103 protein-coding genes and 1 pseudogene (2 of these 104 running past the window's edge) are annotated in these 111,978 nt (G+C 70.5%); 50 read left to right on the top strand and 54 right to left on the bottom strand.

The features are described 5' to 3' along the window. Window positions 1–618, bottom strand: partial view of a dihydrolipoyl dehydrogenase gene (lpdA, locus tag ACIBCK_RS24185; protein WP_399393406.1) — the start only. The gene continues 786 nt to the left of window position 1, outside the view; the window shows 618 of its 1,404 coding nt (coding positions 1–618); it begins with the start codon at window positions 616–618; its stop codon lies off the left edge, out of view. A 499-nt stretch (window positions 619–1,117) separates the two neighbouring features. On the opposite strand from lpdA, the gene ACIBCK_RS24180 reads away from it, so the two are divergent. Both ACIBCK_RS24180 and ACIBCK_RS24175 read left to right on the top strand, forming a co-directional pair. Beyond that, entirely contained in the window at window positions 1,118–1,993 is an 876-nt protein-coding gene (locus ACIBCK_RS24180; protein WP_399393920.1) for a TauD/TfdA dioxygenase family protein, read from the top strand. 30 nt (window positions 1,994–2,023) lie between these two features. Further along, window positions 2,024–3,256 (top strand): epoxide hydrolase family protein, encoded by a 1,233-nt coding sequence (locus ACIBCK_RS24175; RefSeq protein ID WP_399393404.1) that lies wholly within the window; start codon window positions 2,024–2,026, stop codon window positions 3,254–3,256. Window positions 3,257–3,293: 37 nt separating this feature from the next. On the opposite strand, the gene ACIBCK_RS24170 is transcribed toward ACIBCK_RS24175, so the two are convergent. From ACIBCK_RS24170 to ACIBCK_RS24145, 6 genes are all read right to left on the bottom strand, one after another. Continuing rightward, a complete protein-coding gene (locus tag ACIBCK_RS24170) occupies window positions 3,294–3,821 on the bottom strand; it encodes a GNAT family N-acetyltransferase (protein ID WP_399393402.1) in 528 nt (175 codons plus the stop codon). Between the two features lie 3 nt (window positions 3,822–3,824). After that, on the bottom strand, window positions 3,825–5,069 hold the full coding sequence (locus ACIBCK_RS24165) for an RNA polymerase sigma factor (RefSeq protein ID WP_399393400.1): 1,245 nt from the start codon (window positions 5,067–5,069) through the stop codon (window positions 3,825–3,827). Further along, window positions 5,069–5,419, bottom strand: coding sequence for a YciI family protein (locus ACIBCK_RS24160; RefSeq protein ID WP_399393398.1), 351 nt, complete (start codon window positions 5,417–5,419; stop codon window positions 5,069–5,071). The genes ACIBCK_RS24165 and ACIBCK_RS24160 overlap by 1 nt, the downstream gene beginning before the upstream one ends. 121 nt (window positions 5,420–5,540) lie before the next feature. After that, window positions 5,541–6,482 carry an aminoglycoside phosphotransferase family protein gene (locus ACIBCK_RS24155; RefSeq protein ID WP_399393396.1) on the bottom strand — a complete coding sequence of 314 codons (942 nt, stop codon included), beginning with the start codon at window positions 6,480–6,482 and terminating at the stop codon, window positions 5,541–5,543. Between the two features lie 144 nt (window positions 6,483–6,626). Continuing rightward, on the bottom strand, window positions 6,627–7,067 hold the full coding sequence (locus ACIBCK_RS24150; protein WP_399393395.1) for a subtilase-type protease inhibitor: 441 nt from the start codon (window positions 7,065–7,067) through the stop codon (window positions 6,627–6,629). Window positions 7,068–7,387: 320 nt separating this feature from the next. Continuing rightward, a complete protein-coding gene (locus tag ACIBCK_RS24145) occupies window positions 7,388–9,826 on the bottom strand; it encodes a polysaccharide lyase 8 family protein (RefSeq protein WP_399393393.1) in 2,439 nt (812 codons plus the stop codon). A gap of 147 nt (window positions 9,827–9,973) precedes the next feature. Between ACIBCK_RS24145 and ACIBCK_RS24140 the strand changes: the two genes are divergently transcribed. Beyond that, the gene (locus ACIBCK_RS24140; RefSeq protein ID WP_399393391.1) at window positions 9,974–10,657 is read left to right on the top strand and encodes an alpha/beta fold hydrolase; all 684 of its coding nucleotides are present in this window, start codon (window positions 9,974–9,976) and stop codon (window positions 10,655–10,657) included. A gap of 95 nt (window positions 10,658–10,752) precedes the next feature. Here ACIBCK_RS24140 and ACIBCK_RS24135 read toward each other — a convergent pair whose 3' ends face one another. Beyond that, window positions 10,753–11,580, bottom strand: coding sequence for a hypothetical protein (locus ACIBCK_RS24135; RefSeq protein ID WP_399393389.1), 828 nt, complete (start codon window positions 11,578–11,580; stop codon window positions 10,753–10,755). Window positions 11,581–11,818: 238 nt separating this feature from the next. Next, window positions 11,819–12,649 carry a slipin family protein gene (locus tag ACIBCK_RS24130; RefSeq protein WP_399393387.1) on the bottom strand — a complete coding sequence of 277 codons (831 nt, stop codon included), beginning with the start codon at window positions 12,647–12,649 and terminating at the stop codon, window positions 11,819–11,821. A gap of 101 nt (window positions 12,650–12,750) precedes the next feature. Between ACIBCK_RS24130 and ACIBCK_RS24125 the strand changes: the two genes are divergently transcribed. Continuing rightward, window positions 12,751–13,479, top strand: a complete 729-nt coding sequence (locus tag ACIBCK_RS24125) for a class I SAM-dependent methyltransferase (protein ID WP_399393385.1) — start codon at window positions 12,751–12,753, stop codon at window positions 13,477–13,479. Between the two features lie 20 nt (window positions 13,480–13,499). On the opposite strand, the gene ACIBCK_RS24120 is transcribed toward ACIBCK_RS24125, so the two are convergent. Then, window positions 13,500–14,438 carry a GlxA family transcriptional regulator gene (locus ACIBCK_RS24120; protein ID WP_399393384.1) on the bottom strand — a complete coding sequence of 313 codons (939 nt, stop codon included), beginning with the start codon at window positions 14,436–14,438 and terminating at the stop codon, window positions 13,500–13,502. 265 nt (window positions 14,439–14,703) lie between these two features. Here ACIBCK_RS24120 and ACIBCK_RS24115 point away from each other — a divergent pair, with 265 nt between their 5' ends. Beyond that, window positions 14,704–15,222, top strand: a complete 519-nt coding sequence (locus ACIBCK_RS24115) for a hypothetical protein (protein ID WP_399393382.1) — start codon at window positions 14,704–14,706, stop codon at window positions 15,220–15,222. Window positions 15,223–15,332: 110 nt separating this feature from the next. Beyond that, complete coding sequence (locus tag ACIBCK_RS24110; protein ID WP_399393380.1) at window positions 15,333–16,340, top strand: D-2-hydroxyacid dehydrogenase; 1,008 nt, start codon at window positions 15,333–15,335, stop codon at window positions 16,338–16,340. Window positions 16,341–16,453: 113 nt separating this feature from the next. Here ACIBCK_RS24110 and ACIBCK_RS24105 read toward each other — a convergent pair whose 3' ends face one another. The 4 genes from ACIBCK_RS24105 to ACIBCK_RS24090 all read right to left on the bottom strand — a co-directional run bounded on the left by ACIBCK_RS24105 (window position 16,454) and on the right by ACIBCK_RS24090 (window position 22,745). Then, on the bottom strand, window positions 16,454–17,656 hold the full coding sequence (locus ACIBCK_RS24105) for a type III PLP-dependent enzyme (RefSeq protein WP_399393378.1): 1,203 nt from the start codon (window positions 17,654–17,656) through the stop codon (window positions 16,454–16,456). Continuing rightward, window positions 17,653–19,473, bottom strand: coding sequence for an IucA/IucC family protein (locus ACIBCK_RS24100; protein ID WP_399393377.1), 1,821 nt, complete (start codon window positions 19,471–19,473; stop codon window positions 17,653–17,655). The genes ACIBCK_RS24105 and ACIBCK_RS24100 overlap by 4 nt, the downstream gene beginning before the upstream one ends. A 189-nt stretch (window positions 19,474–19,662) precedes the next feature. Next, window positions 19,663–21,543, bottom strand: coding sequence for an IucA/IucC family protein (locus ACIBCK_RS24095; protein WP_399393375.1), 1,881 nt, complete (start codon window positions 21,541–21,543; stop codon window positions 19,663–19,665). Continuing rightward, window positions 21,540–22,745 carry an acetyl-CoA carboxylase biotin carboxylase subunit family protein gene (locus ACIBCK_RS24090; RefSeq protein WP_399393918.1) on the bottom strand — a complete coding sequence of 402 codons (1,206 nt, stop codon included), beginning with the start codon at window positions 22,743–22,745 and terminating at the stop codon, window positions 21,540–21,542. The genes ACIBCK_RS24095 and ACIBCK_RS24090 overlap by 4 nt, the downstream gene beginning before the upstream one ends. A gap of 263 nt (window positions 22,746–23,008) precedes the next feature. Between ACIBCK_RS24090 and ACIBCK_RS24085 the strand changes: the two genes are divergently transcribed. Together ACIBCK_RS24085 and ACIBCK_RS24080 are read left to right on the top strand one after the other, a co-directional pair. Beyond that, window positions 23,009–23,962: a (2Fe-2S)-binding protein gene (locus ACIBCK_RS24085; RefSeq protein WP_399393916.1), complete on the top strand. Its 954-nt coding sequence runs from the start codon at window positions 23,009–23,011 to the stop codon at window positions 23,960–23,962. Between the two features lie 50 nt (window positions 23,963–24,012). Continuing rightward, entirely contained in the window at window positions 24,013–25,107 is a 1,095-nt protein-coding gene (locus tag ACIBCK_RS24080; protein ID WP_399393373.1) for an isopenicillin N synthase family dioxygenase, read from the top strand. On the opposite strand, the gene ACIBCK_RS24075 is transcribed toward ACIBCK_RS24080, so the two are convergent. Both ACIBCK_RS24075 and ACIBCK_RS24070 read right to left on the bottom strand, forming a co-directional pair. Further along, complete coding sequence (locus tag ACIBCK_RS24075) at window positions 25,094–25,717, bottom strand: Clp protease N-terminal domain-containing protein (RefSeq protein ID WP_399393914.1); 624 nt, start codon at window positions 25,715–25,717, stop codon at window positions 25,094–25,096. The two genes, ACIBCK_RS24080 and ACIBCK_RS24075, sit on opposite strands and share 14 nt — an antisense overlap. 39 nt (window positions 25,718–25,756) lie before the next feature. Beyond that, window positions 25,757–26,404 carry an HD domain-containing protein gene (locus ACIBCK_RS24070; protein WP_399393370.1) on the bottom strand — a complete coding sequence of 216 codons (648 nt, stop codon included), beginning with the start codon at window positions 26,402–26,404 and terminating at the stop codon, window positions 25,757–25,759. A gap of 164 nt (window positions 26,405–26,568) precedes the next feature. On the opposite strand from ACIBCK_RS24070, the gene ACIBCK_RS24065 reads away from it, so the two are divergent. Beyond that, the gene (locus ACIBCK_RS24065) at window positions 26,569–27,615 is read left to right on the top strand and encodes a GlxA family transcriptional regulator (RefSeq protein ID WP_399393368.1); all 1,047 of its coding nucleotides are present in this window, start codon (window positions 26,569–26,571) and stop codon (window positions 27,613–27,615) included. On the opposite strand, the gene ACIBCK_RS24060 is transcribed toward ACIBCK_RS24065, so the two are convergent. Next, a complete protein-coding gene (locus tag ACIBCK_RS24060; RefSeq protein WP_399393366.1) occupies window positions 27,599–28,843 on the bottom strand; it encodes an FAD-dependent monooxygenase in 1,245 nt (414 codons plus the stop codon). The two genes, ACIBCK_RS24065 and ACIBCK_RS24060, sit on opposite strands and share 17 nt — an antisense overlap. Then, window positions 28,840–30,234, bottom strand: a complete 1,395-nt coding sequence (locus ACIBCK_RS24055; protein ID WP_399393364.1) for an MFS transporter — start codon at window positions 30,232–30,234, stop codon at window positions 28,840–28,842. Before ACIBCK_RS24055 ends, ACIBCK_RS24060 begins: the two co-directional genes overlap by 4 nt. Before the next feature lie 105 nt (window positions 30,235–30,339). Between ACIBCK_RS24055 and ACIBCK_RS24050 the strand changes: the two genes are divergently transcribed. Then, a complete protein-coding gene (locus ACIBCK_RS24050) occupies window positions 30,340–30,972 on the top strand; it encodes a TetR/AcrR family transcriptional regulator (RefSeq protein WP_399393362.1) in 633 nt (210 codons plus the stop codon). Here the strand turns inward: ACIBCK_RS24050 and ACIBCK_RS24045 are convergent, their stop codons facing one another. From ACIBCK_RS24045 to ACIBCK_RS24030, 4 genes are all read right to left on the bottom strand, one after another. After that, the gene (locus ACIBCK_RS24045; protein WP_399393360.1) at window positions 30,973–31,728 is read right to left on the bottom strand and encodes an AraC family transcriptional regulator; all 756 of its coding nucleotides are present in this window, start codon (window positions 31,726–31,728) and stop codon (window positions 30,973–30,975) included. Window positions 31,729–31,739: 11 nt separating this feature from the next. Beyond that, complete coding sequence (locus tag ACIBCK_RS24040) at window positions 31,740–33,008, bottom strand: MFS transporter (RefSeq protein ID WP_399393358.1); 1,269 nt, start codon at window positions 33,006–33,008, stop codon at window positions 31,740–31,742. Window positions 33,009–33,143: 135 nt separating this feature from the next. Further along, on the bottom strand, window positions 33,144–33,650 hold the full coding sequence (locus ACIBCK_RS24035; RefSeq protein WP_399393356.1) for a GNAT family N-acetyltransferase: 507 nt from the start codon (window positions 33,648–33,650) through the stop codon (window positions 33,144–33,146). 84 nt (window positions 33,651–33,734) lie between these two features. Continuing rightward, a complete protein-coding gene (locus tag ACIBCK_RS24030; RefSeq protein ID WP_399393355.1) occupies window positions 33,735–35,102 on the bottom strand; it encodes a M64 family metallopeptidase in 1,368 nt (455 codons plus the stop codon). Window positions 35,103–35,322: 220 nt separating this feature from the next. Here ACIBCK_RS24030 and ACIBCK_RS24025 point away from each other — a divergent pair, with 220 nt between their 5' ends. The 3 genes from ACIBCK_RS24025 (at window position 35,323) to ACIBCK_RS24015 (ending at window position 37,609) form a co-directional block, all read left to right on the top strand. Next, window positions 35,323–36,714, top strand: a complete 1,392-nt coding sequence (locus tag ACIBCK_RS24025) for a helix-turn-helix domain-containing protein (protein ID WP_399393354.1) — start codon at window positions 35,323–35,325, stop codon at window positions 36,712–36,714. Window positions 36,715–36,752: 38 nt separating this feature from the next. Further along, window positions 36,753–37,118 (top strand): DUF1801 domain-containing protein, encoded by a 366-nt coding sequence (locus tag ACIBCK_RS24020; RefSeq protein ID WP_399393353.1) that lies wholly within the window; start codon window positions 36,753–36,755, stop codon window positions 37,116–37,118. A gap of 104 nt (window positions 37,119–37,222) precedes the next feature. After that, window positions 37,223–37,609, top strand: coding sequence for a PPOX class F420-dependent oxidoreductase (locus tag ACIBCK_RS24015; RefSeq protein ID WP_399393352.1), 387 nt, complete (start codon window positions 37,223–37,225; stop codon window positions 37,607–37,609). Between the two features lie 368 nt (window positions 37,610–37,977). On the opposite strand, the gene ACIBCK_RS24010 is transcribed toward ACIBCK_RS24015, so the two are convergent. Together ACIBCK_RS24010 and ACIBCK_RS24005 are read right to left on the bottom strand one after the other, a co-directional pair. Further along, the gene (locus ACIBCK_RS24010) at window positions 37,978–39,006 is read right to left on the bottom strand and encodes a tetratricopeptide repeat protein (protein WP_399393350.1); all 1,029 of its coding nucleotides are present in this window, start codon (window positions 39,004–39,006) and stop codon (window positions 37,978–37,980) included. A 191-nt stretch (window positions 39,007–39,197) separates the two neighbouring features. Next, entirely contained in the window at window positions 39,198–40,316 is a 1,119-nt protein-coding gene (locus ACIBCK_RS24005) for a hypothetical protein (RefSeq protein ID WP_399393349.1), read from the bottom strand. Between the two features lie 368 nt (window positions 40,317–40,684). On the opposite strand from ACIBCK_RS24005, the gene ACIBCK_RS24000 reads away from it, so the two are divergent. Beyond that, window positions 40,685–42,913, top strand: a complete 2,229-nt coding sequence (locus ACIBCK_RS24000) for an MMPL family transporter (protein ID WP_399393347.1) — start codon at window positions 40,685–40,687, stop codon at window positions 42,911–42,913. Between the two features lie 113 nt (window positions 42,914–43,026). Here ACIBCK_RS24000 and ACIBCK_RS23995 read toward each other — a convergent pair whose 3' ends face one another. Beyond that, window positions 43,027–44,007 carry a DUF3048 domain-containing protein gene (locus tag ACIBCK_RS23995; RefSeq protein ID WP_399393345.1) on the bottom strand — a complete coding sequence of 327 codons (981 nt, stop codon included), beginning with the start codon at window positions 44,005–44,007 and terminating at the stop codon, window positions 43,027–43,029. Window positions 44,008–44,188: 181 nt separating this feature from the next. Next, window positions 44,189–45,334: a S1 family peptidase gene (locus tag ACIBCK_RS23990; protein ID WP_399393342.1), complete on the bottom strand. Its 1,146-nt coding sequence runs from the start codon at window positions 45,332–45,334 to the stop codon at window positions 44,189–44,191. A 266-nt stretch (window positions 45,335–45,600) separates the two neighbouring features. On the opposite strand from ACIBCK_RS23990, the gene ACIBCK_RS23985 reads away from it, so the two are divergent. From ACIBCK_RS23985 to ACIBCK_RS23975, 3 genes are all read left to right on the top strand, one after another. Further along, window positions 45,601–47,562: a M13 family metallopeptidase gene (locus ACIBCK_RS23985; RefSeq protein ID WP_399393340.1), complete on the top strand. Its 1,962-nt coding sequence runs from the start codon at window positions 45,601–45,603 to the stop codon at window positions 47,560–47,562. A gap of 209 nt (window positions 47,563–47,771) precedes the next feature. After that, window positions 47,772–48,944, top strand: coding sequence for a lactate 2-monooxygenase (locus ACIBCK_RS23980; RefSeq protein WP_399393338.1), 1,173 nt, complete (start codon window positions 47,772–47,774; stop codon window positions 48,942–48,944). Beyond that, on the top strand, window positions 48,941–49,918 hold the full coding sequence (locus ACIBCK_RS23975) for a 2-hydroxyacid dehydrogenase (protein WP_399393336.1): 978 nt from the start codon (window positions 48,941–48,943) through the stop codon (window positions 49,916–49,918). The genes ACIBCK_RS23980 and ACIBCK_RS23975 overlap by 4 nt, the downstream gene beginning before the upstream one ends. Before the next feature lie 66 nt (window positions 49,919–49,984). Here ACIBCK_RS23975 and ACIBCK_RS23970 read toward each other — a convergent pair whose 3' ends face one another. The 3 genes from ACIBCK_RS23970 to ACIBCK_RS23960 form a co-directional block, all read right to left on the bottom strand. Continuing rightward, window positions 49,985–50,767, bottom strand: a complete 783-nt coding sequence (locus tag ACIBCK_RS23970) for an endonuclease I family protein (RefSeq protein WP_399393912.1) — start codon at window positions 50,765–50,767, stop codon at window positions 49,985–49,987. Between the two features lie 212 nt (window positions 50,768–50,979). After that, window positions 50,980–51,762 carry a thioesterase family protein gene (locus ACIBCK_RS23965; protein ID WP_399393334.1) on the bottom strand — a complete coding sequence of 261 codons (783 nt, stop codon included), beginning with the start codon at window positions 51,760–51,762 and terminating at the stop codon, window positions 50,980–50,982. Between the two features lie 75 nt (window positions 51,763–51,837). Beyond that, window positions 51,838–53,070 carry an acyl-CoA dehydrogenase gene (locus ACIBCK_RS23960; RefSeq protein ID WP_399393332.1) on the bottom strand — a complete coding sequence of 411 codons (1,233 nt, stop codon included), beginning with the start codon at window positions 53,068–53,070 and terminating at the stop codon, window positions 51,838–51,840. A 258-nt stretch (window positions 53,071–53,328) separates the two neighbouring features. On the opposite strand from ACIBCK_RS23960, the gene ACIBCK_RS23955 reads away from it, so the two are divergent. Then, complete coding sequence (locus ACIBCK_RS23955; RefSeq protein WP_399393330.1) at window positions 53,329–53,565, top strand: hypothetical protein; 237 nt, start codon at window positions 53,329–53,331, stop codon at window positions 53,563–53,565. On the opposite strand, the gene ACIBCK_RS23950 is transcribed toward ACIBCK_RS23955, so the two are convergent. Next, complete coding sequence (locus tag ACIBCK_RS23950) at window positions 53,562–54,020, bottom strand: RrF2 family transcriptional regulator (protein WP_399393328.1); 459 nt, start codon at window positions 54,018–54,020, stop codon at window positions 53,562–53,564. The two genes, ACIBCK_RS23955 and ACIBCK_RS23950, sit on opposite strands and share 4 nt — an antisense overlap. Window positions 54,021–54,482: 462 nt before the next feature. Here ACIBCK_RS23950 and ACIBCK_RS23945 point away from each other — a divergent pair, with 462 nt between their 5' ends. From ACIBCK_RS23945 to ACIBCK_RS23930, 4 genes are all read left to right on the top strand, one after another. Then, window positions 54,483–54,710: a type A2 lantipeptide gene (locus ACIBCK_RS23945; protein WP_249585724.1), complete on the top strand. Its 228-nt coding sequence runs from the start codon at window positions 54,483–54,485 to the stop codon at window positions 54,708–54,710. Between the two features lie 93 nt (window positions 54,711–54,803). Beyond that, window positions 54,804–55,610 (top strand): HlyD family efflux transporter periplasmic adaptor subunit, encoded by an 807-nt coding sequence (locus ACIBCK_RS23940; protein ID WP_399393325.1) that lies wholly within the window; start codon window positions 54,804–54,806, stop codon window positions 55,608–55,610. Then, a complete protein-coding gene (locus tag ACIBCK_RS23935) occupies window positions 55,607–57,892 on the top strand; it encodes an NHLP family bacteriocin export ABC transporter peptidase/permease/ATPase subunit (protein WP_399393324.1) in 2,286 nt (761 codons plus the stop codon). Before ACIBCK_RS23940 ends, ACIBCK_RS23935 begins: the two co-directional genes overlap by 4 nt. A gap of 1 nt (window position 57,893) precedes the next feature. Then, on the top strand, window positions 57,894–60,752 hold the full coding sequence (locus ACIBCK_RS23930) for an NHLP bacteriocin export ABC transporter permease/ATPase subunit (RefSeq protein ID WP_399393322.1): 2,859 nt from the start codon (window positions 57,894–57,896) through the stop codon (window positions 60,750–60,752). A 24-nt stretch (window positions 60,753–60,776) separates the two neighbouring features. Here ACIBCK_RS23930 and ACIBCK_RS23925 read toward each other — a convergent pair whose 3' ends face one another. From ACIBCK_RS23925 to ACIBCK_RS23915, 3 genes are all read right to left on the bottom strand, one after another. Then, window positions 60,777–61,958, bottom strand: coding sequence for a serine hydrolase domain-containing protein (locus tag ACIBCK_RS23925; RefSeq protein ID WP_399393320.1), 1,182 nt, complete (start codon window positions 61,956–61,958; stop codon window positions 60,777–60,779). A 163-nt stretch (window positions 61,959–62,121) separates the two neighbouring features. After that, entirely contained in the window at window positions 62,122–62,637 is a 516-nt protein-coding gene (locus tag ACIBCK_RS23920; protein WP_399393318.1) for a lytic polysaccharide monooxygenase auxiliary activity family 9 protein, read from the bottom strand. Window positions 62,638–62,777: 140 nt separating this feature from the next. Next, complete coding sequence (locus ACIBCK_RS23915) at window positions 62,778–63,125, bottom strand: DoxX family protein (RefSeq protein ID WP_399393315.1); 348 nt, start codon at window positions 63,123–63,125, stop codon at window positions 62,778–62,780. A gap of 270 nt (window positions 63,126–63,395) precedes the next feature. On the opposite strand from ACIBCK_RS23915, the gene ACIBCK_RS23910 reads away from it, so the two are divergent. Both ACIBCK_RS23910 and ACIBCK_RS23905 read left to right on the top strand, forming a co-directional pair. Then, window positions 63,396–64,319, top strand: a complete 924-nt coding sequence (locus tag ACIBCK_RS23910) for an NADP-dependent oxidoreductase (protein ID WP_399393314.1) — start codon at window positions 63,396–63,398, stop codon at window positions 64,317–64,319. A 51-nt stretch (window positions 64,320–64,370) separates the two neighbouring features. After that, window positions 64,371–65,309: an AraC family transcriptional regulator gene (locus tag ACIBCK_RS23905; RefSeq protein ID WP_399393312.1), complete on the top strand. Its 939-nt coding sequence runs from the start codon at window positions 64,371–64,373 to the stop codon at window positions 65,307–65,309. Window positions 65,310–65,346: 37 nt separating this feature from the next. Here the strand turns inward: ACIBCK_RS23905 and ACIBCK_RS23900 are convergent, their stop codons facing one another. Next, the gene (locus ACIBCK_RS23900) at window positions 65,347–66,099 is read right to left on the bottom strand and encodes a sulfite exporter TauE/SafE family protein (protein ID WP_399393310.1); all 753 of its coding nucleotides are present in this window, start codon (window positions 66,097–66,099) and stop codon (window positions 65,347–65,349) included. A gap of 231 nt (window positions 66,100–66,330) precedes the next feature. Between ACIBCK_RS23900 and ACIBCK_RS23895 the strand changes: the two genes are divergently transcribed. Together ACIBCK_RS23895 and ACIBCK_RS23890 are read left to right on the top strand one after the other, a co-directional pair. Continuing rightward, on the top strand, window positions 66,331–67,293 hold the full coding sequence (locus tag ACIBCK_RS23895; protein WP_399393308.1) for a LysR family transcriptional regulator: 963 nt from the start codon (window positions 66,331–66,333) through the stop codon (window positions 67,291–67,293). 63 nt (window positions 67,294–67,356) lie between these two features. Beyond that, window positions 67,357–68,319, top strand: coding sequence for an ankyrin repeat domain-containing protein (locus ACIBCK_RS23890; protein WP_399393306.1), 963 nt, complete (start codon window positions 67,357–67,359; stop codon window positions 68,317–68,319). Between the two features lie 27 nt (window positions 68,320–68,346). On the opposite strand, the gene ACIBCK_RS23885 is transcribed toward ACIBCK_RS23890, so the two are convergent. Both ACIBCK_RS23885 and ACIBCK_RS23880 read right to left on the bottom strand, forming a co-directional pair. Continuing rightward, window positions 68,347–69,453, bottom strand: coding sequence for a sugar ABC transporter substrate-binding protein (locus ACIBCK_RS23885; protein WP_399393304.1), 1,107 nt, complete (start codon window positions 69,451–69,453; stop codon window positions 68,347–68,349). 181 nt (window positions 69,454–69,634) lie between these two features. Then, the gene (locus ACIBCK_RS23880; RefSeq protein WP_399393302.1) at window positions 69,635–69,976 is read right to left on the bottom strand and encodes a carboxylesterase family protein; all 342 of its coding nucleotides are present in this window, start codon (window positions 69,974–69,976) and stop codon (window positions 69,635–69,637) included. On the opposite strand from ACIBCK_RS23880, the gene ACIBCK_RS23875 reads away from it, so the two are divergent. From ACIBCK_RS23875 to ACIBCK_RS23845, 7 genes are all read left to right on the top strand, one after another. Further along, window positions 69,945–70,091: a hypothetical protein gene (locus tag ACIBCK_RS23875; RefSeq protein WP_399393300.1), complete on the top strand. Its 147-nt coding sequence runs from the start codon at window positions 69,945–69,947 to the stop codon at window positions 70,089–70,091. The two genes, ACIBCK_RS23880 and ACIBCK_RS23875, sit on opposite strands and share 32 nt — an antisense overlap. A gap of 472 nt (window positions 70,092–70,563) precedes the next feature. Next, window positions 70,564–70,767 carry a cold-shock protein gene (locus ACIBCK_RS23870; RefSeq protein ID WP_030689787.1) on the top strand — a complete coding sequence of 68 codons (204 nt, stop codon included), beginning with the start codon at window positions 70,564–70,566 and terminating at the stop codon, window positions 70,765–70,767. A 162-nt stretch (window positions 70,768–70,929) separates the two neighbouring features. After that, entirely contained in the window at window positions 70,930–72,459 is a 1,530-nt protein-coding gene (locus tag ACIBCK_RS23865; protein ID WP_399393298.1) for a DEAD/DEAH box helicase, read from the top strand. A 46-nt stretch (window positions 72,460–72,505) separates the two neighbouring features. Continuing rightward, the gene (locus tag ACIBCK_RS23860; protein ID WP_399393296.1) at window positions 72,506–73,084 is read left to right on the top strand and encodes a TetR/AcrR family transcriptional regulator; all 579 of its coding nucleotides are present in this window, start codon (window positions 72,506–72,508) and stop codon (window positions 73,082–73,084) included. A gap of 117 nt (window positions 73,085–73,201) precedes the next feature. After that, window positions 73,202–73,984, top strand: a complete 783-nt coding sequence (locus ACIBCK_RS23855) for an oxidoreductase (protein WP_399393294.1) — start codon at window positions 73,202–73,204, stop codon at window positions 73,982–73,984. Window positions 73,985–74,112: 128 nt separating this feature from the next. Then, entirely contained in the window at window positions 74,113–74,682 is a 570-nt protein-coding gene (locus ACIBCK_RS23850) for a TetR/AcrR family transcriptional regulator (protein WP_399393292.1), read from the top strand. A 77-nt stretch (window positions 74,683–74,759) separates the two neighbouring features. Further along, window positions 74,760–75,956: a GDSL-type esterase/lipase family protein gene (locus tag ACIBCK_RS23845; protein ID WP_399393290.1), complete on the top strand. Its 1,197-nt coding sequence runs from the start codon at window positions 74,760–74,762 to the stop codon at window positions 75,954–75,956. Window positions 75,957–76,001: 45 nt separating this feature from the next. Here the strand turns inward: ACIBCK_RS23845 and ACIBCK_RS23840 are convergent, their stop codons facing one another. After that, complete coding sequence (locus ACIBCK_RS23840; protein WP_399393289.1) at window positions 76,002–76,736, bottom strand: ankyrin repeat domain-containing protein; 735 nt, start codon at window positions 76,734–76,736, stop codon at window positions 76,002–76,004. Between the two features lie 111 nt (window positions 76,737–76,847). Continuing rightward, window positions 76,848–77,027, bottom strand: coding sequence for a hypothetical protein (locus ACIBCK_RS23835; RefSeq protein ID WP_399393287.1), 180 nt, complete (start codon window positions 77,025–77,027; stop codon window positions 76,848–76,850). A 232-nt stretch (window positions 77,028–77,259) separates the two neighbouring features. On the opposite strand from ACIBCK_RS23835, the gene ACIBCK_RS23830 reads away from it, so the two are divergent. Next, on the top strand, window positions 77,260–78,087 hold the full coding sequence (locus ACIBCK_RS23830; RefSeq protein WP_399393284.1) for an endonuclease/exonuclease/phosphatase family protein: 828 nt from the start codon (window positions 77,260–77,262) through the stop codon (window positions 78,085–78,087). Between the two features lie 25 nt (window positions 78,088–78,112). Here the strand turns inward: ACIBCK_RS23830 and ACIBCK_RS23825 are convergent, their stop codons facing one another. The 7 genes from ACIBCK_RS23825 to ACIBCK_RS23795 form a co-directional block, all read right to left on the bottom strand. After that, window positions 78,113–79,120: a DMT family transporter gene (locus ACIBCK_RS23825; RefSeq protein ID WP_399393282.1), complete on the bottom strand. Its 1,008-nt coding sequence runs from the start codon at window positions 79,118–79,120 to the stop codon at window positions 78,113–78,115. 191 nt (window positions 79,121–79,311) lie between these two features. Beyond that, window positions 79,312–79,812 (bottom strand): hemerythrin domain-containing protein, encoded by a 501-nt coding sequence (locus ACIBCK_RS23820; protein WP_399393280.1) that lies wholly within the window; start codon window positions 79,810–79,812, stop codon window positions 79,312–79,314. 176 nt (window positions 79,813–79,988) lie between these two features. Next, window positions 79,989–80,429, bottom strand: a complete 441-nt coding sequence (locus ACIBCK_RS23815; protein WP_399393278.1) for an ATP-binding protein — start codon at window positions 80,427–80,429, stop codon at window positions 79,989–79,991. Between the two features lie 469 nt (window positions 80,430–80,898). Then, window positions 80,899–81,369, bottom strand: coding sequence for a peroxiredoxin (locus ACIBCK_RS23810; protein ID WP_399393910.1), 471 nt, complete (start codon window positions 81,367–81,369; stop codon window positions 80,899–80,901). Between the two features lie 940 nt (window positions 81,370–82,309). Next, window positions 82,310–83,152, bottom strand: a complete 843-nt coding sequence (locus ACIBCK_RS23805) for a SigB/SigF/SigG family RNA polymerase sigma factor (protein ID WP_399393276.1) — start codon at window positions 83,150–83,152, stop codon at window positions 82,310–82,312. 307 nt (window positions 83,153–83,459) lie between these two features. Beyond that, window positions 83,460–83,714, bottom strand: coding sequence for a DUF5133 domain-containing protein (locus ACIBCK_RS23800; RefSeq protein WP_399393274.1), 255 nt, complete (start codon window positions 83,712–83,714; stop codon window positions 83,460–83,462). 92 nt (window positions 83,715–83,806) lie between these two features. Further along, entirely contained in the window at window positions 83,807–84,745 is a 939-nt protein-coding gene (locus tag ACIBCK_RS23795; RefSeq protein WP_399393272.1) for a LysR family transcriptional regulator, read from the bottom strand. 73 nt (window positions 84,746–84,818) lie between these two features. On the opposite strand from ACIBCK_RS23795, the gene ACIBCK_RS23790 reads away from it, so the two are divergent. After that, entirely contained in the window at window positions 84,819–85,700 is an 882-nt protein-coding gene (locus ACIBCK_RS23790) for an EamA family transporter (RefSeq protein ID WP_399393271.1), read from the top strand. Between the two features lie 28 nt (window positions 85,701–85,728). Here the strand turns inward: ACIBCK_RS23790 and ACIBCK_RS23785 are convergent, their stop codons facing one another. Then, window positions 85,729–86,637 (bottom strand): RNA polymerase sigma factor SigF, encoded by a 909-nt coding sequence (locus ACIBCK_RS23785; RefSeq protein ID WP_399393270.1) that lies wholly within the window; start codon window positions 86,635–86,637, stop codon window positions 85,729–85,731. A 308-nt stretch (window positions 86,638–86,945) separates the two neighbouring features. Between ACIBCK_RS23785 and ACIBCK_RS23780 the strand changes: the two genes are divergently transcribed. Beyond that, a complete protein-coding gene (locus ACIBCK_RS23780; protein WP_399393268.1) occupies window positions 86,946–88,106 on the top strand; it encodes a PP2C family protein-serine/threonine phosphatase in 1,161 nt (386 codons plus the stop codon). A 74-nt stretch (window positions 88,107–88,180) separates the two neighbouring features. Here ACIBCK_RS23780 and ACIBCK_RS23775 read toward each other — a convergent pair whose 3' ends face one another. Further along, window positions 88,181–88,675 carry a MarR family winged helix-turn-helix transcriptional regulator gene (locus ACIBCK_RS23775; RefSeq protein ID WP_399393266.1) on the bottom strand — a complete coding sequence of 165 codons (495 nt, stop codon included), beginning with the start codon at window positions 88,673–88,675 and terminating at the stop codon, window positions 88,181–88,183. Window positions 88,676–88,974: 299 nt separating this feature from the next. Between ACIBCK_RS23775 and ACIBCK_RS23770 the strand changes: the two genes are divergently transcribed. Together ACIBCK_RS23770 and ACIBCK_RS23765 are read left to right on the top strand one after the other, a co-directional pair. Further along, on the top strand, window positions 88,975–89,775 hold the full coding sequence (locus ACIBCK_RS23770) for a FadR/GntR family transcriptional regulator (RefSeq protein ID WP_399393264.1): 801 nt from the start codon (window positions 88,975–88,977) through the stop codon (window positions 89,773–89,775). A gap of 153 nt (window positions 89,776–89,928) precedes the next feature. Next, window positions 89,929–91,378 (top strand): annotated as a pseudogene (locus tag ACIBCK_RS23765) (exo-alpha-sialidase). Between the two features lie 67 nt (window positions 91,379–91,445). On the opposite strand, the gene ACIBCK_RS23760 reads toward ACIBCK_RS23765, so the two are convergent. After that, window positions 91,446–93,062: a VWA domain-containing protein gene (locus tag ACIBCK_RS23760; RefSeq protein ID WP_399393263.1), complete on the bottom strand. Its 1,617-nt coding sequence runs from the start codon at window positions 93,060–93,062 to the stop codon at window positions 91,446–91,448. A 17-nt stretch (window positions 93,063–93,079) separates the two neighbouring features. Beyond that, window positions 93,080–94,279: an AAA family ATPase gene (locus tag ACIBCK_RS23755; protein WP_399393261.1), complete on the bottom strand. Its 1,200-nt coding sequence runs from the start codon at window positions 94,277–94,279 to the stop codon at window positions 93,080–93,082. A gap of 214 nt (window positions 94,280–94,493) precedes the next feature. On the opposite strand from ACIBCK_RS23755, the gene ACIBCK_RS23750 reads away from it, so the two are divergent. Further along, window positions 94,494–96,905 carry a phosphoketolase gene (locus tag ACIBCK_RS23750; protein WP_399393259.1) on the top strand — a complete coding sequence of 804 codons (2,412 nt, stop codon included), beginning with the start codon at window positions 94,494–94,496 and terminating at the stop codon, window positions 96,903–96,905. Between the two features lie 70 nt (window positions 96,906–96,975). Further along, window positions 96,976–97,593 (top strand): TOPRIM nucleotidyl transferase/hydrolase domain-containing protein, encoded by a 618-nt coding sequence (locus tag ACIBCK_RS23745; RefSeq protein ID WP_399393256.1) that lies wholly within the window; start codon window positions 96,976–96,978, stop codon window positions 97,591–97,593. Window positions 97,594–97,633: 40 nt separating this feature from the next. Here ACIBCK_RS23745 and ACIBCK_RS23740 read toward each other — a convergent pair whose 3' ends face one another. Then, window positions 97,634–97,876: a DUF6411 family protein gene (locus ACIBCK_RS23740; protein ID WP_399393254.1), complete on the bottom strand. Its 243-nt coding sequence runs from the start codon at window positions 97,874–97,876 to the stop codon at window positions 97,634–97,636. Window positions 97,877–98,060: 184 nt separating this feature from the next. On the opposite strand from ACIBCK_RS23740, the gene ACIBCK_RS23735 reads away from it, so the two are divergent. Further along, window positions 98,061–99,284, top strand: coding sequence for a phosphatidylserine/phosphatidylglycerophosphate/cardiolipin synthase family protein (locus ACIBCK_RS23735; protein WP_399393252.1), 1,224 nt, complete (start codon window positions 98,061–98,063; stop codon window positions 99,282–99,284). 20 nt (window positions 99,285–99,304) lie between these two features. Here ACIBCK_RS23735 and murJ read toward each other — a convergent pair whose 3' ends face one another. Further along, window positions 99,305–100,990 (bottom strand): murein biosynthesis integral membrane protein MurJ, encoded by a 1,686-nt coding sequence (gene murJ, locus ACIBCK_RS23730; protein ID WP_399393250.1) that lies wholly within the window; start codon window positions 100,988–100,990, stop codon window positions 99,305–99,307. 119 nt (window positions 100,991–101,109) lie between these two features. Here murJ and ACIBCK_RS23725 point away from each other — a divergent pair, with 119 nt between their 5' ends. The 6 genes from ACIBCK_RS23725 to ACIBCK_RS23700 all read left to right on the top strand — a co-directional run bounded on the left by ACIBCK_RS23725 (window position 101,110) and on the right by ACIBCK_RS23700 (window position 106,575). Then, a complete protein-coding gene (locus ACIBCK_RS23725; protein ID WP_399393248.1) occupies window positions 101,110–102,102 on the top strand; it encodes a GlxA family transcriptional regulator in 993 nt (330 codons plus the stop codon). 117 nt (window positions 102,103–102,219) lie between these two features. Continuing rightward, a complete protein-coding gene (locus ACIBCK_RS23720) occupies window positions 102,220–102,849 on the top strand; it encodes a cysteine hydrolase family protein (RefSeq protein WP_399393246.1) in 630 nt (209 codons plus the stop codon). A gap of 116 nt (window positions 102,850–102,965) precedes the next feature. Further along, the gene (locus ACIBCK_RS23715) at window positions 102,966–103,043 is read left to right on the top strand and encodes a 50S ribosomal protein bL37 (protein ID WP_370443954.1); all 78 of its coding nucleotides are present in this window, start codon (window positions 102,966–102,968) and stop codon (window positions 103,041–103,043) included. A gap of 144 nt (window positions 103,044–103,187) precedes the next feature. Then, entirely contained in the window at window positions 103,188–103,598 is a 411-nt protein-coding gene (locus ACIBCK_RS23710; RefSeq protein WP_399393245.1) for a VOC family protein, read from the top strand. 180 nt (window positions 103,599–103,778) lie between these two features. Then, complete coding sequence (locus ACIBCK_RS23705) at window positions 103,779–106,172, top strand: ATP-binding cassette domain-containing protein (RefSeq protein WP_399393243.1); 2,394 nt, start codon at window positions 103,779–103,781, stop codon at window positions 106,170–106,172. Between the two features lie 196 nt (window positions 106,173–106,368). Next, window positions 106,369–106,575: a hypothetical protein gene (locus tag ACIBCK_RS23700; protein ID WP_399393241.1), complete on the top strand. Its 207-nt coding sequence runs from the start codon at window positions 106,369–106,371 to the stop codon at window positions 106,573–106,575. Window positions 106,576–106,593: 18 nt separating this feature from the next. Here the strand turns inward: ACIBCK_RS23700 and ACIBCK_RS23695 are convergent, their stop codons facing one another. Beyond that, window positions 106,594–106,884, bottom strand: coding sequence for a hypothetical protein (locus tag ACIBCK_RS23695; protein ID WP_399393239.1), 291 nt, complete (start codon window positions 106,882–106,884; stop codon window positions 106,594–106,596). 499 nt (window positions 106,885–107,383) lie between these two features. On the opposite strand from ACIBCK_RS23695, the gene ACIBCK_RS23690 reads away from it, so the two are divergent. From ACIBCK_RS23690 to ACIBCK_RS23680, 3 genes are all read left to right on the top strand, one after another. Further along, the gene (locus ACIBCK_RS23690; RefSeq protein WP_399393237.1) at window positions 107,384–108,862 is read left to right on the top strand and encodes an esterase; all 1,479 of its coding nucleotides are present in this window, start codon (window positions 107,384–107,386) and stop codon (window positions 108,860–108,862) included. A 136-nt stretch (window positions 108,863–108,998) separates the two neighbouring features. Then, entirely contained in the window at window positions 108,999–109,808 is an 810-nt protein-coding gene (locus tag ACIBCK_RS23685) for an SDR family NAD(P)-dependent oxidoreductase (protein WP_399393235.1), read from the top strand. 82 nt (window positions 109,809–109,890) lie between these two features. Next, a complete protein-coding gene (locus ACIBCK_RS23680) occupies window positions 109,891–110,736 on the top strand; it encodes an aldo/keto reductase (protein ID WP_399393233.1) in 846 nt (281 codons plus the stop codon). Here the strand turns inward: ACIBCK_RS23680 and ACIBCK_RS23675 are convergent. Both ACIBCK_RS23675 and ACIBCK_RS23670 read right to left on the bottom strand, forming a co-directional pair. Next, the gene (locus ACIBCK_RS23675; RefSeq protein WP_399393232.1) at window positions 110,714–111,274 is read right to left on the bottom strand and encodes a GNAT family N-acetyltransferase; all 561 of its coding nucleotides are present in this window, start codon (window positions 111,272–111,274) and stop codon (window positions 110,714–110,716) included. The two genes, ACIBCK_RS23680 and ACIBCK_RS23675, sit on opposite strands and share 23 nt — an antisense overlap. Window positions 111,275–111,355: 81 nt before the next feature. Further along, window positions 111,356–111,978: the 3' end of an aminotransferase class I/II-fold pyridoxal phosphate-dependent enzyme gene (locus tag ACIBCK_RS23670; protein WP_399393231.1), read on the bottom strand. It continues 697 nt past the right edge of the window; the window shows 623 of its 1,320 coding nt (coding positions 698–1,320); its start codon lies beyond the right edge, outside the window; the stop codon is at window positions 111,356–111,358.

Here is a 111,978-nt window from a genome sequence, read left to right as displayed (position 1 = left end):
GAGGAACTCGACGATGGTGACCTTCACGCCGTAGTTGTGCAGGACGTAGGCGAACTCGATGCCGATGGCGCCGGCGCCGGCGATCACGATGGACTCCGGCACGCTGTCGGCGAGAATCTGCTCCTCGTACGTCACCACGCGCTCGGAACGCTCCGTTCCGGGCAGCAACTTCGGTGTGGCGCCCGTGGCGATGATGCAGTTCTCGAACGTGATCGTGTCCGTGGAGCCGTCCGACTTGGCGACCTGGAGCGTGTTCGCGTCGAGGAACGTGCCCCGGCCGTCGAACTCGGTGATCTTGTTCTTCTTCATCAAGAAGTGGACGCCCTTGACGCGGCCGTCCGCCACGGTGCGGCTGCGGTTGAACGCCTCGCCGTAGTCGAACGACACGTTCCCGTCGACGTTGATGCCGTACGTCTTCTGCTCGTGCGTGAACAGATGGGCCAGCTCCGCGTTGCGCAGCAGCGCCTTGGTCGGGATGCAGCCGACGTTCAGGCAGACACCTCCCCAGTACTTCTCCTCGACGACCGCGACCCGCTTGCCCAGCTGGGCGGCGCGGATGGCGGCCACATAACCGCCGGGTCCTGCTCCGAGCACGACGACGTCGAAGCGGTCTTCCATGGGGAGGTCCTCTCTGGTGGTACGTATGTGGCGGTACGTATCCGGTGGTGGGTGACTCGCGCACGTCCGATCATGCGCCATCCGGACCCCTCGCGGGCGGCGGGGTGTCCGATGTCATGCCGCCCGTCCTGCCCCGTTTCCCCAACCACGCCTGAGAGTGGGCCCGTTGGCGATCCGTCCCAGGTTCACCCGGTCGTGAGTCACGGGATGGGGCGAGCACGAGGGTTTGCTCCGCGAGGCATAGCCATACACAATGGCCGCATGATCCAGCACCTGACCGCCGCCGCGAGGACCTTCCAGGTGCCGTGGCGCTGTGGGTGCGAGCGATCGGGTCGCTAGCTGCCCGGGGATTCGTCTCCAGCCGTCCGGAGTTCCCTCTCCGTGACGCCGCCCGCTCACTCACAACTGAAGGATCACCATGGCCGTGGTTTCCCCTGCCGTCTCTCCCGCCGCCCCCGCCTCTCCCACGCTGCGTGACGCCCGCGTACCCGCCGACGGCATGTACGAAGGCCGCCGCACCCTGCGCCGCGTCCCCGAGGGCTGGGAGGAGCGCCCGTACGAACTGATCGACGTCGTCCCCCAGGGGCGCCTCATCGGCGCCGAGATCCGTGGCGTCGACCTCGCTCAGCCGCTCACGCCCGCCCTGCGCGAGGAACTCAACCGCGCCCTCCTGGAGTGGAAGGTGCTCTTCTTCCGCGGCGCCGGGATCACCTCCGAGCAGCAGCGCTCCTTCGCCCTCAACTGGGGGGAGTTGGAGACCAATCCGCTGCTCGCGCGCGGCTCAGCCGACGACGTCGTCCGGTTCGACAAGGGCGGCAGCGCGACGCCCACGTACGAGAACGTCTGGCACGCGGACGTCACCTTCCGCGAGCGCCCCGCGCTCGGCGCCGTCCTGCAGCTGCGCGAGGTGCCGCCGGTGGGTGGCGACACGATGTGGGCCGACATGGCGGCCGCGTACGACAACCTCCCCGACGAGGTGAAGGCCCGCATCGAGGATGCCCACGCGGTGCACGACTTCATACCCGGCTTCGTCCGTTTCTACGGACCCGAGAAGCTGATCCCGCTCCAGGAGCAGTTCCCGCCCGTCACGCACCCCGTCGTGCGCAGGCACCCGGAGACCGGGCGGAAGATGCTCTTCGTGAACACCTCCTTCACCACGCACATCGTGGGCATGGAGCGGGCCGAGAGCGACCGGCTCCTGAGCTATCTGGTGCGGCAGGCGCAGGTCCCGGAGTACCAGGTGCGGTTCCACTGGCAGGCGGGTGACGTCGCCTTCTGGGACAACCGCTCCACCCAGCACTACGCGGTCGACGACTACGCCCCGCACCGCCGCGTGGCCGAACGCGTCGCGATCGCGGGCGACCGCCCGTACTGACCCACTTCCTCGGAAGGAACCTGATTCCTGATGTCAGCCGCAGCGCGCTTCCCGTTGACGCCCGAGCCCATCCACGTCCCCGACGCGGTGCTCGACGACCTCAGGGCGCGGCTGCGGCTGACGAGGTGGCCCGACGACGTCGGCAACGACGACGGGTACTACGGCGTCCGACGCGGCTACCTCCAGGAGTTGGCCGAGTACTGGCTCCACCACTACGACTGGCGCAAGGCCGAAGCGGCGATCAACTCCTACGAGCATTACCGGGTGCAGGTCGACGGCGTGCCCGTGCATTTCATGCGCAGGCCCGGCGTCGGCCCCGCCCCCACCCCGCTGATCCTCACGCACGGCTGGCCCTGGACCTTCTGGCACTGGTCCAAGGTCGTGGACCCGCTCGCCGACCCCGCCGCGTACGGCGGCGATCCGGCCGACGCGTTCGACGTCATCGTCCCTTCCCTGCCGGGCTTCGGCTTCTCCACGCCGCTGCCGGACCACCCCGACATGAATTTCTGGAAGGTCGCCGACCTCTGGCACACCTTGATGACCGACACGCTCGGCCACCGGAAGTACGCCGCAGGGGGGTGTGACATCGGTGCTCTCGTCGCCGGTCAGCTCGGCCACAAATACGCGGCCGAACTGCACGGCATCCACATCGGCTCCGGTCAGATGCTCACCATGTTCAACGGCGACCGGGGCTGGGACCTCAGCGGCGGACAGCCGATCCCCGAGGGCCTTCCCGAACCCGCGCTCCGCCAACTCCTCTCCCTGGAAAGGCGTTTCGCCGCGCACCTGGCCGTACACGTCCTCGGACCCAGCACCCTGTCCTACGGTCTCAGCGACTCACCGGTCGGCCTGCTCGCCTGGATCCTGGAGCGCTGGGAGAAATGGAGCGACAGCCACGGCGACGTGGAGAGCGTCTTCACCAAGGATGATCTCCTCACCCACGCCATGATCTTCTGGGTGAACAACGCCATCGGCACGTCCGTGCGCTACTACGCCAACGCCAACCGCTACCCCTGGACGCCCTCCCATGACCGGCAGCCGGTCATCGAGGCGCCCACCGGCATCACCTTCGTCGCCCACGAGAACCCGCCCGGTGTCACCACCACCGAGCAGCGCGTGGAGAACTGGCTCGCCGGTGACCGGGCCGAGTGGTACCGGCACGTGAACCTCACCGCGCACGCGAGCGGCGGTCACTTCATCCCGTGGGAGATTCCCGAGGCTTGGGTGGACGACCTGCGCCGCACGTTCCGCGGCCGGCGCTGAGGCGTCCTGCGCGCGCGTCGCCGCCGCCTCCCGCCACTCAATTCCCCACTGAGCGAAGCCACTTGACCTCACCGTCCTGCCACTCGTCCGTGGGGGTGAGCCCTGCTGCGGCGGCGACGGCCGCCGATGCCCGGTGGTCCGGATGGACGTGGGCGATGATGCCTCGCACCGCCGGTCGCCCGGCCAGCCAGCCGACCAGGCCGCGGGCCGCCTCCACGGCAATGCCCCGCCCCTGCCACGGAGTTCCCACGACCCAGGCGATCTCCGCGACCAGCGCACCGCTGCCTTCGTCGGGCACCACCGTCGCCTGCACGGTCCCGACGAGGCACTCCTCGTCGCGCAGCCACAGCACCCAATTGCACCAGGAGACCGCGGGATCGGGGGACCCGGCGGTCATCCGCCGGTAGCGCGCACGCAAGGCTTCCGGCTCATCGGGAGAGCCGCCGATGAACGTGTGCAGAGCGGGATCACAGAGCACGGCTGCCATCTCGTCGGCGTGCTCGACCCGGAGAGGCACGAGGACGAGGCGAGCGGTGTCGATCTCCTCGGCGTGGATCATGGGCATGCGTCAGGGTAGCCGAGGGGCCGGCCCCTCCCGCCGGCGTCCGAGCAGGAACGCCCGCTCGGCCACGTTGTCGGTGTGGGCGAGTGCGGCGTCGTACGCGCGGGCCGCCTCGTCGGGGCGGTTCAGGCGGCGGAGCAGGTCGGCGCGGATGGCGTGGAAGACGTGGTAGGTGTCGAGGGCCAGGTCGTCCACGAGGGCCAGTGCCTCGGCGGGCCCCTTGACCTCGGCCACCGCGACGGCGCGGTTGAGGGCCGCCACCGGACTCGGGGCCACGGCGAGGAGCTGGTCGTACAGCTGGAGGATCTGGCCCCAGTCGGTGTCGGCCGCGGTCGGCGCGTCGCTGTGCACCGCGTTGATCGCGGCCTGGATCTGGTAGGGCCCCGGCCGGCCGCGGCGCAGGCAGCGCCGGACGAGCTCCTGGCCCTCGGCGATCAGGGCGCGGTCCCAGCGGCCGCGGTCCTGGTCGGCGAGGAGGACGAGCCCGCCGTCCGCGGTGGTCCTCGCCTCCCGCCGCGACTCGGAGAGCAGCATGAGCGCGAGCAGACCAAGGGCCTCCGGCTCGTCGGGCATCAGCTCGGTCAGGAGCCGCCCCAGGCGGATCGCCTCCGCGCAGAGGTCGTCGCGGACGAGCGCGTCCCCCGCGCTGGCCGTGTGCCCCTCGTTGAAGACGAGGTAGACGACGGCGAGTACGGCCCGGAGCCGTTCGGGCAGATCGGCTTCGCTGGGGATCCGGTACGGGATGTGCGCGTCGCGGATCTTCCCCTTGGCCCGCACGATCCGCTGGGCCATCGTCGGCTCGGGCACCAAGAAGGCGCGGGCGATCTCCGTGGTGGTCAGGCCGCCAAGGAGGCGCAGTGTGAGGGCCACCCGCGCCGCGGGTGCGAGCGCCGGGTGGCAGCAGGTGAAGATCAGCCGCAGTCGGTCGTCGCGCACGGGTCCCTCCCAGGCCGGTGCCTCGTGGACGTGCAGCAGGGCGGCCTGCGCGTGCCGGTCCTCGCGGGACACCTCCCTGCGGAGGCGGTCGATCGCGCGGTTGCGGGCCGTCGTGATGATCCAGCCCGCCGGGCTCGGCGGCAGGCCGGAGGACGGCCACCGCTGCGCCGCCGTGGCGAACGCCTCCTGGACCGCATCCTCGGCAATGTCGATGTCGCCGAAGACGCGGACCAGGACGGCCACCGCGCGCCCGTACTCCTTACGGAACACCCGCTCGATCACCCCGGAGGTCACCTCCGGGGGATCCGGTGTCACTAGCAGGATCCGTGCTGCAGCGGCCTGACCTCGATGGGCAGGGTGATGGCGCGAGCCAGTTTCTCGCCCCATGCGAGCGCCTCGTCGAGATCGGCCGCCTTGATGACGGTGAAGCCGCCCAGGTGCTCCTTGCCCTCGACGTACGGCCCGTCGGTCGTGAGCACCTCGCTGTCCTTGAGGCGCAGTACGGTCGCCGTGCTCGGCGGGAAGAGGCCCCCGGCGAACACCCAGGCGCCCGCCTCCCTGAGCTCGGCGTTCACCGCTTCGACGTCACGCATGATCGGTTCGAGGACCTCCGGCTCCGGCACGCCGCCGTCGGGCTGGTAGATGCTGAGCAGGTACTGGTTCATGGCTGCCTCTCCTTGGCGGATCGCCCCCGTGACCGGCCCGGTGCCGGCCTCTTCACTGTCTACACGAACGGCGATCGGCCGGATCGACATGCCGGAGCGGGATGCGGAGAGAAAAATCCGCCTAGCGATCGGTGATGACCGCGTCGAGGTGCCGCAGCGCCGCCGTGACCCGTGCCGGATCGTCGAAGAACGGGTCGTCCGGCACGGGCAGCGACCCCGCGAGAGCGAGCCCCCGGCCCCTGGCCCACGTCGCGTCGTCCACGCCCACCGCCTCGCGGAACGCGCCGCGCGCCTCGTCCGGCAGGAACAGCCATGCGGGCAGCAGGTCGACCGCCGGGTCGCCCACGGCCAGCGTCCCGAAGTCGATGACCGCGGTCACACGGCCGTCGACGGCCAGGAGATTGCCCGTCGCGAGGTCGCCGTGGATCCACACCGGCGGCCCGCCCCAGGCGGGAGCCGCGAGGGCCTCGTCCCACACGGCGGTCACCGCGTCACTGTCGACGAGCCCCGTCACCTTCAGCTTCGCGATCTTGGCGCGTACGAGGGAGTCGGCGAACAAGGAGTCGCACTCGGTGCCCACGCGCTCCCCGCGGAACGCGTTGCTGAGCCTGGGGCCAGGACCGCCCGTCGGGTCGATGCGCCGCAGAGCGGTGACGAACCCGGCCAGGTCCGCCGCCGTCCGGAGCGGATCGGTGAGGGATTCGGTGGTCGCGGTCTCGCCCTCCAGCCACCGGTACACGGACCAGGGGAAGGGGTAGCCCTCGCCGGGCTCGCCCCTGCCGAGCGGCTCGGAGACGGCGAGCGGCAGCCGCGGTGCGAGCCACGGCAGCCACCGCTGCTCCGCCTCCACCTGCCCGACCCATCGCCGGTGACGCGGCAGCCGTACGGACATGTCGTCGCCGAGGCGGTAGGTCGCGTTGTCCATGCCGGACCGTGGGACCGGAGTGATCGGCAGGTCCGCCCACCGGGGGAACTGTGCCGCGAGCAACCGGCGGACCAGGTCCATGTCGATCGGTGGGTCACGATCGACGGTGCCGTGGTCGTTCGGTCCGCCTGATGACATGGTCAACTCCTGGTCATGAACAACGCCTTGGACGTCGCTGGGAGCGTCGTCCAAGGCGATGTCGTGGATGTCGAGGCCTCATCCCACCGTCAGGGCAGAGGCCTCGTCCACCCAATTACCTTTCGGAGCACGGTAGCTGGGGTGTCAGAACGCGAGAGCCGCGCCTCCCGCGATGCTCGCACGCATCTCGCAGCTGTTGCCGAAGGTCTTGTTCCACGCGACACGCTTGCCCTGCCACACGCCGTCCACGGTGACCACGATGGGCTTCCACTCCTTCGTGCACATCATGCCGGGTGACTTGCCCACCAACTGGGTGAACTCACCGTTCACCGCGCGCAGTTCGGCGCATGCAGCGGATGCGGAGGGGTGGCTGCCCGAGGCCTTGGGCGCACAGGTCAGGGTCACGGCGCGCTGCATGGTCGCGGTGTCCGCCTCTTCGCCCTGGCCGACCGCGAGGACCAGCGACGAGGGCGCGTACAGGCTGGCGGCCGCCTTGGGCTGGGCCTGCGCCGTGCCAGCGGTTCCGGACATCACGCAGGCGGCCACGACAGCGGTGGCGCCCACCGTCTTGAGGAAGAAACGCACGTCAAGTCTCCTTTGATGCGGGTGTGTTCGCTGATTGCGGTCTGGAGTCTTGCCGGTGCGGAGAGTGAGTTCCAAATGTATGGTCGATTTCCGGATGTATGTGTCCGCTCAGCGGGCATCGGATGACTGTTCGGGCAGCTCAGAGCGGCGCCGGAGGCGCGGGAAGACGCGCGAGGGGTGTCCAACATATGGACCGGAAGCGATGGTGTAAGGCAGAACAACTGCCTGACCTGCGACGACAGTTGTTTCGGTTTTCTACCGGAATCGATGGTCGACCGGAAAGCATCGGTGCTAAGGCCTCGGGACGACCCGATCGGGCATCAGCCCAGCCTCACCGTGATCCGCTGGGTGGCCCCCTTCGTCCCCCTGAGATCCCCGAAGGTCAGCTTCAGGGACGTACCCGTGACCGCCGAGGTGACCGTGGCGGGCTTGGCCGTCACCGCGGAGACGGCGCGGCTCCAGGTGAGGGTCAGGGAAGCCTGCGCGCGCATCGGGTCGCTGACGCAGATGACCGCGGTGCCGTCGCTCTTCTCGCTGATCTGCACGGAGCAGGGTGCGCTCGCGTTCACGGTGCCGACGGTGCCGCCGAACCAGAAGTTGACCCCGGTGAAACCGAGTGACGGAACGGAAACACCCTGCTGGCGGTCGGAGTTGGCGAGTATCCGCACCCATCCGGTGTCCGCCGACCGGGCCGCCGTCTGTGCCGCGCTCGCACCCGGCAGCAGGGCGTAGGCGTACGTCCCGTTCGTCGGTGCGGTGCCGTGATCGACGTACAGCGTGAGGTACTTGCGGGCGATCACGGTCGCGGCCCCGCCCTTGTTGATGTCGCTCCACTTGCCGGTGCGTTCCTCGCGCAGGGCCTTGACCGTCGCGCCGCCGGGGAAGACGTAGCCGCCGTGGCCCCCGATGTGCGCCCACTTGGCGCCGGTGAGCGTCGCCGACCAGGGAGTGCCGGTCGGTTTGGCCGCGCCGTCCACCTGGAAGGAAGTGGTGCCCGTCGGGCCGAGGTTGCGGTTCTCGACCGTCGTCTCGACCGCCGCGCCGTCCGTGCAGACGATGCCCGCGCCCAGGCAGACGATCGAGTCGTCTAGGCAGAACCACGACTTCTTCGCGCGCAGCGTGCTCTGCAGCCCTTTCACGTACTGGCCGATGGAGGCGCGTTGGCCGTCGCTCGCACCGCCCACCCACTTGACGTCCGGCAAGGATGCGCCCCAGTCGCCGCCCGCCGCGTCCGCGAGCACCTTGCGCGACGCCGTGATGCCGGGCAGTCGGTACGGGTCGACCGTGGGCCAGAAGGCGTCGCTGTACTGCCCGTTGGCGTAGCTGTCGCCCCACCAGTAGAGCATTCCCGAGCCGGTGTGCCAGCCGCGCAGGTTCTCGCCGTTGCCCGTCTCGTAGTACGTGATGCGGGGATCGGCCATGCTGATCGACGCCGCCCAGCCGGGGCGCCGGTGCGTGGCGCGGGCCATGTTCGGGAAGAGGCGGTGGCCGGTGGGTTCGGCGATCGGGGTCACGGACGCGTCGTCCTCGACTCCCTGCAGCCTGGCCAGGCTTGTCAGGCCGAGTGCGGAGTCGCTCAGGGGCGGGCTGTAGTAGTCGCGCCGCATCCAGCCCTTGACCAGGCCGCGCCAGCGCGCGTTCTCGGCCGCGCTGGCGCCCTGCCCCAGGAGCACCATGGCGGACATGATGGGGTGCCCGCGCCGGTGGTCGTCCGCCTGGATCTTCTTGGCGTCTGACGCGGCGAGGCCGCGGCTGATGGCCCGCCCCGCGACACCGTCCATGATGAGCCCGTTGTAGATGAAGGGGGCCCAGGCCTTCTCCACGGCGTCGAAGATGATCTGCTTCTTGGCGTCCGTGACCTCCCAAGTGGAGCCGCGCAGCAGGGAGAAGAGCATGCCGAGGCCGCCCAGCATCACCGATCCGTACGATCCCGTGTAGGGCACGGTGGTGTGCTGGATGAACGACCCGTCGGTGTAGAGCCCGTCGCCGGTCGTCACGTACGGGAAGACGGGGGAGAGCGCGTCCCTGGCGAGCGCGATCTTCGCGGAGGAGCCGCCGACGACGCCGCGCAGTGCGAGCACGCGGCACAGGTCGACGCGATTGGCTCCGGTGCTCGTCCCGGTGTAGCTGCCCACCGCGGAGTCGGGCACGAAGTGGTCCACGGCCTTGCAGTAGTTGGCCACTTGCGTCGCGGACAGGTGGTCGTACATCAGCACGCAGACGTCGAGGAGGTGCTGCGGGGCGCCTATCTGCCAGCTGTACCAGTTGCCGAACCGTGCCTGGTTCTCGTTGTAGACCTGCGTGTACAGATGGTCGAGGCCGGTGAGGATGTCGGCCTTGAGGCCGGCGTCGCCGGTCAGGCCGGTGCCGTCCTGCCGGTAGGCCTGCGCCATGGTGCTCAGCCTGCTGTAGCCGGTCACCACGTTCGCTGAGTAGCCGTACGACTCCTGGTCGGTGTCCGGATCAGGGTCGGCGTACGAGGCGTCCGGCCACAGGGAGCCCGTGGCGGGGGTCATGGTGCCGCGCAACTCCCGTGCGGTGGAGCCGAGTTCCGCCAGGCGGCTCTTGAACGGCTCGGCCGTGGGGGAGAAGCCCTCGCCGAGTACGAGGGTGACCCACTTGGCCCGCAGCGTTGCGTACGCATCCGCATCCACCGCCGCTGCCGCCTCGTCGGCGGGCAGCAGCCCCGAGGCCGTCAGGGCGAGCGCGGAGCCGCCGGTGCCGAGCAGGAAGGCGCGGCGGGACCAGGGAGAGTGCATGGGGTCTCCGATGGTGGGGTGTGGTGGGGTGTGGTGGGGTGGAGAGGGGCGGAGGGCGCGCGGGGGCCGGGTGGGAAGCAAGCGCTTTCTAGCATGGGTCCGGGCCGCTGCTCAATGGGTTGCGCACGGCGCTGTAGCGTCAGGGGCATGAACGATCACGCAGTGGTGGATGTGGGCGACGTACGCCTGGCCTATCGGACCTGGGGCGACTCGTACGGAGCACCCGTCGTGCTGCTGCACGGGCTCGGCGACTCCTCGGCGACCTGGGAGCAGGTCGGGCAGACCCTCGGCCAGGAGTGGCGGGTCTACGCGCTCGATCTGCGCGGGCACGGCGAGAGCGACTGGCCGGACGAGTACTCGGTCGAGCTGATGCGGGACGACGTGCTCGGCTTCCTCGACGAGCTCAGCCTCGACCGGGTGGGCGTCGTGGGCCACTCCATGGGCGGCGTGGTGGCCTATCTGCTCGCCCAGGAGCATCCGGACCGTGTCGAGCGACTCGTCCTGGAGGAGACTCCGCCGCCCTACCCCCGCGACATGGTCGACGCCCCGCGCCCCGACGGGGCCATCGACTTCGACTGGCCCGTGTCCCCGGCGGTCCGCGCCCAGATCTTCGACCCCGACCCCGAGTGGGCCGAACGGCTCGGCGAGATCGTCGCACCGACCCTGATCGTGGCGGGCGGCCCTGACAGCAGCATGCCGCAGGAGCGCATCCCGGACATGGCCACGGCGATCCCCGACTCCCGGCTGATCACGATCCCGGGCGGCCACTCGGTGCACGAGGCGAGCCCGCAGCAGTTCGCGGAGCAGGTCAGCGAGTTCTTCACCAGCTGAGCGGACGGGGCGGCCGGCGGTCGGCGTGGGGCGGGAGCGGTGCGGGGCGTGATGGTCCACGCCCCGCACCGCCGTCTGCCGGGCGTCGGGCGGGCCTACGCCGGCCGGGGGCGTGCCTGGTGGAGGCGGGTGTAATAGCGCCCCTCGGCCTCAAGGCCCGTCGGATCGTCACCGGCATCCAGCACGTGGTCCACCGCGCTGCGCTGCTCGGTGAGGTCGGTGAACAGCCGCTGTGGATAGGTCCGTTCGGGATCGGTCTCGGTGGCGAGACCGTGGGCGTCCAGGGTCGCCACGATCCGCTGGAACGGCACCGTGCGCAGGACGAACGCGCTCACCCAGACCGGGACGCGCGTCGCGTCGAGGAGCACGTCGAAGGTGCGGTGGGTGATGTAGCCGATGCCTCCAGTGACCGTGATCAGGCCGACGCGCGCCACGGCGCGGCGCAGCCCGTCGCTGGGCGGGTGACGCTCGAGGTTCTCGGCATAGGCCTCGTCGAGCAACCCCGCCTCAAGGGCGTAGCGCGTCGCGTTGTCGGCGGTGTCGAGACCGATGACCGGGACGGCGTCCGCACGCCGCCGCGACGCGTAGAACTCCTTGTCGGCCTCGATGAGCTCACCCCGGGTGAGCTCGCCCGTCTCGGCGCTGGTGTAGTGCGCGTACAGGTCAGCGAGGGTGAGGTCGTGGTTGAGCAGCGCCGCGTTGATCCCGTAGGAGCAGCAGAGGTCGAGGACCGTGACGGGGAGATCGGTGCCGCGCACCGCTGAGCGCTGGGCGAGCGTGCGCCGGAAGACGCCTTGAGCCTGCTGCGGTATCTCGTACTGCAGGGGGGCCAGCGTGCGGAAGTACGCGCGGGGGTCAGGCTCGTTGTAGATGTCGTCGAACCGGGTCTTGCCTGCCGCGGTGGTGGTCCGGGCACCGGTCATGAGGCATGCCTCCTCGTGCTGAGTGGCGGGTCTACGGCCGCGATACGGCCGCGATACGTCTATCCGACCCGTGGCTCGACCCGGTAGACCTCCTGGCGGTAACCGGCCATCACGGAACTCAGAAGTCCCGCGAACCACACCAGCCCGTTTGGTTTGCACGCTGGTCGAAGCCCGGTGATCCGCTGCTGACCAAGAACGCCTCCGAGGCTGGTTCAGGCCCGAACGGCCGGGATCATGCCTATGCCGCCGTCGGCCGTGTCGGTTTCGGTTCCGCCGCGGTGTCCGGCGGCGCCGGCGACAGCGCCTGCGTCTGCTGTGCTTTCTCCAGGAAGCGCAGGAGTTCCACGGGGAAGGGCAGTACGAGGGTGGAGTTCTTCTCGGCGGCGACGGCCACCACGGTCTGGAGCAGGCGCAGTTGGAGCGCTGCCGGTTCGTCCGCCATCTCGTGTGCCGCCTGGGCCAGTTTCTTGGAGGCCTGCAGCTCGGCGTCCGCGTTGATCACGCGGGCCCGCCGCTCACGGTCGGCCTCGGCCTGCCGGGCCATCGAGCGTTTCATGGTCTCCGGGAGCGACACGTCCTTGATCTCGACCCGGTCGATCTGCACGCCCCACCCCATGGCCGGGGAGTCGATCATCAGCTCCAGGCCCTGGTTGAGCTTTTCCCGATTGGAGAGCAGATCGTCAAGGTCGCTCTTGCCGATGATCGAGCGCAACGACGTCTGCGCCATCTGCGAGACCGCGAAACGATAGTCCTCGACCTTGATCACCGCGTCCGCCGCGTCGATCACCTTGAAGTAGATGACGGCGTCGACGCGCACCGTGACGTTGTCCCGGGTGATGCCGTCCTGCGCGGGGACCGGCATCGTCACGATCTGCATGTTCACCTTGTGCAGCCGGTCCACGCCGGGGACGATCATGGTGAATCCCGGCGGGCGGACGCTCTCCCGCAGCCGGCCCAGGCGGAACACCACACCCCGCTCGTACTGCTTGACCACGCGGGCCGCCGTCACCACGTACACAAAACCGGCGGCCGCCACCGCGGCCCCCGCTGTGAGCAGCTCTTCGACCATGACGACCCCCCTTCTTCCGAGTCGCCGTCTCCTATCAAAGATATGCCCAGGTTTGTCCATGGTCGAGCCCCGGCCGTCCGCCGCTGACTAGGGTGGGCACGGTGTTCACCTCCCAGGGACCCACGCTCCGCGAGCTGGCCGTGCAGGCTCTTTCCTCCATCGAGGACGGCTATGACCTGCTGGCCCCGAAGTTCGACCACACCCCTTTCCGTACGCCGGACCGGATCCTGGGCGCGGTCGCGGACACGCTGGAGGGCCTCGGGCCGTTCGACGCGGGTCTCGACGTCTGCTGCGGCACCGGCGCGGGCGTCGAGACCTTGCTGCCGCTGTGCAGGGAGCGGGTCACCGGCGTCGACTTCAGCGCCGGGATGCTGACCGAGGCGCGGGCCGCCGTGGTGCCGCGCGACGGCGGGCCCGCGGTGGGGTGGGTGCGGGCCGACGCCCGCGCCCTGCCCTTCGCCGAGATCTTCGACCTGGCGGTGAGCTTCGGGGCGTTCGGGCACTTCCTGCCCGCCGAGCGGGCCCGGCTGTTCGCCGAGGTGTGCGGGGCGCTGCGGCCGGGCGGGGTCTTCGCCTTCCCGATCGGCGCGCCGCCGCCCCCGACGTCGCCGCTCTACTGGGCGCTCCTCGGCTTCGACGGCATGATGCGGGTGCGGAACCTCCTGTGGCGTCCGCCGTTCGTCATGTACTACAGGACCTTCCCGCTGCGGGGTGTGCGCGAGGACCTGCTCCGGGCCGGGTTCACGATGCGGTTGCACGCGCTGGAGGAGTTCGGGCGCCGCGCCGACGGCAGCCCCCGCTGGTGCATGGTCGAGGCGCGGAAGGCCTGAGCGTCACCCGGGGCGCGCCGTCACTGGAAGGCCTTGCGGTAGGCCTGCGGGCTGACTCCGGCGACGCGCTTGAAGCGGTCGCGGAAGGCGGTGGGCGAGCCGAAGCCGACCTGGACGGCGATGCGCTCGACGGAGTGCCCGGTCGTTTCGAGCAGGTGCTGGGCCTGCCGGATCCGGGTGCGGTGCAGCCACTGCAGCGGGGTGCTGCCCGTCTGGTCCCGGAAGCGGCGCAACAGGGTGCGGGTGCTCATGCCCGCCCGGTCCGCGATGTCCTCCAGGGTGAGCTCACGCCGTGCGTTCTCCTCCAGCCAGCGCAGGAGCGGTTCGAGTTCGGAGCCCTGCGGGGTGGGCGGAGCCTCGGAGACGATGAACTGGGCCTGCCCGCCCTCGCGTTCCAGGGGCATCACCGAGAGGCGGGCGGCGTCGGCGGCGACGGCGGAGCCGTAGTCCCGGCGGATCAGGTGCAGACACAGGTCGAGCCCGGCGGCGGCTCCGGCGGACGTCAGGAGCTGCCCGTTGTCGACGTAGAGCACGTCGGGGTCCACGTCGATGTCGGGATGACGTTCGGCGAGCGTGGCCGCGGCCGCCCAGTGTGTGGTGGCGCGGAGCCCGGACAGGAGTCCTGCCGCGGCCAGCGTGAACGTGCCCGCGCAGATCGAGGCGATCCGTGTGCCGTTCGCCGCCGCTTCCCGCAGCGCGTCGAGCACCGCGTCGGGGACCGGCCCTGTCACGTCGGCGGTGCCCGGCACGATGATCGTGTCCGCGTCCGCGAGCCCCTCCAGACCCCAGGGCGCCTGGAGGGTGAACAGGCCGGCGTCGATCCGGGGCGCGGTGGCGCAGACGCGCACGCGGTAGCCGGGCCGCCCGCCCGGCAGCCGGGTGCGGCCGAAGACCTCGATGGGGGTGGACAGGTCGAACGGGATGACGGTGTCCAGCGCCAGGACGGCCACGGTGTGCATGGCGGCAACGTACGGCAGAGCCGTGATCCCGCCAAGCGCGTACGCGGGCGAAAGCCCCGGCCGTACCGGTGAACCGGACCTCGCACGCCGATGGCGGTATCTGTGCGGAGCCTGTCACTAATGCCACTGTTCCGGGGCCCGGGACGCTGGCTAATGTCGGCGAGCGGGTCCCGACCGGGAGCCCTGAGTGATCTCCGCTGATCTCCGCCGTCTCTCGCACCCGCCGCTTCCCGCACCCGCCGTTCGTCGAATCCCGAGGGCCCCTGTGACCAAGTTCTTCCTGACGCTGCACGTGCTGGCCGCGATCCTCGCCGTCGGCCCGGTCACCGTCGCCGCCAGCATGTTCCCCGCGGCCCTGCGCCGCGCTCAGGCCGACCCGCGGGACGTATCGGCCGTCGCCTCGCTGCGTCTGTTGCAGCGCATCTGCTCGGTGTACGCGTTCGTCGGCGTCGCCGTCCCCGTCACCGGATTCGCCACCGCGAGCAGTCTGAACGTGCTCGGCAGCGCCTGGCTGATCGCCTCGATCATCCTCACGGTCGCGGCGGCCGCGGTGCTCATCGTCCTCGTCCTGCCGCGTCAGGAGGCGGCCCTCGACGCGGTGACAGGGGAGGGCGGCGACGGTACGGCCGGTCAACAGGCCACGGGAGCGGGCGTGTTGGCGGAGGGGGTCGTGGGCGTGCGCGCCGGCTCTCAACTCGCCATGTACACAGGTGTGTTCAACCTCCTGTGGGCCACCGTCACCGTCCTCATGATCATCAGGCCCGGCTCCACGACGGGGGCCTGACCTCCGCACGACCGCCTGTCCTGGATCACTGTTGACCCCCGTGGAGCGGAAGCCCTAAGTTCGGTGAACGTGCGTTCACCAGCGCTTTCCTTACCACGGGGGTATCAGGAATGGTCCGTGCACCACATCTGCCACACGCTCGACGAGACTCCGAACCGACCGCCCTGCCGCCGGACGCCGCTCTGTACGTGGAGCTGGCGCTCGACGACGCCGAGCAGGAGCGCCTGCGCGCCGTCGCGCCGGGGCCGGTCTGGTTCGCCGAACCGGACTCCGAATCCGCAGACGACGCGCGCGTACTCGCCGCCTCCCACATCGCGCTCGGCAACCCGAGGGCCGACCGCATCGAGCAGGCGCCGCACCTGCGCTGGCTGCAGCTCGCGTCCGTCGGCATCGACCGCTACGTGGGCCTCGACTGGCCGGTCCTCGGGCAGCGGCTCACCGTCACCAACCTCGGCGGGCTCTTCGCCGACCCGGTCGCGGAGACCTGCCTCGCGGGCATCCTCGCGCTCTTCCGCGGTGTCGACGTGCTGGCCGGGCTCCGCGTGGGAGAGTCGTGGTCGAAGCTCGACGTACGGCCCGGCCTGCGGCTCCTGGGCGGCGCGAACATCCTGATCCTCGGCAGGGGGTCCATCGCGCTGCGCCTCGCCGAGCTCCTCGTACCCTTCGGTTGCTCCGTCGCGCACTTCGCGCGGGGTGACGGCGACATCCGAACCCAGCGTGAACTCGACGCCAGGCTGCCCGAGTTCGACGTCGTCGTGGGGCTGCTGCCGGGCACGGACGAGACCGCGGACCTCTTCGACCGGCGGCGCATCGAACGGCTGCGCCCCGGCGCGGTCTTCGTGAACGCCGGACGCGGCACCCTGACGGACGAGGACGCCCTGGTCGCCGCCCTTGCCTCCGGCCGGCTCGGCGGCGCGGTACTCGACGTGACCCGCGAGGAGCCGCTGCCCGCACGACACCCACTGTGGAGCTGTCCGAACGTGATTCTCACCCAGCACACGGCGGGGGGTTCACGCGACGAGATGAAGCGGATCGTCGATCTGTTCGCGGACAATTGGCAGCGGCTCGCCGGTGGTGAGCCGCTGCGCCATGTTGTGCGGTGGTCTCAGGGGTACTAGGGGCCTGGGGTGCACGGTTGGCGTCGCTGATGCGGAGCCGGGGCCGGTGATGAGCCGGGCGGTCAGGAGAGCCGGGCGGTCAGGTGAGTTGGGCGGTCCGGTGAGTCGGGCGGTCAGAGGAAGTGGAAGCCGGGTCGCGGGTGCATGAGGAAGTCGTGGTGCGAGATGTTCCACGCGTACGCACCCGCCATCGCGAACACCACACGGTCGCCGGCCCGCAGCTCCGTCACCGGAACCTCCCTGGCCAGCACGTCTTTCGGGGTGCACAGCTGACCCGCGAACGTCACCCTGTCCCGCCGTGCCTCGGACCGTGGCCAGGAGTGCGGCCACGGCTCATCGGCCGGGAGCACGGTGCAGGGCTGGTCGTGCCCCTTGGCCGCGGGGGTGCGCAGATGGTGGGTGCCGCCACGCACCACCGCGAACTCCGCGCCGTGGCTCTGCTTCACGTCCAGGACCTCCGTGGCGTACCAGCCGCAGTACGCCGTCAGCGCCCGCCCCGGCTCGATACGGAGCGTCAGGCCGGGATGTGCTCCGCAGAGTCGGGCCAGACCTTCACCGTACGCGGTCCAGTCGAAGCGCCTGGCGGGGTCTGCGTAGTCCACGCTCATCCCGCCGCCGACGTTCACCTCCGCCAGGCGGATGTCGTGCCGGCGGGCCAGCTTCTGCGACCAGGTCACGATGGACTCGGCGACCGCCAGCTGCTGGGGTGCGGTGAGCCCGCTGGCCAAGTGGGCGTGGATGCCGAGCAGTTGCAGCTGAGGGAGGCTGCCGTCGGTGAACAAGGAGACCGCGGGGTCCGCATCGGCGGGGTCGAGACCGAAGGGAGTCGGGCGCCCGCCCATGGCGAGTGAACTGCCCGCCAGCGACTCGGCGTCGAGGGCGAGATTGAACCGGAGCAGGACACCGACGCGGCGGTGCGGCACGACGCGGGCGGCGATCGAGGCCAGCATCCGCAACTCGTAGGTGCTCTCCACATGGAAGCGTTCCACGCCGAGTTCCAGGGCCGCCGTGAGCTCGTCCGGTGTCTTGCCGGGGCCGCCGAAGGCCAGCGGTCGCCCTGCCACCGCCTTGGCCACATGGGCGAGTTCGCCCCCCGACGAGACCTCGTAGCCGTCGACGTGCGCATCGAGGGCGGCGAGGATCTCGGGCTCTGGATTGGCCTTGGCGGCGTAGTGGAGCTCGACCTGCCGGGGGAGTGCTGCGCGCACCGCCGTGGCGTGGGCTTCCAGCGCCGTCAGGTCGTACAGATAGGCGGGAAGCTCCTCCGTGGGCAGGCCGAGGGCACAGTCACGTACGGCGGGAGTCGGGGCTGTCATTCGGCGGTGCTCCACGGTGTGTCGGTGCGGCCACCCAGGTTCCGTACGTGCTCGGCGAGCGGAAAGGGTGAGGTGAGGCGGACATAGCCCGCGTCCCGGTCGGCCCTGCGTTCCCAGCGGGTGAGCAGATTGGCCTTGGCGGGCAGCGGTACCCCGGCGAGCAGGGCGCCGAGCCGGGGCGGGCAGCCGTGCGCGTCGGCGAACTCCCGCATGACGGACCGGACATGGGACCAGAGCGCGGGTTCGGTGTGCGGATGCAGGTCGGCGAGGGCGGCGAGCAGCTCGGCGACGTGGTTGACCAGGAGGCAGTAGACGACACGGTCCCAGCCGCGCTGCGCGTCGTACGTCATCGGCCCCGCCACCTCGGGCGGGAGCGCGGCCAGGGTCTGCGCGTGGCGTTCAGGGACCAGCTTGGTGCCCTCCAGGTCGCGGAAGAGCACCTGAGCGGGCATGCCGTCGGCGTCGACGCAGATCAGGACGTTCTGGAGATGCGGTTCGAGCACCAGGCCGTGGTCGAAGTACGCGGCGAGCACCGGTGGCAGCAGCAGTCGCAGATACGTCCGCCACCAGTCGAGCGTGGGCTGCGGCCCTGCGCCCGCGAGGAGCCGCGAGACATGACCCGGCCCCGTCGGGTACTCGTCGGCGACGGCCGCGGCGAGCAGCGGTGTCGTGCCGGGGAGGAGCCGTCCGGCCAGGCCTTCGCGGACGATGACGCCGAAGCCCTCCAGCAGGGAGAGGTCAGGGCGCCCGTCGGGTCCCGGGAGCGCGAGGCTGCGGTAGGCGGGCTCACGGAGCACGGCATGGCCCGGGAAGCGGGCGGTCAGGTCGTCCAGGGCTCCTTCGAGTGTGTGGGTGAGCGCGACGGCGCCCGACAGCTCGTAACTGGCGTTCTTGCGCACGCAGTTGGTGATGCGGACGTTCAGGCTGAACTTCAGGAAGGTGTCACCGCCGTACAGCGTGCGCACGGATGCGGTGGCCGCGAAGGGGTGGCCGCCGGGGCCCAGGTCGATGACGTCCCCGCGGTCCAGGGCCGCGCGCAGCCCCTGGTGTCCGCGGAGCAGGTCGTACTGCCAGGGGTGCACCGGGAGCAGCCGGTAGCCGTCCGGCGCTGTTCCGAGGCGGTCGAGCGGGGCCGCGGCGCCCGGCCGCGCGGACTCCTCGGCGATGAGGTGGTCCCGTACGGCGAGGTGGCGCAGCGGGAAGACGGACGCGGTCTCGGGAGCGTACGCGGACCAGTCGGCGAGGTCGCCGCCGCGGGCCTTGGGGGTGGGATGGAAGCGGTGGCCGAACAACAGCGACTGCTCGGAAGCGAGGTAGTCCGCGAGCCACTTTGGGGCGGGATGCGCGGTGGCGGCCGGCGAGATGGTGGGCGCCGGACGGACGGCGGCGAGCGCGGCGCTGACGCCTTCATGGCTCGAGGCGATCTGCTGCAGGAACTCCTCATTGCTCACGCCCGTACGCAGCGAGAGTTCGGCGTGTGTGTACTCGGCGAGGCGCGGCCAGCCCACCTCGGCCCACGTGCCGTCCCGCTGCTCGGTCACCGGGCCGGTGAAACGGTGGGCGCCGAGGAGGGACGCGCGGCGCAGCGCGACACGCAGGAGGACCCCGCGGCGCGGCAGCCGGAGCAGGAGGTCGCCGTCGACGACGGCGGTCTGGCGCTCGGGGCCCGAGACCTCGCGCAGCAGGCAGTTGAGGAGGGTGTGCGTCACCGCTTGGTCGGCGCTGGGCAGACAGGTGGGGGCGGCCCCGGCGACGGGGACGGCGCCCCGGGCGGGCGCCCAGGGCGGTGCGGTGAACGTGCCGGTCGGCAAGGACATCAACGGCTCCAGCGGAAGCGGGGCGAGCGGCGGAACAGGGCGGGAAGAGTGACGGCGGCCATGGCGGGCAAGGCGATCGCGGTGCCGGTCACGGGGCGCGCGAGACGCCCGGTATTCGTTCCTCGACCAGTGTGAGCGCGGTCCGTGCGGCCCTCTGCGTCAGGGTGAGCGCCGACGACGCGATGGTCATCACGAAGTTCCCGTAGGCCGCGTGTAGTTACGCCGCGGATAGTTCTGCCGCGGGTGGTCGTGCCGCAGGTAGTTGGGTCCCGTCGTGTAGTGCTTGTTGATGTCGGCGGCCCCGGAGCGCTCCTTGGAGAGCAGGGTGCCCGCGGTGACCATCGCCTTGACGGGCAGTTCGGGCGCGTCCAGGACGTGCGCGCGCAGGAGCGCTCCTGGCTCACCGGGTGCCGTGCCGAGCCGTTCGACGGCCTCGGCGAGCCGCTCGCGCACGAGCCGGAGCAGCCGCTCCAGCGGAGCGTGGCCGTGCCGCGCGAGCCCGAAGGCGTAGGAGCCCGCGCAGAGGTGGAGGGTGATGGTGGTGAACACATCGAGCACGGGCCGGTCCCCGTCGACGAAGATCCTCCGGTCATCGAACTCGGTACGCGCAGGCGCCTGTTGTCCCATGACGTCACGGAGTCGGGCGAGGTTCACGCGAGGCCCGTCGTTGTCCTTGAACAGCAGTCGGAGCCGGGTGCGGCCGGCTCCGCCCCCGCTCCCACCCCCGCCCGCGGGGTGGTCGAGCACCAGCGAGATGTTCTGCTGGTGCGACTCCAAGGCGATCCCGTGGGCGAAGAGCGTGGTCTGCCAGTCGAAGAGGAGGGCGAGCGTGGCGTCCAGGAGGGCCAGGGTGTCGCCGTCGTGGAACCGGTCGGCGAGGTGGTCGATCAGCAGCCGGTCGCCGCCGGGTGCCGGGCACATGAGGGCGGCCATCGGCACGACGACGGCGTCTTCGAGGCCGGCGGGGTAGCGGCGCAGGAGCACGGCGATGAGTTCATGCCCGGCGTGGGCGAAGCGGGTCTCGTCCGCGTGCAGGATGACACCCCTGAACCGGGGTTCGCGGTCGACGACGGCTTCGACGAGGCGCTGGCCCGCCGCGCCGTCGGTGAGGGTGCCCGGCTTGATGGTGCGCCGGTTGCGCAGCCCTAGTGTGGCGGTGGCGAGCGGCAGTTTGAGGTGCCGCGTGGGGTCGGATGCGAGCGCGACGGTGCGCATCGACAGGGTCGGTACGACATCGGGCCCGGGGCAGTCGACGAGGTAGGCCCGCCCTTCGAGCCCCGCCGTCCGCAGCGCGTCCCGCAGGGGGCCGTCGGCGGTCAAGGGGTGCACGGGGAGTACGAGGTGACTCCCTTCGAGCGCGGGCGCGCCCGCCGCACGGGGTGAGAGCCAGGATTCGGTGCCCCCGCCGACGGTGACGGCCTCGCGGGGCAGGGCGAGCTGTCGCAGGGCGAAGGTGGGGTGGAATTCGGGTGCGTAGGAGCGAAGTTGAGCGATGCCCAAGCCGGAGCGGCCCCGCGAGGTGGGATACACGGGGTGATCGGCCCGAGCGGCGAGCGTGTCGTAACCGAGCCCGCCCGCGAGCCCGGTCCAGGAACCGGGGTCCACGCCGTACCGCTCGGAGAGCAGGCTCTCCACCTCGCGCCTCGTCCCTGCGTGCAGCCGCAGTGCGTCGAGCTCCTGCTGACACTCCACGGCGAACGCCTCGAACCCGCCGCGGTCGACGGGATCGGCGAGGTCACGCAGAGCGGCCAGAACGCCGGCCGTGTCGACGAATTCGGCACCTCCGGGCTCCCGCCGGAGCAGGGGAAGCCGGGCGGCGTACGTGGATTGGTAGCCGTCATCGAGGACAGGCATCAGCAGGGCGGCCCCACGGGAACGCTCCCGCGTCGCCACCGGCAGCCTCAGCCACAGGCCGTCCCCCCGCCGCACCGGCGTGCTACGGGTGCGCCACCCGGACACGTCCTCGCGCAGGAACGCGGTCAGGACGCGTAACAGGAGCTCGCCCTCGGTGTCGGTGTCGGTGTCGGTGTCGGCGGTGGCGGAAGGCTCCCCGTCCGTCAGGCACGTCATGGTGTGATCTCCCAGTGGTGCTCGGCGAGGAAGTCCGCCACGGCTCGGTCGACCGCGGACTGGTCCGTGCCCGTGGCGCGTACCACCCCGAGGAAGTCGCGGTTCGTGCCGTGGAGTTCGTGGTACTCGCCGACCTCGCGCAGTGGCCGGTACGTCAAGTGCACTCCGCCCGCCGTCGCTTCGGTCCGGCCCGGCGCAGCCGTCAGCGTTCCGGAGCTCCGCGCGTACGGGTAGTCGAGCCGTGCCCGGCCGTCCGACCGTGCGGCCAGGTCCGCCGGGAGCGGCTCGCCCAGATGCGTACGGAGGATGTGCTCGAAGAGCGGTATGTCCAGGAGCTGTGCGAGGAGCAGATCACACTGGTCGCCGATGGCACGGTAGTTGACCTCGATGAGCCGCGCCCGCCCCGCCGCCACCACGAACTCCGTGTGGCAGACCCCGAACCCCACCCCCAGCGCGTCCAGTTGGGCAAGGACCTGAGCCACCACCGCATCCGGATGCGCGGGGACGAACGTCATCCGTTCCTCTATGAAGTACGGCGGTGGTGACACCTCCGTACGGAAGCCCCCGAGGACGTGCCTGACGCGGCCGTCGCCGAGCGTCTCCAGGGTGCACAACTCCCCGGCGAGGTACTCCTCGACGACCAGTGCCGCCCCCGGCCGCCGCGCCTGGATCTCCGCGCAGCGCCGCACCAGCTGCTCCGGTCCTTCGACCAGCACCACGTCCTCGCTCGCCACGCCCTCCCGCGGCTTGACCACGCACGGGAACGGCACGTCGAGGGTCGTGAGTCCGGCCGGGTCCTGGTCCGCGGGGAGCTCCACGGACCGGACCGCGTGGGCGCCCTCAGCCGCGAGATGGCGCCGCATCTGTGCCTTGTCCTTGGTGCGCAGCGCGGTCCGCCAGTCCTTGCCGGGCAGCCCGAAGTACTCGGCGGCCAGGGCCGCTTGCGTCTGCAGATGATCGCTGTTGGTGAAGATCGCGCCGGGGGAGTGATGGGCGGATATCCGGCTGATGACGGCCCGGAAATCGCGTACGTCGCACTCGAGGATCTCCAGGGATTCGAGGGCCTCCCCGGGGAGGCCGCTTTGATGTGCCCCCGGGTGATCGGTGAGGAGCGTGACGTCGAGGCCGAGCCTGCGTGCGGCGGGCAGAAAGCCTTCGGTTACCGAGTCGGTGGGGTTGCGGGCGAGGACGTACAGCCGCAGGTGCGGGGGGATTCGCCGCGCGGAGGGGCTGCCTGGCGGGACGGCCCGAACGATCTTGGACACGGGGTGAGAGTTTAGGTTAGGTATGCCTAAGGATGTCAACTCACCGTGAGGGGCGGATCACTCGCGATGGAGTGACCCGCGACGCGCCGCGGACGATGCGGCAAGTTGAAGAGAAATAAGGTAAGCCTTACCTAGTCAGTGGCGGACGGGTTCGCCGCTGAACGACCGTCGGACCTGCCTTCCAAGGAGTACGAGTGCCGCTGCCCGTGGCCCCGGACCTGGCGCCGAACGCCACCGCCCTGAGCCCCGCCGCCCTGCTCACCGCGACCTATCGGCGGCTGGCCGCGCACTGCGAGACGCTCGCCATCACGGTGGCGGAACCTGGCTCGCCCACGGGTCAAGGCTGGGTGTGTGGTGGAGAACTGACGTCGAATCAGGACGCCCTGGCAGCCTTCGTCACGGCGGAGGCCGCGCGCATCCAGGTCGGCCACTACCACACCCCGCGCCCCGACGTCGCCGCGTCCCGCGCCCTGCACGGCTACCTCTGGTCCGTCTCCCTGCTGATGAGCGGCGCCTGGTACCTGGAGCGGCGCGTGCCGCGGATCCACCCCGATGACGTACGCGTCCATCTGGAGACCGGCGCCTTCGAGATCGTCCCCGGCCCGTTCGCCTGCTTCCCAGACGACCCGGCGGCCGGGCTCCCCGGAACGCGGGTCCTGGCCGACGAGGACTCGCTGCGCGCCGAGGTCCGCGACGCGGTCGTCGCCCATATGCGGCCGCTGCTCGCGGCCGTCGGGCCCCTGCTGCGGCGCGGACAGCGGGCGCTCTGGGGCATGGCGGGCGACGATCTCATCTCCGGGATCTGGTACTTGGGGCGCATGCTCGGCCAGGAGGACGAGGCGCTGCGAGCCGTGGACGCCCTGCTCCCCGGACCCGTCGCACCCTTCCCCGGCGGCGCCGCCTTCCGTCATCTGACGACCCGTGACGGCGAGCGCCACCCGACCCGCACCCGTCTGGGCTGCTGCCTCTACTACACGATCCGCGCCACCGACGCGTGCGGCACCTGCCCGCGCGTCTGCGACGCGGAACGGCTGCGCAGGATCGAGGCCGACAACACCTCGGCCGACGTGCCCCCGGAAACCGGGGACGTGCCTCCGGAAAGAGGGAACGTGCCTCCGGAGACCGCCGACGTGCCCCCGGAAGCCGGGCCGTGAAACCGTGATAGGGAATCGGGCACTGCCCCTCGCGCACGCCAGGAGACGCCATGTCCTTCAAGGTTCCCGTCATCGACATCACGCCGTACGTCGACGGTGAACGTCCGGCGGTCCAACGCGCCAGCGTGGCACGGGGGATGGACGACGCCTGCGCCCGCGTCGGCTTCGTCCAGATCCTCGGCCACGGCATTCCCGACGAGACGGTGGACGGCCTGGCCGCCGCCATGGACGGCTTCTTCGGCCTGCCCCTGGAGACGAGGAAGAGCTACCGCGTGGCCGGCGCGAACCGTGGCTACAGCCCGCCCAAGAGTGAATCCCTCAGCCTGAGCCTCGGCGTGGAGTCCGCCGGGCGCATGAACGATTTCTTCGAGGCCTTCAACATCGGCACCGAAGCCCGCTCGTTCCCCGGACTCGACCTGTCCGAGGACGACTACGGGATCAATGTCTGGCCCACGCAGGTCGAGGGCTTCGAACCGGCTGTGCTGAGCTACTTCGCGGAGGCCGGACGCGTGGCACGCACCCTGACCCGCGTCTTCGCGGACGCGCTGGGGGAGCCGCCGGACCTCTTCGACGCGCTGACCGATCACTCCATCGACGTACTGCGCATGAACAACTACGCCCTGCCCGAAGGCGCCGTCACCCTCGACGGCGACCTGACGGGGATGGGGGAGCACACCGACTTCGGTCTCGTCACCGTGCTGTGGGCGGACCAGGTCGCCGGTCTTCAGGTGCTCGGCACGGACGGGGCCTGGCACGACGTCACACCCGTCGACGGCGCGCTCCTGGTCAACCTCGGCGACCTCACCGCCCGGCTCACCAACGACCGCTGGATGTCCACCCTGCACCGCGTCAAGCCGCCGATCGTGCACGGCGGCATCGTCCGGCGCAGGTCCGCCGCCTACTTCCACGACGGCAACGTCGACGCGGTCATCTCCACGCTGCCGAGCCACATCGACGCCTCCGGCGGCCTCGCCCACGAACCGATCCTCGTACGCGATCACATCAAGGCGAAGCTCGCGGGATCCCGGCAGGGCCAGGCGAACACGGCGGCCGTCCGGGAGGCGGCGCGGGTGCGCGCGGCGGCGGGGCGGGCGACCGGGAAGCACGCCCCCGCGACCGGATCCGGCTCGGTCACTCCTGGTTGAGGGAGGCGCGGCGGATCGCCTCCACGGCCTCGGTGAGGTCCGCCTCGGCGACGGCTTTGTCGATGCCGAGCCCGGTGAGCGTGCTCGTGCCGCCCTCCGCCTTCAGGAGCGAGAGCAGGATGTGCTCGGTGCCGATGTAGTTGTGCCCGAGCCGCAGTGCCCCGCGGTAGGTGAGTTCGAGGACCTTCTTCGCCCCGGCGTCGTACGGGATGAGGTCGGGCAGCTCGCCGACCGCGGGCGGCAGCGCTTGGGTGACACTGTCGCGGATCGCGTCGTTCCCCGCGGCGCGGGCCTCCTCCTGCGAGGCCATGACCACGTTCTTGGCGCGGGGCGTGAACCGGCTGAAGCCCTGCCGGGGATCGAGGTCGGACATCTCCCCGGGGTCCTTGGCCACGAACCGCTTCTGGGCCGCCTGCCGGGTGACCCCCATGCTCTTGCCGATCTCCGTCCACGAGGCGCCCGAGCGGCGCGCTTGGTCCACGAAGTGTCCGATGAGATGGTCGGCGACGTCGCCGAGGTGGTCGGCGGCGATCACGGCGTCGGAGAGCTGCTCGAGGGCGGCTTCCGGGTGGGCCTGCTTGATGGCCTGGATCAGGTCGTCCAGGCGGATCGGCCCGAACTGGTGTCCTCCCCACTACTCCGCCCAGGACTACTCCGCCCAGGGGGACTTCCGGATGACCTCGACGAAGTCGCCGCGCGTGAAGCCGGGGACGAAGTGCTCGAGGACGTCGGCCTTCACGTTTCCGAAGGTGGTCTCCGGCTTGGGGGCGATGCCCTCGGTGAACGCCTCCAGGATCCGCCGCTTGAAGTCGGGGCGTGGATGCAGCGCGGTGATGTCGGCGCGCTCGTCGGCGGTCAGGTCGTCGTAGCCGATGCCCAGGACGTCGTACTCCACCCCGGCGGTGACCAGGGCGACCTCCGGCTCCATGAACTCGGGGATGCCCGGGGTCGTGTGCAGGGCGATGGCGGTCCACACCCGGCGCACGCTGTCCTCCGGAACGCCGTGGCCGTGCAGGAAGCGGCGGGCCTCGTCGGCGCTGTCCACCTCGAAGCGCCGCCCGCTGTCCCGGAACCCTTCGCCGAGGCCCAGGTCGTGGAACATCGCGCCGATGTAGAGCAGTTCGGGGTCGAAGCTCAGTCCGCGTCGGGCGCCTTGCAAACTGCCGAACCAGAAGACGCGCCGTGAGTGGTGGTAGATCAGCTCGCTCGTGGTGTCCCGCACCAGTTCGGTGGCAGCGGCGGCCAGCTCGGAGTCCGGCACGGACACCCCGGCGGCGGATGACGCGTGGTCGGTCATGGCATGTCACCTTCCTTTTCGAGAAAGAGGCCGCGGCAGGGCCGGCGGCCCCGGTCGGCTTCTGGGACCTGGGACCAGCCTGCTCGTCGTACGCGTCCCCGTGCCATGTCCCTGTGGACGCGCACCCCACACATCTGGACACGCACCGCCGCTAGCGTGACCCCATGCGCGAACAACCGAAAGGGCCACGCCCCCACCACGTCTACGTCCTCGCCTTCGACGGCGTACGCCTCCTCGACGTCGCGGCGCCCCTGGAGGTCTTCGCCACCGCGAGCCGATACACCGGAGGCCGCTACACCGTGCGGGTCTGCACCCCCGACGGGCAGGACGTCAGGACCTCCACCGGGCTGCGGATCGCGGCGGACCTGTCGGCGGCCGACATGTCGGCGGCCGACATGGGCGCGGCGGCTGACGCGGGCAGCGTGGACACCCTCGTCGTCCCCGGTCACGCCGAGCTCGTCACGTTCGCCGAACGTCCCGGACTCGTCGAGCTCGTCGCCCAACTGGCGCGCAGGGCAGGGCGGGTGGCCGCCGTGTGCACCGGCGCCTTCGCCCTCGCCGCGGCGGGGCTCCTGCGTGGCCGCCGGGCGACGACGCACTGGGAGCACGCGGCGAAGCTGGCCCGGCTCCACCCCGACACCACCGTCACGGCGGATGCCATCTACGTCCAGGACGGGCCCGTCCTCACCTCGGCCGGAGTCACCGCCGGCATCGACGTCTGCCTTGCTCTCGTGGAGCAGGACCACGGCCCCGACATCGCGCGCCGGGTCGCCCGCGACCTCGTGGTTTTCCTCCAGCGGCCCGGCGGACAGTCACAGTTCTCCGCCGCCTCGCGCGCCCCGGCGACCAGCCATCCGGTGCTGCGCCCGCTGCTCGACGCGATCGCCGCCGACCCGGCGGCCGACCACCGCCTAGCTACCCTTGCCGGGCGGGCCGCCGTGAGTCCCCGGCACCTGACCCGGCTCTTCACCCGGCAGCTCGGCACCACCCCGGCCGCGTACGTGGAGTCCCTCAGGCTGGAGGCTGCCCGCATGCTCCTCGAACGCGGCGCGAGCGTCACCGACACGGCCGAGCGCAGCGGTCTCGGCAGTGACGAGACGCTGCGCAGGGCCTTCGCCCGCCACCTCGGGACGACCCCGTCCGCGTACGCTGCGCGCTTCCGTACGACCAGGGCCGAGGTGCGTATGCCCGGAGTCACCCCATCGGCGTGAATTCCGGCAGAGTGAGGGCCGAGTGGGCCGGGCGCCCCTGCGCGGGGGGTGTGGCGGCGAGATTGCGCAGCATGGCGTTGCGCCGCTCCAGAGACCGGGCGGTGGTGGGGAAGAGCGTGGCGTCCCCCTCGCCGATCCGGTCCTGATTCGCCGTCACGAACGCACGGGTGTCCCGCTCGTAGGCGGCGAAGCCCGCGGCGGCGTCCCGGCCGGCCAGCGAACCGCCGAGCATGTACGCGCCCACGAGCGCGAGGCTCGAGCCTTGTCCGGTGAGGAACGAAGGTGCGTACGCGGCGTCGCCCACCAGCGCGACCCTGCCGCTGGACCAGCGAGGCATGCGGATCTGGCTGACCACGTCGATGAACAGGTCATCCGCGTCGCGCATGGCGGCCACCATGCCGGGGACCTCCCATCCCGCGTCGGCGAAGACAGCCGCGACCAGGTCCCGTTGCGCCTCCGGGTCGCGGAACGCGTCGACGTCGAAGGGCGGTTCCGTCCGGGCGAAGTTCAGGAAGGCGTGCACGTCGTCGCCGTCCCCCACGGCGTAGAGAGCCGCGGCTCTGCCCGGGGTGTTCCACATCGTGACCTCGTGGGAGAGACCGAGGGTGTTACGCATGGTGAACACGGCGAAGCAGTAACCGAGATAGCGGTGGAACTGCTCTTCGGGACCGAACACCGACGCGCGTGTACGTGAGTGCAGACCGTCCGCGCCGAACACCATGTCGAACGTACGCGTGCTGCCCCCGCGGAACGTCACGTCGACTCCGTGGCCGGTTTGGTCGAGGGTGTCGATGGAGTCGTCGAACAGGAAGTCCACGTCCTCACGGACCGCCGCGTAGAGGGCGTCGGTCAGATCCCCGCGCCGCACTTCCAGGTCCTGTCCCGCGACACTGCCGACGACGTCATGCGGGTTGATGGAGGCCACCTCGGAGCCGTCCCCGTCGAGGAAGGTCATTCGCCGCGAGTCGATGTGTGCCTCCCGCAGCCGGGGCAGGATCCCCATGCGCCGGACGACCTCAAGTGCGGTGCCGCGCACGTCGACGGGGTAGCCGCCGCTGCGCGGCGCGCCCGCCTTCTCCACCACCGTGACCGCGTATCCGTGGCGGTTCAGCCAGAACGCTAGGGCGGGGCCCGCGATACTGGCCCCCGAGATCAGGACATTGCGTTTCGCAGCGTTGCGGCTGTGCGTCAGCCGGCGGCTGTGGGTCAACTGGTCGGTAGAGCTCATGCCTTGGCTCCTTTGCGCATCGTGCGGACGGCGAGCAGCGACAGCGCCGTGACGGCTCCGGCGATGAGGAATCCGATGACGAAGGCCGATTCGGCAGGGACGTTCGTCCCGGGGCGGGTCCCCGCGGCCAGGAAGGCGCCGCTGACCTGTGCGCCCGCGGCGAAGCCGATCACGCGCGTCACGAGGACCAGGCCGGTGGCGGCGCCGGTGTTGCCGTGATCGACGGAGGTGGCGGTTTTGACGACCATCGCCGTGACGCAGACTCCACTGGCCAGGGCGATCAGGGCCTTGCCGACGACGAGGTGCCAGACCTCGCTGTGCACGAACGCCATGGCGACCAGCGTGGTCGCCATGATGACGATTCCGGCGGTGACCACGGCACTTGAACCGAAGCGCCGCGCCGCGATGCCGCCGAGCGGCCCGCTGACCGCCCCCGCGACGGCCCCGGGCAGGAGGTAGCGCCCGACGTCGGTGGGGTCGGCCCCGAAGCCGTACCCGTCGGCGGACAGATCGAACAGCTGCGGGACGAGGAACATCGACACCGAGGTGCCGACGCAGACGGCGAAGGTGATCGCGTAGGAGCTCCATATCGCAGGCCGCGCCACCATGCGCAGATCGACCATCGGCGACGGCGACCGGCGTTCGACGCGGAGCCATCCGGTCACGAGGAGCGCCAGGAGCACGGCCAGGGCGCCGAGCACGAGCGGCTGACTGCCGAGTTCGGGCGCCATCGAAAGTCCGAGCATGAGCGTCAGCAGAATGCCGCTCAGGAGAACCAGACCGGGCCAGTCGATCCTGGCGTCCGTCCGGGCCGGCGGATCGTCCGGCATCAGCCGGTGCACCAGCAGGGTCGCGCCGACGATCGCGATCGTCGGTATCGCGAACATCCAGTGCCGGGAGAGGTTTTCCGCGATGGGCCCGGCCATCAAGGTGCCCAGCATGCCGCCGCCCACGAACAGCCCGCTCACCACCCCGATGGCCACTTGTGACTCACCCGAGGAGAGGTGCTTGCGTACCAGGATGAACGAAAGGGGCATCGCGCCCACCATCGCGCCCTCCAGCACCTGACCGAGCAGCAGCACCGGCAGGTTCGGCGCCGACGAGGACACCAGGCCACCGGCCGAGACCACCGCCATCAGCCGGAGCATGACCCGTTTCCCGCCGTAGCGGTCACCGAGGCTGCCCGCGACGGGAGTGACGAGAGCGCCGGTGATGAGCAACGTGATGCTGAGTAACGCCCCTTGGGCACGGCTCATCGAGAGTTCGCGTTGTAAGAGCGGGAGCGTCGGTGTCACCACCGACTCCAGTGCCCCGGTGGCGGCCGCCAGCATGCCGAGAGCCGCGACGGCGGCCCTCCCGATGCGGACCGGGGGAGCCAGGATTGTGGTCATGAACTTCCTTTCCCTCGTTGCCTGAGCGAGCGGGGGAACGGCAGTTGATGCCCCCGCACCACAACTACACTACACCGTGCAGTGTAGTTGCGTTAAGGTAAGGCCATGCCGACCACGAAGACCCTGCGCGAGGGGTCCACGCAGAAGCGGACCGCCATCCTCACCGCGGCCCGGGAGTTGTTCCTCGCCGATGGTTTCGACCGGACCAGCGTCGACGCGGTCGCCGCCAGGGCCGGGGTGTCCAAGCGGACGGTCTACGACTACTTCGGCGACAAGCAGACGCTGCTGCGCACGGTGGTCGATGGCGTCGGCCAGTCAGTGGTCACCACGGTCCGGCGCATCGTCGACGAGACCCTCACCGACGGCACCCGGGCCGCCGACCTCGAAGACGTCCTGGTCGCCTTCTCGATGCGCATCGCGAGCGACATGCTCGACTCGGCGGAGTACGCGACGCTGCGACGCCTGGTCCGTGCGCGCTCCGGCCGCCCGCCGGGCCGGGGCGAGAACCCCATGGCCGACACCCCCGACGAGGCGCTTGCCGAGCGGTTCGCCGCCCTCGCCGCGGACGGGCTGCTCGACGTGCCCGACGCCCGGCTCGCGGCCGATCAGTTCATCGCGCTGACCTTCGGAGTCGCCCTCGACAGGTTCGGCTCCGCGAACCCCGCGGAGGACAGCCGGGTCCGGCCGCTCATCGTCGAGGGAGTGCGCACCTTCCTTCGGGCGTACCGGGCCAAGTAGTCAGCCGCGTGCCCGCCGGGCGCCGGGCGTGTGGCCGAAGGCCCGGCGGAAGACGTCGATGAAGGCGCTGCTCGACGCCCAGCCGCAACGGTGCGCGACCACGGTGACCGGGGTGCCGTCGGCCAGGAGGCACAGGGCGTGGTGCAGGCGCAGCTGGGTGCGCCACTGCGGGAAGCTCATGCCGAGTTCGGCCCGGCAGAGCCGGGTCAGCGTGCGCTCGCCGACGCCGGTCGCGGCGCCGAGCTGCGCCAGTGTCCGCGGATCGGCCGGGTCGTCGCGGAGGGCGGCGCACACCGCGGCGAGCCGGGGGTCGCGGGCGGCCGGTACGTGGACGGGCTGCTGGGTCGAGTGGCGGAGCTGGTCCAGGAGCACCGCCCGCAGGCGGCGGTGTTCGGCGGTGCGGCCGCCGGGCGGCTCGGGCTGCCGGGTGTACGTGATGATCAACTCGCGCAGCAGCGGGGCGACTTCGAGGACGGCGGGCCGGTCGAGGCCGAGGGGGTTGTCCGTCACCGGCAGGCCCACCAGGTGCAGATCCGTGTCGCCGTACGCGCGATGCTCGTGGACGGTTCCCGCCGGGATCCAGATGGCCCGCGTCGCGGGCGCGACCCAGCTGCCCGCGTCGGTGGTGACCGAAAGGACGCCTCGGCCCGCGTACACGATCTGATGCTCGTCGTGCCGATGCGCGTCGACCTCCGCGCCCGCGCGGAGGGGGAGGAGTCCGGTGGTCGCCTGCGGAGTGTGGCGGATTCTCGACACAAGCAGTTACTTTAGCGGGCTCCCGCACGCCGCCGCTCACTCAACTGTGCCCCGTGGTCCGCCCCCTCCCTGCCCGCTGCCCGAGCCCGTTCCGCCCGGCGCACCGCGGGCCCCATCGCGAGGCTCGCCCCGAAAAGGATCCCTCCGAGGAGGAGCCAGCCCGGGACACCCCACACCACGAGGAGCGAGGTGAGCAGGAGCGGTCCGAGCGTACGGGCGACAGGGACGCCGGAGCCGAAGAACCCCTGGTACTGGCCCACTTGATGCGCCGGAGCAAGGTCGAAGCTGAGCTGCCACGAGCCGGCGGACTGCTGCATCTCCGCGACGACCTGGAGCACCGCCGCCGCCACCAGGACCGACACCGTCACCCACACGGGGAGCGCCGTGGCGGAAAAGGCGAAGACCACGCACGAAGCGAGCATGATCAGACCGGAGTGCCGCACCGCGCGCGTGGCCGAGCGGTGTCCATCGACGCCACGGGCCATGCGGACCTGGAAGGCCGTCACCGCAAGGGTGTTGAGGACGAAGAGAGCCGAGACCAGCCAGCTCGGCGCGTTCGTACGGTCCACCACCCACAGCGGAACGGCGAGGCTCAGCAGCGGCATCCGCAGCAGCAGGACCGCGTTGAGCGCGGTGATGACGGCGTACGGCCGGTCGCGGAGCACGGCAAGGCGAGGCTCACCCTTCCCGCGCCCCACGGACCGCGGCACCGCCGGCAACCGGAGCAGCACCAGGGCGCAGAGCAGGAAGCTGACCGAGTCCAGCGCGAAGACCGCGAGGTAGGCCCCCTGCGTGTCGTAGTGCAGGGCGAGGCCGCCGAGAGCCGCACCGACGGCGAGACCGGCGTTCAGGGTCGACTGGAGGTGAGCCAGGACGCCCGTGCGCGCCGCGGGGGGCACAAGTCCCGCGAGCAGCGCCTGCCGGGCGGCGGCGAGTCCGCACTGGGCGACGGCGTACAGGCAGGCGGCGACGAGGAACGGAACGAAGGAGCGGATGAACAGGAACGAGGCGACCGACGCGCCGGTGGCCAGAGCGAGCAGCACCGCTGTGCCGCGCGGCCCTCTCCGGTCGGCGAGCGCCCCCAGCGGAACACCCGTCACGGAACCGATGGCCCACGCGACCGTGAGCGCGAGCCCGATCTGCGTGGGGGAGAGGCCGACGACGCGGCTGAAGTACAGGGCCGACGTCACATAGTAGGCGCCGTCGCCGAGCGAGTTGCTGAGCTGGGCGGCGGCGAGCACGCGTGGCGCACCGGCCGGAGGCAGGATCTGAGTCGGCACAACGCTCCCTGGGCAAGCGGCCGTTGGGCCGTCTCTTCGCTGATGAGACGAGGCTAGCCAGGCAAATGGTCCGGCCTGTGGACCATTTGTGGTGTGTGAGCGTGGGCCAATTCGGCGCCTGGGCCGGTGGTCGGTTCAGGCTGGCCGCCGCACCATGTAGACGTCGATCGGGTCCTCGTCCTCGACGCTGAAGCCGTGGCGCTCGTACAGGCGCCGGGCCGCGCTGCCCCGCAGGACGTTCAGGCGTACGGGAGCGTGGTCGGCGTCGGTCCGGGCGAGCAGCCTGCTCAGCACGGCCGACCCCAGGCCCCGGCCCTGGAGGGCGGGGTCGAGGTAGAAGTGTTCGAGCCACTGGCCGTCGTCGGCGGGCCGCAGGGTGACGCACCCCGCGAAGACGCCGGCGGCTCCCGCGAAGACGCCGTCGGCGACGACGATGACCGAAGTGTGCGAGGGAGAGAAGGAGTCCCGCAGCCGCTGGCGCACCCGGTGCTCGTCGAACCGGCCGAGCCGCTCCAGGTCCGGCCGCATCACCCTGGCGCGCAGCTCGGCTATGGGCTCGACGTCGTCGGGCTCGGCGGCCCGCAGCGTCCACCCGGAGGCGGGTGCCACCGCTTCCGGCCGCTGATCGGCATGCGTAGTCATGGCCGAAGTATCGCCGGTCACCGTGCGACGGTACGCCGCGGGCCGTGCTGCCCGCGGCGAGCGCCTCCGTCGGTCAGCGGGCCGTCAGCGGGTGACCTGCCAGCTGAGCGATCCGGTCATCAGCCTGCGCGGCTTCGGGGCTCGGACGGCCTTGGTCGGGTCGGTGGCACGCGCGGTGACGGTGTGCGCGCGGCCGTCGGTGGGTACCCCGAGTGCCGTGGCGGTCACGCTGTCCGCGCCCCGGACCTCGCGCGCCTCGCGGCCGTCGACGTACCAGCGCAGCCGGGCGTGGGAGGACGCGGCGACACGGATCCGCTCGGTGCCGCGCACCTTGCGGTCGGTGGTGGTGGCGGAGGTGAGGACGGGTGCGTGCTGGTGGAAGCCCGCGATCATCGCCTCGCGTCCCGGCAGGTTGAACTCGCGGCCCAGGGTGCGCATGATCGAGTCCTCGGTGGGGCGGTTGAGTCCGTGCCCGTGATAGCCGCCGCCCTCGTACGCGCCGACGGTGCCGCCGTCGGGCGATGCCTGGCCGAGCCAGCGATGCCACTTCACCTTCTGCGCGGCCATTTCGGCGGCGCTGAGTTTCGTGAGGTTCGAATCGCCCGGCTCGGGACCGGTGTACGTGCTCTCGTCGTACCAGTACTCGTCGGCGAGCTTGCCGAAGGAGTGGCCGGTCTCGTGGACGGCGACCTGGTCCGAGTCGGGGTGGTCGGAGGATGCGGTGCCTATGCCGTCGTAACCGGACGGCGAGGTGATGGAGTTGTAGCCGGCGCCACCGTACTTGGTGGAGTTGCTGAGCACGATCACGAGATCGGGGTCGGCGGCCTTGCTCGCGTACGCCTCGACCTTGTTGGTGTCGACGCAGAGCAGTCGCTCGATCCCGTCGCAGAAGAACGCCGAGTTCAGGGCGGTGTTCTTGCGGACGTCGCTCGTCGGGTCGCCCGAGACACCGGAGTCCTGCGAGTGCGCGTCGACGGCCCAGACGTTGAACAGGTCCTCGTACTCGGCGTACGGCTCGACGGCGGCCATCTGCTGCCACTTGCTGCGCACGTCGGCGTGGAAGTCCTCCTGCTGGGCGGCGGTGTAGCCGTCGCCGATGAAGACGACGTCGACCTTGGTGTCGCTCGCTCCGGCCTCCACGATCGGCAGGACGTCGCCGTCGTCCCGGACCGTGGCCCGCTCCTTCCTGGTGAGCGGGGCGGAGGCGGGGATCTCCGTGTGGCGGGGGTGGCCGCCCGGACCGGTGAAGTATTCGACCTCGACGTCGGCGGCGGCACGAGCGGCGGTGGTACGAGCGGCCGGGGCGCTGTCGTCCGGGCCCTGGTCCGCGGCGACCGGCGCGGTGACGGCGAGCGCCGCGGCCAGCGCGACACCGGTGGCCACGGCGAGACGTTTGCGGGATATGCGGGATATGCGGGATATGCGGGATATGCGGGATGAGTGTCTACGCATGGGGGATCTCCCGGGTCTGCGCGGACCGAGGTCCGTCAAGTCCGCGATATAAGTGGGGGGTTAAGGGAGCTTAAGGCGCGGTTCAATGTAGGGGCTGCGGGAAAGCCAGGCAATGCCTGAGACGCAAGGGGAGTGAAGGGACGGGGAGTTGGCGTTGCGGGCTCCCAAGTGGGCGTGTTCCAGGCCTGGACGGATGTCGAGCTGACCCGGAGAGGAAGAGATGACGGAGAGCGGACCGGTGGGCGCAGGGCTGGACGAACCCGTGGCGATCGGGCGCCGCGTCCTGCGGCTGCGTACGGAACTCGGTCTCACGCAACGGCAGTTGGCCGAGCCCGCGTACACGCCTGCCTACGTCTCCACGCTGGAGTCGGGCAGGGTGAAGCCCTCCGAGGCCGCCCTCCGGCACCTGGCCCAGCGGCTCGGCGTCACCCCCGAGGAGCTCGCGACGGGGCGGCCGGCCCATCTCGCCACGGAGCTGCGCCTGCGCCTCACCGACGCGCAGCGCGCCCTGGCCACCGGGTCTCCCGAGGACGCCGCCACCCTCTTCCGTGGCCTGGGCGCCGAAGCCGTCGCCCACGGCCTTGTGGGGGAGCGGGCCGCCGCGCTCCTCGGCCTCGGTGATTGCCTCCTCGAATCCGGGGACCTCGACGACGCGCACGAGTGCTTCGCCTCGGTGGAGCGGCTGCTCGCCGACGAGCCGCTGCCGCGCCGCGTCCCCGCCATCCGCGGCCGAGCCAACGCCCACCGCCTCACGGGTGAACTCCGCTACGCCTGCCACCTGTTGGAGACCGCGCTCGACCAGCTCAATGCCGCGGGCCTGCACGACCCCGAAGCCCTGCTGCTCCTCTATTCGGCGTCCATCGCCCCGTACATGGACATGGGCGCCCACGAGCGCGCCGCGCACGCCGCCGAGCTGGCCCTCGCGCTCGCTCCGCGCGTGGACGACCCGGCCCTGCTCGCCGGAATGCATCGCGGGGTGGCCCGTACGCTCATCGCGCAGGGCCGGATCGCCGAGGCCGACGCCTCCCTGGCCAAGGCCCAGGATCTCTATCAGCAGCTGCACATTCGCACCGAGCTGGCCCACTGCCACTGGATGCGGGGTTACGTGCACGCCCAGGACGGCGACCTGGAGCGCGCCGAGAGGGAACTGCGCACCGCGCACGACATGCTCACCACCAAGCGGGCCGCGCTCTACGCCGAACAGGTCGAGGTGGAACTCGCGGACGTGCTGCGCAGGCGCGGCAGGATCCGGGAGGCCGAGGCGCTGCTGAAACCCCTCCTGTCCGCCGGACCCCGGGCGCCGGAAGCCCCGGCTCTGCGGGCCGGGCGCGGCGCGGTGCACAGGGGCGCCGCACACCGGCTGCTCGGTGTCATCGCGGAGGAGTGCGGTGACACGGACGCCGCCGAGGAGCACTACCGCGCCGCCCTGCCGCTGCTCGAACGCGCGGGCGCGGTGGGGGACGTGGCCGGCCTGTGCTGCCTCCTCGGCGATCTGCTCCGCCGCACGGGACGGACGGAAGCCGCCATGGACGCCTACCGCACCGGCCTCGCCCACCGGGCCACGCCGGGCACGACGACGCTTGGGCCCGCGCCCGCGCCACCGCCGATGTAAAGGCGGCGACGGCGCGCCGCCCTCGCTAACCTCGGGGAATGGTGCGAAGCGAAGCGGACGACGTGGCCGGGTATCTGGCCGAGGTGCCCGAGGGGCGCAGGGACGCCCTGACCCGGCTGCGGGAACTGTGCCGCGCGGAGCTGAAGGGCTTCGAGGAGGTCATGGCGTACGGAATGCCCGCCTATGAACGGGAGGGCGCCGCAGAGATCGCCTTCGCGAGCCAAAAGCAGTACATCTCCTTCTATCTGATGCGCGCCGACGTCCGCGAGGCCTTCGCGGACCGCCTGGCCCACCAGGACATGGGCAAGGGCTGTCTGCGTTTCCGCAAGCCGGAGGAGATCGACTTCGACCTGCTGCGCGACCTCCTCAGGGCCACCGCGAGTCGGCCCGGCACGGTCTGCTGATATCGCGGAGCGCCGGGCCTCCTGTCGGCGCTGAACGGTTCACGAGTACCATCCGCACAGTCGATGGTCCGAACGTGAGTCAACAAGAGGTCGGGAGCGGTCAAGTGGACGAGGCAGCGCGGGCAGGGCTCGGCGCCGGGAAGTATCTGCTCGTCACCAGTTACCGCAAGAACGGCACTCCGGTGCCGAGCCCCGTCTGGGTCGTCGAGGACGGTGCCGCGCTCGGTGTCTGGACGGTCGCCGACTCCTGGAAGGTCAAGCGGATCCGCAACCGCGCCGATGTCCTGATCGGCCCCTGCGACCTGCGCGGCAACCCCACCGGGAAACAGCTCCCCGCCACCGCCGAGATCTGCGATCCGCAGGTCACGGCGCGCTACCGCACCCTCATCGCGCGCAAGTACGGCCTCGTCGGCCGCCTCACCCTGCTCGGCAGCAAGCTCCGACGCGGCACGAGCGGAACGGTGGGCATCCGCCTGACACCAACACGGTGACCCCCGGAGGCCCCCGCTTCCCGCAGCGCTCGCCCCGCACCGCGCGCAACTTCACCTAGACGCCCGCGCTCCCAGCGGCGCGCGCCTCACACCGCGTCCAACTTCACCTAGACGCCCATGCTTCACGCCGCGCCGCGCTTCACGCCGCGCCGCGCTTCACGCCGCGCCGCGCTTCACGCCGCGCCGCGCTTCACGCCGCGCCCGCGCTTCACGCCGCGCCGCGCTTCACGCCGCGCCGCGCTTCACGCCGCGCCGCGCTTCACGCCGCGCCGCGCCTCACCCCGCGTCCGCGCCTCTCCGGCATCCGCGCCTCACCCCGCCCGCGTCTCACACCGCCCCCCGCGCCTCACCCCAACGCCCGCGCCGCCCTACGCCGCGCTCAGTTCCCCGGTCAGTTCGGCGCGGAAGTCGGATGCGGCCTCCCGTGCCTGGCGCAGGCCTATGTGTGCGAAGTCGGCTTCGAGCTTGGTGAGTTCGGCCAGGGTCTGCGTGCGGTCGTGGCCGAGCCTGGCCCGTGACTTGACCAGGCCGAGCCGGGACAGCGCCATGCCGCGCGGCTCGCGCATGGCGTCGAACTCCTCCAGGGCGATGGCGTACATCTCGCGCGCCGCCTCGTAACTCCCGTTCCGGAAAAGGACGTTGCCGCGCATCTTGTGGTTGTAGGCGAGCGCGCTCGCCAGGTCCATCGCGCGGCAGATGACCTCCGCCTCCGAGAGCAGCGCCAGCGCCTTCTCCGTGTCGCCCCGCAGTGAGAGGACGTCGGCGACCCCGCGCAGGGACCAGGCGCGCCCCCGCGCGTCCCGGGCATCCGTCGCGATCCGCACACACTCCTCGAACAACTCGAGCGCCTCGGTGTAGTCGCCGGTGTTCCGCCGCATCTGGGCGATGCCGGACATCGCCCACACCATGTGCCGCGCCTCGCCGTGCGCCCGGCCCTGTTCCAGGAGCTGCTCGTGCAGGGCGGCCACCGCGGCGTAGTCACCCTGGATGCGGCCCGTCTCGGCGAGTCCCGCGAGCGCGTAGCCGTGCGCGAGCCGCTCGCCGCTGTCGGCGGCAAGCGCCACCCCCCAGGTCAACAGCCTGCGGGCGAGCCGTAGTTGGCCGCACTGGCGGGCGAGCGTGCCGCCGCTCCACAGGGCCCAGGCCATGGCGCCCGCGTCCCCCGCGACGCGTGCGCTGCGGTAACTCTGCCGCCAGGCGCGACCCGCGTCGTCGACCTGGCCGAGCCGCCGGTTCGCCTCGGCGAGCGCGAGCGCGGCCCGCGCCCTCTCCAGTGCGGTGTCCGCCCGGGTAAAGGCGCGGCCCGCCTCCGTCAGCACCTCCTCGTAGGAGGAGTTCACTCCCAGTGCCGCGCCCAACTCGCCCTGGTACTCGGGCGCGAATGCCTTGCTGTGCATAGATCCATGACCTCTCGATCAACTCCGTACGCCGGTCTCCGTACGTTGATCAAGAAGCTACGAGCGAGGCGGGGTGCGGCGAATCCCTCCGCGTATGGGTCATGCCGTACGACTCCAGGGCTACGGGCGAGGCCATGGTCATCATCGGGATGTACGGGGAGGGAGGGGGTCGCCGCGAAAAAGCCGGGCCGTCAGCTGCCGTCCGCCGCGGGCGCGGAGTCCCCGACCGCCGCGGAGTCCCCCACGGGAGCGGAGTCTCCCGCGGAAGCGGAAGCGGATGCGGGAGGAGTTGTCGCCGCCTGCAGCGCCGTGATGCACGCGGCGATCGACTGCTGCAGCTCCTCCAGGCGCCGCAGCATGTCGTCCTCGTAGACGTCCTCGACCTCGGCGTCGTCGAAGGTCAGCTCCTCGAAGACCTTCGTCGCCTTCTGCAGGCTGCTGTAGAACTTCGCCCGCCGCTCCTGCACCCGCAGCTGCGGGTCGCTCTGGACGGTCTGGGCGACCAGGTCCTTCACGGTGTCGTAGGCCTCCCGCGCCCACTCGCCGGAGTCCTCGCCCTCGTCGAGCTCGTCGATGAGGGACAGATGCCGCTCGGCCTCCTCCTTCAGCTCGGCGGGCGCGTCGATCAGCTGGCCCGCCGGCGTCTTGACCTGCCCCTTGTCGACGATCTGGCGTACGTAGTCGACGCGGTCGCCCGCCTTCGCCTCGGCGGCGACCGCCTTCTTGAGGTCGTCGGCCCGCACGATGTCGCGGACTAGCTCGGTGCGCAGCGCCGGGTCCTCGTCGAGCCGGTCCATCAGCGCGCGCCGCGCGGCTTCCGCCGTCCCGGGGTCGGCGAGGATCGCGGCCCGCAGCGCGGTGGGGTTCTCCGCGACCTCCAGGGCCTTGGTGGGGCGGATGCCCTCGGCCTCGGCGGCCTCCGTGATCGCGGTGCCGCGCTGGGACAGGGCGCTGGAGCGCGCCGAGTAGTACGTCAACCAGACGTCGGAGTCGGGCAGTTCGATGTCCTCGCCGGGCGTGAGTGCCTCGAAGTGGGGTACGAGGCCGTCGTCAGCGGCCTTGTCCCAGGCCTTGTAGTAGCGCATGACGCGCTCGGCCGAGCAGCCGGCGAGATCGCTGAACTCCTTCGCCGAGATCTTCGGCGTCTCGTCGGCGCCCTGCCCACCGGGGCGCACACTGCGCGCCACCTTCAGGGCGAAGGCCCAGCCGCCCGTGCGCGCGTAGGCACCGAACTCGCGGGCGTCCCGGGCCACCGGCTCGGGCACCTCCGGCGACGGGGCGGCTTCAGACGGCGCGGTGGCGAGAGTCACGAAGGTTCTCCTGGATGGTGATGACAAGTATCTGAGAGCTGACTCGACACCTTATCTCTCCTATTGGGGTGTTATAAGGGCGAGTTGTTCCGTGGTGAACGGATGCCCCACGGTACGGAGGCCAAGCCTCCGGCGGCCGGGCGCTCGGTGTGGGTCCTACACATCCTGATCACATCTCCTCCCCGAGGATGACTGAGCGTGCACGGCACTACAGCGTCCGTGGGCGCAGAGTCCGGCTCTCAGTCTGACTTCTGGGCCGGGGCGTGCCTGGACTATTGAAAGGAACCTGCTGACCGCCCTGACATGCGCTGATCGTGCTCCCGGGGGGTCTCACTCCGCCTGCCGAAACCGACGGGAGCCCCTTCGCCGTGGCTACGTTCCTGTACAAACTGGGCCGCCTCGCCTTCAGGCGACGCCGCTATGTAGCACTGATGTGGGTGGTGCTGCTCGCCGGTGTCGGCTTCTCCGCGTCCGCCGCGCCCGCACCGCCCGCGGACTCCTTCTCCATGCCGGGGACCGAGTCGCAGAAGGCCTTCGACCTCCTCGACGAGAAGTTCCCCGCGGCCAGCGCCGAGGGCGCCACCGCGCGTGTGGTCATCCGCGCCCCCGAGGGCGAGAAGCTGACCGACTCCGGCCCCAAGGGCGACGTCGAGAAGCTGGTCAAGACCCTGGGCGCCGGTCCGCAGGTCTCCGAGGTCGCCGACCCGTACAAGGCCAACGCGGTCAGCAAGGACGGCACCACCGCGTACGCCTCCGTCACGTACAAGGTGGCCGCCACCGAGCTGACCGACAAGGCGCGTGACGCGCTGACCAAGGCCACCGACGACACCCGCAAGACGGGCTTCACCGTCGAGACCGGCGGCGACGCCGTCATGGCCGAGCAGGAGATGGGCGGCTCCGCCGAACTCATCGGCATCGCGGTCTCCGCGGTCGTCCTGCTCATCACCTTCGGCTCGATGGTCGCCGCGGGCATGCCGCTCCTGACCGCCATCATCGGCGTGGGCATCGGCGTCTCGGGCATCGCGGCCCTCGGCAGCGTCTTCGACCTCTCCGCCATGACCGGGACGCTCGCGATGATGATCGGCCTCGCCGTCGGCATCGACTACGCGCTCTTCATCGTCTCCCGCTTCCGGGCGGAGATCGCCGAGGGGCGCGAGCCGGAGGAGGCCGCGGGCCGTGCCACCGGCACCGCGGGCTCCGCCGTGGTGTTCGCCGGACTCACCGTCATCGTCGCACTCTCCGGCCTCGCCATCGTCAACATCCCGATCCTCACGAAGATGGGCCTGACCGCGGCCGGCACGGTCGCGATAGCCGTCCTCATCGCGCTCACCATGATCCCCGCGCTGCTCGGTTTCGCGGGCAAGAAGGTGCTGCGCCGCAAGGACCGCAAGAAGCCCGTGAGCGAACTGCAGGACCCGAACGCCAAGCCGAAGCTCGGCACGCGCTGGGCGCGCTTCGTGCTGCGCCGCCCGATCCCGGTGCTCCTGCTCGCCGTGGTGGGCCTCGGTGTGGTCGCCGTACCGGCCACCAGCCTGGAGCTCGGCCTGCCCGACGAGGGCACGTCGGCGCCGGACACCACGCAGCGCAAGGCCTACGACATGCTGTCCGAGTCCTTCGGTGCCGGCTTCAACGGCCCGCTGATGGTCACCGTCGACACCGACAAGGACAAGGGTGCGGCCGCAGCGGCCGGCACCGTCGGCAAGGAGATCGCCAAGATCGACGGCGTCGCCGCCGTCACGCCGGCGAACGGCAACAAGTCCGACGACACCGCGATCTTCAACGTCGTACCGAAGACCGGCCCGAGCGACCACAAGACCGAGGGCGTCGTCAAGGAGATCCGCTCCACGGTCGACGGGCTCGGGGACAAGACGAACTCCGAGGTCCTGGTCACCGGCGCGACCGCCATGACCATCGACTTCTCGCAGACCCTGGACGACGCGCTCCTTCCCTACCTGGGACTCGTCGTCGGCCTGGCCTTCCTGCTCCTGATGCTGGTCTTCCGCTCGGTCCTCGTACCGCTCAAGGCGGCGCTCGGCTTCCTCCTGTCGGTGGCCGCCGCGCTCGGCGCCGTCGTCGCAGTCTTCCAGTGGGGCTGGCTTGCGGACATCGTCGGCGTGGACCAGCCGGGCCCGATCATGAGCATGATGCCGATCTTCATGATCGGCGTGGTGTTCGGTCTCGCGATGGACTACGAGGTCTTCCTCGTGACCCGCATGCGGGAGGCATACGTCCACGGAGCGCGTCCCGGTGAGGCCGTCGTCACGGGCTTCACGCACGGCGGACGGGTCGTCGCCGCCGCGGCGGTCATCATGATCAGCGTCTTCTCCGGCTTCATCATGGAGAACGACGACATGATCAAGATGATGGGCTTCGGCCTGGCCATCGCCGTCCTCTTCGACGCCTTCGTCGTCCGCATGGCGATCGTCCCGGCCGTGCTCGCCCTCCTGGGCAACAAGGCCTGGTGGCTGCCGAAGTGGCTCGACCGCGCCCTGCCGAACGTCGACGTGGAGGGCGAGAAGCTGCACAAGCAGCTCGGCGACTTCCCCACGGCGCGCCAGGAGGACCAGGACCGGGAACTCGAGTCCGTACGCGGCTGAGCGGCTGAGCGACTGAGTAACTGACGCTCCGCGAGGAGCACGCAGTCAGCCCGGTGACCGATCACGGTCACCGGGCTGACGCCTGTCCGAAGCGGGCCGGTTGGCCGGCCGGGTCAGCGGTCCGCGTAGACCATCCAGACCTGCCCGGGAGCAAACGGCATCCGCTGTCCGTTGGAGAGCGTGAAGGACGTGCCGCTCTCGGGGCTCGACCGCTTCCAGCGCGTCTCATAGGCCTTGCCGCCCCGCAGGACGGTCGCCCTGCCGCTGCCCACCGTCTTGATGTACGGGGTCGCGGCGCCGTTGACGTCCTTGAAGCGCGACGGGGGCATGTCGACGTGCTGGATGACGATCGTCTTCGCTCCCAGCCGCGCCCCCGATGTGCTGCGGGCCGGCGCCCCGTCGAACGACGCGAGCCAGCGGCCCTCCCGCGGCGACCAGTTGAAGGTGTGGCTCGCCGAGGAGTAGCGGACCGTCCGCGCCGACGTGGGGGCGCCGCCGGCCGGGGCCGGGCCGAAGCGGAAGCCGATGTCGGTGGCGCGGTCGGCCTTCGGGGCCGAGCGAAGGACCGCCTCGGGGCGCACGAAGAGGTTGTGCGGGGCGGTGCGGCCGGCTTCACGGAAGTAGGCGCCCGGCACGCTGCCGAACGGCCGGGCGTACAGCGGTGAATCCCTGAGCGTCTTGTTGAGCGCGCTGCGCACCCCCGAGTAGGCGAGGGCCGGGCGGCCGAACTGCCGAAGCAGCTCGATGTCGGACTCCCTGGCGCTGCGCACCGGGCCGACGGCCTGCGGCAGACGGCTCGAGTACACGCCCATCAGGCGGCTCATGCCGCCCTCGACCTTCTCCACGTAGACGATGTCCGCCTGGGCGAGGCCGGTGTGCGGCCGGGCCGTGCGCGCGTTGTCGAACTTCACCGCGAGGACCGGTCCCTGATCCGCCGTCTGCCCGGTGAAGGGCGACCGTTCGGGCGGCGGGGCCCCGGCGTCCCCCCGTGCGCTCTCGTACGCGGCGCCCATGGTGAGCGCGCCCACGGCGAGCGTGGCGAGGAGTCTGGTGCCGATGCGGGCGCGGCGGCGGGCCCCGGACGTTGCTGTCATCGCGGTTCTCCGTTCGCCCCCGGACGCGCGGTTCCGGGAGCAGTTCGTTCCTGGCAGTGGCAGCCGCAGTCCTTCCTCCGGGGCGCGGGCGGTGAACCCCGTTAGGGCCATCCAGCCGCCAGGACTCACCGCAGCGGCGTACGCGCCGGGCCCTCCCGCGGGCCCGGCGCGGCCCGCGCCGTCAGGCGGTGTGCAGGGTGAGGCCGTAGCGCCCGAGGATCTCGTTGATGGGCTGGTGCCAGGTCTCGCCGCCGCCGCTGCAGTTGCCCCAGCCGCCGGATGTGACGCCCTGGGCCTGGTCGCCGCTGATGAACGAGCCGCCGGAGTCGCCCGGTTCGGCGCAGACGCTCGTCTTGGTCATCTGGTGGACGGCGCCCTGGCTGTAGTTGACGGTCTCGTTCTTGGCGAGGACGGTCCCGCAGTGCCAGTGCGTGGTGGAGCCGGAGCGGCATATCGACGCTCCGACGGGTGCTTCCGCCGAGCCGCGGACGAGCTGGTCGGAGACGGTGCCCCAGCCGAGCACCACCGGCACGGTCCACCAGCCGTTGCCGACGCTGACGTACGCGTAGTCGTTGTCGGGGAACGAAGAGCCCTGGAAGTTGCCGATGTTCGAGTTGTCCCAGCCGCGCACCGCGGCGCCGGTCTGCCCGCAGTGGCCCGCGGTGACGAAACCTCCGTGCACCGAGAAGCCGATGGAGCAGCGGACGTTGCCGGTGTAGTAGGGGTCTCCGCCGACGGTGCCGGCGGCGAAGGTGCTCGGCGCCTTGGCGACGGTCTCGACCTGGACGGGGCCGGCCTTCCGGGCGCGGTCGACGAACCGTCGGACATCGTTGTCGTCCTTCTGAGCAGCGACGACGTTCACCACGATGGTGTTGCTGCGCGGCGCCACGTGCCAGCTGCTCACGCCCTTGGGCGCGGTCAGGGAGTCGATGCGCGCCTTGGCGGCGTCGAGTTCCTTCGCGCTGTGGCTGACGACGCGGACGGTGGCGCCGGTCTCGCGCAGGGCGTCGGCCTTGCGCGCACTGGTGGTGGCGACGGTCAGCTTCTCGGTGCCCGCGTCGTACCAGGAGCCGGCGTACGCGGATCCGGCCGCCTTGCGCGCCGCGCGGTCGACGCGGGTCGCACTCTTCTCGGCGGCGAGGCGGTCGCGGGCCTGGCCCGCTGTGAGCCCGAGGTCGTCCTGCAGGGCGGTGAGCATGCCCGCGGATGCCGGGGGAGCGGCGGGCGCGGGGGCCGCCCCGGCGGTGGAGGTGAGCGATGCGCTCGCCCACGTGCCCACCAGGAGCAAGGAGGAGAAGGCGATGCGGACTCCGGTTCTGCGTCTCACGGCAGTGCCCTTTCTGTCGTTCCATCGGGGTGGGGAGGAACAGGGGTGATGAGAGCGCTCTCACGATGAGTTCAGGCGGAGCATAGGAGCCGCCTCAGGTCATGTCCATACCAACTGGGCGTCCTGGGACGGCAATTGCCCACCGACCTGCCGGCCGCGGTGGGACGGTGGCGGCGCGGCATCTGCGGGAGTACGGCGGCGGCTGAGGCCTGGCCGGCCGTACAAGCCGATCGTGCTCGGGCGGCGTGTCCGCGTAGGGTGCGTGAATGAGCATGCTGGATGACGCCCGCGCGGGCATGAACCCCGAGATCCGGCCGCAGGACGACCTGTTCGGCCACGTCAACGGTCACTGGCTGGAGAACGAGCCGATCCCCGAGGATCGCTCGAGCTGGGGCCCCTTTGTGCAGCTGGTCGACACGGCCGAGGAACAAGTGAAGGTGATCATCCAGGACCTGGCGTCGGCCTCGACGTCCGGCGCCGCCCCGGATGACGCGCGCAAGATCGCCACGCTGTACGCCTCCTTCATGGACGAGGAGGCGATCGACGCCCGCGGGCTCGCCCCGGCGCAGCCCCTGATCGACGAGGTCGCGGGCCTGCGGGACACCCGGGAGCTCGCGGCGTTCCTCGGCCGCTTCGAGCGGACCGGCGGCTCCGGTCTCTTCGGCTCGTACATCGACACGGACGACCGCGACTCCGACCGCTACCTCTTCAACCTCCTCCAGGGCGGCCTCGGCCTGCCCGACGAGTCGTACTACCGCGAAGAGAAGTTCGCCGAGATCCGCGAGAAGTACGTCGCCCACCTCACCGAACTGCTCACGCTGGGGCAGCACGCGTCGCCCGCCGAGGCCGCGCAGTCGGTCCTCGCCCTGGAGACCCGGCTCGCCGCAGGGCACTGGGAGCGGGCCGAGACGCGTGACGTGCAAAAGACGTACAACCTCCTCACCCTGCACGAACTGATCACCCTGGCACCGCACTTCGACTGGCGCGCCTTCGTCGAGGGGCTCGGCGGCTCGGACGCCACGATCGCCGAGACGTGCGTCCGCCAGCCGTCCTACTTCCGTCACCTGTCCGCCGTCCTGGACGAGGTGCCGATCGAGCAGTGGCGCGACTGGATGCTGGTCCGGGTCCTGCGCTCCTGCGCGCCGTACCTCACGGACGCGTTCGTCCGGAACAACTTCGAGTTCTACGGCCGCACCCTGAACGGCACGCCGGAGCTGCGCGCCCGGTGGAAGCGGGCGGTCGCCTTTGTCGAGGGCTCCATCGGCGAGGCCGTCGGCAAGGAGTACGTGGCGCGGCACTTCCCGCCGAGCTCCAAGGCGTTGATGGACGACCTCGTCGCCAACCTCCTGGAGGCCTACCGCCAGTCGATCGCCCGCCTGGACTGGATGACGGACGAGACGAAGGAGCGCGCCTACGAGAAGCTCGCCACCTTCCGTCCCAAGATCGGCTACCCCGACACCTTCCGCGACTACTCGGCCCTCGCAGTCTCCGCCGACGACCTGCTCGGCAACGCGCACGCGGCGGCGGCCTTCGAGTCCGACCGGCAGCTCGCCAAGATCGGGGCGCCGGTCGACCGCGACGAGTGGTTCATGCTGCCGCAGACGGTCAACGCGTACTACAACCCGGGCACCAACGAGATCTGCTTCCCCGCGGGCATCCTGCAGAAGCCGTTCTTCTCGCCCGACGCGGACTCCGCCGAGAACTACGGCGGCATCGGCTCGGTCATCGGCCACGAGATCGGCCACGGCTTCGACGACCAGGGCGCGCAGTACGACGGCGCGGGCAACCTCAACGACTGGTGGACGGCGGCCGACAAGACCGCGTTCGAGGCGAAGTCGAAGGCGCTGGTCAAGCAGTACGACGCCTTCTCCCCCCGCAATCTCCCCGGCGAGTTCGTCAACGGCTCGCTGACCGTGGGCGAGAACATCGGCGACCTGGGCGGCCTGACCATCGGGCACACGGCGTACAAGATCGCGCTCGACGGCGACCCGATGCCCACGAGCGACGGTCTGACCGGGTCCCAGCGGCTCTTCATGAACTGGGCCTACTGCTGGCGCACCAAGCGCCGCAAGGAGCAGGAGCAGCAGTACCTCACCATCGACCCGCACTCGCCGCCGGAATTCCGGGCCAACATCGTCCGCAACCTCGACGAGTTCCACGAGGCGTTCGGCACGAAGGCCGGCGACGGCCTCTGGCTGGACCGGACGGAGCGGGTCAGGATCTGGTGATCTGACCCTGGGGGCCACGGCGTCGCAGCCGTGGCCCCTTTTGCGCTCCGTCGCAGGGCGCTGGTCCCTCCGAAAAAGGCGCGTACGGCCATGGACGGGGCTTGTCACGGTGGCAAGGATCGTCAGGTGGACCGTGCTTCCTCTCGCACAGTCACACGGCGACAGCACAGCCCCACGCAGTCTCAAGGCCACCGGACGGGACCCACCACATGACGACGCCGAACTGGGCGGACTTCCAGTACGAGATCTACCTCAACGGCATGACGGGCGCCGTGCCGCGCCTGCCCACCGACCTGACCCGCCTGGAGGAGCTGACCGAGCAGCGGCTCGGCCCCGGCCCGGTCGGCTATGTCGCGGGAAGCGCAGGCAACGGCAGCACCGCCCGCGCCAACCGCCAGGCGCTCGAACGGCGCCGGATCGTGCCCCGCATGCTGCGCGACGTACACGAGCGCGACCTGTCCGTGGAGGTGCTCGGCCACCGGCTGCCCGCGCCGCTCGCCCTCGCACCGATCGGCGTCCTGTCGATCATGCACCCGGAGGGTGAGTCGGCCGCCGCCCGCGCGGCGGCGGCCCGTGGCGTCCCGTACATCCTGTCCTCGGCCTCCAGCACTCCCATGGAACACGTCGCCGAGGAGATGGGGGACGCGCAGCGGTGGTTCCAGCTGTACTGGGCCAAGGACCGTGACGTCACCAAGAGCTTCCTGGACCGGGCGAAGGCATCGGGCTTCACGGCGCTCGTCGTCACGCTCGACACCCCGCTCCTCGCCTGGCGCCCGCGCGACCTGGACCAGGCGTATCTGCCCTTCCTGCACGGCGTGGGCACCGCCAACTACTTCAGCGACCCGGCGTTCCGGGCCGGCCTCGCCAAGCCGGTGCACGAGGACCCGAACGCCGCCGTGATGCACTTCGTCGGCATGTTCGCCGACCCCGCGAAAACCTGGCCGGACCTGGCCTTCCTGCGCGAGAACTGGGACGGCCCGATCGTGCTCAAGGGCGTCCTGCACCCGGACGACGCACGCCGCGCCGCCGACGAGGGCATGGACGGGGTGGTGGTCTCCAACCACGGCGGCCGCCAGGTCGCGGGGTCCGTCGCGGCGGCCGACGCGCTGCCCCGAGTCGTGGAGGCGGTCGGCGACCGGCTCTCCGTCCTGTTCGACAGCGGCATCCGCACCGGCGACGACATCTTCAAGGCGCTCGCACTGGGTGCCCAGGCCGTCCTGGTGGGGCGGCCGTACGCCTATGGGCTCGGCCTCGACGGTCAGGCGGGCGTCGACCATGTGATCCGGTGCCTGCTCGCCGAACTCGACCTGACCCTCGCCCTTTCCGGGCACGCCGGGCCCGCCTCCCTCACCCGCGACGACCTGATCGAGGAGACCGCATGACCGCCGTGAAGAACGTCCTCGCCATCGTCTCGCCCCACGTGGGCGGCCGTGCCGCGGGAGGCGCACTCGCCGGGCTGCTTCCCGCGTCGGCGCATGTCACCGTCGTCGAGTCGGCCGACGAAGATCCCGCGGCCCTGCGCGACGCACACGTCATCATCACGGGCCTCGCCCCCGTCACCGCCGAACACATCGCGGCGGCACCGGAGTTGGAAGTCGTCCAATGCGCGAGCCACGGCTTCGACTACGTCGACGTGGACGCCGCCCGCGCCCGCGGAATCCTCGTCTGCTCGATCGGCTCCAGCGGCGCCGAGAAGCAGAACGTCGCCGAGCAGACCTTCGCCCTCATGCTCGCCCTCGCCAAGCAGCTGATCCCGGCGCACACCGCTCTCACCGAGGCCGACTGGGCGCTGCCGCGCCTCCAGCAGTCGATCACGGAGCTCTCGGGCAAGACGCTCGGCATCGTGGGACTCGGCCACATCGGCGAGGAAGTCGCCCGCCGTGCGGTCGCGTTCGACATGAGCGTCGTCTACGCGGGGCCGAGGCCGGCGTCAGCGGAGAAGGAGGCCGCCCTCGGCGGCGCGCGCCACGTCGAACTCGACGAACTGCTCCGCACGTCCGACTACGTCACCCTGCACGCACCGCTCACGGAGGACACCCGCCACCTCCTGGACGCCGGGCGCCTCGCCCTTCTGAAGCCGACGGCCTTCGTCATCAACACCTCGCGAGGCGCGCTCATCGACCAGGACGCCCTGGCCGACGCCCTGACGGCCGGCACGCTGGCCGGGGCGGGCATCGACGTCTTCGACCCCGAACCGCCCACGGCCGCGCTGCGTCTCCTGAAGGCTCCGAACGTGGTGCTGTCCCCGCATGTCGCGGGCGTCACCCGCGAGACACTCGTCCGCATCGGCCTCGCCGCGATCCAGAACGTCCTCGGCCATCTGGAGGGCAAGCCGCTGGGTGACGTCGTCTCCTGACGGCCTGTCAGTTGCCGGTGGTGGTGCAGCAGTCCGGAGGCCGCTGCCACCACCGGCGACCGTGATCTACCAGATCGCCCCGACCCACTCGGGGTGGTCGACGAACGGATTGCGGTTGTGCTGGAACTTGTCGTAGATGGCCTGGTTGCGGTTCTTCTCGAACGTGTCCGGCGGGTCCTCGTCGCTCCACTGCTTCAGCACGGAAAGGCGACCGATGGCGGGGGCGCTGCCGTTGTCGACCTTGTCGTTGGGCTCCAGGTCGGCGAAGCCGTCCTCGCCGTCGTAACGCACGGCCATGTAGAGGATCATGCGGGCCACGTCGCCCTTGACGGCGTCACGCGGCTCGAAGGAGTCGGAGTCGGTGTAGTTGCCGGGCGCCTCGCCGACCTCGCTGCCGCCGTTGTCGAAGTCCTTGTTGCCACGGGTGCTGTTGACCGAGACGTCCGTCGGCCGCAGGTGGTGGATGTCGGTCCCCGGGCCGGTCGCGGTGCCGAAGTCGCCGTGGGACTTGGCCCACACGTGCTCGCGGTTCCACTGGTCGGGGTCGCCGCCGTTGCTGTCCTTGCTCTGCGAGCGGCCGGTGTAGAGCAGGATCACGTTGCCGCTGTCGGCCGGGTCCTGGTCGGTGACCTTCAACGCGTCCCAGACCTGGTCGTACGAGAGCTTGGTCTGGTCGCTGATGATGGTGTGCAGGGCGCTCTTGAGCTCCGGACCGGTCTTGCCGACCGCGTCCTTGTAGTACGTGTCGTCATAGGCGGAGGCGGCCGCCGCGGGCGGAGTGGGGTCCGTGGTCGCGGCGTCGGCGGCGGCCGGGACGGTGATCCCGACAAGGACCGCGGCGGCCGTCATGGCCAGCGGTTTCCAGCGACGTATGTGAGGGACGGGCATGTGGGGGGTGTCCTCTCCCGGAAGACCCGCGCGCACCGCGCAACCCCTCAACAGGGCGTGCGGTCTACGCGAGTTGACAAGTGGGCCAACGGGAGAGTGGCACGGGTGGGCGCATCACTGTATGAACGTCGTGGGTCGAACTTGTGACGATGTCATGGACGCAACACGCGTCGTCACAGCGGGCGAACCGTGAGGATCTGCTGCGCGTGCCCGACGGGGCCGCGGACGTCGTGCAGGACGGTGCTCGTGATGCCCTGGCCGGTCGGGCCGAAGGTCACCGTGGTGTCGAGTCCCGTCCAGCCGCCTTCCGGCCTGCGGTGGAGGTGGACGGTGAGGTCGACGTTGGGGAACATCCAGGCCGTGGGCGGCTGCCGTACGGCGATGCCGTTGGCCGTGTCCACGAGCGCGATGTAGGACGCGAGGGGGCTCGCGGTCTGCCCGGCGACGAGGTCGAGGGCGGTGGAGATCCACGCGGTCGTACGGCCCGGCTGCGGGGGTGACACGGGGCGGACATCCACGGAGGCGATGTACCCGCCCGGCCACACGGAAGCCATGGGCCAGGACGCCAGCTCCTCGGGAGGGGTGAGTCTGTCGGCGCCGCCGCCCGCCACGGCACTGGTGTCGCCGGAGGCGAGGAGCCAGGCCCGTGCCCGTACCACCGGCCGGTCGGCCATGAGCACGACGGCTTCGACCAGTTCGATGGTGCGGCCGGGCCTGAGGGTCTCCACGCGGATCTCGCACTCGTCGAGGGCGAGGCGCCCGAGGATGTCGAAGCTGATCCGGGACAGGACCAGGCCGTTGTCAGGCCGGGTGGCCAGCTGCCGGTCGATGGCGTGGACGATGAGCCCGCCGAGCGGGCTGAAGTGCTGCTCGTCGGTGTCCCAGGCACCACCGGCGTGGGCGGTGGGCTTGTAACGGTGCTCGTCGATGGGCTCGTAATAACTGCCGGTGTTCAACGGGTGCTTCCCTCTCGGCCTTGCGTGCGGGACGTCGTGCTCGACCGAGATCTACCCGAAGGCCGAGGTGGACGTCTACTGAAACCCGTTGAGGTAGTGCTCCCCGATGTCGCGCAGGCGGTGGGCCGTGGAGCTGTGGGCGGTCAGGGCGCGGGCGTTGCGCCAGAACCTGTCGAGCCCGGGGTCGGCCGTGGGGGAGGGCGTGTCGGCGGTGAGTTCGAGGACGCGGGTGGTGATGTGCAGGGCGGACCGGGTGGTGACCGCTTCGGCCGCGCTCACGAGGAACGCGATGTCGGCACGCTCGTCGGCGCCGAGCGCGGGCCCCGTCTCCAGGCCCTGGGCCAACGCCTCCGTCGCGCGCTCCACCACCGCGGTCGCGCTGTGCGCGGCCGTCGCCAACTCCCCGTAGGCGAGCAGCAGATAGGGGTCCATGGGGGGCGGTCCGCAGTCCCCGCGGGTGTCGAGAGCCCCCGTCGAGGCGGGGCGCGGCAGGGCGCGGCTGATGTCCCGCGCTTCGGCGAGTGCGCCCTGCGCGTTGCCGAGGCCGACCTGGACGAGCAGGAGTCGGCGGGCCAGCGGGGCGAGCGCGGTGAACGGTGAGATCTCGTGTTCGTCCACGGACACCGTGCCGAGCACCTGGTGCGCGGCCACCGGCACATCGTCGTACGTGACGCCGCCCGCACCGCTCAGGCGCTGCCCGAGCAGATCGTGCGCCGGCTCGGCGGAGACGCCGGGATGGGCCGGGTCCACGTGGACGACCACCCACTCGCCGCTGTCCGTGCGCCGCGCCGTGTGGACGAGCCGGTCGGCCACGGCTGCCCCCGCGGTCAAGGGCCGCCTGCCGTGCAGGACATACCCGTCGGCGGCCGGGGTGAGGGCGAGTCCTGCGCTCGTCCGCGCGTCCGGCAGTTCGATGTCACCGCCCCAGAGCCACTGCTCGTGTACGGCGCGCAGTTCGAGCGCCGCGGCCTCCTCGGGCGTGCCGAAGAGACGCGGGCTCCACGACAGGGCGTGGTGGTGCGCGAGGAGTTCGGCGATGGAACTGTCCGCCGCCGCGATATCCCTGACCGCCGTACAGGCCGTGCGCCAGTCGCTGCCCCGGCCGTGCAGGCCGTCCTGGCCCGGCCGGCCGCCTTGACTCTCCTGGCCGGGCGGCGTCAGGAGTGCGGGCAGTCCCGCCTCGCGCAGCCGCGCCACCTCGTCGAGCGGAGGTTTGCCCGCACGGTCGCGCAGGTCCGCGTCGACGGCGAGGTCGTCGGCGAGCTCCCGGACGACGCGCGGCGAGGCGGTGGGGATCAGCGTTGTCACGGGGACGCCTCACAGATTCCTAGTTTTCCTACCTGATTGATAGGAATGGTGGGTGCGAACTCCCGCCGCGACAAGGGGGTGTTCAAGGGGCGGACCACTGCGTCTCGCGAGTTGGAACGGAGAAGGGGTCCCTGGGTGTCGGCCTCTCCAGCCGACGGGAGCCGACGGGAGCCGACGGGAGTCGATCTGAGCCGATCGCCCCAAGGCGCACCCGAAATTCGGTTACGTAACGACAGGCGCCACGCCTAGCATCCGACCATGCCAAGACCTGCCGGCTTCACCTATGAGCAGCACTCCGACGCCACCGTGACGATCACTCACCACGGACGCACGGCCGGCACGCTGCGCGGTGCGCGCGCCGAGAAGTTCCTCGCCGAGGTGGAGTCGGGCGACGCCCAACTGGTGATGGCGCGCTGGACCGGCGCGTACAAGCACGGCAACGAACGCATGGCTCGCAACCACCCGCGCAACCGGCGCCAGGCGCCCCGCGGCTAAGGGTTCGTCCAGGCCGCGGGATCCTCGGCGAGCGCCGTGACCGGCGTGGGGAGTCGGGCGCCCGCGACATCGGCGAGGGATACGCCCTCCAGGATCTGGCGGACGTTCGCCCGCAGCGCGATCCACAGCGGCAGCAGTGATTCCGCGGGCCCGCTGTAGGCGAGCTCCGGAGGGCGCACACCGCGCACCGACACCAAGGGGCCCTCCACGACGCGGATGACGTCCGCGATGCTGATGTCGTCGGCGGGCCGGGCCAGGCGGTAGCCGCCGTTGCCGCCGCGCTGGCTCAGGACGAGACCGCCGCGCCGCATGTCGTTGAGGATGCCCTCGAGGAACTTGTGCGGGATCTCCTGTGCGTCGGCGATGGCCTCGGCCTTCAGGGGCCCGCCTTCCTGGCACGCGGCGAGTTGTAGCGCGGCACGTACCGCGTAGTCCGCCCTGGCTGAGATCCGCATGGCCGCAATTATGACGCCCCGCGGAGTCCCGGTGGCTACCGGGCGGCCGACTCCCGCGTCCCGGCCCCGGTGTCCCCTTCGGCCACGATTCGGCACGCCTTCAATGAATCTGCACATCGAATGCGCAGCCCAGTCACGCTATTCGGCGAATACTCCACGCGAAGCCCTTGTGTATTGACCACAGAACTTTCGCTTTGGTGCGAGAGTGTCCGCTTTGGTGGAGGGAGTCCTTCCGCACGTGGGATTTCCGTCTGTGAAGCTTGTGAAGGAGCTGCTCCCGTGCCGTGAACATGCCTGCACGCAGCGGTGATTCGATGCCACGAGCGCCATCGGACGTCACGTCGTCGATTGGATGTACGAGCTGCGAACGTGCTTTGATCCTCGCCACCGCGGAATTCGCACTTCAGGTTCCGCAGTGTTGGAAACACCTTTGCACCATTCATGAGAAGGGCAGCTCACACCATGAACTACACCCCCCAGGTCGAGACCCTCGAGATTTCCGACGCCGACCTCGACAACGTCTCCGGTGGCCTCGTCGCCGGTGTCGCGGGCAACGTCACCAGCACCGTTGACTCCATCGCCCCCGTCTCGGGCGTCGTCGGCGGCGTCGTCGGCACCGTCGAGGGCGTGACCGGTCTCAACACCGGCGCCGTCACGGGCCTGGCCTCCGGCCTGACCGCTGGTCTCTGAGCTGAAGCTCACTGAGACGCCATGATTCGTGAGCCCCGGAACCATTGGTTCCGGGGCTCACGGACGCCACAGGCAAAGTAAGGGAAGCGTTCCGTGCAGTTCCGCCAACAGGCCCTGTCCAAGCTGCAGTCGCCCGAGGAACTCGACCTGCCGGTGCGTTACGCCCGACCCCAGGGCCTGCTCGTGCTCGCCGTCACCGTCGTCGTCATGGCCGCCGCGAGCGTCTGGGCCGTGACCGGCTCGGTCTCCTCCACGCTCCGCGCACCCGGCATCCTCACCCACGGCCAGGGCAGTTACGTCCTGCAGAGCCCCGTCACCGGGCAGGTGACGCGTGTCCTCGCCGAAGAGGGAAAGCGGGTCGCCGCCGGCGCCCCCGTGCTCAAGGTCCGTACGGACCAGGGCGACAAGGTCGTGCGATCCATCGCCGCCGGCCGCGTCAGCACACTGGTCGCCCGGATCGGCACCGTCGTCACCACCGGCGCGGACGTCGCGACCGTCGAGCGCGTGTCGGGCAGCGACGACCCCCTCCTCGCGATGCTCTACGTCCCGGCCGACAGCGCGGCCACCGTCCCCGTCGGTGCCTCGGTGGACCTCACGGTCCAGTCCGTGCCCACGCAGGAGTACGGCATGCTGCGAGGCCGCGTGAAGGCGATCGGCCGAACCGCGCAGAGCGAACAGAAGATCAGCGGCTTCCTCGGCGACAAAGAACTGGCCGGGCAGTTCACCAAGGACGGGCCACCCGTCGGCGTCCTCGTCTCGCTCGAACGCTCGTCGGCCACCAAATCCGGCTACTCCTGGTCGAACGCGGACGGCCCGCCCTTCGCGCTCGACTCCATGACCCTGGCCACCGGCGCCTTCCACCTCGCCGAGCAGCGCCCGATCGATTGGCTGCTTCCGTGACCGCACCGCACCCCTCCCCGGCACACCAGCAGCAACTCCCGCCCCCGGGCGGCCGCCGCCGGCACCGCCCCGAGCCCCAGCGGGGCCGCCGCCGCGCCGCAGCCCCCCGCCCCGCGTCGAAGGGCAAGCGGCAGAAGACCGTCCGTACGCCCACCGTCCTGCAGATGGAAGCCGTGGAGTGCGGAGCCGCCGCGCTCGCCATGGTCCTCGCGCACTACGGACGGCATGTCCCGCTGGAGGAGCTGCGCATCGCGTGCGGCGTGTCCCGCGACGGCTCGCGGGCCAGCAACCTCCTGAAGGCGGCGCGCAGTTACGGCCTCACGGCCAAGGGCATGCAGATGGAACCGGCCGCGCTCGCCGAGGTGAGGGCCCCCGCGATCCTCTTCTGGGAGTTCAACCACTACGTCGTGTACGACGGCATGGGCCGCCGCTTCGGCCGCCGCGGCGTGTACATCAACGACCCCGACAAGGGCCGCCGGTTCGTCCCCTCCGAGGACTTCGACACCAGCTTCACCGGCGTCGTCCTCGTCCTCGAACCGGGCGAGAACTTCCGCCCGGGAGGCCGCAAGCCCGGCGTCATGCGGGCGATGCCCGCGCGGCTGCGCGGCACCACGGGCACCATGCTCGCCGCGCTCTTCGCCAGCCTGCTGCTCGTCGCGGTCGGCGCCGCGCTGCCCGCGCTCAGCCGCACATACATCGACCTGTTCCTGATCGGTGACCAGACGTCCCTGCTCGGCGCGCTGTTCGCCTCGATGGGCGCGATGGTGGCGCTCACCGTCGTCCTCACCTGGCTGCAACAGGCGAATCTGCTGCGCGGGCGCATCATCTCCTCCACGCTGAGCAGCGCCCGCTTCCTGCGCCATCTGCTGCGCCTGCCCGTCACCTTCTACGCCCAGCGCAGCCCCGCCGACCTCGTCCAGCGCCTCGCGTCCAACGACGCGGTCGCCGAAACACTGGCCCGCGACCTCACGGCGGCGGGCGTCGACGGCATCGTCGTACTCCTCTACGCGGCCCTGCTGTGGACCTACGACCCCCAGCTCACCCTCGTCGGCGTCGGCATCGCCCTCCTGAACATCGTCGCGATGCGGATCGTCATCCGGCTGCGGGCCACCGGCACCCAGAAGCTGCGCGCCGACAGCGCCAAGCTCACCAACACCTCGTACACCGGCCTGCAGTTGATCGAGACGATGAAGGCCACCGGAGGCGAGCACGGCTTCTTCCGGCGTTGGGCGGGCCAGCACGCCACCACCCTGGAGGAGCAGCAGCGCCTCGGTGTGCCGAGCGCCTGGCTCGGCATCGTCGCGCCGACCCTCGCGACACTCAACAGCGCGCTGATCCTGTGGATCGGCGGCCTGCGCGCGGTGGAAGGGCATCTGTCGATCGGTCTGCTCGTGGCGTTCCAGGCGCTCGTCACCCGCTTCACCGCACCGATCACGCGCCTCAACGGCGTCGCGGGCCGCATCCAGGACTTCGGCGCCGACGTCGCCCGCCTCAAGGACGTCGAGAACTTCCCCGTCGACACCCTCTACTCCCGCCCGGAACCCGCCGCGAGCACCCGCCGCCTCAAGGGCCACGTCACCCTCGACGACATCACCTTCGGCTACAGCCCCCTCGACAAGCCCCTCCTGACAGGCTTCTCCCTTTCGGTCGGCCCCGGTCAGCAGGTGGCTCTGGTCGGCGGATCGGGCAGCGGCAAGTCGACCGTCTCCCGGCTGATCTCGGGGCTCTACAGCCCCTGGGAGGGCACGATCCGCATCGACGGACAGCGTCTTGAGGACATCCCGCGCGGCGCGCTCGCCGCCTCCGTCTCCTTCGTCGACCAGGACGTCTTCCTCTTCGAGGGCACCATCCGCGACAACGTCGCGCTGTGGGACCCCTCCATCCCGGACGCCGCCGTCGTCGCCGCGCTCAAGGACGCCTGCCTGTACGAGATCGTCGCCCGCAGGCCCGGCGGCATCCACGGCCGCGTCGAACAGGACGGCCGCAACTTCTCCGGCGGCCAGCGCCAGCGCCTGGAGATCGCGCGGGCCCTGGTCCGCCGCCCCAGCATCCTCGTCCTCGACGAGGTGACCAGCGCCCTGGACGCGGAGACCGAACAGGTCATCATCGACAACCTCCGCCGCCGCGGCTGCGCCTGCGTGGTCATCGCCCACCGCCTGAGCACCGTGCGCGACAGCGACGAGATCGTCGTCCTCGACCACGGCTCGGTCGTGGAACGCGGGCGCCACGAACACCTCGTCGCCGCGGGCGGACCCTACGCCGACCTGGTCAAGGAGCACTGAGGTGACCTCGGTTCCGGAGCAGTACACCTCCTATACGGGTGACTCGGTCGCCGCCGCCTTCGGCGCGCTCGGCACCCCGGCCGACTGCACGGGCCTGCGCAGCGTGCACCTCGAAGGCCCGCAGGTCCTCTGGCTCGTCGTGGCCGGGGCCCTCGACCTCTTCGCGGTCGACGCCGTGCAGCAGGGGCACTGGCACTTCCTCGGCCGCCTGGAACCGGGCACCCTGCTCCTCGGCCCCGTCGAAGGCCCCCAGCACACCCTCGTCGGACGCCCCCTCCAGGGCTGCGAGCTGCGCCGCATACCGCTGCGTGAGCTGTACCGCCCCGACTACGGCGACACCTGGGCCTACGAGCAGCAGTACCCCAGTCAGTACGACACCCAGGACCAGGCCCTGAGCCTCCTGGAGCACGCCTTCGCGCTCGGCATCGGACGCAGCCACCGGGTCCTGTTCGAGGCGCCGCTCGACGGCCGCACCATGGCCGACGACGTGGTGACCGACGACGACATCCTCTGGATGCCGGTCGCGCCGGGCAGCGTGCAGTACGGCTCCGCCTACAGCTCGGAGGCCACCGGCGATCTGCTCGTCGACGCCGCCATGTGGCAGCGCATGGTCAACCAGCAGTACCGGCTGCTCTCCACGCTCGACCGCTGGATCGAACGCCTGGAGCGGGCCCACGAGGACCGCACCGCCGCCGGCATCAAGGCGGGCGAGACGGTCCGCGAGCAGGCCGACAGGACCCTGATCGCCTCCATCGGCCGCTCCGGCAGAGGCGGCGCGCGCCGCACCGAGTCGCGCGGCGGTGACGACGCGACGTACGCGGCCTGCCGCCTGGTCGCCGACGCGGCGGGCATCACACTGTCCGGCCTTGCGGACGGCGGCGCCGTCAGCGACCGGATCGACCCGGTGGAACAGGTCGCGGTGGCCTCGCGCGTCCGCACCCGTGCCGTGCGGCTCGACGGGCGCTGGTGGCGCGAGAACACGGGCCCCCTCGTGGGACACCGCGCGGCGAGCGGGGCGCCGGTCGCGCTGCTGTGGCGGCGCGGCGGCTACGAGTCCGTGCACCCCACCTCCGGACGGCGCACGCGCATCGACAAGACCAACGCGGAGGAGTTCGAACCGCAGGCGGTCATGTTCTACCGCCCGCTGCCGGAGCGGTCGTTGACGCCGTGGCGCCTGTTCCGCTTCAGCCTGCGGGGCACCGGCGGCGACGTACGCAACCTGGCGATCGCCGGTCTGGTGACGGTGGCGATCGGCGCGCTGGTGCCGATCGCGACGGGGCAGGTGCTCGGCGTGTTCGTCCCGAACGGCGAGAAGAGCCTCATCGTCCAGGTCTCCCTGGCGGTGATGATCACGAGCATCGTCTCCGCGGCCTTCATGCTCCTGCAGAACCTCACCATCCTCCGGATGGAGGGCCGCATGGAAAGCACCCTCCAACCAGCGGTCTGGGACCGCCTGTTGAACCTCCCCACCCGCTTCTTCGCCTCACGCTCGACGGGTGAGCTGGCGAGCGCCGCGATGGGTGTCAGCGCGATACGCCGAGTGCTTTCGGGCATCGGCCCGGTCGCGCTGCAGGCGGGCACGATCGGCGCGATGAACCTGGTCCTGCTGCTGCTCTACAGCGTCCCGCTGGCGCTCGCCGCGCTGGGGATGCTGGTGGTGATCGCGGCGGTGTTCCTGACCCTGGGCCTGTGGGAACTGCGCTGGCAGCGCCGCCTGGTGGAGCTCTCCAACAAGCTCAACAACCAGGCGTTCCAGACACTGCGCGGCCTGCCCAAACTCCGTGTCGCCGGGGCGGAGAGCTTCGCGTACGCGGCGTGGGCGGGGGAGTTCGCGCGCAGCCGGGAACTCCAGCAGCGCGCAGGCCGCATCAAGAACGTCACGACGGTCCTCAACTCGGTCTACCTCCCCCTCTGCACGCTCATCATGTTCATCCTCCTGGCCGGCCCGGCCCGCGGCAGCCTCACGGCGGGGGAGTTCCTCACCTTCAGCACGGCGGTGACGATGCTCCTCACCTCCGTCACCCAGCTGACCGGCGCCCTGATCTCGGCGGCCGCCGTCCTCCCCATGTTCGAGCAGATCAAGCCGGTCCTCGACGAAGCCCCGGAGGTACGGGGCGCGAGCACGCAGCCGGGTGAGCTGCAGGGCGAGATCGAGGCCCGCGGGGTGTCCTTCCGCTACACGGACGACGGCCCCCTGGTCCTGGACGACGTGACCCTGTCCATCTGCCCCGGCGAGTTCGTCGCGGTCGTCGGCCCCAGCGGCTGCGGCAAGTCGACGCTGCTCCGCCTCCTCATCGGCTTCGACAAGCCGGTCGCGGGCAGCGTCCTCTACGACGGCCAGGACCTCTCCGCCCTCGACCAGGCCGCCGTCCGCCGTCAGTGCGGCGTCGTCCTGCAGAACGCGCAGCCGCTCACGGGATCGATCCTGGACTGCATCTGCGGCGCCGAGACGTTCACGCAGGAGGAGGCGTGGGAGGCCGCGGAGATGGCGGGCCTCGCCGAGGACATCAAACGCATGCCGATGGGCCTGCACACGATGATCTCCGGCGGCGGAGCGGTCTCCGGTGGCCAGCGCCAGCGCCTGATGATCGCCCAGGCACTGATCCGCCGCCCCCGGGTCCTGTTCTTCGACGAGGCGACCAGCGCCCTGGACAACGAGACGCAACGCACGGTCATCGACAGCACCCGAGCCCTGAACGCCACCCGCGTCGTCATCGCCCACCGCCTCTCCACGGTCCTGGACGCGGACCGCGTCATCGTCATGTCAGAGGGCCGCGTGGTCCAACAGGGGCCACCGGCACAGCTGTTGGCGGACACGGGCGGACGACTGCACGAGCTGGTGCGGCGGCAGATGCAGTGAGGTGCGCGGGGACACCCTCCGTGCTCAGTCGTCGGGGCCGGCCGCGTATCGCCAGAAGTCCCGCATCAGTTCGGGGAAGCTGGGCCCGCCCATCTGCAGCTGGCTGAACATGAGGGTGACCGCGCCGGTGGAGGGCGTGATGTGCGCCGTCGTGCCCGTGCCGCCCACCCAGCCGTAGCGTCCCGGCACAGTCCAGGGCTCGACGGCCTCGACGTCCACCGAGCCGCCGAAGCCCCAGCCCATTCCTTCGAGGAACAGACCGGCGGACTTCCGCTCGGGTTCGGTGAGTTGATTGGTCGTCATCCGCCGCACGGAGTCCGGTGCGAGAAGCCGGCGCCCGCCCGCCGCGCCCTCGGCCAGCAGCATCCGCCCGAAGGCCAGCCAGTCGTCGACCGTCGACACGAGACCGCCGGCGCCGGAGGGGAACGGAGGCAGGGTGCTCCACTGCCCGTCGGGTGTGTCGAGCAGTTCGAGGCCGCTGCCGGGGTCGCGTTCGGGTCCTGCCTCGGGCCCCGCCGCGTAGTAGCTGGTGAACCGGCCGAGTTTGCCCGGCGGCACCGAGAACGCGGTGTCGGCCATCCCCAGCGGCTCGAACAGCCGCTCAGCGAGGAACTCGGGCAGCGGCAGCCCCGTGACCCGGGAGATCAGTACGCCCTGGAGGTCGGAACTGAGGTTGTACAGCCAGCCGTCGCCGGGCTGGTGCAGGAGCGGGATCCGGGACAGCGCCGCCATCCACTCGTCCGGCGCGGGAACGGCCTGCGGCTGCGGCGGCCCCTGCTTCAACTCGCTGAAGAGCGGCGCGAGCGCGGGCAGTGAGAAGTCGGACGGGAATCCGTATCCGCTACGGGATGCGAGCAGATGGAAGACGGTGATGGGCCGGACCGCCGGGACCACGTCGTCCACCGGCGAGCTCGGCGTGCGGACGACGCTCGGCGAGGCAAGCTCAGGGAGCCACTCGCCGACCGGGTCGTCCAGCGCGATGCGGCCCTCCTCGACCAGCATCATGACGGCCGCGGCGACGATGGGTTTGGTCAGCGACGCGATACGGAAGATCGAGTCCCTGGCCATCGGGGCGGTGCCCTCGACGTCGACGGACCCGACGGCCGCGACCTCCTCGCTCCCGTCAGCGCGGGCCACCAGGCCCACCGCTCCCGCCACGGAGCTGTTGCTGATGTGCGTCTCCAGAGTTTTTCGCAGATCGGCCATGCGTCCACCATCTCAGGCCGGACCCGATCCGCAGCGCTTTTCGTGCGCTCCCGGCCGCCGGGCGTATACGCCAAAGCCCGGCCGGCCGGGCCGTCGGCGTGATGAGGCCGAGGCCCGGCAGACCGGGTGGGGTGGTGTGGGGGAACCACCCGCCAGGGGAGTATCAGCCCCCGATGTTCACATCGATACAGGCGTAGAAGGCGTTGGCGGTGTCGGCGATGTTCCACACCGCGAGGACCTTCTGCTTGCCGCTGAGCCCGCCGAAGTCGACCTTGTGCGTGACGGTCTCGCCCGGCTGGGCGCCTCCGTCGTCGACCTCAGCGATCTTGTTGCCGCCGACGAAGTACTGCCAGGTGCTGGTGCTGTGACGTGCCGTCAGCTTCCAGCTGAACTCCTGTGACTGGCCGACGTCGGTGACCTTCCAGCCCTTGCTGTCGTCGTCGAGATCGGCGAACCGTGCGTTGCCGCCGCTGCACGTCGTCTGCCCCTTGGGACCCTCGACGCTCTGCGGCTCATTGGTGATCTCTCCGCAGGACACGGTGCCTGCCGCGCACTGCGCCTGACGGCTCGGGGGTGAGGAGACATAGCCGTGCGCACTGGCCGGGGTGACGGAGGCCAGGACGAGCACGGGCGCGCATGCCGCGCCCAGAGCGGCTGCCAGCTTCTGCTTCTTGTTCATCTCTGTTCCCTCTGAGTGGGGGGAGGAGGGGCGAGAGACAACCGGGCGCCTCGGTCGACTCATTGGCCTAGACCATACTGCTTGTCAGGGCTCAGTCAACCCTTCAAGTACTTCCAGTGGTACGGAAGTTGTCGCTGGGGCTATGCGGCGAAGCCCAGAGCCAGGGCGCCGACCACCGGCGCCGCGTACAGCAGGGGGAAGGGAATGTGCGCGTACCAACGGGCCCGGACCACGGTGACGACGGCGCCGGCGAAGTACAGCGCCAGGCCGATTCCTGCCGCGACCCCGACGGCCGGCACGAGCAGTCCGACCAGCAGGCCCACGGCCCCCGCGGCCTTGGCCGCGCCGAGCCACGGCAGCCACGAGAAGGGGACGCCGTAGTCGGCCATGGGCTCCACGACCCACTTGGCGCGAAGGAAGACGGAGACGGCCGAGAAGCCCACCATGACGGCGGCCAGAACAGTGACGACAACGTAGGCGGTGGACATCAGGAGTGCTCCCATCGGGCGGGTGACCGACCGGACTTGCTCCGGCCGGACATCTTGAGTGCTTCACTGCTCTGACAAGCCGCGAGGCAGGAATGTGACCGATGGGCGCGACGTGATGTGTGACCTGGGGCACACATCGCCGAGGGTGCCGTCGAGCGAGACGTTGGGACATGTAGGCGAGACAGAAGGCCATTCTGCGGCTCATTCGATCTCCCTAGGGTGGAGACATCAACCGGACGAACCACGGCCGGACGAACCCAGGAGAGTCACGTGCGCGCAGTGATCCAGAAGTCCTTCGGCGGTCCCGAGGTCCTCGAGGTCGTGGAAACCGAACGGCCCAAGCCGCTGGCCGGCGAGGTCCTCGTCAAGGTCCACGCCAGCGCCGTCAACCCGGCCGACGCAGCCGTCAGGTCCGGTGCCTTCCCGCTGCTCGGCGAGCCGCCGTTCGGAGTCGGCTGGGACATCTCCGGCGTCGTCGAGGAAGCGGGCCTCGGCGCCACGTTCACGGTGGGCGACGAGGTGTACGGGATGCCGCTCTTCCCCCGGGCCGCCACCGGATACGCCGAGTACGTCGCCGCCCCGTCCCGCCAACTGGCCCGCAAGCCCGCCTCGCTCGACCACGTACAGGCCGCGGCCGTCCCGCTCGCGGCGCTCACCGCCTGGCAGGGCCTGGTGCGGGCGGCGGACATCAAGGAGGGCGACCGGGTACTGATCCAGCGGGCGGCCGGTGGCGTCGGCCACTTCGCCGTGCAGATCGCGAAGACGCGGGGCGCCCATGTGATCGCCATCGCGAGCGCGGGCCGACACGAGTTCCTGCGCGGCCTCGGCGCCGACGAGATCATCGACTACCGGACCACCGACTTCACCGAGGCTGTCAAGGACGTGGACGTGTTCCTCGACTCCACCGCCCAGGGTGATCTGTCGCTCGGCGTGGTGCGCCCCGGCGGCGTACTCGTCAGCATCCTGGAACACGGCGACCGCGAGCTCGCCACCCGCGTCGAGGCTGCCGGACGGCGCTTCGCCGGTGTCCTGGTCGAACCGGACTCAGAGGGGCTCGAAGCGCTCGCCGAGCTGATCGACGCGGGCCGGATCCGTCCCCACGTAGAGGCGACGTTCCCGCTCGCGGAGGCAGGCAAGGCGCATGAGCTGATCGCCGCGGGACACGTACAGGGCAAGATTGTCCTGACGGTCTGAACAGGACGACCGCGCGACGGGCGGCATGCGGCACCAGGAAGGCGAGTCCGGATGGACATCCTCACCGAGGCGCTCGCCTCGATGCGCACCGGGCACCCGGCATCCGTACGTACCAACGGCCGCGCTCCGTGGGGCCTGCGGCTGCCGACCGTCGAGGGCGCGGGATTCCATGTGGTGCTGCACGGGACCTGCTGGCTGGTCCCTCTGCCCGACGTGCCGCCGCACCTGGAGCCGATTCCGCTGAATCCCGGTGACGTGATCTTCCTGCATGGCGGGCGGAGCCACATCCTCGCCGACCACCCCTCCACCCCCGCCGAGGACTGCAGTACCGAGCAGTTCCAAGGAAGTTCACCGATCGGCTCGATCACCCTAGGCGGCGAGGGCGCCGAGACCAGCCTGCTGTGCGGCAGCTACCACCTGGACCAGGGGAGACCGCACCCCCTGATGCGCCAGCTCCCCGAGGTGATCCATCTGCCGACGCGGCACGGCCGCCACCCGGAGCTGAGCGCCGCCGTCCAACTCCTCGGCTCCGAGCTGGAGAATCCGCGCATCGGCTCGGACGGCATCGTGCCCACCCTGATCGACTCGCTGCTCCTCTACATCCTGCGGGCCTGGCTGGACGATCAGCCCCCGGGCGCCGCGCACGGCTGGGCCGCGGCCCTGGGCGACGCGGCGGTCGCGCCCGCACTGACGGCCATGCACGACGATCCCGCGGCCTCGTGGACGGTCGAGTCCCTCGCGGCACATGCAGGTCTGTCCCGCGCCGCGTTCGCCCGGCGGTTCGCCGCACTGGTCGGCGAGCCGCCGATGGCGTACCTGACCCGCTGGCGCATGACGACCGCGGCCCGCGTGCTGCGGGAATCCGACGCCCCCCTGACGACGGTCGCCACCCGCACCGGATACGGCTCGGAGTTCGCCTTCGCCAAGGCTTTCAAACGTGAGTACGGCCTGGCGCCGGGTGCTTACCGGCGTCAGAGCAGGGCGGCCTAGGCAGTCGGCGAAGGTGTCCGCGCGGCGAGGCCCGCGCTCATACCGCCACAGCGACGGCCGCCGTCACACCGACGACGACAATGACCCCGCGCAGCACGGCCGGTGAGAGGCGGCGGCCCACCCGCGCGCCGATGAGACCGCCCACGGTCGCGCCGAGGGCGATCACGCCGGCCACCGTCCAGTCGACGCTCGTGACCGCGATGAAGATGACCGCGGCGACGCCGTTCACGATGGACGCGAGGACGTTCTTCACGGCGTTCAGGCGCTGCAGGTCATCGCGGAGGAACGACCCGAACAGGCCCATGAGCAGCACCCCTTGGGCCGCTCCGAAGTAGCCGCCGTAGACCCCGGTGACCATGACACCGGCCCACAGCGGGACACCGCCGTCCGCACGGCCGCGGCCTTCGCGCCCCGCGAGCCACTTCTGGAGGCGGGGCTGCAGCAGCACCAGCGCGCAGGCCAGCAGGATCAGCACCGGCACCGCGGAGCGGAACGTGTCGGCGGACAGCTTCAGCAGAAGCACGGCTCCCACCACACCGCCCAGGAGCGCGGCGAGCCCGAGCCTGACCAGGCGGCGCCGCTGGCCCTTGAGCTCGGCGCGATATCCGTACGCCGCGCTGAGCACCCCGGGGACGAGGCCGACGGTGTTGGAGACGTTGGCGAGGACGGGCGGGTACCCGAAGGCGAGCAGCGTGGGGAAGGTGATCAGAGTGCCTGAGCCGACCACGGCGTTGATGCCGCCCGCCGCGACGGCCGCCGCCGCTATGGCCACTGCCTCGAGTGCTTGCATGGATCGCCCTTCCCGGGACGGTCGGCGTACCCGGAGTGCGGGCAGCCCGGGACGGTCAATTCTGGTGCGGAGCCGGCGGGTCGGCACCCGGCCCGGTCCGCACGTCCTCCGGATGACGTACGGGCCGGGCCAGGTTGCCGCCCTGGGCCCGGAAAGATCGTCCCGCTAGCCCAACACCCAAGTCAATCCTCGGATTTCCTTGCAGACCCCAAAGCTGTAGCTTCACTCCCCATGACTCTCGACGACCTGCGCGTCTTCGTCGCCGTATGCCGGACGGGCAGCCTCAGCGCCGTCGCCCGCGACCTCGCCTGTACGCAGCCCGCGGTCAGCCAGCACATCAGGCGCCTGGAACGGGAGCTGGGACTCAGCCTGCTCGAACGCCACCCGCGCGGCGTCGCCCCCACACCGGCCGGACAGCTCCTGCACCATGCGGCAGCAGGCGGCCTGGGCGACATCGACCACGCCCTGCGCCGGCTGAGGGACCTGGTGCACGGCGAGGGCGGCTCGGTGCGGATCACCACCGGGGCCACGACGGTGCGGCACTTCATGTCCGACGCGATCGTGGCCTTCCGCCGGCGCCATCCGCAGGTGAGCCTCGAATTCGAGACCGCGCACTCCAGCCGCAGCTGCTTCGAGGCCCTCATCGCGGGCGGCCTCGACCTGGCCTGGATCACTCTCGGCACTCCGGTGAAGGGCATCGAGCAGCGTCCCGTCATCGAACTGCCCTGGGTGCTCGCCGTTCACCGGGACGATCCCCTCGCCGCCAAGTCGCTGATCACCACCGCCGATCTGGCCGGCATCCAGCTCATCGGCCTCCCGGAGAGCACGACTTCCCGCGCGCGCCTGGACGCCTGGTTCACCGAGCGCGGCATCAGCCCGGCCTCCGACACCAGCGTCGCCGACTGGGACACCGCCCTGCTGCTCGCCGAACTCGGCCTCGGCCACGCGATCGTCCCTGACCTGCCGGGCTGGCGCGGCCCCGGCCACCCCGACCTGCGCCTGATCCCCGTCCCGGACCTGCCCACCCTGTGGACCGGCTGGGCGGTGCGCCGCTGGGACGCGCTGTCCCCCTTGGCCAAGGCCTTCGCCGAAACGGTCAGCGACAACTGCCCGGGTGCGCGCATTCCCCGGCAGCCGTCGGGGGAGTCGGAGGAGTTGGAGCAGCCGTACGGGATTGTCAGTGGCCGTGAGTAGCGTTCAGTGAGTGACCGACTACGACACGGCCGGATGCCGCGGTCACCACGAGGGGGGAGTGTCATGTCTGTTGCCGAGGGCGAAGGCTGGGCGGGTCTCGGCTGGGACGGCTGGCGGGACCACGCGTTGGTGCGTGATCGGCTGGAGCGCGGGGCCGACCCGAATGTGTGGGGCGGGGGCCGGCCGCTGCATCGGGCGGCCGTGGCCGGCTCACCCGAGGTGGTCGCCGAGCTGGCCCGCCGTGTCGATGACGTCGACGCGGAGGAAGAGGGCGGCACCGCGCTGTGGGCCGCGGTCCTTGCCGACCGCGCGGACAACGCCCGGGTGCTGGCCGCAGCCGGGGCCGATCCGTGGCGGCCCGCGCTGGGCGGCTGGTCCCCCGGGCGGCTCAGCCTGGCGGGGCCGACCCCCGACCTCTTCATGGTTCCGTCCGGCGAGCGCGGCCTGACCCCGGCGGAGTCCGCCGCCGCGACGGAGGCCAGACGGCTGACCGCGGCCCTGGGCGACCTCGACCACGATGGCACCGGCCTGGCGTGCGTGGCCGGGATCGACGCGACCGAAGCCGCACGCCGACTGGGGGCGGAGCCGTACGAGGATCCGGAGCTCGACTCCCTCATGGAGGATTCCGTGTCGTACGACACGGACGAGTCCCTGCAGATCATCGGCGCCACCGATGTACCGGGCGGCTGTGTCATCACCCAGCCCTGGGGCTACGCACCACAGATGCCCGGGGTGCTGACCCTGCTCTCCGCGGGCACCGTCTGCTACGGCCTCTATGCCAACCCCAAGAGCGGCAACCAAGGCAGCATCGCGCGCGACGGCGTCATGGAAGGCTCGGACCTCCACCCGGGGGGCGGCCCCGACGAGGACGACTCATCGCAGGAGGTCCTCGCCGCCTACCTCTACCACCACAACGCCGTCGCCTACTCCTGCGCCTTCGTGGGCCTGCGACCGACCGACGCCCGCGCCGTCACGGGCCCGCCCGACCTCTGGCTCAAGCTGCCCCGGCGCGGCTACTGGCACTGATGAACGGCCGACCGGCCCCGCACCGGGCTAGCCCTTGAGACCGACCGTCGCGCACGCCGCCTTGAACTCGGCCGTGCAGATCTCCTTGGTCTCGTAGATGCCGTCCTCGATGACCGTGGACTTGATGGTGTCCCGCGTCAGGGGGCGGACCGAGATCAGGAGGGAGGGGATGTTCTTCGTGGTGGCGTTCTCCGACCGGTCCCCGGCCAGGGCGTCGTACTCGACCATGCGGCCCTGGGCGATTCGGACCGCCATCTGCGCGGCCCCGACGGCCTCTTCGGGATATGGCTTGTAGACGCTCATGTACTGCTCGCCCGTGACGATGCGCTGCACGGCCGACAGCTCCGCGTCCTGGCCGGTGACCGGCGGCAGGTCGGTCATCCCCGCGGCCTTGAGGGCCTTGATGGCACCGGCCGCCATGCCGTCGTTGGCGGAGTAGACAGCGGCGATGTCGTCCTTGCCGATGGCGGTGATCGCATCGGTCATATGGGCGCCGGCCGTCTGCGGTTTCCAGCCATCGGTGTCGTACGACTTGGCGATGTCCACCTGGTTCTGGAGCTGCGAGAGCGCGCCTTCCTTGAAGACGGCCGCGTTCGGGTCGGTGGGCGCGCCGTTGATCATGACGATCTTGCTGTTCTTACGGTTGCTGCCGAGCGCCTTCAGGATCGCCTGGCCCTGGACCTGGCCGACCAGTTCGTTGTCGAAGGCCACGTAGCCGGATACGGGTCCCTCGGCGAGGCGGTCGTAGGCGATGACGGGAATGTCCGCTTCCTTCGCCTTCTTGACCGCCGGGCCGAGCTTCTTCGCGTCCACCGCGCTCACCAGGATCGTGTCGACCTTGTCGGCGACCATCTGGTCGAGCTGGGCGTTCTGCTTGGCGGCGTCGCCCTTGGCGTTGGCGTAGACGAGCTTGCCCTTGCCGTTGGTGAGCTTCTCGACCTGCTTCTTGATGATGGGGTGGTCGAACTTCTCGTAGCGAGCCGTCTCCGCCTCGGGCAGGAGCAGGCCGACGGTGACCGCGTCACCCTTCCTCTCGGCCTGCGCCTTGTCGTCGTCCGATCCCAGCAGGCTGCCGCATGCGGCGAGCGAGAGTGCCAAGGCGCTCACAGAGACGGCGACGGTGGCTGCACGCATACGGGTTTTCATTCGCCCACTTCCTCGATCGGACCGCTTCGTTGTGATCCGAGATGGCTGAAAGCCAACCCCGGAGCGTTCCCGCCGTCAAGGAGTCAATGCATAACGAGATTGCAATGGAATGTGTGTTTCAGTTTTGAACTGTCCCGTATTTACACGTGACAACGGCGGAGCCCGATATCTACGGTGAGGGGCGCCGCGCAGGGCCCCCGGCCCAGGCCCCGGGCCGCCGCACCTCCAGCGGTGAGATCTGCCCGCCCCTCGACAGCCACCAGTTGGTCGTACAGACCGAGGTTGCCCTCGCTGAGTCGAGGCAGAGGTATCCGAGCGCGCCGAGACGGTAGTTGACGCCGACGACCACCACATCGCCCTGGGCGGCGAGGGCGCCGCCGTCGTACCAGTCCAGCAGCCCGGCTCCGCTGCTGAACCCGGCCCTGCGCTGGGTCGCCGCGCGCATCGCCGCGTACGGGGGAGACCCCGCCAACGTCACGATGGCGGGCCAGTCGGCCGGCGCACTGCCCATCCGCCTCCTCCTGGACATGCCGGAGGCCAAGGGACTCTTCCGTCGCGCGATCCTGCAGAGCGCCCCGCTCGTGCTCGCGGCACGCCCCCGCGCGAGGCCGCCCTGGCCAACCTGAGCCGGTCCGGCAGTACGGGCGCGTGCGGCACGGGCGGGCGCCCCGGTCCATGCGTACCGCCTCGACTGGCGTCCGGCCGGATCGGCGTTCGGTGCGACCCACTGCCTCGAACTCCCCCTCCTCTTCGGTTCGAGCGCCCCTGCGTCAGGGGCAGTGCCGGGATAGCCGACGGCCGCACGTGAAAGGAGACCAGGACCCCAGAGGCCCGGAAACCTCCGCATTGTGGGGTGGGCCGAGGGCCAGTCGGGCGAAATAAGTAGTGCTCGCCCGTGCCGCGAGGCCCATCTCGTGCTACTGTTGATCGTAGTTGCAGTTGTGGTTCCCATAAGACTTCAAGTGCCTTTGGTGGATCTATTCCGCCGGGCACTTTTGTATTTCCGGGAGAAGTTTTCCCGGACGGGGCAATCAACGTGGCGACGCCGGGGTTCGCACAGTGCGGGTCCCGGAGCTTGCCCCGAAGGAGATATTTAGTATGGCTACTGGCACCGTGAAGTGGTTCAACTCGGAAAAGGGCTTCGGCTTCATCGAGCAGGAGGGTGGCGGCCCGGACGTCTTCGCCCACTACTCGAACATCGCCACCCAGGGCTTCCGTGAGCTTCAGGAAGGCCAGAAGGTGAGCTTCGATGTCACTCAGGGCCAGAAGGGCCCGCAGGCGGAGAACATCGTTCCTGCCTGACGCTGAAGCGTAAGACGACGCTGGTGCCCGCGCCTCAAGGCGCGGGCACCAGCTCGTTGCTGTGTACAGAAGTTTTTCTTTTATTCGGCTCGTGCTTGCAATTCGTTCGGTTGAAATCCACCGAGAATTCCTCGATGCGTGCCATATCGAGGAAGGTTCTCCATGAACCGTTCAGCTCGCACGAACGACCGCTATTCCAATCCCCGCAACAGCGGCGGCCCCCGCGGTGCCAACCCCCGCAAGGGCGGTGGCGGCCGCCCCGGCAACCGCCTCGGTGGCCAGGGACGCCGCCCCGCGGCGCCCCAGGGAGAGTTCGCCCTGCCGGTCACCATCACCCCGGGCCTGCCCGCGGCGGAGACCTTCGCCGAACTCGACATGCCGGCCCCGCTGTTGAAGACGCTCACCAGTCTTGACGTGACCGAGCCGTTCCCGATCCAGGCGGCCACGCTGCCGAACGCCCTCGCGGGACGTGACGTCCTGGGCCGTGGCCGCACCGGTTCCGGCAAGACCCTCGCCTTCGGGCTCCCGCTCCTCGTGCGCACCGCAGGTCAGCGCGCCGAGTCGAAGCGGCCCCTGGCCCTCGTCCTCGTTCCCACCCGGGAGCTCGCCCAGCAGGTCACCGAGGCACTCACCCCGTACGCCCGGTCGCTGAAGCTGCGGATCGCCACGGTGGTCGGCGGCATGTCGATCGGGCGGCAGGCCGGTGCGCTGCGCACCGGCGCCGAGGTCGTCGTCGCCACACCGGGACGCCTCAAGGACCTCATCGAGCGCAAGGACTGCCGCCTGGACCGGGTGAGCATCACCGTCCTCGACGAGGCCGACCAGATGGCTGACATGGGCTTCATGCCGCAGGTCACCGAACTGCTCGACCAGGTACGCCCCGACGGCCAGCGGATGCTGTTCTCCGCCACCCTCGACCGCAACGTCGACCTGCTGGTGCGCAGCTACCTGCACGACCCGGTGGTCCACTCCGTCGACCCTTCCAAGGGCGCGGTTACCACGATGGAGCACCACGAACTGCACGTGCACGGCGCCGACAAGATGGCGACCGCCACCGAGATCGCGGCCCGCGACGGCAGGGTGATCATGTTCCTGGACACCAAGCACGCCGTCGACCAGTTCACCAAGCACCTGATGGGCAGCGGCGTACGAGCCGCCGCGCTGCACGGCGGCAAGTCGCAGCCCCAGCGCACCCGCACCCTCGCCCAGTTCAAGACCGGCGCGGTGACGGTCCTGGTGGCCACGAACGTCGCGGCCCGCGGTATCCATGTCGACAACCTCGACCTGGTGGTCAACGTCGATCCGCCCATCGACCACAAGGACTACCTCCACCGCGGCGGCCGTACGGCGCGCGCGGGTGAGTCCGGCAGTGTCGTCACCCTCGTGACGCCCAACCAGCGCCGCGACATGAGCCGGCTGATGTCCGCCGCCGGGATCAGGCCGAAGGTCACCCAAGTGCGCTCCGGGGAAGCCGAGTTGAGCCGCATCACCGGTGCGCGGAAGCCCTCCGGTGTGCCGATCGCCGGCAGCGCGCCCAGCACTGAGCGCCCCAAGCGCGGTGGCGCCCCCTTCCGCGGGATGGGCACGCGGCCGGGCCAGCCCGGCCGTTCCGGGGGCGGCTCCCGCCGGACCACCGAGTCCCGCGAGATGGCGGAGGCCCGCAAGGCCGCCCGCGTGCGTCGCGCTGCCTGAGCTGAGTTCTTGACCCTCAGGTCAAGAACAGCCTAGGCTTCTGTTCATGGGAAGGCCGAAGCAGTTCGATCCGGACGCCGCCGTCGAGCGGGCCATGGACGTGTTCTGGCGCAAGGGGTATGCCGCCACCACGCCCCAGGACCTCGTGGACGCGCTCGGCATCGGCAAAGGCAGTCTCTACAACACCTTCGGCAGCAAACGCGCCCTGTTCGAACGGGCGTTGCGTCGCTATCGCGACAGTCAGGCCGCGGCTCTGATCGAGATGATCGAGGAGCCGGGGCCTGTGAAGGAGCGGGTGCGCGAGGCTCTGTGGCTGCTCGTCGAGATGGACCTCGCCGACCCGGACCGGCGCGGCTGCATGGCGGTGAACACCGCCGCGGAGCTGGCCGGGACGGATGAGGTGGCGGCCGATCTTGTCCGGCACATGCTGGACCGCACCGAGGAGGCGTTCTCCGTGCTGGTGGAGAAGGGGCAGCGGGCGGGGGAGATCGCCTCCGCCCGTGACGCACGTGCCGTCGGGAGTCTGCTGCTCGCCACGGTCGTCGGCCTGCGGCTGATGGCGCGGATCGCGGAAGGGCCGGAGCGTCTCGGCCGGGTGATCGACGCGACAGTCGACTCCCTCTGATCCTTTCCCTCCAGGCGGTACTGGGCCCGGCGCGTACCCAAGTTTTGTACCTGTAGGTCAATAAGTGCCAGTCAACAGGCGTAGGTCAACAACTGTGTGTGAAGGAGCTGGACAAGCATGAAGCTCGACCTCAACGGCAAGACCGCCGTCGTGACCGGTGCCAGCCGCGGGATCGGCCTGGCCACGGTCAGGGCGCTGATCGATGAGGGGGTGCGCGTCGTGGGCGCGGCCCGCACCATCACCCCCGAGCTCAAGGAGTCGGGAGCCTTTGCCGTATCGGCGGACCTCAGTACCCCGGAGGGGGTCGCCGAGCTCATGGATGGCGCCTTCGGCGAACTGGGCGGAGTCGACCTCCTGGTGAACAACGTCGGCGCGGGTGACGCCGTGGAGCCGGTCGGGTTTCTCGACACTGACGACGCGCAGTGGCAGGGCGTCTTCGACCTCAACCTGCTCAGCGCCGTCCGCGTCAGTCGCGCCGCGCTGTCGAGCCTGATCGAGCGCCGCGGCGCGATCGTCAACGTATCCTCCATCAACTCCCGCCTTCCGGCGGCCGGTCCGGTTGCCTACAGCGCGGCCAAGGCCGCGCTCACCTCGCTGGGCAAGTCGCTGGCCGAGGAGTTCGGGCCGCGGGGTGTCCGCGTCAACACCGTCTCGCCCGGCGTGGTGCGCACCGCCATCTGGGAGGACCCGGACGGTTTCGGCGGCAAGGTCGCGGCAGGCGCCGGGGCCGAGCACGGTGAGTTCCTCGCGCAGATCCCGACGGCGTTCAACATCACCAGCGGGCGGATCACCGAGCCCGGGGAAGTGGCATCGCTGATCACGTTCCTGCTCTCGGATGTGGCGGGCAACATCACCGGTGCGGATCACGTGATCGACGGGGGCACGGTCAAGACGGTCTGACGGCGTCGCTGCTTCCCTGCGATCGCCACCTGCGTACGCCTACCTGCGCCCGCTACCTGTATACCTCGCTGATTTGCCTAAAGGTATTAGGCAATTGCATAATCGGTTAGCCCGAGGAGAGGAAGGGCATGGTTCGCGCAGGACTGACCGCGGAGCGCCTGGCCAGGGCCGGGGCGGAGCTGGCCGACGAGGTCGGCTTCGAGCAGGTGACCGTATCGGCGCTCGCCAGGCGCTTCGACGTCAAGGTCGCGAGTCTCTACTCGCACCTGAAGAACTCACAGGACCTCAAGACACGCATCGCCCTCCTGTCCCTGGAGGAACTCGCCGACCGGGGCGCGGCCGCCCTAGCGGGACGGGCGGGGAAGGACGCACTGACCGCACTCGCGGACGTATACCGCGACTACGCCCGGGAGCACCCCGGGCGCTATGCCGCGGCCCAGCTGAGGCTCGACCCGGAGACGGCGGCCGCCAGCGCGGGCGTCAGACACGCGCAGATGACGCGGGCGATCCTGCGCGGCTACGACCTGACCGAGCCGGACCAGACCCATGCGGTCCGGATGCTGGGCAGCGTCTTCCACGGCTACGTCAGCCTGGAGATGACGGGGGGCTTCAGCCACAGCGCACCCGACTCGCAGGAGACGTGGGAGCGCATCCTGGACGCACTCGACGCACTGCTGCGGAACTGGCCCGCGTCCTGACCCCTCCCTGAGCGGCTCCTGACCCTGGCCCCTGCGGCTCCTTTACCACCCGGACATCTGATCAGCAGGCGGAGACCATGCACACCGAGCACGACTGGATCACCACACCCATCACCGCGGACATCCTGCGCGGCGCCCTCGACCTGGAGCACACTGCGCACGGCGTCCTGCCGCACCGGCTGCCCGCCAGAGCCCGCGCCCAGTGCGCCGACGGACAGCTGGCCATGGCGGAGTCCCAGCCCTCCGGCGTACGACTCGTCTTCCGCTCCCGGGCCACCGCAATCGAGCTGGACACGCTGCCCACCAAGCGCGACTACGTGGGCGCCCCGCCCCGCCCGGAGGGCTTGTACGACCTGCTCGTCGACGGCCGCCTGGCCGGCCAGTCCTCCGTGAGCGGCGGCAACATCCTGACCATCGACCTGACCACCGGGTCGACCGAGAGCCGGCCGGGGCCGGTCGGCACCCTCCGTTTCACCGAACTGCCCGACGGCGTCAAGGACATCGAGATCTGGCTGCCGCACAACGAGACCACCGAACTTGTCGCGCTGCGGACCGACGCGCCCACCGAGCCCGCGCCGGACCGGGGCCGCAAGGTGTGGCTGCACCACGGCAGTTCGATCAGTCATGGCTCCAACGCGGCGAGCCCCACCACCACTTGGCCCGCGCTCGCCGCGTCCCTCGGCGGGGTGGAGCTGATCAACCTCGGCCTTGGCGGCAGCGCGCTGCTCGACCCCTTCACCGCCCGCACCCTGCGGGACACCCCCGCCGACCTGATCAGCGTCAAGATCGGCATCAATCTGGTCAACGCCGACCTGATGCGGCTGCGCGCCTTCGGCCCCGCCGTTCACGGTTTCCTCGACACGATCCGTGAAGGCCACCCGAGCGTGCCGCTGTTGGTCCTCTCGCCCGTCCTGTGCCCCATGCACGAGGACACGCCCGGCCCCAGCGCGCCGGACTTCGGCGACCTCGGCTCCGGACGGCTGCAGTTCCGCGCCATGGGGGATCCGGCGGAGCGCGCGAGCGGGAAGCTGACGCTGGGCGTCATCCGCGAGGAGTTGGCCCGGATCGTGGAGCAGCGGGCGGCCGAGGACCCCAACCTGCACTACCTCGACGGCCGTGAGCTGTACGGGGATGCGGACACCGCCGAGCTTCCGCTGCCGGACCAGATCCACCCGGACGCCGCCACCCATCGTCGTATGGGCGAACGCTTCGCCAAGCTGGCCTTCGCGGCCGACGGGGCGTTCGGCGCGACCGTGGGCAGCCGAGGGGCGTGAGCCGCCGATCGCGCTGAGGCCCGCACCGCGCCGCATTGCAGGGGTTCACCCCAAGTCGGCGCGCCCCTTGGCCCCTTGGGCCACCAGCCACTGGACGACGTCGTCGGCCTCTTGCGTGCGGGCGATGTCGAGGGGCGTCATGTCGTCGTAACCGATCCAGTTCACCTCGGCGCCCTGCTGCAACAGGAGCTTGGCAACGGTGAGTTGGCCGCCGTGGCAGGCGCCCCAGAATGCGCTGGTGAGCGCGGAACCGGTGGGCGATTCCGACGCGGCGAGGAAAGCCTCCACCTGGTCGAGCAGGCCAAGGGTCGCGGCATCCTGCAGGTCCGCTCGGGCGCCGTGCTCCAGCAGGCGCCGCGCCGCCCGCCACTGGCCGAAGCCCCGCGCGTCGGCGAGCGGGGTGCCGCCACCGATGACGGCTCCCTGCGCCTCGATGTCGGCGCCCGCGGCGATGAGCGCGTCCAGCGCGGTGACGTCGTCGTTGCTGGCGGCCCAGTGCAGCGGAGTCTCGTCGTGGGCGCCGACGAAACGGGCGTTGGGGTCGGCGCCCGCGGCGACGAGGGCGGCGATGACCTCCTCGCCGCGGGGGTAGTGGCCGGGCCAGTCGGTGGCGATATGGAGAAGGCTGCGCCGGCCCGCGGCGGGACCGTCCTGGCTGATCAGGCTGGTGGCCAGCGTGGGCCGGTCGGCCAGGAGCTGACGCAGCACGCGGACGTCACCCTTCCGGATCGCCTCGGTCACCGAAACTGCCAGTGGATCCAGGGAGTTGAGAATCTCCATGAGGGGTGGCCTCCTGCTCGATCGGCTTGATCCAGACCTATTGACGGCAGGTCTGGACCACTCTACGGGCCCCCGCGCCGTGCACGTCTTTCCGGAGGCATCCGGTGGCTGTCAGGTGGGCCTGGGGGAGCCGAGGATCGTCGTGTCCAGGGGGCCCAGGGTGACGACCGACTCGGAGACGCCGGAGGTCCAGACGGTGTCGCATATGGTGCAGGTGAAGCGGTTGGAGAGGCCGTCCGTGTGGCGGCCGCAGCTCGGGCACTGCTCCGTGGTGAAATACGCGTCTGCCATGGCTGGTCACCTGTCACTAGGCTTTCCAGGGCGAGTTCGCCGGACGGCGGAAATGAAACCTGCCGGCCGTGCCGAGGCGGGGCAGGGGTCGCCCGAAGAGACTGGTGATAGTGCTGAAGCAGGTGTTGCCGTCGAGCGCGTCCCATAATCTCGTGTGTGGAGACGTCTAACCTCTTGTGTGGAGACGTCAGATGCCCTGTGCATCCACACTGAGGAGGCGATGGTGCTCGGAATGAGCACGCGGTTGCTCGCGGGCGCCATGACCGTGGCCTGCATGGTGTTCGTCGGCCCCAGCGCGCCGAGCGACGCACTCTTCGACAGGTCGCATCCCGTCGATGCCGTCAAGGACGTCGTACCGAACCGGGTCATGACGTGGAACATCTGCAACCCCTGCGAAGAGAGCGACGTCGACCGGGCCGAGGAGATCGCCAGGTACGCGCCCCAGGTCATCGGTCTGCAAGAAGCGTGTGTGGGGGACGTCGAGAGGATCCGGGAGTATCTGGAGTACCTGCACGGGCTTGTCTACCACGTCGAGTACGGCTCGGTGCTGACCAGTTGGGGCCGCTGCGGGGGAGTGCCGTGGAGCCCTGGCGGCTTCGGGCAGGCGATCCTGTCGGCGGCACCGATGACGGACCGGGTGAACGTGGAGTATCCCGACGGCGGATCCGAGGACCGTGGGTACATGGCGGTCACCACGAAGGTGGGCGGCCGGTCCATCCGGGTCTTCAACACGCACCTCGCCCAGCGGCAGCAAGAAGAGGTCCGAGCGAAACAGGCCGGGGTACTCGCCACAGCGGTCGCCCGGCACGGCCGCGCGATCGTCCTCGGCGACTTCAATGCCGTGCCCGAGGCTCCCGAACTCACCCCGGTATGGGAACTGGCCTCGGATACGGACCCGCAGTGCCGGCCCACGCTCGCAGGCACCTGCGAGACGACCACCGACTGGCAAGCCAAGTTCGACTACGTCTTCCTGCGAGGCATCACCGCGCGCGGGCACCGCGTGGAACCCACCGCGTACTCGGACCACGACCTGCTGTACACCGACCTGGACACGTCCTGATCGCACCGGGGCCTCGGTCGGCTCGTCAACGCGGGCGGGTCGAACCGCGCTTGACCGTCCCTGTCTCGGTGGGCATCGAGCTGCTGGAAGCCACGACTCGGCCCGTCCGGGTACCCGAGAGCGCCGCGAGCGCCACCGCCGCCAAGGCGAGAGCGGCGCCCGCGACGGTGGCCGTCGTGACCTGCGTATCACCGTGCGGGAGCAGTAGGTCGAGGGTGAGCGAGCCGACCAACTGGCCGGTGATCGTGCACAGTCCGAGCAGCAGGACGCCGAGCTTCTGGACCGTGGCGACCGCGATGGTGATGAAGGAGATCCCGACCAGGCCGCCGAGATAGAGGTACGGCTCGGTCGGCAGACCGGCCGGAACGCCGACGGCCACGGCATGCACCAGGAAGATCACGCTCAACGCGCCTGTGCCGGCGACGAAGTTGAAGAACGTCCCCGTGTACGCCGACCCGGCGGCGTTCTTCACATGTCCGTTCACCGCCTGCTGCCAACTCACGCACACGCCCGCCACCAGCGGCAGCAACAGCATCAAGTAAGGGAATCCGCCGCCCAGTTTGTCCGCCATCGACAGGCCCACGGCGGCGAGCACGAGCACCGCGCCGACGACCCTGCGCCGCGTGGGCCGCTGCGGTCCGGCAGGACCGAGTCCCATCCGATCGAAGAGCATGCCGCCGGTGACCTGGCCCGCGACGATCGCGACCGTGAACAGCGCGACTCCGAGCGCTCCGACGGTCAGCCCCTGCGCGAGCAGGAAGGCCGCCCCTCCGAAGCCGCCGAGGACCTGCCACCACTTGAGCCGCCTGTGGCGTACGTCCGCGAGCACCAGGCCGACTCCGCGGCGCGGCGCGCGGAGCACGAGGAGCCCGAGGCTCAGCACCACGAACCCCGACCCGAACGAGATCACCGCGGCTGCGAACCCGTCGCCCCCGAGCCCGGCGGCGAGCTCTCCGGTGATACGCGCTTGGAGGGATATCAGGGTGCCGGAGAAGACAGCGAGGAGCAGCCAGGGGGCTGCGGCGGCGGGCATGTGCGTACTACCTCGGGGCGTGGGCGTGGGCGTGGGCAGGGGCGGGAGTGGGGGAGTGCCCCGGCGGCTCCTGGTAAATGGCGGCCGGGCCCGTACCTCTCCTACTGATCAGTTCCTTTTTAACTGATCAGCCCATCGTCGGACAGGTCGGGCCGGATGGCGAGACAGCCCGGGAGTGACTCCCCGGCCGATCAGTCCTTCACGATGCGCCGGACGTTCTCGATGCTTCCGCAGTCCGCCTTGAGGTGCTTGTCGCGTTCCCTCGTGAAAGCGGTGCCCAATTCCTCGCGGCGGTCCATGGCCACGTTCTCGCGTGCGCCGTTCAAGATCGTCCGCTCCTCCTCGTCGGTGTGGTGGGTCACCGCCTCGACGAGTTTCTCCAGCTTCTCGTCCCAGTCGTCGGAGCCGACGTCGTCCACTTCGAGGAGGGCGAGCAGTGCCTCGTTGCCCTCTTCGTGTTCCTCGACACCGTGTTCGACCTCTTCGTTGTCGATGTCCCGGTAGCGCCTGAGGGCGGGGTAGACCTCGGCCTCTTCCGCGAGAGCGTGCGCGATGAGCAGGTCGGCGAACTTTTTCAGGGCCTCCGCGCGTTCGGCCTCCACGCTGCGCATGTCGCGGAACAGGTCCTCCATCCGCCGGTGATCATCGAGGATCAGCTCGACGACGTCCGTTGCCGTTGCCTTGTCCGGCATGTCGGGGCTCCTTCTCAGCAGGGGGCAGAGGGGTCACCGCACGTGAGCGGCTTCGTGGCGAGCGACTTCGTACAGATACCTAGCGCGCTCGCTCGCTCACGAGGTGCCTCGTGTACCCGGCCGCCGCGTGTGTCACTCCTGCGGCGCAGTGGGGGTGTGCGGGGGCTGAGGAAAGATCACCGAGAGCTGTGGGGGGAGCCGGTCCCATGGACGCCGGAGGCCGGTTCACCGGCCAGGGCGATGTGGGCCGTGACGCGTTTGCCTGCCGGTTCGAGGTGGACGTGGAAATTCTGGGCGACGGCCTTGACGATCTCCAGGCCGTGCCCGCCGATCCTGTGCGGGTCCTCGGGGCGGGCGACGGGGCTGGCGCGGGCGCTGTCGTGGACGGTCACCGCCACCGTCGAATCCACGATGCGCAGCTCCATCAGCATCGGCCCGGGAGCGTACTTGCGGGCGTTCGTGACCAGCTCGCTGACCACCAGCTGCGTCAGATCCATCGCGCGGGCGGAGACGGCTACGTCCTGGTCCGCCTGGGCGCGGGTGAGGAAGTCGAGGGCGAGGTGACGTGCTTCCGCGATGGAGGAGTCCCCGTCGTTCAAGGGGACGGCAACAGCCATGGGATGAGCTGCCGACGACCCCTCGCTGCCCCTACCGGCTGACTCCATTCCCTCTCCACCTTCGTCCCCGCGTCCCCGTTTCTGCCCACCTACCCTGCTGGACGCGACGCATTCTGCTCCGGCCCGGATCGATGATCCGTTCGAGCGTGACGGTCCGTCCGAGGCATCGGGCAGACCGTCGGCGCATGCTCGGGGCCCGCGCCGCACCAGCGAGTGCAGTCGAGAACATGGTGACAGACACGCGGCAAGGAAACCTGGCTCTTGAAACCGAACCCGTCGCAAGGGCCATACGACCGCTGGTACGGCGGTCTGCCTGGCGTGGTCGGGCGACCTGGCCCGAGGGGGGCCGGGCGACCCTGCCTCAGTGGCCCGGTCGACCTACCCCAGTGGAGCAGGTCTCCCCCTCACCCCACGGCTCAGGGGCGAAGGGACTCCGTTATCACGTCGGACCGCCGACAGTGGGATCGTCCTACCCGGTGCTCCGACCGGCGCCGGCGGATCGCAGCGCCGCCAGTGCCCTGTCCGCGTGCGTGCTCATCCGGAATTCGCTGCGGACCACTTCGAGCACACGCCGGTCCGGTCCGATGACGAAGGTGGCCCGCTTGGTCGGCAGGGGGCCGAAGCCGCGTGCCACGCCGAACCGGCCGCGCACGACGCCTTCCGGATCGGACAGCAGCGGGAACCCGAACGTGTGCAGCCCCGCGAACTCGCGCTGGCGCTCGACGGCGTCCGAGCTGATGCCCACCGGCCGGGCGTCGACCGCGGCGAACTCGGCTGCCAGGTCCCGGAAGTGGCACGCCTGGGCGGTGCAGCCGGGGGTCATCGCCGCCGGGTAGAAGAAGACCACCACCGGGCCTTCGGACAGGAGCCCCGAGAGGGTCGTGGGGGTACCCGTCTCGTCGGGCAGGGTGAAGTCCTCGACGAGGGAGCCGACTTGCACGCGGGTCACCGCTGAGCTCCTTGGCAGGGGTGGAGGCGGGCGGGCTTGAACATGAGGCTCCTGACGGCTCGGCATCGCGTGGTCAGCGTGGGACGCGATACTACTCGGCGGTAAGAAGCCGCGCGTCCGGCTTGGTTCATGCTCGGGGAGCGGACGGGGACGCGGGCGATGGCGAGAGTGGGGGCGGGGGCTTGCGGCGGATGGCGGGTAGCGGCTGAGGGGCTGGCGGCTGCCTGGCCGATGGCCGCCAGATCGCCGTCTCGCCCCTTCGCCGTTTCGCCGTCTGGCGGTTTCGCGGTCTCGCCGTCTGGCGCCCCGGCTGACGGCCGCCGTCTCGCCGTCTCGCCGTCTGGCCGTCTGGCCGTCCGGCGGTCTCGCGGTCCGGCGGTCTCGCGGTCTGGCCGTCTCGCCGTCGGGCGGGCTTGCGGTCTGGCCGTTCGGCGGTCTCGCGGTCTGGCCGTTTTGCCGTCGGGCGGGCTTGCGGTCTGGCCGTTCGGCGGTCTGGCGGTCTCGCCGTCTGGCGCCCTGGCGGTCTGGCCGTTTCGCAGTCGGGCGGGCTTGCGGGCTTGCGGTCTCGCGGTGTCGCCGTCGGGCGGCCTCGCGGTGTCGCCGTCTGGCGGTCTGGCGGTGTCGCCATCGGGCGGCCTCGCGGTGTCGCCGTCTGGCGGTCTGGCGGTGTCGCCATCGGGCGGCCTCGCGGTGTCGCCGTCTGGCGGTCTGGCGGTCTGGCGGTCTCGCCGCCTCGCCGCCTCGCGGTCTCGCCGTCTCGCGCCCGAGCTTCACCGCCCCACATCGGCGGCCCCCAGTTCGCAACCCTAGGAGCGGCGCGACCCCCGGAGCGCCGGCGCGGACTCCGCACCCCTAGTCATCTGAGCCCCTGGGGCGGCCCTGGCGCCCCAGGGGCTCGGCGCGGGTAGCGCACTTCACGTGCGGCCCGCGGTCACGCCGCCTGCGCGTGTCCGACGCCGTCCTCGCCGCGGACGGCCTCCGCGCGCACGCGGGCGCAGCTGGTGGTGATGAGGCGGGAGACGTGCATCTGTGAGATGCCGAGCTCCTCAGCGATCTTGCTCTGCGTCATGTCCTCGAAGAAGCGCAGGTACAGGATGGTCCGTTCACGCTCAGGCAGGCGCCGCAGGCCGGTCTTGGCGGCCTCGCGGTCGGTGATGCAGTCGTAGGCGGGGTCGGTCGCACCGAGGGTGTCGGCCAGGCTGAACCCATCGGGGTCGGCGGAGATCTCGGCGTCCAGCGAAAGGGCGCTGTAGCTCGTCATGGCCTCCATCCCCTCGCGGACCTCGTCCTCGGTCAGCCCCGCATGCTCGGCGATGTGCGCGATGCCGGGTTCGGCGTCGCTGCCCGGCCGGTCCATGAGTTCGCGCCGCACGACCCGGACCTTGTTGCGCAGGTCCTGGACTCGACGGGGAACCCGGACGTCCCACATACGGTCGCGGAAGTGCCGACGCAGTTCCCCGGTGATGGTGGGCACGGCATAGCTCTCGAAGGCCCCGCGCTCGGGCTCGTACCGGTTGACCGCCTTGATCAGACCCATCGCGGCAACCTGCCGCAGGTCTTCGAGGTTCTCGCCCTTGTTGCGGAAACGGCTCGCCAGTCGGTGTGCCATGGGCAGCCAGGCCGTCACGATCTCTTCGCAGAGCAGGTCGTACTCGGGTCCGCCATCGAGGGTGGCCAGGCGCACGAACGCCGCCTCGGTGTCGGGAGCGTCCTCGTGGAGGTGCCGGGTTCCCGTGCGACGGCGGGCGGAGGGTGCGGCGAGATCGGTAAGCATAAGGAAACGCTCCTCAGCGGTGGGCGAACAGGTGACCGCGGAGGAACGGGAGGGCCCGGAGCCGGACGTCCGACGGGAGTAGGCATACCGCTCCCCGCGAATGCGCCTCCGGTCCGAAGCACGAACTCCGCCTGCCCCCGGACTCGGAGGGGAAACAACCACCAGCTGGACGCGTTGCGTTGAGAGCCATGCGTCATAGGACTCCAAGCCGCGTCGAGCGGCCGCACGGGGGTGCGGCCGCTCGATGGAATTCCGGGCGGGGCCGGGTGTCATGGCGTCAGGTCCGGGGGGAGAGAGCCGCCCGCGGCTACCCGTGGTGCGTCAGCGGGGTGTTTTCGCCGGACAGCAAGGAGTCGTCCGCGGGCCGGGCGCCGGGCAGTTGATGGCTCGCGGCCACCAGGGCGGCGTCGATGTCGCTGGTGCCGGTGGCCAAGCAGAGGCTGTAGGCGACGTCTGCGTACTCCTGGCGGCTCTCGGCGCTTCCCTGGTCGGCTCGCAGTACGGCCAGGGCCTTGTAGCGTTCCACCAGGTCTTCCAGGACCACGGGGTGTGCCAGCAGCATGAGCATCCTCTCTCGGGGGTTGCGGTGTGACCATCGCCTCGCCCGTCTGCCCGTGGCGGAACTGACCAATCCGCGGTGCGGTGAGGCGAGGATCACTTCGGACGGGATCCCGCTGACGCCTCTGCGTGAGCCGACGCGGCGTCACGCAGGGCGCGCAGTCCGGCAGCCACCAGAGGGTGTGCCGCGCTGCCGCGCCGCACGGCGGTCAGGAAGCGCCGCGTGGGAACGGGCCCGCCGAGCAGCGGTACCCGTACGACGGCGTGTTGGGGGAGCGGCACGATCCCTGGCATGAGACAGATGCCGAACCCCGCGGCCACGAACGAGGAGACCGCGTACCACTCCTTGACCTGATGGGTGACGCGGGGAGTGAAGCCGGCCGCCGTGCACGCCGCCATCACCAGCGGGTAGGTGTCGTTGTTCGCCTTCTTCACGATCCACGACTCCCCGGCGGCTTCCGCGAGTTCGACTCCTGCGGGCCTGGCGAGCCGGTGCCCCTCGGGGACCAGCAGATCCTGGCGGTCCGTCAGCAGCGGCGCCTGCTCGAAGCGGGCGTCCGTTACGGGCGGCGCGTCGGGGCCGGGCAGTACGAGGGCCACGTCGGCTTCCTCAGCGAGCAGCATCCGGTAGCACTCGGCGCTCTCTTCCTCGACGGCCAGCGTCTCCACCTGGGGATGGGTCTCCCGGAGCAGGGCGGCGGCCGGAGCGCCGAGCGCGGACAGTGCCGATGACACTCCGCACATCCGCAGCGTGCCCCGCACCCCCTGGGTGCCGGCAGCCTGCTGGGCCAACTCGGCCTGGGCCGCTTCCCATTGAACCCGCAGCGCGCCGGTGTGCCGCAGAACGATGTGCGCGGCCGGTGTCAGACGGACCCGCCGTCCCTCGGGGCTCAGCAGCTCCACTCCCAGATCGCGGGCCAGCAGCCGCAGTTGCTGGGAGACGGCCGAGGGGGTCAGGTGCAGGGCCGCGGCGGTCGCGGTGACCGTGCCGTGCTCGGCGAGCGCCTGAAGGACGTGGAGCCGGTGGTCGATCATGCAGGCAAGCCTAAACGGTCGTGTGCAAATTCATTTGCTGGACGTGCACGGTCTCGGTCCTGAGCCTGGACGCATGACGAAGTTTCCCGCCCCCGCGCTGATGCTCGGCAGCGTGCTGAGCCTCCAGTTCGGGCAGGCCCTGGGCAAGCAACTCGCCGATGCCGTCGGCGCGCCAGGAGCCGTGGCCATGCGCCTCGGCCTCGCCGCGGTGCTCATGCTGGTCCTGTACCGACCGTCGTTGCCGCACACCCGTACGGACGTGGCCCTGATCCTCGGCTTCGGTACGGCCATCGCCGGGATGAACCTGATCTACCCCGCGCTGCTCCTGCTGCCGCTGGGGCTTGCCAGTGCCCTCCAGCTCCTCGGCCCGATCACCCTGGCGGTGCTGACCTCACGCCGTTGGCGCGACGCGGGCTGCGCCGTCCTGGCTGGATGCGGGGTGTGCCTCTTCCACGTCCCCCACGGCGCGGGGTTTCCGCTCCCCGGCGTGCTGCTCGCGCTGGCCGCGGGGGCGTCGATGGCCGCCTACCTTCTCCTGAGCAAGAAGGCGGGAGCCCGGAGCGTGGGAGGCGGTTCGCTGGCCCTGGCGGTGAGTTGGGCGGCCGTGCTGACGCTCCCGCTGGGTGTGGCCGACGCGGGGACCGAACTGCTCACCCCTCGCATCCTGCTGCTGGGAGTCGCACTCGCCGTGCTCTCGGCCGTCATCCCGTACTCCTTGGAGCTGGCGGCTCTGCGGCGGCTGCCCGTCCGCACGGTGAGCGTCCTGACCAGTCTGGAGCCGGCGAGCGCGGGGCTGGCGGGCGTACTGGTCCTGGGCGAGGACCTGGGCATCGTGCAGTGGTTGGCGCTGGTGTGCGTGGGAGCGGCGAGCGCCGGGGTGGTGGCCCCACGGAAGACGCCCGTCGGCGCTCGGCGTGAACGTCGACGCGCGTCAAAGGCCTCGGGGCGTCCTTGACGCCCCGAGGCCCACACGGAGGAGAGCGTCAGGCCAGCATCCCCCTGCGGAGCTTGGTGAGGGTGCCGGTGAGCAGACGGGAGATGTGCATCTGGGAGACGCCGAGTTCGGAGCCGATCTGCGACTGGGTCATCTCCTGGCCGAAGCGCAGTTCGAGGATGCGGCGCTCCCGCTCGTCGAGTCCGTCGAGGAGTGGTGCCAGGGTGTGCAGATTCTCGACGGCTTCCATGGCCGGGTCCGGTCCGCCCATCACATCGGCCAGGGTGCGCGTCGGCGTGGCCGCGCTCTCACCACCGTCCGTGGGCGCCTCCAGGGAACCCGCGGTATAGCCGTTCGAGGCGACGAGGCCTTCGTTGACCTCTTCTTCGGTGATGGAGAGGTAATCGGCGAGTTCCTTGACGGTCGGGTCATGGTCCAGATGCGCGGAGAGCTGCTCCTTGGCCTTGGCCAGCTCCACGCGCAACTCCTGGAGCCTGCGCGGCACATGCACGGCCCAGGTGGTGTCACGGAAGAACCGCTTGATCTCGCCGAGGATGTACGGCACGGCGAAAGTGGCGAACTCGACCTCGCGACTGAGGTCGAACCGGTCGATCGCCTTGATGAGGCCGATGGTGCCGACCTGGATGATCTCCTCCATGTCGCCGTTGCCGCGGTTGCGGAACCGGCGGGCCGCGAACTGCACGAGCGTGAGGTTCATCTCGATAAGGGTGTTACGTGCGTATTGGTACTCGTGCGTGCCCTCTTCCAGGGTCTGAAGCCGGTCGAAGAACAGCTTCGAAAGGGCTCGGGCATCCTTCGGGGCAATCTTGTCGGTGTCCTCGATCCACGGCAGCTCGCCCTCGACGGCGGACACCTCACCCAAGGCCGGCGTCTCGCCCGGGCCAGGCGTCTCGTCGTTTCGTACGGTCTCGGCAGCCGATTCAGAGATCAGTGACATGTTTCTAACTCCCCTGGTCTACGAAGCTTCCTCGTACCGCCCCTGCCCCGGCTGGGGAGAGGCATGTGCGTTGACCCAATTTTTCTTGCTGTGGGGAAATAGTTGTCCCCGTGCATCGTACGATGTTGGAGGTTGCCCGGCGTTCGGCCAGGCAGTCGCCCAGACCTGACAGTCCCAGCCACCGGAGTGACTCATCGGGCGCGCCGTGTTGGACTGAGTGCACGCCCCCAAACGCCGAAGGCCGACGGACGGGGATGTGCTGTCGGCTGGGTCCTCAATTCGGCGTGGCTTAGTGAGAAGCAGGAAACGTGGACAGATTCGCTGTCGTCGAGCGGGCGCTGCGCAGTGCGGCGCCCCATGCGCTGCTCGATGTCGTGACGGGGGCGTTGCGGGAGCAGTACGGGGTCGAGAGTGTGGAACTGCGGCTCGCCGACTACGGCTTGACGACTCTCCAGATGGTGGAGGACGTGCCGTTCACCACCGAGTCGGTGCCCATCCACGCCAGTCCGCAGGGCAGGGCCTTCGGTGCGCAGGAACCGCGCGTCGAGTCGGTGGTGGCGGGCACGGCGACCATCCATCTGCCGGTGACCGTCCGGGGCGACCGGATGGGTGTACTGACCCTCACCATTCCTGAGGCGCGCTTCGAACAGGCCGACCTGCCGGAGATGCAGCGCATCTGCGAGGCGCTGGGCCACGAGATCCGGGTCGCCGAACGCGACACCGATCTGTACCTTCTCGCACGCAGGGCTGTCCGTCTCACACTCGCCGCCGAGATGCAGTGGCAGTTGCTGCCGGGCCGCTCCGTGTCGCGTCCGGAGTTCCAGTTGGGCGCACATCTGGAACCGGCGTACGCGATCTTCGGCGACAACTTCGACTGGTCGGTCTCGCCGCGCCACCTCACGCTCACCGTGACCAACGGCATGGGCCAGGGGATGGAGGCGGCGCTGCTCACCAACCTCGTGGTGAACGCGCTGCGCAACGCACGCCGCGCCGGCCTCGATCTTCCGGGTCAGGCGAGCCTCGCCGACCAGGCCGTGTACGCGCAGTACCGGGGCGAGTTGCACGCCTCCGTCCTGCTGCTGCGCTTCGATCTCGCCACCGGCGAGGTGGAGGCCGTCGACGCCGGATCGCCCCGCATGTGGAGGTACCGCGGGCGGACGGTCGAGTCCGTCGACTTCGACGCGCAGCTCCCCCTGGGGATGTTCGAGGAGACCGTCTATGTCTCGGAACGCCTGCGACTGGAACCGGGCGACCGCATCCTGGTGGGCAGCGACGGGGTCTACGACAGTGTGTCGAAGGCGGGGGAGCGGTACGGGGAGCGGGCGCTTGCCAGGTCCCTGTCGGCGCATCGTCTGCTGCCGGCGTCGCAGGTGCCGCAGGCGGTGCTGCGCGATCTCGGTGAGTACCGTGGTTCGCTGCCGTTGGACGATGACGCTCTCGTGGTCTGCCTCGACTGGTTCGGACGGTAGCCGAGGGTAGGGGCGAGGCCTGAGCAGAAGTCGAAGGCGGCGAACGAGTCGGCTTGAGCGCTCGACGGCTTGGTCTAGCCGACCGAGCGCCAGGTTCTGACTCCGTCGTTGTCCTCGGCTTCGGTCGCCACGTCACGAAAGCCCCTGAGTCCTTCGAGCAGGGCACGGCGCGCCTTGGGCGGCATGGCGTCGATGGTGGCCATCAGTATGCTCTCGCGCCGCTTGCGCAGGTCGGAGAGGTAGGCCTTGCCGTGGCTCGTCAGGTGAAGCTCCAGTTCCCGTCGGCTGACGGGACTGGGTGTCCGTTCGATCAATCCCGTGGCCTGGAGGCGGTCGCACAGGCGGCTCACCGAAGGGGGAGCCGAGCCCAGGGCCTCGGAGAGCATCCGCAGGTTGATGCCCTCCTCGCGGTCCAGTGCGTAGAGGAGGCGCAACTGGGACGGTGAAACAGGTCCCGTCGGGACGGCCTCACGCCCCCGCTCCCACATGACTTCGAGCAGTTCGATGAACTCGGAACCCGCATGAGCCGCATCCCGGGACCTGCGATCGGGTTCGGGACTCAGACCCATATCGATGACACTCCGATCGGCGTTGTCTCTCGTGTACATCTTGCCACCGGGGCACGGTCCACACCCCCTGTCCCGGTCGGCCGGCAAAGACACTCAGGCCGCGGAGCCCGGGGGCCCCGATGGGGCACGGTGCGAGGGGGCGCCTGCGGAGCACGCGGCACCGGATCGCATCTCGGCGCGGGCGGTTGTGCCAGGAAGCATAGTGGAAACCCGCCTGAGCTTTGCTGGCCGGTCGAGGATTTGCGGAACGATTCACCGCTGTGCGGCCGATGCGGCTGCCCTCAAGCATGAGACGTCAGATGTCTGATGTCTTGATAGCGTGGAAAGTCGGCTCGGCCATCGAGAGGGGTCAAGAGGTGGGGAGTTCACCCGCGTCCGGCGCGAAGCCCGCACGGCAACTGCTCCGGCAGGAAGTCGTCGAGGGCATCAAGCGCCACATCCTGCAGGAGCGGCTGCGCCCCGGCGACCCGCTGCCCACGGAGCCTGAGCTGTGCGAGGCGCTGGGCGCGAGCCGCTCCAGCGTGCGCGAGGCCGTCAAGATCCTGAACGCCCTGGACATCGTCGAGGTCCGCCACGGTCACGGCACCTACGTCGGGCGGCTGAGCCTCTCGGCCCTGGTGGAGAGCCTCACCTTCCGTGGGCTGCTCTCGCCGGGCGACGACTTCCAGGTCCTCGCCGACCTCGTCGACGTACGTGAACTCGTCGAGCGCGGGATGGCCGACCGGATCGTCACCACGCTCAGCTCCGGCCAACTCGACGCGCTGGAGCGTCTCGTGGCCTCCATGCGCGAGGGCGCGGGGGAAGGGGGCGGGTTCGCGGCGGCGGACCGGGCGTTCCACGCGTTGCTCGTGGAACCGCTCGGCAACGAGCTCGTCGAGCAGCTCTCGATGGCCTTCTGGGATGTGTTCGCGATCGTCGCGCCGCATCTGGACGGGTTCACGCACGCCGACGAGACCGAGACCATCGCAGCGGACCAGAGCATCGTGGACGCCGCGCGGGCCGGTGATGTCGCCGCCTTCCTGAAGTCCCTGGGCGAGTACTACGCGCCGGTGCGGCGCAGGATCGCCGAGGCTCGCGCCAGGGGCGCCGCGCGGGCCTGACCAGGTCGTCCCTTTGCGCCGCCCTTCCGTACGTGGCCCTCCCTCTTTGCCGCGCGCGTCACTGCTCCTGTGCCGAGCTCGATAGCGATGATGGACGGGCAGCGGGAGCGACTGGCCTGGGCGCCCCAACCCCTCCGAGCAGAGAGAGCGTTCATGCAGCGCAGAATCCCCGTCGCCCTGCTGTCCGCCGCAGCGCTCGTCGTCACGGCGAACGGCACCGCGCGCGGGACCGCGCCCGGCGGCCCCGAGGCTTCGGGTGAACTGACCTCCGAGGACCTGACCACCAACGGAGTGGGCTCGCCGTATTACCGCATCCCCGCTCTGACCACCTCGGTGAAGGGCACCCTGCTCGCGGCCTACGACGCCAGGCCCAGCCTGGGCGACCTGCCGGGAAACATCGGCGTCGTACTGCGCAGGAGCACCGACGGGGGTACGACGTGGCAGGCGCAGCAGGTGGTGCGCAAGGACGCCGCGCCCAAGGGGCACGGCGATCCGAGCCTGCTCGTCGACCGCACGACCGGCCGGATCTTCGTGTTCTACGCCTCCTCGGTGAACCGGGGCTTCCCCGGCTCGGGCACCGGCAACGACGAGAGCGACCCGGACATCCTCCAGGCCGACTACAGCTACTCGGACGACGACGGGGTGACGTGGACCCACCGCCGTATCACCGGGCAGCTCAAGGACCCTGCCTGGGCGGGCCTGTTCGCGTCGTCCGGCGAGGGCATCCAGTTGCGGCGCGGACCGCACAAGGGCCGGCTGATCCAGCAGTACGCCGTCCGCGTCGACGGCGCGAACTACGCGGCCAGTGCCTACAGCGACGACCACGGTGCCACCTGGAAGATGGGCAACCCGGTCGGACCCGGCGGCGACGAGAACAAGACCGTCGAGCTGTCCGACGGCAGGATCATGCTCAACAACCGTTCGCAGCCGTACCGCACGGTCGCCTACTCGACCGACGGCGGGGTCAACTACACCCCGTTCGACCAGGACACCCGGCTCACCGATCCCGCGAACAACGCCTCCGTCATGCGGTATGACGCCGAGGCCCCGGCATCGCACCGGCAGTCCTCGTGGCTGCTGTTCAGCAACACCGACGACGCCACGGCGCGGCGCAACCTCACGCTGCGGATGTCCTGCGACAACGGCAGGACCTGGCCGATCCGAAAGGTCGTCGAGCCCGGCAGCGGCCTACTCGACGTTGACCAAGCTGCCGAACGGGCGCATCGGGCTGCTCTACGAGCGCGGCGACTACGACCACCTCACGTACGCGTCCTTCGACCTGGACTGGCTCGGCGGTACCTGTGCGGACATCACGATCGCCCCGCCCGCGAAGCTGCGGGCGGGCGCGAGCGGCAAGGTGGAGGCGCGGGTGGTCAACCGCATGGACGCGCGTCGCGCCCCGGGCACCCTCGACCTCACCGTGCCCGCCGGGTGGACGACGCGTCAGGTCGCCGTCCCCGCGCTCGACCCGGACCAGGGGGCGACCGTCAAGGTCCCGGTCACCGTGCCCGCGGACGCCTCGGGCACCGCCGAGCTCACGGCCACCTACCGGACGGGCGGCAAGCGGGCCTCGGGCAGGGTGACGGTGGCGGTCACTCCGTAAACGCTTGAGCGCGACCGCAGCGCTTGAGGGATCAAGGGTCGGTGACACCGCCCGCGTCCGACCAGGGTCAGATCACGCGGAAGAGATCGGCTGCCGAATGGACGTCGGCGAGGTCCTCGACGGCCCGGAGGTTGTCGCACAGGGCATCGAGGACCGAGCCGGACTCGGCGGCGGGCGGGGTGCCGACGGCCACCCCGAAGACACGGAAGCCCAGCCGGTGCTTGGCCTCGTTCCAGCCGCGCGTCCATTCCTCGCTCACGCCGCATTCGTCGTCGGTGAGCAGCACGATGTCGCCGCGCGAGCGGGCGGCGTCGTCGAACTCCTTCTCCAGGAGTTCGACGGCCGCCGACAGCGGTCTCTGGTAGCTGGTGCCGCCGCCGAGGAAGGTCTCCGCGAAGTCGACGACCCGGGCGATGTCGGCGGCCTCGTCGGCCGGGAAGCGGAAGACCTGCAGCTTGTCGGCGGCGGCGAACAGGATGCCGACGAAGTCCCGGCCGGCACGGCGGGCCTGATCGAAGAGCGCCAAGGCGCACGCCTTGGCCCACGCCTCCCGGGTGACCCCGCCCGGCCCCTCCACGTACATGGAATGCGAGGTGTCGACGCAGGCGATGACGGCGCCCTTGCCGGTGGACTGCTCTCCTTGGCTGTCGTAGAGCATCAGTTCCCCGGCGGCGTACCGCGCGGCGAACACCGCACGCAGCTCGGGCAGGCCGAGGTTGGCCAGCTCGGAGGGGATGACGCGGGAGAGGTCGTCGCCGAGGGTGACGCCGACGAGTTCCCCGGTGGCGTTCTCCACCTTGCGGGCGCGCTCGCCCTCGGCCATCTGCCGGAAGCGGCCGATCAGCTCGGCCCACCGCGCGAGACGGCTGGAGCGCAGCCGCTCGGCGAGCCGGGCGCGCTGTTCGAACGGCATCCGCTCCAGCTCGCCGGGGCCGACGCCCCAGGCCCGCATCAGCGATGCCTCTTCCCGTACGGTCTCGGCGGCCCGCGATGCCGCGTTGCGTGCGCCCGAACGGATACCGGGAGCCGCCGTCGCGATGGCCTGCTCGGCGTACTGCGCAGCCTGCCGGGCGGCCGTGTCGGCGGACTCGGCGGCCTCGATCGCACCTTGGAGGGCGTCGGCTTCGGGGGCCTGCACGGCGCCGTCCGCGTCGGTGCTGTCAGCAGCCTCCTGGAGCGCCTCGCCCACGGCGGTCGCCGCGGTTTCGGCGTCCTCCTGTGTCTTCGTCGCCCGCTCGGCCTCCTCCTGGGCATCGCGGGAGTGATCGAGGAGTTGGCGCAGCGCCGGGGCCTGAGCCAGTACGGCCATGGCCGCGGCGTAGGGATCACCGGCCGTCTCCCGGTGCAGCTCGGCGAAGTCCGGCGATTCCATCAGGGAGGTCATGACCTGGTGGTTGACCAGCCGGGACGGAGCCATGTGCGCGCGTTCGCGCAGCCGCGGGCCCGCCTTGTACGCGGCCAGGAACACGTCGGTCAGGAGATCGGTGGCGTAGTCGTGCCGCTCGTTCAGTTCCTCGGCGAACTCGCGCAGGCCTGCCGACTGCTCGTAGGTGTCGCGCCACGCGATCCGTTCGAACCGGTCCGCGAGCACGGCAGCGGTGTGCCGCTCGGGAGCGGCGGACAGCGCGAGCCACTTCCCGGCGCGGTTCGCCAGCTCGCCCAGCCTGTCCGGTGTCTCGCCCATGCTCCTGATCCCCGGTGTCAGAACTGGGCCTGCACCATGCTCGCGTCCACGCCGAGTGCCTCGGTGAGAACGCGAGCGCGGACGGCGCGCTGCCGGCCGGTGACGCGGTCGATGGCGGCGGTGGAGCGGCCGGCGCCCGCCGCCTCGGCGCGCAGCGTCTCCAGGCGCTTCCCCGCCGTGGCGAGCTTGTTGTGGGCCTTCTTGATGACCCAGTCGCTCAGCGCCTCGCGGGACTGCCCGGCCATGGCGTCGAGCTGCGCCTCTATCTCCTCGATGGCGTCGGCGAGCTCGAGCGCCTCCTTCGCGTCGGGGTTCACCAGGTGCAGCACCTCGCGCTCGACGGTCGGGCGCTCGGCGGGGGAGTCCCACAGCACGTGGGTCAGGATCGACAGGTCGGTGTCGGCGACCGCCGGGCGGTCGTCGAGGTACGCGGAAGCCTGGAGCAGGCCCACCGCTTGGCGCCAGCGGCGGTCGGACGCGACGATCTCCTTGCGGCGCAGGGCGGCCCGCAGGGTGCATATCGCGTCCACGATCGCGTCAGGGACGTCCACGGCCGGGACGGCCTCGGCCACCGCGTGCCGCAACGCGGCCAGTTCGACCGTGGTCCGTGCCGGCGCCGCCGGGCGGCCGACGGCGGAGCGGACCAGTGCGGCGAAGTTCGAGGGGTCCGCCAGATAACCGACCTCGATCCGTACGAGCAGCCGGTCGTAGATCGCGGCCGAGTCCTCGCCGGTGGGCAGTTCGTTGCTCGCCGTGATGGCTCCGATCAGCGGGCAGCGGATGGGCGCGCCCCCGCTCTCGGGGTGGTAGATCCGCTCGTTGAGGTAGCCCAGCGTCTCGTTCAGGGCGGCCGTGGAGCACTTGAAGATCTCGTCGATGAACGCCACGTGCGCTGTCGTGGCACGGCCCTCGTAGACCTGGCGGTACTCGCCGCGGGCCAGCGCGGCGACGTCGATGGGGCCGAACATGCGCGTCGGCGCGGTGAACTTGGAGAGGAGGATCTCCCAGTACGACGCGCCGTCGACCCTGCCCGTCAGCTCCCGGGCCAGCTCGGACTTGGCCGTGCCGGGCGGGCCGAGCACCAACGAGTGCTGTCCGGACAGGAGCGTCACCACCAGCGTCCGCACCACGTCGGCCCGCTCGTAGAAGCGGTCCGACAGCTCGTCGCTGATCGCCCGCAGCCTCCTGGCCGTGTCCTGCGCTTCCGGTGCCCCCACCCATTCGCTCCTTGCCTGTACCCCGCCGGGCTCGCTCTCCCGTACGGTCCTTCGTTCCCCCGTACGGCCCCTTCGCCCGAGCACGATAGCCGTGTAGATCCCGCCCAGTGGGAACCCGGGGGCGCTGAACATGCGTCCGGCCGACTCCGGGAGGCGTGTGGCCCAGCGCGCCGTTACGTTGAGCGTGGCCGGTCATTTATCGGAAGGAACAGCCATGGGCGAATCCGCGGTGAACCCGGCCGCACCCGCCGAACCACCCACCGATGCCGAACTGCGGGCGCTGGAACGGTACTGGCGGGCAGCGAACTACCTCTCGGTGGGGCAGATCTACCTGATGGACAACGCCCTGCTGCGGCGCCCCCTCGCCGTCGAGGACATCAAGCCACGCCTCCTCGGCCACTTCGGCACCTCGCCCGGCCTCAACCTCGTGCACGTCCACCTCAACCGGGTCATCAAGGCGCGGCAGCTGGACACCGTCTGCATCTGGGGCCCCGGGCACGGCGGGCCCGCCGTACTGGCCAACTCCTGGCTGGACGGGACGTACACAGAGACCTACCCCGACGTCACTCGCGACGAAGAGGGGATGACCCGGCTCTTCCGGCAGTTCTCGTTCCCCGGCGGAGTGCCGAGTCACGTCGCCCCCGAGACGCCCGGCTCCATCCACGAGGGCGGTGAGCTCGGCTACTCCCTCTCGCACGCCTACGGCGCCGCGTTCGACAACCCCGACCTCCTGTCGGTGTGCGTCATCGGCGACGGAGAGTCCGAGACCGGACCGCTGGCCGCCTCCTGGCACTCCAACACCTTCCTGGACCCGGTGCACGACGGCGCGGTCCTCCCCGTCCTGCACCTGAACGGCTACAAGATCGCCAACCCGACGATCCCGGCCAGGCTCCCCGACGGCCAGCTCGACGAGCTGATGCGCGGCTACGGGTACGAGCCCGTGCACGTCACCGGCGACGACCCCATGACCGTCCACCGTGACTTCGCCGCCGCCCTCGACCGCTGCCTCGACCGCATCGCGGCGATCCAGCGCGAGGCCAGGGCGGACGGAGCCGCCGAGCGCGCCAAGGACGCCCTCGCGCCCCGCTGGCCCATGATCGTGCTCCGTACACCGAAGGGCTGGACCGGCCCCAAGACGGTGGACGGCAAACCGGTGGAGGGCACGTGGCGCGCACACCAGGTGCCGCTGTCCAACGTCAGGGAGAGCGCCGAGCACCGCCACCAGCTGGAGGAATGGCTGCGCTCCTACCGTCCCGAGGAACTCTTCGACGACCAGGGGCGCCCGGTCTCCGGGCTCCTCGACATCGCCCCGCGGGGCACGCTGCGCCTCGGCGCCAACCCGCACGCCAACGGCGGGCTGCTCCTGCGCTCGCTGCCGCTGAAGCCGCTGGAGGAGTTCGCGGTCGACGTGGACAAGCCCGGCGCCACCATGAACGAGCCGACACGGGTGCTCGGCGGCTATCTGCGGCAGGTGATGGCCGACACCGCGGAGCGGCGCGACTTCCGGCTCGTCGGCCCCGACGAGACCGCGTCCAACCGGCTCGACGCGGTCTACGGGGCGTCCGGAAAGGCATGGCAGGAAGAGATCTACGACGTCGACGAAGACCTCACCCGGCACGGTCGGGTGATGGAGATCCTCTCCGAACACACCTGCCAAGGATGGCTGGAGGGCTATCTCCTGACGGGCCGTCACGGACTGTTCTCCTGCTACGAGGCGTTCGTGCACATCGTCGACTCGATGGTCAACCAGCACATCAAGTGGCTGCGCACCACCCGTGAGTTGCCCTGGCGCGCGCCCATCGCCTCACTGAACTACCTGCTGACCTCGCATGTCTGGCGCCAGGACCACAACGGCTTCTCGCACCAGGACCCCGGCTTCATCGGCCACGTACTCAACAAGAGTCCCGAGGCGGTACGGGTCTACCTGCCCCCGGACACCAACACCCTGCTCTCCACCGCCGAGCACTGCCTCGCCTCACGTGACTACGTGAACGTGATCGTGGCCGGCAAGCAGCCCGGTTTCGACTGGCTGGGCCTGGACGAGGCGCGGGCCCACTGCGCGCGGGGTGCCGGAGTGTGGACCTGGGCCGGCACTGAGGCTCCCGATCAGGAGCCGGACGTCGTACTGGCCTGTGCCGGGGATGTGCCCACCCTGGAGGTGCTCGCCGCCGCGAGCCTGCTCCGCACCCACCTGCCGAACCTCGCCGTGCGGGTGGTGAACGTGGTGGACATCGCGCGCCTGATGCCGGAGGGCGAGCATCCGCACGGCATGCCGGACGCGGAGTTCGACGCGCTGTTCACCCGCGACAAGCCGGTGATCTTCGGATTCCACGGCTACCCGTGGCTGGTGCACCGGCTCGCCTACCGGCGCGCGGTCCACCCGCACATGCATGTCCGCGGCTACAAGGAACGCGGCACGACCACCACGCCCTTCGACATGGTGGTCGCCAATGACCTGGACCGTTACCGCCTGGTGATGGACGTCGTCGACCGGGTGCCGGGCCTCGGCGTCCGTGCGATCGAGGTACGCCAGCGGATGAAGGACGCGAGGCTGCGCCACCACGCCTATGTGCGCGCACACGGCGTGGACCTGCCGGAGGTGCGGGACTGGGCCTGGCAGGACTGAAGGCCCGGCAGGCTGATCCGGCCTCGAATATCGCGTGCCGTGGCGACGGTGACGGTGCAGACTCGCCCCCATGGCGGACATGGGGGCGTTCCGGGACGCGGTCACCGACTGGGCGGCCGGCGGGTCCGGCAGGGTGGCCGGTGAGTTGGCCACGCGGGTGGGGGTGCGGACGGCGGTGCTGCTCGAGGGGCCGAGTGACCGCGAGGCCGTAGAGGCGCTGGCAGTGCGGCGTGGCCGGGACCTGGCCGCCGAAGGGATCTGCGTCGTCTCGATGGGCGGCGCGATGAGCATCGGCCGCTACACCGAGCTCCTCGGGCCGCCGGGCCTCGGACTGCGTCTTGCGGGACTGTGCGACGTGGGCGAGCGGCCCTTCTACGACCGTGCGCTGGAACGGGCACGGGCGCCGCGCCGGGACTTCTTCGTATGTGTGGCGGACCTGGAGGACGAACTCATCCGCGCGCTGGGCACGGCCAGGGTCGAGGAGGTCGTCCGGGCCGAGGGGGACCTGCGGGCCTGGCAGACCTTCGTCCACCAGCCCGCACAGCATGACCGGCCCCGGCAGCAGCAGTTGCGGCGCTTCCTCGGAACGAAGAAGGGCCGCAAGATCCGCTACGGCCGCCTCCTCGTCGAGGCCCTCGACCCCGGAACGACTCCGGCCCCGCTCGACGACCTCCTCGCGAGCCTGTGAGCTGGGTCAGCTGGTGAGCCGGGTCAGCTTGTGAGCCGGGTCAGAAGGGCATGCGGCCGCGGGTCCGTCGGCCCGCCGCACCGCTGCGGCCCACAGCCTTGGAACTGCTGCGGAACGGCTTGCTGAAGAGCCGGCCAAGGATGCCAGGGGCCTTGCTACCGGCGCGTGAACCGGCCCCAAGAGTGCGCTGGGTTCCCCGCTCGGGGTGCCGCGAGAGACGCGGCACGAAGAAGGCGAGTACGGCCAGAACGATACAGACAGCGACTATGCCGACAATGATCACGAAAAGCTCCCTGTGTCGAGGCGTTCCTGCCGTGTTCCCTGCCCGGCGAGGTGTATGCCCGGGGCCGTGCCCGGCCCCCTCACGGCATCGGCATTCCGACCGGTACAGTCGGCTCGCCGCAGCCCGAGCCGGACCGGGCGCCGCGGCCCGATGTTCTCTCGTCGCGTACCGGCCAGGTGACACCATGACCAGTACGAAGGAACCGCCCGAGCTGACTCCGCGGACGCCGGACGGGGCGGTCGCGCCGTCCGCGCAGGACCGTGTCACGCGGATTCGGCGGCGCCTCGAGCGGCTGATAGGCATCGCGGCGACCGAGGGAAACGCGCTCACCCCCCTGCGCAACGGCGACGAGATCTTCGCGGCGATGCTCGCCGGAATCCGCCGTGCCGAGCACACCGTGGACATGATGACCTTCGTGTACTGGAAGGGTGACATCGCTCTCCAGTTCGCCGAGGCGCTCGCTGAGCGGGCGCGCGCCGGCGTGCGGGTGCGGCTGCTTCTGGACGGGTTCGGCAGCCGCCTGATCGAGAGCGAGCAACTCGACGCGATGGAGCGGGCGGGCGTGCAGGTCGCGTGGTTCCGCAAGCCGCTGTACCTCTCCCCGCTCAAGCAGAACCACCGCTGCCACCGCAAGGTGCTCGTCGTCGACGAGGAGACCGCGTTCACGGGCGGGGTGGGGATCGCGCAGGAGTGGTGCGGCAACGCCCGCAACGAGCACGAGTGGCGTGACACACATGTCGAGGTCCGCGGGCCCGCGGTGGACGGCATGGCGGCGGCGTTCGCACAGAACTGGGCGGAGTCCCACGACGAGCTCTTCGACCACCGGGACCGCTTCATCGAGCAGCAGCCGCGGGGCGAGGCCATCGTGCAGGTGGTGCGCGGGTCGGCCAGCCTCGGCTGGCAGGACATGCAGACCCTGATCCGGGTGATGCTGGAGTCGGCCGAGGAGCGCTTCCGGCTGTCCACCGCGTACTTCTCCCCGGACGCGTACTTCATCGAGCTGCTGTGCGACGCCGCGCGGCGCGGGGTCGAGGTGGAGATCCTGCTGCCGGGCCCGCACACCGACAAGCGGGTCAGCCACCTCGCAGGTCAGCACTACTACGAGGATCTCACCGCGTGCGGGGTGAAGATCTTCCAGTACCAGCCGACGATGATGCACGCGAAGATCATCACCGTGGACGGTGTGGCCTCGCTCATCGGCTCGACGAACTTCAACCGCCGCTCCCTCGATCACGACGAAGAAGTCATGCTCGCGGTCCTCGACCCGGAGTTCACCGCGACGCTCGACGAGCACTTCGCGGACGACGTCGCGGCCAGCGAACTGATCAGGCCGGGCCGCTGGAAGAGACGCTCCGTGGTCCAACGGATGAGAGAACTGTCCGTCCGCCCGATCCGCCGCTTCCTGTGACGAGGCGAATCTGCCCGGGATCAGCGCATTCCGGGTAGCCGCCGGAGTTCGCCGATCCTCATCAGCCGGGCGAGAAAGAGGTATCCCAGGACCGTCGTGAACACTCCCGCGGCGAGCGCGGCGGCGGTCGGCCACGTCCCACTCCCGGGCCCGGCGCACGCCTGCGCGGCGGCCCAGCCAAGGCCCGCGGCGGGTCCCGCGGCACAGAGCACCTTGCCGTAGGTGCGGCGCAGGCTGCCGTCGTCGATACGGGCTCCGAGTCTCCTGCGCAGCAGGTACGCCGTGAGCGCGAGGCCGGCCAGGTAGGACAGGGTGTAGGCCCCGGCCATGCCGACGACGGCCCAGCGGGCGGGCAGCAGCAGATGGCAGGCCGTGGCCAGAGCGATGTTCACCCCCGCGATCCAGGCCGCCATGAAGAAGGGCGTACGCGTGTCCTCCAACGCGTAGAAGCCGCGCAGCAGGAGGTACTGGGCGGAGAACGGGATGAGGCCGAGCGCGAAGGCCTGCAGCATGTACCCCAGCGGGCGGGCCGACGCGGCATCCGCCGCTCCGTGGGCATACAGCAACGACGCGATCCGCGGCCCCAGGGCGAGGAAGAGGAAGGCGGCGGGCACGATGACCACGCCGCTGACCCGCAGGGCCCGGGACAGGTCCGCGCCCAGGTCCTTGACCCGTCCTTCCGCCGCGGCCCTGCTCATGCGCGGCAGCAGGGCCGTGACCAGGGACACCGTCACGATGGACTGGGGGAGCAGCCAGATGGTCTGCGCATAGGTGTAGGCGGAGTAACCGGCACCGGCCTCGGGCAGCTCCTGGTCGGCGGTGTTGGCGTAATTCGTGACCACGGTCAGGGCGGCCTGGTTGGCCAGGACGAACAGCAGCGTCCACTTCGCCGCGTGGACGCTTTGGCCCAGGCCGGTGCCCCGCCAGTCGAAGCGCGGCCGGAACCGGAATCCTGCCGCCCGCGCGAACGGGATGAGCGCCAGGGCCTGCACGGCGATACCCGCCGTCGTGCCGAGCCCGAGCAGCCGCACCTGACTGGTGGTGATGTCCTCGACCTGGTCGGGAACCGTCATCAGCGTCAGGTAGGCGGCGAACATGCCGATCAGTACGACGTTGTTGAGGACCGGCGTCCACATCATCGCGCCGAACTTCTCACGGGCGTTGAGGATTTGTCCGTAGATGCTGAACAGGCCGTAGAAGAAGATCTGCGGAAGCAGGAACCTGGCGAACGTCACCGTCAGTTCGAACGCCTCGTGATGCTCGGGGGTGTCGCGCATGTACAGGCCCACGATCTGTGGAGCCGCCCACACCGCGAGCGCCGTGCCGACGCCGAGCACGCACACCACGAGCGTGACCAGGCGTTGCTCGTAGGCTCGGCCTCCGTCGGGCTGTGACGTCCTGGCCCGCACCAACTGCGGTACCAGGACGGCGTTGAGTGCTCCACCGATCAACAGCGTGTACAGGCTTGTCGGCACGGTGTTCGCCGTGTTGTAGGTGCTGGCCAGCAAGCCCGTCCCCAGCGCGGCGGCTTGCAACACCTGCCGGATGAGACCCGTTGCCCGCGACACCACCGTGCCGACAGCCATCAGCATCGACGAACGGGCCAGCCCGCCCTGCTTCTTCTTTCGCCCGGCGGCAGCATGCCGTCCGCTCGTCCGCCGCTCCGGCGGTATGGTCCGCGCCGCCGGGCTCGCCCCCTCAACCATGCGGTCAACCTACGTTGTCCGCCAGCCGCGGCTGTTACCGCCCCAGGTCACCCAGGTCGTCCGGATGTGACAGAGAACCGTCATTGCGGCCATCGGTGGTCGGCGGTGAGGATGGAGCCATGCCCACTCCGCACCGCGTCGTCATCGCGGTCTTCCCCGATGTCGATCTCCTCGACGTCACCGGCCCCGCCGAGGTCTTCGCGCTGGCCGGCCGGGAGACCGCGGGCCGCGCCGACTACCAGGTCCGCCTCGCCGGGCCCGCCGCAGGCGAGATCCGTACGTCGGCGGGGGTACGCCTGGTGGCCGACCTCGGCTTCGACGAGGTGCGCGGGCAGGTGGACACCCTCCTGGTGCCCGGCGCCGTCGACATGACGGACGAGGGGCCGATCGCCCGCATCGACACCGACGTCGTGGAGTGGGTGAAGGCCACCGCACCGCATGCCCGCCGCGTGGCTTCGGTGTGTGTGGGCGCGCACGTCCTCGCCGCGGCCGGACTCCTCGACGGGAAGACGGCGACCACCCACTGGTCGACCGCCGCCCAGCTCGCCGCCGAGCACCCCGCCGTCACGGTCGACCCGGACCCCATCTTCGTACGCACCGACCGGGGCCGGTTGTGGACGGGGGCCGGGATCAGTGCCTGCCTGGATCTCGCGCTGGCGCTCGTGGCCGAGGACCAGGGCGAGGACGTGGCCCTGGCGGTGGCCAGGCAACTGGTGATGTACCTCAAGCGCCAGGGCGGCCAGAGCCAGTTCTCCGTACCGCTCAGCCGCCCCGCGTCCGCCCGGCGCGATATCGACGAACTGCGGCTGTGGATCGCCGAGCACCTCGACGACGACCTGTCGGCGGCGGCACTCGCGGCCCGGATGTGCCTGAGCGAGCGGCACTTCGCCCGGGTGTTCAAACAGGAGACAGGCACCAGCCCGGCGGACTACGTGGAAGCCGCTCGCGTCGAGGTGGCGCGCCGCCTGCTTGAGACCACCGACAGCCCGCTCGACCACGTCGCGACCGCCGCCGGGCTCGGCTCGGTGGAGACGCTGCACCGGGCGTTCAACCGACAGCTCGCCACCACCCCGGCGGCATACCGCCGCCGCTTCCGCATCCAGACCACCTGACCCTTTTCACCCCCAGGCGCTTCAGGGCACGCAGGCAGACCCTGCGGCTTCGCCATGCCTCATTCCGCCATGCCGTATCCCGTCATCCACCACGCAACACGAAAGGCACCTCACACCATGAGCACCTCCACGCATCAGCCCTCCACGAGCCTGCGCGACGTGATCGGCCTGGACAACCGGCCGCCCCGGCTGAGCGAATCCGCGCTGATCTTGATCGACTTCCAGAACACCTACCGCACCGGCGTCATGGCCCTGGACGGAGCGGAGGAGGCACTCGCGGCAGGCGCCCGTCTGCTGGAACGCGCCCGTGCGGCCGGCACCCCGGTCGTCCACATCCTCAACGACGGCGGCGAAGGCTCCCCGTACGACATCCGTGCCCACATCGGGGCCATCAGCGACGAGGTCGCCCCGGTGAGCGGCGAGGCGGTCGTCGTCAAGCAGTTCCCCAACTCCTTCCACGCCACCGAGCTGGAGAAGACGCTCACCGGTCTGGGCTTCGCCGCGGGCAGCGGCAAGGATCTGGTGCTTGCCGGGTTCATGACTCACATGTGCGTCAACTACACCGCTCAGGGCGCCTTCAACCTCGGCTACCGCCCCACCGTCGTCGCCGAAGCCACCGCAACCCGCGCCCTCACCGCCCCGGACGGCACCGTCCTGCCCGCCGCCGCGCTCCAGAGCGCCGCGCTGACGACGGTCACCGACCTGTTCGGAACTGTTGTTCCCTCCGTCGACGGGGTCCCGGCCTGAGCATGCACCTCTTTCGTGTCATAGGACACGTCATTACCCGGCGTCGTCCTGGGTAGGGGGTGCATGATCGCCTGGGCTCGAGCCCAGGAAGTAACACCGGAACCACGGAGGTATCCATGTCCTCGAAGCGACGTCGCAAGAAGAAGGCCCGCCGCAAGAACGGCGCGAACCACGGCAGCCGCCCCCAGTCCTGACGGCGGGCGCGGCGATCGGGGGCGGCACCATCTGGTGCCGCCTCCGAAGCATGTCCCGTCCCCGTCCCCGTCCCGTCCACACCGGACCGGAACGGTCAGGAATCGAGAAGCCCCGGCCCCCGAGCCCCGCCTAGCGTGAAGTCCATGGACGTCACCCTGCACGCGAGCTTCCTCCCGCACAGCGACCCCGACGCCTCCCTGGTCTTCTACCGCGACACCCTCGGCTTCGAGGTCCGCCACGACATCGGACACGACGGGATGCGCTGGATCACCGTCGGCCCCGCAGGCCGGCCCGGCACCTCCCTCGTCCTGCAGCCCCCGGCCACCGGTCCCGGCATCACCGACGCCGAGCGCCGCACCATCGAGGAGATGATGGCCAAGGGGACCTACGCCGGCATCCTGCTGGCCACCGCCGACCTGGACGGCACCTTCGCGCGGCTCCGGGCCGAGGACGCCGAGATCGTCCAGGAGCCGACCGAGCAGCCCTGCGGCGTACGCGACTGCGCGGTCCGCGACCCCGCGGGCAACCTTCTCCGCATCCAGGAGCTTGGCTGAAGGGGGCGGCCCCGAGAACGCGCGCACCGAGCCGGCACCGCCAAGCGGAACCACGGCGACCCGTTGCCGCGAACACGCCGACGAAGTAGAACCTGACGTATCGCTCGACGATGATCAGATCGAGCCAGGCGGCACCGACGGACGCCGCGCAGGCGGCTCCGCCCGACAGATGGAGACACCATGAGCCCGGCCAAGAGAAAGACCGCGCAGTCGCCTGCGCTCCATGCCGCCGACAGTCACGACTTGATCCGTGTGCACGGCGCGCGCGTGAACAATCTCAAGGACGTCAGCATCGAGATCCCCAAGCGACGCCTGACGGTGTTCACCGGCGTCTCGGGCTCGGGCAAGAGTTCGCTGGTGTTCAGCACGATCGCCGCCGAGTCGCAGCGGATGATCAACGAAACGTACAGCGCCTTCGTGCAGGGCTTCATGCCGACGCCGGCCCGCCCCGAGGTCGACGTACTCGACGGTCTGACGACCGCGATCATCGTCGACCAGCAGCGGATGGGCGCCGACCCGCGCTCCACCGTGGGCACCGCCACCGACGCCAACGCGATGCTGCGCATTCTGTTCAGCCGGCTCGGCAAGCCACAGATCGGCCCGCCCAGCGCCTACTCCTTCAACACCGCGTCGGTCCGGGCGAGCGGCGGGATCACCGTCGAACGCGGCGCCGCCAAGACCAAGACCGTGAAGGCCACCTTCAACCGCACCGGCGGCATGTGCACGCGCTGCGAGGGCCGTGGCTCGGTCTCCGACATCGATCTCACCCAGCTCTACGACGACTCCAAGTCGCTCTCCGAGGGCGCGTTCACCATCCCCGGCTGGAAGTCGGACAGCCAGTGGACCGTGCAGGTCTACGCACAGTCCGGCCTCGTCGACCCGGACAAGCCGATCCGCAAGTACACCAAGAAGGAACTGCGGGACTTCCTCTACGGGGAGCCCATGAAGGTCAAGGTCAACGGCGTCAACCTCACCTACGAGGGGCTGATCCCCAAGATCCAGAAGTCGTTCCTCGCCAAGGACAAGGAGGGGATGCAGCCGCACATCCGGGCCTTCGTGGAGCGTGCGGTCACCTTCACCACCTGCCCCGACTGCGACGGCACCCGGCTGAGCGAGGGGGCCCGGTCCTCGAAGATCAAGAAGATCAGCATCGCCGACGCCTGCGCGATGGAGATCCGCGACCTGGCCGAGTGGGTCCGCGGCCTCAAGGAGCCCTCGGTCGCGCCGCTGCTCACCGCGCTGCAGCAGACCCTCGACTCGTTCGTGGAGATCGGCCTCGGTTATCTCGCCCTCGACCGCCCCGCGGGCACGCTGTCCGGTGGCGAGGCACAGCGCGTCAAGATGATCCGCCACCTCGGCTCCTCGCTCACCGACGTCACGTACGTCTTCGACGAGCCCACCATCGGCCTGCACCCGCATGACATCGAGCGGATGAACAAGCTGCTGCTTCGCTTGCGGGACAAGGGCAACACGGTCCTCGTCGTCGAGCACAAGCCCGAGGCCATCGCGATCGCCGACCACGTCGTCGACCTCGGCCCCGGGGCCGGCACGGCGGGCGGAGCGGTCTGCTTCGAGGGCACCGTCGACGGACTGCGGGGCAGCGACACCGTCACCGGGCGCCACCTCGACGACCGGGCCGCGCTCAAGGAGACGGTCCGGAAGCCCTCCGGCACGCTGGAGATCCGCGACGCCACCCGCCACAACCTCCAGGGTGTCGACGTCGACGTCCCGCTGGGGGTGCTGTGCGTCGTCACCGGGGTCGCGGGCTCCGGCAAGAGCTCACTGATCCACGGCTCGATCCCCGCGTCCGAAGGTGTGATCTCGGTCGACCAGGCGCCGATCAAGGGCTCGCGGCGCAGCAACCCGGCCACGTACACCGGACTGCTCGAACCGATCCGCAAGGCGTTCGCCAAGGCCAACGACGTGAAGCCGGCGCTGTTCAGCGCCAACTCCGAGGGTGCCTGCCCCACGTGCAACGGCGCGGGCGTCATCTACACCGACCTCGGGATCATGGCCAGTGTCGAGACCCTCTGTGAGGACTGCGAGGGGAAGCGGTTCCAGCCCGCGGTTCTCGAATACACCTTTGGTGGCCGGGACATCAGCGAAGTACTCGCGATGTCGGTGACCGAGGCGGAGGAGTTCTTCGGCGAGGGCGAGGCGCGTACGCCCGCCGCGCACAAGATCCTCGAACGGCTCGCCGACGTGGGACTCGGATACCTCAGCCTCGGGCAGCCGCTCACCACGCTGTCCGGCGGCGAGCGGCAGCGGCTCAAGCTGGCCACCCACATGGCGGACAAGGGCGGCGTCTACATCCTCGACGAACCGACCACGGGCCTGCACCTCGCGGATGTCGAGCAACTGCTCGGCCTGCTGGATCGCCTCGTCGACTCCGGCAAGTCGGTGATCGTCATCGAGCACCACCAGGCGGTCATGTCGCACGCCGACTGGATCATCGACCTCGGCCCCGGCGCGGGACACGACGGCGGCAAGATCGTCTTCGAGGGCACGCCGGCGGATCTCGTCGCCGACCGCTCCACGCTCACCGGCGAACATCTCGCGGCGTACGTCGGCTGATCGGCGGGGCACGGCTCCAAGGCTCGGCTGCTCTCGTTTGGGTACGAATCCGAAGATTGCACGCAGACGGTCCATGGAGTCAGTAATCTGCGTCTGACGTTCCATCGAGCCCGTGGCATCCGCATGCCACGGGCTCGATGCCGGACGCGGGCGGATTCCTGAAGGTGCCGGGGCGGAAAGGAACGTTGGACTGCGCATGAGCGATGCGGGCAACGGAATTCCTTCGCCGCGGCCGCCCCGTGCCGGGACGAGGACCGGTGGCGAAGAGGCCGCGTCGTCGTCCCCGATCTACGACGCGCTGGTACGGGAGTGGCAGGCCCGGAACCGGGAGGTGCCGCGTACGCCGGCCCCGCGCTCACGCTGGGAGCGCGTCGACCCGCAGGACTTGTTCCACCGGGGCTGACCGGCGGGCGACGACGCGTCACGTGAGCGGCGCCGCCGGATGGGCGTGGGTGCTGAGCCAACGACAGATCGCCAGGGCGACCGTGGCGTCGAGGGTGCTCAGTGCGTCGATGGCCTTGGCGTCGTCGGGGTGGGGAGGGACCGCGGCCGTGGTGAGCGTCGCGTGCAGGCTCAGACGGTGCCGGTCGCGGGGCGTGAGTGCGGCCGGGGGTGCCATGTCCAGACGCTGCGTCGGGTCGGGAGGGGGCAGCAGGAAGTCGGCCTCCACGTCCCAGTTGACGGTCGGCAGGATGGTGGCGGGTGAAGTCATGGCGGCTTCCTCACGACGTGCGGGCAATGCCTGTGTCGGACAGGAAGCGGTTGGGGGGCTCTCCGGTTGCGCGGGTCCCGCCAAGACACCCGAATGCGCTAATCATTGGGCGTCCAGGGCCCGTACGAACCGCTCGGCAGGGGGAGTTGAGGCCCCACCCGCGAGACCGTGCGCCGCGCGCCGGGCTCACGCCGACTCACGCCGACTCGTACCAGCCCGACGCCCCGCTGCCTTCTGACGGGTCGAACGACTGGTGCAGGAGGAGCAAGGTGATGCCCCACACCAGGCTGAGCGGCAGTCCGACGGGTTCCACGGGATCTGAACGCTCATGATCGCAACGGCCATGATTTCAGGAGAGTTTGCGCTTCCTTCACCCGATCGGGAGGACGCGTACAACCCTTCTGCCCCATCCGGTGTCGAACAGGGCGCCGGACAAGGAACGGGCCCTTTCCGGACACCCTCGCGCCTGCCCGGCCACCTTCCTTCATAGGAGCCGCTCGTGCGCAAGAACCGTTCGGCCGCCCTCGCCGCGGCCTCATTCCTCCTCCTCACCGGGGCGGGCATCGTTGCCGCTCCGTCCGCTGTCGCCGGCACTCCTGGGGGGACGCACGCCGACGACCGCAACAGTGACTTCAACGGCGACGGATACGAGGATGTGCTGGTCGGAGCCCCCGGGGCGACGGTCAGCGGCCAGAAGGGCGCCGGTCTCGTCACGGCGCAGTACGGCTCCTCCATAGGCATGAACACCACCTCCGTCGGCAGATTCAGCCAGTCGACGGCAGGCGTCGCGGGCGCCGCGGAGGCGGGCGACGGCTTCGGGACGGCCGTCGCCACCGGCGACCTCGACGGCGACGGCTTCGACGACGCGATCGTCGGCATCCCCGGCGAGGACATCGGCGACACCGCGGACGCCGGTGGCGTCGCGATCCTGTGGGGCTCGAAGCAGGGCCTCAGCGGCGCGTCCAGCGACTGGCTGGAGACCCAGGAGCCCACCAAGGGCGAACAGTTCGGCGTGGGACTCGCGGCGGCGCACCTCACCGGCGAGACCCCGGGCGACGTGCTGGCCGTACTGGACCGCGACGACCTGGAGCTCTTCGCGTACGACGCCGCACCGCAGGCCGACGGGCAGGCCCCGCTGCGGCGTCAGGCCTCCGAGCGTCTCTCCGCGGCGACGGAGGAGCGCGACATCCTGCCGAAGTCGCTGACCACCGGCGACTACGACGACAACGGCTACGCCGATCTCATCGTGTCCGGCGTGACCGTGGGCGACGAGCCGGGGCACGGCTGGTCCGCGTACTTCAAGGGGAGCGCCGACGGTCTCACGTACGACAGTGATCTGCGCGGCGGACCCGCGGCGGCGTCCGGCGACATCAACCACGACGGGTACGACGACCTGGTGACCGGCGAGCCCAGCTCCCCGGACGACGGCGGCGAAACGCTGACCGGCGGCCTGGTCGGCGTCCGCTACGGCGCCCCGGAAGGCCTCAAGGACGAGGCCAAGTGGTGGACGCAGGACAGCGTGGACGTGCCCGGCGTGGCGGAGCGCGGTGACGGCTGGGGCGCCGATCTGTCAGTGGCCGACACGAACGGCGACGGTTACGCGGACGTCGCGATCGGCGCTCCGGGCGAGGACATCGGCACGGTCGCGGACGCCGGGGCTGCCTGGGTGCTGCGCGGCTCCGAGCACGGCCTGACGGGGGTCGGCGCCAAGTCCTGGGACCAGAACTCCGCGGACATCCCCGGCGTGGCCGAGAAGGGCGACAAGTGGGGCGCCCAGGTGCGCCTGACGGACCCGAACCGCGACGGCCGCTTCGGTCTGCTGGCCGCCGCCCCCGGCGAGAACGTCGGTGACGGAGTGGTGTGGGTCCTGTCCGCGGGGACGGGCGGCGTCACCGCGTCCGGCTCCTGGACGTACGGCGGGGATTCGCTGGGCACGCCGGGCAAGGGCGCGGCGTTCGGCGCGGCGATCGACGAGTAGGTCACCGAGCACGTCGCGCGGCAGTAAGCGCCGTGGCCCGAAAGGGCCTACCGGCAGACCGACCGGACGCGGTCGTGAGCGGCCTCCGTATGATCACGGCCATGTGCTCACGACCGCGTTCGGAGGCTGAACAGGCATGACGGATAGTCGAGTTGTCATCGTCACGGGCGGCGGGACGGGCATCGGTGCCGCCACGGCCCGGCAGCTGAGCGCGGCCGGGCACCGCGTCGTCGTCTCCGGGCGGCGCCCCGAGCCGCTGCGCCGCGTCGCCGATGAGACCGGGGCGCTGGCGCACCCCGCGGACGCCGGTGATCCCGCGGAGGTCGCCGGTCTCGTCGCGGCGGCCGTGGAAGCCCATGGCCGCGTCGACGGGCTCGTGCTCAACGCCGGGGTCGGGCGCAGTGGGGCGGTAGGTGACCTGTCCGACGAGGACTGGGAGGCCGTGATGCGCACCAATCTCACCGGGCCCTTCCTGCTCCTGCGTGCCGCGCTTCCCCATCTCCTGGAGGCGCGCGGCTCGGTGGTCGCGGTCGCCTCGGTCGCCGCACTGCGCAATGGCGTGGCCAACGCCGCGTACGCCACGTCCAAGGCGGCGCTGCTCCAGCTGTGCCGCTCCCTCGCCGTCGACTACGGCAAGGCAGGGCTGCGCGCCAACACCGTGTGCCCCAGCTGGGTGCGCACCGAGATGGCCGACCGGCGGATGACCCGGTTCGCCGAGGAAGCCGGGCTGGGGGACGGCGGGGCCGACGCGGCGTACGAGGAGGCGACGCGGCTCGTGCCCGCGGGCAGGCCGGGCGAGCCGGAGGAGGTCGCGGAGGCGATCTCCTGGCTGCTCTCGCCCGCCGCCTCCTTCGTCAACGGTGCGGTGCTGACCGTCGACGGCGGCGTGACGGCGGTGGACCCCGGTACCTCCGCGTTCGACTTCAGCATCGCGCCGCGCGCCTGAGAAACCCGCCAAGTCCTTTGTGCGGCAAGCGTGTTGACTGCACGGGTAACGTGACGCGTCGACTGAGGGGTGGACGCTTCACATGACATCAAGCATTTTCCGTATCGGCGGCGAGATCGACGTACACCGGCTCGGGTTCGGGGCGATGCGGCTCCCGACCGAGGCCGGGGCGGCGAGGGAGGCCTCCGTCGCGGTGGCCAGGCGCGCCGTCGAGCTGGGCGTCACGCTGATCGACACGGCGTACATGTACGGGTGGGGCGCCAACGAGGAACTCCTGGCAGAGGCGCTGTACCCGTATCCGGACGACCTACTCATCGCGACCAAGGTCGCGATCGAGCGGCCGGCTCCCGGCGAGGAGGCGCAGGTCAACGGCCGGCCGGAGTTCCTGCGTGAGCAGGTCGAGCAGGCACTCCGCCGGCTGCGCGTCGAGCGGATCGGGCTTCTCCAGATGCACCGTCTCGACCCGAAGGTGCCACTCGCCGAGCAGCTCGGAACGCTGCGGGAGTTCCAACTCGCCGGAAAGATCGGCCATGTCGGCCTGTCGGAGGTCACGGTCGACGAGCTCGACGAGGCACGGCGGATCGTCGACGTGGCGAGCGTGCAGAACCGCTACAGCCTGCTCGATCGCGAGCACGAGGCCGTGCTCGACGCCTGCGAGGAGGCGGGGATCGCCTTCCTGCCCTGGCGTCCCGTCCACCCGGCGGCCTCGACCGCGACAGCCGGGATCGCGGCCGTCGCCGCCGAACTCGACGCCACCCCGGCGCAGATCGCCCTGGCCTGGCTGCTCGACCGCTCCCCGGTCGTCCTGCCGATCCCCGGCACGGCCTCGCTCGACCACCTGGCGGAGAACGTGGCGGCGGCGGAGCTCCGGCTGAGCGCGGACCAGCGCGAGCGCCTGGGCCGCATCACGCCTGCCCCTGCTGGATGAGCTCCGCAGGACGGTCGATGCGGTAGAGGTAGTGGGCGCGGTCGTCGATGGGGTTGTCCGGTTCCAGTGACACCTCGGCGACCCGCCGCAGGCCCGCCTTCTCCAGGGCGCGCCACGACGCGGGATTGCCCACGTGTACGGGCACGAGTACCGCCGTGGCCTCGGGATAATCGCTCCAGGTGGCCGCGAGGACCGCCCGGATCATGCGTGTACCGAGGCCACGGCCGACCCGCCGGGGGTCGCCGATGAGGTAGTCGATGGACGCCGCACCCGGTGGGATCTCCACCTGGCCGACCAACTCACGCATGTCGTCGGGGTAGTCGGCGAGGCGGCAGCGCTGGACGAGGCCGAACGGTTCGCCGTCGAGCAGCATGAGCAGGTCCTCCGACGCCTCCTCGCCGCGGGCCGCCGGGCCGAAGTCGCGCGCCACCGCCTCGGGTGACGTCTCGTGGTTCCACCAGCGCGCGACGTGCGGCTGCTCCAGCCACTGCCGCAGCAGGGGGAAGTCCGGTTCGTCGAGTCGACGCCAGCTGATCATCGGGGCACCTCGGGGGAGAAGTTGGGGGAGGCTCGGGGCGGAACGGTGGCAGATTCGGCCATTCTCCCGCCTGCCGCGGACTCAACCCCCGTACGTGGCCTCGGACTCGCCGAGCACCGCGGCGAAGTCCTGCGCGAACCGAGCCGCTTCCGCCACCTCTAGTGTGGCCGTGGTGATCCGTACGGCGGTCGGGGCGGCGATGCGGAAGCGTGAGCCGGCGGCCACCCACCACCCCCGTGAGCGCAGCCCGTTGACCACAGCGGACTCGTCCCGCACCGGCACACATACGTTCAACCCGCTCGCCCCGTGCGCGGCGATTCCACGCCGCGCGAGCTCCCCGACGAGCGCCTCGCGCCGCTCGGTGTACGTGCGCTCGGCCCGCCCCACCAGCGCTCGTGCCGTGGCGTCGGCCATCGTGCGCTCGACCGTCTCCTGCAGCAGGTGACTGACCCACCCCGACGTGAGCAGCATCCGCCCCTCGTGCCGGGCCAGCGTCGCCGCGTCGCATGCCAGCGCGGCCCACCGCAGGTCGATGCCCAGATGCTTGGACACCGTCCTCACCTGTGCCCAGCGTTCGAGTCCGCCCGCCGCCAGCGAGTACGAGGGCGCCCCCGCGACCTCCGCGTTGTGATCGTCCTCGATCACCAGGACGTCCGGGAAATCGCCGAGCGCTTCGAGCAGGGCGTCGCGCCGCTCCTCCGAGA

The organism is Streptomyces sp. NPDC051218 (assembly GCF_044455475.1).
GTDB lineage: Bacteria > Actinomycetota > Actinomycetes > Streptomycetales > Streptomycetaceae > Streptomyces.
This window is presented reverse-complemented; position numbering and strand designations above follow the sequence as displayed.

Bases quoted from the DNA above. Each gene is read 5' to 3' on its own strand.
- ACIBCK_RS24025 (WP_399393354.1), top strand. From the start codon at position 35,323: ATGACGGAGAGCGGACCGGTGGGCGCAGGGCTGGACGAACCCGTGGCG.
- ACIBCK_RS23750 (WP_399393259.1), top strand. From the start codon at position 94,494: ATGGGCGAATCCGCGGTGAACCCGGCCGCACCCGCCGAACCACCCACC.
- ACIBCK_RS23915 (WP_399393315.1), bottom strand. From the start codon at position 63,125: ATGTCCACCGCCTACGTTGTCGTCACTGTTCTGGCCGCCGTCATGGTG.
- ACIBCK_RS23685 (WP_399393235.1), top strand. From the start codon at position 108,999: ATGACGGATAGTCGAGTTGTCATCGTCACGGGCGGCGGGACGGGCATC.
- ACIBCK_RS23725 (WP_399393248.1), top strand. From the start codon at position 101,110: ATGCCCACTCCGCACCGCGTCGTCATCGCGGTCTTCCCCGATGTCGAT.
- ACIBCK_RS24035 (WP_399393356.1), bottom strand. From the start codon at position 33,650: ATGACTACGCATGCCGATCAGCGGCCGGAAGCGGTGGCACCCGCCTCC.
- ACIBCK_RS24010 (WP_399393350.1), bottom strand. From the start codon at position 39,006: ATGCACAGCAAGGCATTCGCGCCCGAGTACCAGGGCGAGTTGGGCGCG.
- ACIBCK_RS24145 (WP_399393393.1), bottom strand. From the start codon at position 9,826: ATGCACTCTCCCTGGTCCCGCCGCGCCTTCCTGCTCGGCACCGGCGGC.
- ACIBCK_RS24020 (WP_399393353.1), top strand. From the start codon at position 36,753: ATGGTGCGAAGCGAAGCGGACGACGTGGCCGGGTATCTGGCCGAGGTG.
- ACIBCK_RS24060 (WP_399393366.1), bottom strand. From the start codon at position 28,843: ATGAGCTCTACCGACCAGTTGACCCACAGCCGCCGGCTGACGCACAGC.
- ACIBCK_RS23865 (WP_399393298.1), top strand. From the start codon at position 70,930: ATGAACCGTTCAGCTCGCACGAACGACCGCTATTCCAATCCCCGCAAC.
- ACIBCK_RS23855 (WP_399393294.1), top strand. From the start codon at position 73,202: ATGAAGCTCGACCTCAACGGCAAGACCGCCGTCGTGACCGGTGCCAGC.
- ACIBCK_RS23995 (WP_399393345.1), bottom strand. From the start codon at position 44,007: ATGACAGCAACGTCCGGGGCCCGCCGCCGCGCCCGCATCGGCACCAGA.
- ACIBCK_RS23840 (WP_399393289.1), bottom strand. From the start codon at position 76,736: ATGGAGATTCTCAACTCCCTGGATCCACTGGCAGTTTCGGTGACCGAG.
- ACIBCK_RS23880 (WP_399393302.1), bottom strand. From the start codon at position 69,976: ATGGGCAGTGCGCCGGCCGACTGGCCCGCCATCGTGACGTTGGCGGGG.
- ACIBCK_RS24100 (WP_399393377.1), bottom strand. From the start codon at position 19,473: ATGTCCTTGCCGACCGGCACGTTCACCGCACCGCCCTGGGCGCCCGCC.
- ACIBCK_RS23790 (WP_399393271.1), top strand. From the start codon at position 84,819: ATGACGAAGTTTCCCGCCCCCGCGCTGATGCTCGGCAGCGTGCTGAGC.
- ACIBCK_RS23870 (WP_030689787.1), top strand. From the start codon at position 70,564: ATGGCTACTGGCACCGTGAAGTGGTTCAACTCGGAAAAGGGCTTCGGC.
- ACIBCK_RS23955 (WP_399393330.1), top strand. From the start codon at position 53,329: ATGCCAAGACCTGCCGGCTTCACCTATGAGCAGCACTCCGACGCCACC.
- ACIBCK_RS24050 (WP_399393362.1), top strand. From the start codon at position 30,340: ATGCCGACCACGAAGACCCTGCGCGAGGGGTCCACGCAGAAGCGGACC.
- ACIBCK_RS23710 (WP_399393245.1), top strand. From the start codon at position 103,188: ATGGACGTCACCCTGCACGCGAGCTTCCTCCCGCACAGCGACCCCGAC.
- ACIBCK_RS23980 (WP_399393338.1), top strand. From the start codon at position 47,772: ATGACGACGCCGAACTGGGCGGACTTCCAGTACGAGATCTACCTCAAC.
- ACIBCK_RS23820 (WP_399393280.1), bottom strand. From the start codon at position 79,812: ATGCCGGACAAGGCAACGGCAACGGACGTCGTCGAGCTGATCCTCGAT.
- ACIBCK_RS23850 (WP_399393292.1), top strand. From the start codon at position 74,113: ATGGTTCGCGCAGGACTGACCGCGGAGCGCCTGGCCAGGGCCGGGGCG.
- ACIBCK_RS24160 (WP_399393398.1), bottom strand. From the start codon at position 5,419: ATGAACCAGTACCTGCTCAGCATCTACCAGCCCGACGGCGGCGTGCCG.
- ACIBCK_RS24180 (WP_399393920.1), top strand. From the start codon at position 1,118: ATGTACGAAGGCCGCCGCACCCTGCGCCGCGTCCCCGAGGGCTGGGAG.
- ACIBCK_RS24155 (WP_399393396.1), bottom strand. From the start codon at position 6,482: ATGTCATCAGGCGGACCGAACGACCACGGCACCGTCGATCGTGACCCA.
- ACIBCK_RS23795 (WP_399393272.1), bottom strand. From the start codon at position 84,745: ATGATCGACCACCGGCTCCACGTCCTTCAGGCGCTCGCCGAGCACGGC.
- ACIBCK_RS23770 (WP_399393264.1), top strand. From the start codon at position 88,975: ATGTCTGATGTCTTGATAGCGTGGAAAGTCGGCTCGGCCATCGAGAGG.
- ACIBCK_RS23805 (WP_399393276.1), bottom strand. From the start codon at position 83,152: ATGCTTACCGATCTCGCCGCACCCTCCGCCCGCCGTCGCACGGGAACC.
- ACIBCK_RS23800 (WP_399393274.1), bottom strand. From the start codon at position 83,714: ATGCTGCTGGCACACCCCGTGGTCCTGGAAGACCTGGTGGAACGCTAC.
- ACIBCK_RS24095 (WP_399393375.1), bottom strand. From the start codon at position 21,543: ATGACGTGCCTGACGGACGGGGAGCCTTCCGCCACCGCCGACACCGAC.
- ACIBCK_RS23895 (WP_399393308.1), top strand. From the start codon at position 66,331: ATGACTCTCGACGACCTGCGCGTCTTCGTCGCCGTATGCCGGACGGGC.
- ACIBCK_RS23825 (WP_399393282.1), bottom strand. From the start codon at position 79,120: ATGCCCGCCGCCGCAGCCCCCTGGCTGCTCCTCGCTGTCTTCTCCGGC.
- ACIBCK_RS23735 (WP_399393252.1), top strand. From the start codon at position 98,061: ATGACCAGTACGAAGGAACCGCCCGAGCTGACTCCGCGGACGCCGGAC.
- ACIBCK_RS23985 (WP_399393340.1), top strand. From the start codon at position 45,601: ATGAGCATGCTGGATGACGCCCGCGCGGGCATGAACCCCGAGATCCGG.
- ACIBCK_RS24105 (WP_399393378.1), bottom strand. From the start codon at position 17,656: ATGACAGCCCCGACTCCCGCCGTACGTGACTGTGCCCTCGGCCTGCCC.
- ACIBCK_RS24140 (WP_399393391.1), top strand. From the start codon at position 9,974: ATGAACGATCACGCAGTGGTGGATGTGGGCGACGTACGCCTGGCCTAT.
- ACIBCK_RS23900 (WP_399393310.1), bottom strand. From the start codon at position 66,099: ATGCAAGCACTCGAGGCAGTGGCCATAGCGGCGGCGGCCGTCGCGGCG.
- ACIBCK_RS23715 (WP_370443954.1), top strand. From the start codon at position 102,966: ATGTCCTCGAAGCGACGTCGCAAGAAGAAGGCCCGCCGCAAGAACGGC.
- ACIBCK_RS23835 (WP_399393287.1), bottom strand. From the start codon at position 77,027: ATGGCAGACGCGTATTTCACCACGGAGCAGTGCCCGAGCTGCGGCCGC.
- ACIBCK_RS23945 (WP_249585724.1), top strand. From the start codon at position 54,483: ATGAACTACACCCCCCAGGTCGAGACCCTCGAGATTTCCGACGCCGAC.
- ACIBCK_RS23720 (WP_399393246.1), top strand. From the start codon at position 102,220: ATGAGCACCTCCACGCATCAGCCCTCCACGAGCCTGCGCGACGTGATC.
- ACIBCK_RS23815 (WP_399393278.1), bottom strand. From the start codon at position 80,429: ATGGCTGTTGCCGTCCCCTTGAACGACGGGGACTCCTCCATCGCGGAA.
- ACIBCK_RS24135 (WP_399393389.1), bottom strand. From the start codon at position 11,580: ATGACCGGTGCCCGGACCACCACCGCGGCAGGCAAGACCCGGTTCGAC.
- ACIBCK_RS23680 (WP_399393233.1), top strand. From the start codon at position 109,891: ATGACATCAAGCATTTTCCGTATCGGCGGCGAGATCGACGTACACCGG.
- ACIBCK_RS23705 (WP_399393243.1), top strand. From the start codon at position 103,779: ATGAGCCCGGCCAAGAGAAAGACCGCGCAGTCGCCTGCGCTCCATGCC.
- ACIBCK_RS24120 (WP_399393384.1), bottom strand. From the start codon at position 14,438: ATGCACACCGTGGCCGTCCTGGCGCTGGACACCGTCATCCCGTTCGAC.
- ACIBCK_RS23925 (WP_399393320.1), bottom strand. From the start codon at position 61,958: ATGGCCGATCTGCGAAAAACTCTGGAGACGCACATCAGCAACAGCTCC.
- ACIBCK_RS24130 (WP_399393387.1), bottom strand. From the start codon at position 12,649: ATGGTCGAAGAGCTGCTCACAGCGGGGGCCGCGGTGGCGGCCGCCGGT.
- ACIBCK_RS23905 (WP_399393312.1), top strand. From the start codon at position 64,371: ATGGACATCCTCACCGAGGCGCTCGCCTCGATGCGCACCGGGCACCCG.
- ACIBCK_RS24170 (WP_399393402.1), bottom strand. From the start codon at position 3,821: ATGCCCATGATCCACGCCGAGGAGATCGACACCGCTCGCCTCGTCCTC.
- ACIBCK_RS23845 (WP_399393290.1), top strand. From the start codon at position 74,760: ATGCACACCGAGCACGACTGGATCACCACACCCATCACCGCGGACATC.
- ACIBCK_RS23830 (WP_399393284.1), top strand. From the start codon at position 77,260: ATGAGCACGCGGTTGCTCGCGGGCGCCATGACCGTGGCCTGCATGGTG.
- ACIBCK_RS23760 (WP_399393263.1), bottom strand. From the start codon at position 93,062: ATGGGCGAGACACCGGACAGGCTGGGCGAGCTGGCGAACCGCGCCGGG.
- ACIBCK_RS23700 (WP_399393241.1), top strand. From the start codon at position 106,369: ATGAGCGATGCGGGCAACGGAATTCCTTCGCCGCGGCCGCCCCGTGCC.
- ACIBCK_RS23745 (WP_399393256.1), top strand. From the start codon at position 96,976: ATGGCGGACATGGGGGCGTTCCGGGACGCGGTCACCGACTGGGCGGCC.
- ACIBCK_RS23950 (WP_399393328.1), bottom strand. From the start codon at position 54,020: ATGCGGATCTCAGCCAGGGCGGACTACGCGGTACGTGCCGCGCTACAA.
- ACIBCK_RS24110 (WP_399393380.1), top strand. From the start codon at position 15,333: ATGGTCCGTGCACCACATCTGCCACACGCTCGACGAGACTCCGAACCG.
- ACIBCK_RS23970 (WP_399393912.1), bottom strand. From the start codon at position 50,767: ATGACGGCCGCCGCGGTCCTTGTCGGGATCACCGTCCCGGCCGCCGCC.
- ACIBCK_RS24175 (WP_399393404.1), top strand. From the start codon at position 2,024: ATGTCAGCCGCAGCGCGCTTCCCGTTGACGCCCGAGCCCATCCACGTC.
- ACIBCK_RS23675 (WP_399393232.1), bottom strand. From the start codon at position 111,274: ATGATCAGCTGGCGTCGACTCGACGAACCGGACTTCCCCCTGCTGCGG.
- ACIBCK_RS23860 (WP_399393296.1), top strand. From the start codon at position 72,506: ATGGGAAGGCCGAAGCAGTTCGATCCGGACGCCGCCGTCGAGCGGGCC.
- ACIBCK_RS23890 (WP_399393306.1), top strand. From the start codon at position 67,357: ATGTCTGTTGCCGAGGGCGAAGGCTGGGCGGGTCTCGGCTGGGACGGC.
- ACIBCK_RS24080 (WP_399393373.1), top strand. From the start codon at position 24,013: ATGTCCTTCAAGGTTCCCGTCATCGACATCACGCCGTACGTCGACGGT.
- ACIBCK_RS24070 (WP_399393370.1), bottom strand. From the start codon at position 26,404: ATGACCGACCACGCGTCATCCGCCGCCGGGGTGTCCGTGCCGGACTCC.
- ACIBCK_RS23785 (WP_399393270.1), bottom strand. From the start codon at position 86,637: ATGTCACTGATCTCTGAATCGGCTGCCGAGACCGTACGAAACGACGAG.
- murJ (WP_399393250.1), bottom strand. From the start codon at position 100,990: ATGGTTGAGGGGGCGAGCCCGGCGGCGCGGACCATACCGCCGGAGCGG.
- ACIBCK_RS23875 (WP_399393300.1), top strand. From the start codon at position 69,945: ATGGCGGGCCAGTCGGCCGGCGCACTGCCCATCCGCCTCCTCCTGGAC.
- ACIBCK_RS23695 (WP_399393239.1), bottom strand. From the start codon at position 106,884: ATGACTTCACCCGCCACCATCCTGCCGACCGTCAACTGGGACGTGGAG.
- ACIBCK_RS23920 (WP_399393318.1), bottom strand. From the start codon at position 62,637: ATGAACAAGAAGCAGAAGCTGGCAGCCGCTCTGGGCGCGGCATGCGCG.
- ACIBCK_RS24030 (WP_399393355.1), bottom strand. From the start codon at position 35,102: ATGCGTAGACACTCATCCCGCATATCCCGCATATCCCGCATATCCCGC.
- ACIBCK_RS23885 (WP_399393304.1), bottom strand. From the start codon at position 69,453: ATGCGTGCAGCCACCGTCGCCGTCTCTGTGAGCGCCTTGGCACTCTCG.
- ACIBCK_RS23975 (WP_399393336.1), top strand. From the start codon at position 48,941: ATGACCGCCGTGAAGAACGTCCTCGCCATCGTCTCGCCCCACGTGGGC.
- ACIBCK_RS23775 (WP_399393266.1), bottom strand. From the start codon at position 88,675: ATGGGTCTGAGTCCCGAACCCGATCGCAGGTCCCGGGATGCGGCTCAT.
- ACIBCK_RS24065 (WP_399393368.1), top strand. From the start codon at position 26,569: ATGCGCGAACAACCGAAAGGGCCACGCCCCCACCACGTCTACGTCCTC.
- ACIBCK_RS24055 (WP_399393364.1), bottom strand. From the start codon at position 30,234: ATGACCACAATCCTGGCTCCCCCGGTCCGCATCGGGAGGGCCGCCGTC.